Annotated in this window: 77 protein-coding genes, 14 tRNA genes, 4 rRNA genes, 1 pseudogene and 2 riboswitches (2 of these 98 running past the window's edge); of the genes and pseudogenes, 16 read left to right on the top strand and 80 right to left on the bottom strand. The window is 42.4% G+C overall.

Going from position 1 to position 85,598, the window contains the following annotated elements; translation table 11 throughout:
* The 10 genes from AC3ISE_RS01765 to AC3ISE_RS01720 form a co-directional block, all read right to left on the bottom strand.
* Positions 1-90 (bottom strand): 16S ribosomal RNA (locus AC3ISE_RS01765); it reaches 1,460 nt to the left of the window's first position.
* 341 nt (positions 91-431) lie between these two features.
* On the bottom strand, positions 432-1,757 hold the full coding sequence (locus tag AC3ISE_RS01760) for an NCS2 family permease (protein ID WP_489222814.1): 1,326 nt from the start codon (positions 1,755-1,757) through the stop codon (positions 432-434).
* A gap of 148 nt (positions 1,758-1,905) precedes the next feature.
* A riboswitch (purine riboswitch) is annotated at positions 1,906-2,007 on the bottom strand.
* Between the two features lie 82 nt (positions 2,008-2,089).
* Positions 2,090-3,622, bottom strand: coding sequence for a glutamine-hydrolyzing GMP synthase (guaA, locus tag AC3ISE_RS01755; protein ID WP_489224233.1), 1,533 nt, complete (start codon positions 3,620-3,622; stop codon positions 2,090-2,092).
* A gap of 158 nt (positions 3,623-3,780) precedes the next feature.
* A riboswitch (purine riboswitch) is annotated at positions 3,781-3,882 on the bottom strand.
* Between the two features lie 30 nt (positions 3,883-3,912).
* Positions 3,913-6,096 (bottom strand): transglutaminase TgpA family protein, encoded by a 2,184-nt coding sequence (locus AC3ISE_RS01750; RefSeq protein WP_489222813.1) that lies wholly within the window; start codon positions 6,094-6,096, stop codon positions 3,913-3,915.
* Positions 6,093-7,211, bottom strand: a complete 1,119-nt coding sequence (locus AC3ISE_RS01745; protein ID WP_489222812.1) for a DUF58 domain-containing protein — start codon at positions 7,209-7,211, stop codon at positions 6,093-6,095. Before AC3ISE_RS01745 ends, AC3ISE_RS01750 begins: the two co-directional genes overlap by 4 nt.
* 101 nt (positions 7,212-7,312) lie before the next feature.
* Positions 7,313-8,275 (bottom strand): AAA family ATPase, encoded by a 963-nt coding sequence (locus AC3ISE_RS01740; RefSeq protein ID WP_489222811.1) that lies wholly within the window; start codon positions 8,273-8,275, stop codon positions 7,313-7,315.
* A gap of 555 nt (positions 8,276-8,830) precedes the next feature.
* Positions 8,831-10,957 carry an SA1320 family protein gene (locus AC3ISE_RS01735; RefSeq protein ID WP_489222810.1) on the bottom strand — a complete coding sequence of 709 codons (2,127 nt, stop codon included), beginning with the start codon at positions 10,955-10,957 and terminating at the stop codon, positions 8,831-8,833.
* 23 nt (positions 10,958-10,980) lie between these two features.
* A complete protein-coding gene (locus AC3ISE_RS01730; protein ID WP_489222809.1) occupies positions 10,981-11,913 on the bottom strand; it encodes a DUF1672 family protein in 933 nt (310 codons plus the stop codon).
* A 346-nt stretch (positions 11,914-12,259) separates the two neighbouring features.
* Entirely contained in the window at positions 12,260-13,198 is a 939-nt protein-coding gene (locus AC3ISE_RS01725; protein ID WP_489222808.1) for a DUF1672 family protein, read from the bottom strand.
* A 137-nt stretch (positions 13,199-13,335) separates the two neighbouring features.
* Positions 13,336-14,385: an NAD(P)/FAD-dependent oxidoreductase gene (locus AC3ISE_RS01720; RefSeq protein ID WP_489222807.1), complete on the bottom strand. Its 1,050-nt coding sequence runs from the start codon at positions 14,383-14,385 to the stop codon at positions 13,336-13,338.
* A gap of 211 nt (positions 14,386-14,596) precedes the next feature.
* Between AC3ISE_RS01720 and AC3ISE_RS01715 the strand changes: the two genes are divergently transcribed.
* From AC3ISE_RS01715 to AC3ISE_RS01685, 7 genes are all read left to right on the top strand, one after another.
* The gene (locus AC3ISE_RS01715) at positions 14,597-15,442 is read left to right on the top strand and encodes an ABC transporter ATP-binding protein (RefSeq protein ID WP_489222806.1); all 846 of its coding nucleotides are present in this window, start codon (positions 14,597-14,599) and stop codon (positions 15,440-15,442) included.
* Positions 15,393-16,310 (top strand): iron-hydroxamate ABC transporter substrate-binding protein, encoded by a 918-nt coding sequence (locus AC3ISE_RS01710; RefSeq protein ID WP_489222805.1) that lies wholly within the window; start codon positions 15,393-15,395, stop codon positions 16,308-16,310. Before AC3ISE_RS01715 ends, AC3ISE_RS01710 begins: the two co-directional genes overlap by 50 nt.
* A gap of 72 nt (positions 16,311-16,382) precedes the next feature.
* Positions 16,383-17,381, top strand: coding sequence for a FecCD family ABC transporter permease (locus AC3ISE_RS01705; RefSeq protein ID WP_489222804.1), 999 nt, complete (start codon positions 16,383-16,385; stop codon positions 17,379-17,381).
* The gene (locus AC3ISE_RS01700) at positions 17,378-18,385 is read left to right on the top strand and encodes a FecCD family ABC transporter permease (protein WP_489222803.1); all 1,008 of its coding nucleotides are present in this window, start codon (positions 17,378-17,380) and stop codon (positions 18,383-18,385) included. Before AC3ISE_RS01705 ends, AC3ISE_RS01700 begins: the two co-directional genes overlap by 4 nt.
* A 222-nt stretch (positions 18,386-18,607) precedes the next feature.
* Positions 18,608-20,368 carry a cache domain-containing sensor histidine kinase gene (locus AC3ISE_RS01695; RefSeq protein WP_489222802.1) on the top strand — a complete coding sequence of 587 codons (1,761 nt, stop codon included), beginning with the start codon at positions 18,608-18,610 and terminating at the stop codon, positions 20,366-20,368.
* A 19-nt stretch (positions 20,369-20,387) separates the two neighbouring features.
* Entirely contained in the window at positions 20,388-21,533 is a 1,146-nt protein-coding gene (locus AC3ISE_RS01690) for a response regulator (protein WP_489222801.1), read from the top strand.
* The gene (locus AC3ISE_RS01685) at positions 21,530-22,792 is read left to right on the top strand and encodes an ABC transporter substrate-binding protein (protein WP_489222800.1); all 1,263 of its coding nucleotides are present in this window, start codon (positions 21,530-21,532) and stop codon (positions 22,790-22,792) included. The genes AC3ISE_RS01690 and AC3ISE_RS01685 overlap by 4 nt, the downstream gene beginning before the upstream one ends.
* A gap of 437 nt (positions 22,793-23,229) precedes the next feature.
* Here the strand turns inward: AC3ISE_RS01685 and AC3ISE_RS01680 are convergent, their stop codons facing one another.
* From AC3ISE_RS01680 to AC3ISE_RS01670, 3 genes are read right to left on the bottom strand one after another with little or no spacing between them, the layout of a single operon-like run.
* Positions 23,230-23,556, bottom strand: coding sequence for an antibiotic biosynthesis monooxygenase family protein (locus AC3ISE_RS01680; protein ID WP_489222799.1), 327 nt, complete (start codon positions 23,554-23,556; stop codon positions 23,230-23,232).
* Positions 23,553-24,119, bottom strand: coding sequence for a GNAT family N-acetyltransferase (locus AC3ISE_RS01675; protein WP_489222798.1), 567 nt, complete (start codon positions 24,117-24,119; stop codon positions 23,553-23,555). Before AC3ISE_RS01675 ends, AC3ISE_RS01680 begins: the two co-directional genes overlap by 4 nt.
* A 42-nt stretch (positions 24,120-24,161) precedes the next feature.
* The gene (locus tag AC3ISE_RS01670) at positions 24,162-24,395 is read right to left on the bottom strand and encodes a cyclase (RefSeq protein WP_070875278.1); all 234 of its coding nucleotides are present in this window, start codon (positions 24,393-24,395) and stop codon (positions 24,162-24,164) included.
* Between the two features lie 193 nt (positions 24,396-24,588).
* Here AC3ISE_RS01670 and AC3ISE_RS01665 point away from each other — a divergent pair, with 193 nt between their 5' ends.
* Together AC3ISE_RS01665 and AC3ISE_RS01660 are read left to right on the top strand one after the other, a co-directional pair.
* Entirely contained in the window at positions 24,589-26,049 is a 1,461-nt protein-coding gene (locus AC3ISE_RS01665; RefSeq protein WP_191557757.1) for a glycoside hydrolase family 68 protein, read from the top strand.
* Between the two features lie 77 nt (positions 26,050-26,126).
* Positions 26,127-27,695, top strand: coding sequence for a glycoside hydrolase family 32 protein (locus AC3ISE_RS01660; protein WP_489222797.1), 1,569 nt, complete (start codon positions 26,127-26,129; stop codon positions 27,693-27,695).
* 104 nt (positions 27,696-27,799) lie between these two features.
* On the opposite strand, the gene AC3ISE_RS01655 is transcribed toward AC3ISE_RS01660, so the two are convergent.
* The 8 genes from AC3ISE_RS01655 to AC3ISE_RS01620 all read right to left on the bottom strand — a co-directional run bounded on the left by AC3ISE_RS01655 (position 27,800) and on the right by AC3ISE_RS01620 (position 35,623).
* Complete coding sequence (locus tag AC3ISE_RS01655) at positions 27,800-28,108, bottom strand: hypothetical protein (RefSeq protein WP_489222796.1); 309 nt, start codon at positions 28,106-28,108, stop codon at positions 27,800-27,802.
* Positions 28,109-29,182: 1,074 nt separating this feature from the next.
* Positions 29,183-29,899 (bottom strand): hypothetical protein, encoded by a 717-nt coding sequence (locus tag AC3ISE_RS01650; protein WP_070875281.1) that lies wholly within the window; start codon positions 29,897-29,899, stop codon positions 29,183-29,185.
* Positions 29,900-30,372: 473 nt separating this feature from the next.
* Positions 30,373-31,251, bottom strand: coding sequence for an ROK family protein (locus AC3ISE_RS01645; RefSeq protein WP_489222795.1), 879 nt, complete (start codon positions 31,249-31,251; stop codon positions 30,373-30,375).
* A gap of 112 nt (positions 31,252-31,363) precedes the next feature.
* Positions 31,364-32,692, bottom strand: coding sequence for a PTS sugar transporter subunit IIC (locus tag AC3ISE_RS01640; RefSeq protein ID WP_489222794.1), 1,329 nt, complete (start codon positions 32,690-32,692; stop codon positions 31,364-31,366).
* 12 nt (positions 32,693-32,704) lie between these two features.
* Positions 32,705-34,111, bottom strand: coding sequence for a GH1 family beta-glucosidase (locus AC3ISE_RS01635; protein ID WP_489222793.1), 1,407 nt, complete (start codon positions 34,109-34,111; stop codon positions 32,705-32,707).
* Between the two features lie 14 nt (positions 34,112-34,125).
* Positions 34,126-34,434 carry a PTS sugar transporter subunit IIB gene (locus AC3ISE_RS01630; protein ID WP_489222792.1) on the bottom strand — a complete coding sequence of 103 codons (309 nt, stop codon included), beginning with the start codon at positions 34,432-34,434 and terminating at the stop codon, positions 34,126-34,128.
* A 1-nt stretch (position 34,435) separates the two neighbouring features.
* The gene (locus tag AC3ISE_RS01625) at positions 34,436-34,777 is read right to left on the bottom strand and encodes a PTS lactose/cellobiose transporter subunit IIA (protein WP_489222791.1); all 342 of its coding nucleotides are present in this window, start codon (positions 34,775-34,777) and stop codon (positions 34,436-34,438) included.
* 132 nt (positions 34,778-34,909) lie between these two features.
* Positions 34,910-35,623, bottom strand: coding sequence for a GntR family transcriptional regulator (locus AC3ISE_RS01620; RefSeq protein ID WP_489222790.1), 714 nt, complete (start codon positions 35,621-35,623; stop codon positions 34,910-34,912).
* Positions 35,624-35,852: 229 nt separating this feature from the next.
* Between AC3ISE_RS01620 and AC3ISE_RS01615 the strand changes: the two genes are divergently transcribed.
* On the top strand, positions 35,853-36,338 hold the full coding sequence (locus tag AC3ISE_RS01615) for a hypothetical protein (RefSeq protein ID WP_489222789.1): 486 nt from the start codon (positions 35,853-35,855) through the stop codon (positions 36,336-36,338).
* A gap of 146 nt (positions 36,339-36,484) precedes the next feature.
* Here AC3ISE_RS01615 and AC3ISE_RS01610 read toward each other — a convergent pair whose 3' ends face one another.
* The 12 genes from AC3ISE_RS01610 to AC3ISE_RS01555 form a co-directional block, all read right to left on the bottom strand.
* The gene (locus AC3ISE_RS01610; RefSeq protein WP_489222788.1) at positions 36,485-36,814 is read right to left on the bottom strand and encodes a hypothetical protein; all 330 of its coding nucleotides are present in this window, start codon (positions 36,812-36,814) and stop codon (positions 36,485-36,487) included.
* Positions 36,815-37,162: 348 nt separating this feature from the next.
* Positions 37,163-37,912, bottom strand: a complete 750-nt coding sequence (locus AC3ISE_RS01605; RefSeq protein ID WP_489222787.1) for an ABC transporter permease — start codon at positions 37,910-37,912, stop codon at positions 37,163-37,165.
* Positions 37,913-38,674 carry an ABC transporter ATP-binding protein gene (locus tag AC3ISE_RS01600; RefSeq protein WP_489222786.1) on the bottom strand — a complete coding sequence of 254 codons (762 nt, stop codon included), beginning with the start codon at positions 38,672-38,674 and terminating at the stop codon, positions 37,913-37,915.
* A 140-nt stretch (positions 38,675-38,814) separates the two neighbouring features.
* Positions 38,815-39,168, bottom strand: coding sequence for a DUF1048 domain-containing protein (locus AC3ISE_RS01595; protein WP_489222785.1), 354 nt, complete (start codon positions 39,166-39,168; stop codon positions 38,815-38,817).
* A 51-nt stretch (positions 39,169-39,219) separates the two neighbouring features.
* Positions 39,220-39,540, bottom strand: coding sequence for a PadR family transcriptional regulator (locus AC3ISE_RS01590; RefSeq protein WP_489224232.1), 321 nt, complete (start codon positions 39,538-39,540; stop codon positions 39,220-39,222).
* A gap of 248 nt (positions 39,541-39,788) precedes the next feature.
* Complete coding sequence (gene tatC, locus AC3ISE_RS01585; protein ID WP_489222784.1) at positions 39,789-40,514, bottom strand: twin-arginine translocase subunit TatC; 726 nt, start codon at positions 40,512-40,514, stop codon at positions 39,789-39,791.
* Between the two features lie 68 nt (positions 40,515-40,582).
* Entirely contained in the window at positions 40,583-40,789 is a 207-nt protein-coding gene (locus tag AC3ISE_RS01580) for a twin-arginine translocase TatA/TatE family subunit (protein ID WP_489222783.1), read from the bottom strand.
* A 19-nt stretch (positions 40,790-40,808) separates the two neighbouring features.
* A complete protein-coding gene (locus AC3ISE_RS01575) occupies positions 40,809-42,695 on the bottom strand; it encodes an alkaline phosphatase D family protein (RefSeq protein ID WP_489222782.1) in 1,887 nt (628 codons plus the stop codon).
* Positions 42,696-42,957: 262 nt separating this feature from the next.
* The gene (locus AC3ISE_RS01570; RefSeq protein WP_489222781.1) at positions 42,958-43,998 is read right to left on the bottom strand and encodes an NAD(P)-dependent alcohol dehydrogenase; all 1,041 of its coding nucleotides are present in this window, start codon (positions 43,996-43,998) and stop codon (positions 42,958-42,960) included.
* A gap of 1,202 nt (positions 43,999-45,200) precedes the next feature.
* Positions 45,201-46,532: a RelA/SpoT domain-containing protein gene (locus tag AC3ISE_RS01565; RefSeq protein WP_489222780.1), complete on the bottom strand. Its 1,332-nt coding sequence runs from the start codon at positions 46,530-46,532 to the stop codon at positions 45,201-45,203.
* A gap of 331 nt (positions 46,533-46,863) precedes the next feature.
* Positions 46,864-48,474 (bottom strand): hypothetical protein, encoded by a 1,611-nt coding sequence (locus tag AC3ISE_RS01560; protein ID WP_489222779.1) that lies wholly within the window; start codon positions 48,472-48,474, stop codon positions 46,864-46,866.
* Entirely contained in the window at positions 48,465-49,502 is a 1,038-nt protein-coding gene (locus AC3ISE_RS01555) for a hypothetical protein (protein WP_489222778.1), read from the bottom strand. The genes AC3ISE_RS01560 and AC3ISE_RS01555 overlap by 10 nt, the downstream gene beginning before the upstream one ends.
* 414 nt (positions 49,503-49,916) lie before the next feature.
* Here AC3ISE_RS01555 and AC3ISE_RS01550 point away from each other — a divergent pair, with 414 nt between their 5' ends.
* A complete protein-coding gene (locus tag AC3ISE_RS01550; protein WP_489222777.1) occupies positions 49,917-50,459 on the top strand; it encodes a site-specific integrase in 543 nt (180 codons plus the stop codon).
* A 79-nt stretch (positions 50,460-50,538) separates the two neighbouring features.
* On the opposite strand, the gene groL is transcribed toward AC3ISE_RS01550, so the two are convergent.
* A complete protein-coding gene (gene groL / locus AC3ISE_RS01545; protein ID WP_309194664.1) occupies positions 50,539-52,167 on the bottom strand; it encodes a chaperonin GroEL in 1,629 nt (542 codons plus the stop codon).
* Positions 52,168-52,217: 50 nt separating this feature from the next.
* Positions 52,218-52,502 (bottom strand): co-chaperone GroES, encoded by a 285-nt coding sequence (groES, locus tag AC3ISE_RS01540; RefSeq protein WP_489222776.1) that lies wholly within the window; start codon positions 52,500-52,502, stop codon positions 52,218-52,220.
* A gap of 294 nt (positions 52,503-52,796) precedes the next feature.
* Here groES and AC3ISE_RS01535 point away from each other — a divergent pair.
* Together AC3ISE_RS01535 and AC3ISE_RS01530 are read left to right on the top strand one after the other, a co-directional pair.
* Positions 52,797-53,529 (top strand): annotated as a pseudogene (locus AC3ISE_RS01535) (CPBP family intramembrane glutamic endopeptidase).
* 2 nt (positions 53,530-53,531) lie between these two features.
* Positions 53,532-53,729, top strand: a complete 198-nt coding sequence (locus tag AC3ISE_RS01530; protein ID WP_133313875.1) for a YdiK family protein — start codon at positions 53,532-53,534, stop codon at positions 53,727-53,729.
* Positions 53,730-53,756: 27 nt separating this feature from the next.
* On the opposite strand, the gene tatC (AC3ISE_RS01525) is transcribed toward AC3ISE_RS01530, so the two are convergent.
* The 4 genes from tatC (AC3ISE_RS01525) to moaC are packed head-to-tail and all read right to left on the bottom strand — an operon-like array spanning position 53,757 to position 55,869.
* Positions 53,757-54,506: a twin-arginine translocase subunit TatC gene (tatC, locus tag AC3ISE_RS01525; protein WP_070875301.1), complete on the bottom strand. Its 750-nt coding sequence runs from the start codon at positions 54,504-54,506 to the stop codon at positions 53,757-53,759.
* Positions 54,507-54,524: 18 nt separating this feature from the next.
* Positions 54,525-54,698 carry a twin-arginine translocase TatA/TatE family subunit gene (locus tag AC3ISE_RS01520; RefSeq protein ID WP_489222775.1) on the bottom strand — a complete coding sequence of 58 codons (174 nt, stop codon included), beginning with the start codon at positions 54,696-54,698 and terminating at the stop codon, positions 54,525-54,527.
* Positions 54,699-54,715: 17 nt separating this feature from the next.
* Positions 54,716-55,357, bottom strand: a complete 642-nt coding sequence (locus tag AC3ISE_RS01515) for a redox-sensing transcriptional repressor Rex (protein ID WP_070875293.1) — start codon at positions 55,355-55,357, stop codon at positions 54,716-54,718.
* The gene (moaC, locus tag AC3ISE_RS01510; RefSeq protein WP_489222774.1) at positions 55,354-55,869 is read right to left on the bottom strand and encodes a cyclic pyranopterin monophosphate synthase MoaC; all 516 of its coding nucleotides are present in this window, start codon (positions 55,867-55,869) and stop codon (positions 55,354-55,356) included. Before moaC ends, AC3ISE_RS01515 begins: the two co-directional genes overlap by 4 nt.
* A 153-nt stretch (positions 55,870-56,022) precedes the next feature.
* On the opposite strand from moaC, the gene AC3ISE_RS01505 reads away from it, so the two are divergent.
* Positions 56,023-57,939 carry an ABC-F family ATP-binding cassette domain-containing protein gene (locus AC3ISE_RS01505; RefSeq protein ID WP_489222773.1) on the top strand — a complete coding sequence of 639 codons (1,917 nt, stop codon included), beginning with the start codon at positions 56,023-56,025 and terminating at the stop codon, positions 57,937-57,939.
* A 244-nt stretch (positions 57,940-58,183) separates the two neighbouring features.
* Here AC3ISE_RS01505 and tsaD read toward each other — a convergent pair whose 3' ends face one another.
* The 23 genes from tsaD to AC3ISE_RS01390 form a co-directional block, all read right to left on the bottom strand.
* On the bottom strand, positions 58,184-59,203 hold the full coding sequence (gene tsaD, locus AC3ISE_RS01500) for a tRNA (adenosine(37)-N6)-threonylcarbamoyltransferase complex transferase subunit TsaD (protein ID WP_489222772.1): 1,020 nt from the start codon (positions 59,201-59,203) through the stop codon (positions 58,184-58,186).
* Positions 59,200-59,661 carry a ribosomal protein S18-alanine N-acetyltransferase gene (gene rimI, locus AC3ISE_RS01495; RefSeq protein ID WP_489222771.1) on the bottom strand — a complete coding sequence of 154 codons (462 nt, stop codon included), beginning with the start codon at positions 59,659-59,661 and terminating at the stop codon, positions 59,200-59,202. The genes tsaD and rimI overlap by 4 nt, the downstream gene beginning before the upstream one ends.
* Before the next feature lie 13 nt (positions 59,662-59,674).
* Positions 59,675-60,364, bottom strand: coding sequence for a tRNA (adenosine(37)-N6)-threonylcarbamoyltransferase complex dimerization subunit type 1 TsaB (gene tsaB, locus AC3ISE_RS01490; protein ID WP_489222770.1), 690 nt, complete (start codon positions 60,362-60,364; stop codon positions 59,675-59,677).
* Positions 60,345-60,818, bottom strand: a complete 474-nt coding sequence (gene tsaE / locus AC3ISE_RS01485; RefSeq protein WP_489222769.1) for a tRNA (adenosine(37)-N6)-threonylcarbamoyltransferase complex ATPase subunit type 1 TsaE — start codon at positions 60,816-60,818, stop codon at positions 60,345-60,347. Before tsaE ends, tsaB begins: the two co-directional genes overlap by 20 nt.
* A gap of 9 nt (positions 60,819-60,827) precedes the next feature.
* Positions 60,828-61,811 carry a thiamine-phosphate kinase gene (thiL, locus tag AC3ISE_RS01480; RefSeq protein ID WP_489222768.1) on the bottom strand — a complete coding sequence of 328 codons (984 nt, stop codon included), beginning with the start codon at positions 61,809-61,811 and terminating at the stop codon, positions 60,828-60,830.
* A gap of 235 nt (positions 61,812-62,046) precedes the next feature.
* Positions 62,047-62,122 (bottom strand) — tRNA-Asp (locus AC3ISE_RS01475).
* 3 nt (positions 62,123-62,125) lie between these two features.
* Positions 62,126-62,202, bottom strand: a tRNA-Met gene (locus tag AC3ISE_RS01470).
* Between the two features lie 57 nt (positions 62,203-62,259).
* A 5S ribosomal RNA gene (rrf, locus tag AC3ISE_RS01465) occupies positions 62,260-62,375 on the bottom strand.
* A gap of 92 nt (positions 62,376-62,467) precedes the next feature.
* A 23S ribosomal RNA gene (locus tag AC3ISE_RS01460) occupies positions 62,468-65,398 on the bottom strand.
* A 234-nt stretch (positions 65,399-65,632) separates the two neighbouring features.
* Positions 65,633-67,182, bottom strand: a 16S ribosomal RNA gene (locus AC3ISE_RS01455).
* The 16S, 23S and 5S rRNA genes sit together here with 14 tRNA genes alongside, the layout of an rRNA operon.
* A gap of 94 nt (positions 67,183-67,276) precedes the next feature.
* Positions 67,277-67,350 (bottom strand) — tRNA-Gly (locus tag AC3ISE_RS01450).
* Positions 67,351-67,364: 14 nt separating this feature from the next.
* Positions 67,365-67,441, bottom strand: a tRNA-Pro gene (locus AC3ISE_RS01445).
* Between the two features lie 18 nt (positions 67,442-67,459).
* Positions 67,460-67,536 (bottom strand) — tRNA-Arg (locus AC3ISE_RS01440).
* A gap of 100 nt (positions 67,537-67,636) precedes the next feature.
* A tRNA-Leu gene (locus AC3ISE_RS01435) sits at positions 67,637-67,722 on the bottom strand.
* An 18-nt stretch (positions 67,723-67,740) separates the two neighbouring features.
* Positions 67,741-67,824: transfer RNA gene (locus tag AC3ISE_RS01430), tRNA-Leu, on the bottom strand.
* Positions 67,825-67,839: 15 nt separating this feature from the next.
* Positions 67,840-67,915 (bottom strand) — tRNA-Lys (locus AC3ISE_RS01425).
* 27 nt (positions 67,916-67,942) lie between these two features.
* Positions 67,943-68,017: transfer RNA gene (locus AC3ISE_RS01420), tRNA-Gln, on the bottom strand.
* A 5-nt stretch (positions 68,018-68,022) separates the two neighbouring features.
* Positions 68,023-68,098 (bottom strand) — tRNA-Asp (locus AC3ISE_RS01415).
* Positions 68,099-68,106: 8 nt separating this feature from the next.
* Positions 68,107-68,182: transfer RNA gene (locus AC3ISE_RS01410), tRNA-Val, on the bottom strand.
* 27 nt (positions 68,183-68,209) lie between these two features.
* Positions 68,210-68,281, bottom strand: a tRNA-Glu gene (locus AC3ISE_RS01405).
* A 16-nt stretch (positions 68,282-68,297) separates the two neighbouring features.
* Positions 68,298-68,388 (bottom strand) — tRNA-Ser (locus AC3ISE_RS01400).
* 6 nt (positions 68,389-68,394) lie between these two features.
* Positions 68,395-68,469 (bottom strand) — tRNA-Asn (locus tag AC3ISE_RS01395).
* A 143-nt stretch (positions 68,470-68,612) separates the two neighbouring features.
* On the bottom strand, positions 68,613-69,059 hold the full coding sequence (locus AC3ISE_RS01390) for a SprT family protein (protein WP_489222767.1): 447 nt from the start codon (positions 69,057-69,059) through the stop codon (positions 68,613-68,615).
* A 103-nt stretch (positions 69,060-69,162) separates the two neighbouring features.
* On the opposite strand from AC3ISE_RS01390, the gene cmpA reads away from it, so the two are divergent.
* On the top strand, positions 69,163-69,276 hold the full coding sequence (gene cmpA, locus AC3ISE_RS01385) for a cortex morphogenetic protein CmpA (RefSeq protein WP_087946367.1): 114 nt from the start codon (positions 69,163-69,165) through the stop codon (positions 69,274-69,276).
* Between the two features lie 152 nt (positions 69,277-69,428).
* On the opposite strand, the gene AC3ISE_RS01380 is transcribed toward cmpA, so the two are convergent.
* The 14 genes from AC3ISE_RS01380 to acpS form a co-directional block, all read right to left on the bottom strand.
* Positions 69,429-71,591, bottom strand: a complete 2,163-nt coding sequence (locus AC3ISE_RS01380; RefSeq protein ID WP_489222766.1) for a Tex family protein — start codon at positions 71,589-71,591, stop codon at positions 69,429-69,431.
* Between the two features lie 88 nt (positions 71,592-71,679).
* Positions 71,680-72,279, bottom strand: coding sequence for a PP2C family serine/threonine-protein phosphatase (locus tag AC3ISE_RS01375; RefSeq protein WP_489222765.1), 600 nt, complete (start codon positions 72,277-72,279; stop codon positions 71,680-71,682).
* The gene (sigB, locus tag AC3ISE_RS01370; protein WP_133313772.1) at positions 72,279-73,067 is read right to left on the bottom strand and encodes an RNA polymerase sigma factor SigB; all 789 of its coding nucleotides are present in this window, start codon (positions 73,065-73,067) and stop codon (positions 72,279-72,281) included. Before sigB ends, AC3ISE_RS01375 begins: the two co-directional genes overlap by 1 nt.
* Complete coding sequence (gene rsbW / locus AC3ISE_RS01365) at positions 73,033-73,515, bottom strand: anti-sigma B factor RsbW (protein ID WP_489222764.1); 483 nt, start codon at positions 73,513-73,515, stop codon at positions 73,033-73,035. Before rsbW ends, sigB begins: the two co-directional genes overlap by 35 nt.
* Complete coding sequence (locus AC3ISE_RS01360) at positions 73,512-73,844, bottom strand: anti-sigma factor antagonist (RefSeq protein WP_307428189.1); 333 nt, start codon at positions 73,842-73,844, stop codon at positions 73,512-73,514. The genes rsbW and AC3ISE_RS01360 overlap by 4 nt, the downstream gene beginning before the upstream one ends.
* 62 nt (positions 73,845-73,906) lie before the next feature.
* Positions 73,907-74,914, bottom strand: coding sequence for a PP2C family protein-serine/threonine phosphatase (locus AC3ISE_RS01355; protein WP_489222763.1), 1,008 nt, complete (start codon positions 74,912-74,914; stop codon positions 73,907-73,909).
* 11 nt (positions 74,915-74,925) lie between these two features.
* A complete protein-coding gene (locus tag AC3ISE_RS01350) occupies positions 74,926-75,327 on the bottom strand; it encodes an anti-sigma regulatory factor (protein WP_489222762.1) in 402 nt (133 codons plus the stop codon).
* 2 nt (positions 75,328-75,329) lie between these two features.
* Entirely contained in the window at positions 75,330-75,695 is a 366-nt protein-coding gene (locus AC3ISE_RS01345) for an STAS domain-containing protein (protein WP_029286372.1), read from the bottom strand.
* Positions 75,692-76,528, bottom strand: a complete 837-nt coding sequence (locus tag AC3ISE_RS01340; RefSeq protein WP_309194586.1) for an STAS domain-containing protein — start codon at positions 76,526-76,528, stop codon at positions 75,692-75,694. The genes AC3ISE_RS01345 and AC3ISE_RS01340 overlap by 4 nt, the downstream gene beginning before the upstream one ends.
* 139 nt (positions 76,529-76,667) lie before the next feature.
* On the bottom strand, positions 76,668-77,018 hold the full coding sequence (gene ndoA, locus AC3ISE_RS01335) for a type II toxin-antitoxin system endoribonuclease NdoA (protein ID WP_029286376.1): 351 nt from the start codon (positions 77,016-77,018) through the stop codon (positions 76,668-76,670).
* Positions 77,019-77,022: 4 nt separating this feature from the next.
* A complete protein-coding gene (locus tag AC3ISE_RS01330) occupies positions 77,023-77,304 on the bottom strand; it encodes a CopG family ribbon-helix-helix protein (RefSeq protein WP_029286378.1) in 282 nt (93 codons plus the stop codon).
* Positions 77,305-77,448: 144 nt separating this feature from the next.
* Positions 77,449-78,633, bottom strand: coding sequence for an alanine racemase (alr, locus tag AC3ISE_RS01325; RefSeq protein ID WP_489222761.1), 1,185 nt, complete (start codon positions 78,631-78,633; stop codon positions 77,449-77,451).
* 374 nt (positions 78,634-79,007) lie between these two features.
* A complete protein-coding gene (locus tag AC3ISE_RS01320; RefSeq protein WP_489222760.1) occupies positions 79,008-80,018 on the bottom strand; it encodes a LolA family protein in 1,011 nt (336 codons plus the stop codon).
* Positions 80,019-80,164: 146 nt separating this feature from the next.
* The gene (gene acpS / locus AC3ISE_RS01315) at positions 80,165-80,530 is read right to left on the bottom strand and encodes a holo-ACP synthase (protein ID WP_489222759.1); all 366 of its coding nucleotides are present in this window, start codon (positions 80,528-80,530) and stop codon (positions 80,165-80,167) included.
* Between the two features lie 103 nt (positions 80,531-80,633).
* Here acpS and AC3ISE_RS01310 point away from each other — a divergent pair, with 103 nt between their 5' ends.
* Positions 80,634-81,227, top strand: a complete 594-nt coding sequence (locus tag AC3ISE_RS01310; RefSeq protein WP_489222758.1) for a rhomboid family intramembrane serine protease — start codon at positions 80,634-80,636, stop codon at positions 81,225-81,227.
* Between the two features lie 294 nt (positions 81,228-81,521).
* Here AC3ISE_RS01310 and AC3ISE_RS01305 read toward each other — a convergent pair whose 3' ends face one another.
* The 4 genes from AC3ISE_RS01305 to cshA all read right to left on the bottom strand — a co-directional run.
* A complete protein-coding gene (locus AC3ISE_RS01305) occupies positions 81,522-82,967 on the bottom strand; it encodes a PH domain-containing protein (RefSeq protein WP_489222757.1) in 1,446 nt (481 codons plus the stop codon).
* Positions 82,957-83,436 (bottom strand): PH domain-containing protein, encoded by a 480-nt coding sequence (locus AC3ISE_RS01300; RefSeq protein ID WP_489222756.1) that lies wholly within the window; start codon positions 83,434-83,436, stop codon positions 82,957-82,959. Before AC3ISE_RS01300 ends, AC3ISE_RS01305 begins: the two co-directional genes overlap by 11 nt.
* A 116-nt stretch (positions 83,437-83,552) precedes the next feature.
* Positions 83,553-84,521, bottom strand: a complete 969-nt coding sequence (gene uvsE, locus AC3ISE_RS01295; protein ID WP_489222755.1) for a UV DNA damage repair endonuclease UvsE — start codon at positions 84,519-84,521, stop codon at positions 83,553-83,555.
* A 519-nt stretch (positions 84,522-85,040) separates the two neighbouring features.
* Positions 85,041-85,598: the 3' end of a degradosome RNA helicase CshA gene (cshA, locus tag AC3ISE_RS01290; protein ID WP_489222754.1), read on the bottom strand. The gene runs 933 nt beyond the window's last position; 558 of the gene's 1,491 nt are visible here — the last part of the coding sequence; its start codon lies beyond the right edge, outside the window — the gene reads right to left on this strand; it ends in the stop codon at positions 85,041-85,043.

The following is an 85,598-nucleotide window of genomic DNA, read 5'->3' as shown; positions in this document are numbered from 1 at the left end:
CTGGAGCAAGCTCCAGCAAGTCCGCTCGACTTGCATGTATTAGGCACGCCGCCAGCGTTCGTCCTGAGCCAGGATCAAACTCTCCGAAGAAAATTTGTGACTCAATTTGTTGCTGACTTCAAAAATTTAAAACGTTTGGTACGCTTTTGGTTTTGTTTAGTTTTCAAAGATCATTTGCTTCAAGTGTAACTTTCTAATCATAATCTATCTGACTAGTAAAGTCAACAACTTTTTTCAATTCATTTTATCGCTTGTTTGCGACAACAGATATTAATATACCACGATAACTTTAGAGAGTCAACGTTTTTTTAAAGGTAATTTATTTATCTGAAAGGTGCTCTTAAAAGGCACAAGAGATAGAATACCAATCTATTAAACTAAAGTCAACAAAAAAAGAGATGCCGAAGCATCTCTTTTTTTCCTGTCTATTATTATCCTGCCAAAAAGACGAAATATAAGATAAAGATAATAAACATTCCGTACATAATTGGATGAATATCTTTGGCTTTACCTTTAACGATCATTGTAATTGGATAGAAGATAAATCCTACAGCAATCCCTGTGGCAATACTATATGTTAATGGCATTGCAATAATGGTAAGAAAAGCAGGAACAGCAATCTCAAAACGGTTCCAGTCTATTTTTCCAAGGGATGAAACCATCAATATTCCTACTATTATTAAAGCAGGTGCTGTAACAGGTGCAGTGATGACACCAAGCAGCGGTGAGAAAAATAACGCAAGCAAGAACAGCACGGCCGTTACAACAGATGCAAATCCTGTTCTCGCACCTGCAGCTACACCTGCAGAAGATTCAATGTAAGAAGTCGTAGTTGATGTACCTAAGATAGAACCGATAACAGTTGCTGCTGAATCCGCAAATAACGCTTTACCAGCTCGAGGCAATTTGTTTTCTTTAATTAGTCCAGCTTGATTAGCTACGGCAACAAGCGTACCCGCTGTATCAAAGAAGTCTGCAAATAGGAATGTCAAGATAACAACCAGCATTTGAATCGTGAACAGCTGATCCAGATTTTGAAAAGCTGCGCCGAATGTCGGCTCTAAACTTGGAACCGCCCCTACTATTTTAGTAGGAACATCAATCAATTGAACAATCATCCCGACAATAGCTGTAATGATCATTCCATAGAAGATTCCGCCGTTGATGCGTTTAACCATAAAGATGACTGTGATGAATACTCCGAAAATAGCAAGCAATGCATTTCCGTCTTTTAAATTCCCAAGCCCTACTAGTACAGCGTCATTGTTTGTAATAATGCCCGCATTCTGAAAACCTACGAATGTAATGAATAATCCGATACCCGCTCCAACCGCGTGTTTCAATTCTTCCGGAATCGAGTTGATAATCTTTTCACGAATTCCCGATACAGTTAAAGCGATAAAGAATACTCCTGATACTAAAACCCCTGATAAAGCTGTCTGCCATGGAATACCCATCGTAAGAACAACAGTAAAAGCGAAGAAAGCATTTAATCCCATACCCGGAGCAAGTGCAATCGGATACCTGGCTATCAGCCCCATCAGCAAGGACCCAATTGCAGCAGCAAGTGCTGTTGCTGTGAATACCGCACCCTGATCCATTCTAAGTTCATTAGGAAAATCAGGCACAGACGCAAGAGATAGTGTCAGCGGATTGACAAATAAGATATAAGCCATGGACAGGAAGGTTGTTAACCCTCCAATAAACTCGCGGCGGTAATTCGTGCCCAGCTCCTCAAATTGAAAATACTTCTTCATCTAAAATCCTCCCAATATCTTAAACGCCGTTATAAGCAGGTGGCCCGTAAAAAGATAGAATAAGTGCAAAAAGCGCTCCCTGCTAACGGGAGCGCTTGACGACAATGATATTAGATAGGACGGGTTCCGGAAATAGATCACGGATTCCCAATCTTATATAACACCTCGTAGTCAAGCTCTTTACGGTAGCTTGGTAGAAACTTTTGGGCCATATCCCCAACTTTATACGACGTATTTAGACAATTTTTGTGTACCTTCATCTTAACAGCATGGGTATAAAGTCGTCAATAAAAAAAACGAACATTTAATTAAAAATGTTCGTTTTCGTTCGTCTATTCCCACTCAATTGTTGCTGGCGGCTTGCTCGTGATGTCGTAAACTACACGGTTAATATGTTTTACTTCATTCACGATGCGTGTCGAGATGATCTCAAGCACTTCCCATGGAATGCGCGCCCAGTCAGACGTCATCCCGTCAATTGAAGTGACCGCACGGATGCCGATTGTATAATCATATGTTCTTGCATCACCCATAACACCTACACTGCGGATGTCAGGAAGAACGGTAAAGTATTGCCAGATATCTCTTTCAAGTCCTGCCTTAGCAATTTCATCACGTAAGATCGCATCAGATTCGCGAACAATTTCAAGCTTTTCTTCCGAAATGGCTCCTAATACACGGATTCCAAGTCCCGGTCCAGGGAAAGGCTGGCGCCATACGATTTCATCAGGAATGCCAAGCTCAGATCCAAGTGCACGCACTTCATCTTTAAAGAGGGTATTCAAAGGCTCGATCAGTTTAAACTGCATGTCCTCCGGAAGTCCGCCCACATTGTGATGAGATTTAATCGTTTGAGCTGTAGCCGTGCCGCTCTCGATAATATCTGTATAAAGAGTTCCTTGAGCCAGGAATTCAATGCCTTGAAGTTTTGTTGCTTCATCATCAAAAACGTAAATGAACTCATTGCCGATGATTTTGCGTTTTTGCTCAGGATCAGATACTCCTTGCAGTTTTTCCATGAAACGCTCTTTTGCATCAACTTTAATGACATTCATATTGAAGCCTTCACTGAATGTTTTCATAACACCCTCTGCTTCATCCTTACGAAGAAGACCGTGGTCTACAAAGATACATGTCAGCTGATCTCCGATTGCTTTATGAATAAGCACTGCTACTACAGAAGAATCGACTCCTCCGCTTAATGCACAGAGAACTTGCTTGTCGCCGACCTGCTCGCGGATTTTCTGAAGCTCCATTTCAATGAAGTTTTCCATTGACCATTCTTCTGAACAGCCGCAAACTCCAAAGACAAAGTTTTTCAGCATATCTGTTCCAAACTCTGAATGGCGTACTTCAGGATGGAACTGCACCCCGTAAAGACGGCGCTCTTCATTGCTGATTGCTGCAAACGGACATGCAGGGCTTGTCGCATCTACGATAAAATCGTTTGGAATATCAGCAACTAAATCACCATGACTCATCCACACGATCTGCTGTTTTGGCAGATCTGCAAACAATGCTGTTTCTGTTTGAACGTTTAAAGTCGCTTTTCCGTATTCACGATGATTGGCAGCTTCTACTTTTCCGCCCAGGTAATGTGTCATCAATTGCATGCCGTAGCAAATGCCGAATACTGGAATGCCAAGGTCGAAAATTCTTTCGTCACAGCGGAAAGCCTGTTCGCCGTACACACTGTTTGGTCCTCCAGATAAAATGATTCCTTTAGGATTCATCTTCGTGATTTCTTCAGCCGTAAGTGTATGCGGATGAAGCTCACTGTATACACCAAGCTCACGAATCCTGCGGGTAATTAATTGATTATATTGACTTCCAAAATCCAACACTAAAACCATTTCATCTTGCATGTTTATCACGGGTGGTCACCTCATTCGAAAGATATCCCCTTAAAGAATAAAGAGGGGTCAGGCGTCAGACACTGATGCATCTTGTGCTTTGTTATTAAAAAAAGCTAGAACTATGCCTTCAATCCAAAAAGAAAAGAAGGCAGAATTCTAGCTTTTACACTCGTCTATTCTGCCTTCATAGTCAGATTATTTGCGGCAATCCGGTAGAGACTCTCGAACCATATTATCGAGGATATATGAAGGATAAGTACTATTAATTTTCCCTATTCTAACAATGTCCCGTCATTCGGTCAAGATGATATCTTTTTAATTAAATTTTCCCACAATTCCTTTGATTTTATCCATTCTTCTTTTGAATTATCACCGCGGTAGAGAGATTTCTCATAACTCGCTGTCAGTCTGGTCATATCCCTTACGTCAAAAAAGGAGTCAACATACCTTGCATAATCCCGAAGTGTCTGCCCTTCTTGCCGCTTCAATCCATAACGCTCCAGCTGCTTTAACAGTGCGACATATGCATCACCATACACTCTTTCGTCTTTACGGTGCTTATAGGTGTATAAAATCACATACGGCATCCATTTCAATCTCGTTTTATATAAAATAAAAAGTATCAGCGCAGCTGCTAACAGGATCAGATAGAAGGCCGTACTCCCGATTTGGATGGAAAATGGCCATGAACTGCTGTTTGAGCTGTTTGACTGCGGCGCATTGTTCTCCTCAGGAACAGGCTCTCTCTCAGGCTGGGCTTGTTCTGGTGTTTCCGTTTCTGCAGTCTCCTGAGAATCTAAGTTAAACGTAAAATCATATGGATTTGAAAAGCTTTTGGTCGGTTCAAACGGCACCCAGCCGATCCCGCTGAAGTAAACCTCTACCCAGGAATGGGCATTATTGTTCGTAATCTTGTACTCTTTCTGATTCCCGCCAAGGTTTTGGACAAACGCCCCGTCTGAGTACCCTTTTACCCATCGTGCCGGAATATCTGCAGCCCGAAGCAAAACAATCATCGAGGTCGAAAAGTTATCACAATATCCTTTGAATGTTTCAAAAAGGAATTGATCCACGTAATCTTCTTCCCCCCTTGGTACAGCAACGTCTGTTGTTTCATACGTAAACTGCGACCCTCCGAGGTAGGTTTCTATGGATTTCGCCTTATCATAGTAATTTTCGTTATCGGATGTTAATTCCAGCGCCAAATCGCGAACCCGCTGCGGAAGCTCCTCAGGCAGCTGAGTATAACGGGCACGAATATCCTCTGGTACACCATTATTTGATGAAACGTTACGGAGCTCATCAATTTTAAAGTCCGGAAACTCATAGGCTGCCTTGTAGGATCCAGGAGAAAAGTTTCCATTGTTCTCTGCCAGTCGCGGAGTCATGAGCTCGGTAAGAGGATTTACATCTAAAACTGAATCCCTGGGAAGAGTAACGGACTTAATCCCAGCAGGATATATGACATGGTCATATCGGTATCGATTATCAATCTCTACACTTGCTGTTAGCGGAACAGTGTCTACTCCTTCTTCCGTCGATAAAATGGTGATATTTTCAGGATCCATCTGAACAGAATCAGCATCAGGATCTGATACATCCCATCCTTTTCCTGTGTAAACATCCTTTGTTTCCACTCTCCAGTAATGACGGTCTTCGGCAACCGCAGTAAAAACAGGGGTATCATCTGCGACAAAAGCTCCGCCAAGCTGTTCATCATTCGGGCCATAGCCAATTTTGTTAACCGTGCCGTTCGGTCCTTCCTCCTGACTCCCATATGCCGTCAAATATGGAACAGGATCCGGCCACTGCGGTTCAGCCTTTGGCGCAAGAAAACCGACAAGAACAGCACAGCCTATTAAAGCGGAAAGCGGCAGCACCCACTTCACCGTCATATAAGGCTCTCTCTTAATCCTTTCAAGAATCTTGATCCTTTCCAGATAAAGCAGCCCGATCAGCACAAAACCAATGACGACAATTCTTACAATGGCAAAGCTTGCATCATACTCCGTAAATGTATCAAGCACAGTCACATAGATAATCGTAATGATAAAAAAGAACATGATGCGTTTTTGAAAGATGATCCAGTAATTAATCAGATACACAAGCAGCCATAAAAGGACAAAGAACAGCAGCGTACGGAATGGAGAGGAAATCTCCATCCATCTTGCTTCCATCATTAAGGCTGCGTTATTACTAATATCTCCCAAAAACAGTCCCAGCCATGCAGGACTGAAAAAAGATCCCTCAAAAAACAAAAGATGCTGGATAAACAAAATGTATAAGATTTTCACTAAAGCCCCTATAAACCAGCGAGCTTTAATGGATATAAATAAGAAGCTGATGCCAATAAAAAGGACAAACACTGCAGTATTACCTGTTTCAGTGAAATCCTGAAGCGGCCTAAGCCATTCCCACAGCAGCAGGAACGCAAATCCATAGTAGATGTAGGCGGATGTCTGTTTTTCAAAGTTTTTACTCACAGCGTACTCACCTCTTTGAATGCATCTTCAAATCTGCCCGCACTTACTGCTTTAATCATAATTCTTCGTTTCATCAGCCGTTCCATCATCACTTTTTCTTCGCTTGAAATCCGGTCTCCTTCTTTTTTTATCAGGAACACAAACGTTGAGTGATTCCGGCTTCCAATCAGTTCAAGCTTTCTGACTAAATCGAGTGATAAGCTTGCCGTTACAAGCAATGGCGTCACATTTTTTGATTTCCAAGCCGGCAGTTCGCTTTCCGTTACATCTGCAAACGACCGGCTGCTGTCACAATCGACTTTTGCCAGGTGATAGTAAATCTGCTGCAAATGCTGTTCGGTTTCCTGCAGGTTAAACACCGTTTTTTCACGTCCGACAGAAACAAAGCCCATTTTTGCCCCGCTTTTTATGATCGCTCTTGCAAGCGAGGCCGAAAACGTGACGAGTTCTTCAAAAGCCTCAGACTTTACCCGGTCCATCATCACCACGACATCATGACTTTGCATTTGTTCAAACTCTTTCGTCATGATGCGGTCTCTTCTTGCTGTGGCCTTCCAGTCAATCCACGAAAAACGGTCTCCAGGCTGATACTCCCTTATCCCGATTGCCATTGTGGTATCCTGCCAGAATTTCGCTTTAGAATTGGTTGCTCCCTGCTCAAACTGCTTCTCGTGCTGACGGTAAGTCAAGTCTACTGAATGAGGATAAACGAGGAAATAATTTTCGGCTTCAAATGTCATCTCTTTATCGATAAGGCCAAACAAATCTCCCGTTCGGACCCGCACTTCTGTAAAGCGGTGCTCGCCCCTTGGCATCCGCTTCAATTCATATTGCATGGTAATCGTTTTTTTAAACCATGGAAATAACAGTTTTTTCGGTTCTTTCATTAATTTCTGCTCTGACAGCTTCTCCGGCAGAATGTCTTCTACTATTAAATAGAACAAAGGAAAAGGCACGTTCCTTTTTATCGTGATTGTCCCGATTAACTGTTCCCCTACTGAAAATTGCTCCTGATTAATAGTACGTGTTACTTGAAACGTTCTGATTGGATAAATAGCAATCAACAGTGAATAAATGGAGATCGGCAGAAAGCTGTAAAATAAAAACCAGCTCACAAATCCCCCCTGAAACATGGCATAGGCATATGTGACCGCCGTAAAAAACAAAAGGCTCACGAGCTTCCAGACATAGCGGATTTTAAGAAAAAAGGATTTCATTAACGGCTCATCGACCTTTGCACCGGCACAGGAGTTCTTGAAATGATTTCAGAGAGCAGCTGTTCAGCAGACTTCCCTTCATATTTCGCTTCTGATTTTAAAATCATCCGGTGAGGAAGCGTATACGGGGCAAGATATTGGATATCGTCCGGAATGACATAGTCACGTCCATACAGGAAGGCATAGGCTTGAGCGGATTTCATAAGTGCGATGGATCCGCGGGGACTTGCTCCTAAGTAGACGGAAGGATGTTTGCGCGTCTTAGTGACCAGCTCGACTATATATCGTTTCACAGTCTCATCTACATAGACTGACTGGATTTCTTTTTGAAGCTCGACTAATTCTTCTTTAGTAATGACTGATTGGATATGATGGATGGGTCTTTCTTTTTCTGCGAGGTTCAAAATTTCAAGCTCTTCTCCCGGAGTTGGATAGCCCATTCTGATTTTGAAAAGGAAACGGTCAAGCTGGGCTTCCGGCAGCGGATAAGTGCCTTCGTATTCGATCGGATTCTGCGTAGCCATAACAAAGAACGGACGCCCGAGTGATTTCGTTACACCATCAACCGTCACATTTGCTTCTTCCATTCCTTCTAAAAGCGCCGATTGGGTTTTAGGCGACGTACGGTTAATTTCATCCGCAAGGACGATATTCCCCATAATTGGACCCGGCCGGTATTCAAATTCGAGTGTTTTCGGATTATAAATAGAAACTCCTGTTACATCAGACGGCAATAAATCAGGAGTGAACTGGATTCGTTTAAAATCTGCTCCCACCGATTTAGCAAGAGATCTCACCATCATGGTTTTACCGACGCCAGGGACATCTTCAAGCAAAACGTGGCCCTCAGCCAATATGGCAACAAGACTGAGCACGGCAACATCCCGTTTTCCGACCATGACGCGTTCTATATTTTGTATCACTTTACCGAGTTTAGGATGCATCATTTCATTTTGAGCCATTCTATTCCTCCTAGAACTAGTTATCGATAAGCTGCTTAACTTATAATAAAGTTCTGAACGAAGCGACAAATTCCTGTTTGTTTTTACATATTTAATCTTTTCTTAACAAACCCGAAAAGCGGAGGCGCCCGTTTAGCTCCGACAGACAGATAAGGATCCGACCGTAAAGGCGCTTTTTGCCTTTGCGGACGGATCCGTTCTGGCCGAGGAGTTGGGCGATGGAGCTGGACAACCAGAAAAGCGGAGCCGACTGTTCAGCTCCGACAGGCAGATAAGGATCCGACCGTAAAGGCGCTTTTTGCCTTTGCTGGCGGATCCGTTCTGACCGAGGAGTTAGGAGGCGGAGCTAGACACCATCGAAAAGCGGAATCGCCCGTTTAGCGCAGGCATGACAGATAAGGATCAGCCAGTGAAGACGCTTTTTGCTTTTGCAGACGTCCGTTCTGACCGAGGGGTTAGGAGGTGGAGCTGGACACAAATGCGCAAAACTTTTTACTTTCTTATCTCTTGAAAAAAGCCGCTTCACAGGCTTGAAGCGGCTTCATATCTATGCTTTTAGTTCACTGTCCCGCGGTCGACCTGCTCTCCCAGCATTTCCATATTGGACGTCACCTTTTGAGAAACGTCGCAAAGAGCCTCGATGGCATTTGCTTTGTTTTGTCCGAGCTGTGTAACCACATCTGAAAATGTCATTTCCATTTCTCTGAGAATGGCAAAAGCCGCAAGATTATATAGTTGGACATTTGCATAACTCGTTGCATTAAAAATGGCTTGATCGAGGTACGGCCGGAAGTTTGAAACAAGAGTTGGAAATTGAATCATCAGCCTTTCCGCCCCATCTCGGATCCCTTCAACAGTAGCAGCCATCTCATCCAAGGGTTTAAGCGTGTTATGCACATATGCCGTAATCTTGTCATCAAAATCCGTAAACATGCCGATTAGTTTTCCAGGCAGTGTATGGTTCACTCCAAGGTATGCTGCTCCTTTTATTGCTGAAGAAATACCTTCAAGAGTGACCTCAATAAGCTCCGTTAGTGTTTTTAAAGCAACGATGAACGGGAAAACCTTACTATAAGCAAAACCGGTAAACGCTGTGAACGCCAAATCAAGCTGTATCTCTTTGATGCGCATGCCCACTTTCAAATAAGGAGATTCCTCTAAAACAAAGGAGGTTGTTTTTCGGACAGGACCTGCTTCATCTGCTGCCTCAGTACCTGCTCTTATGCTTTCTCCTATTGAATGATCTCTGCTCTCAAATGAATCAGCTGTGCCATTTACTTGAGTTTTAAATTGTTCAATATGTTCAACCAGTTTGTCTTTGTTTCCATTTATTATGTCAAAATGAGCTCTAAGCTCTCCTACTACCGCATCATACCAAAGTTCCGTTCCGCCTTTGAATAGATCCGGAATCAGGTCAGAAATCACGTTCCCGAGCATTCGGGAGAGTCCGTCTACTTCATCCTTCATCTCACAAAGCTGATTCCTGGCTTTTCCGAATAAGCCTTCTACACTCACATCAACATTAAACACGTGCTCCATAAGTTCCGCCGGCGGGGAATTTAAAACAGAGTTAAGAGATCTGCATGAACCTTCCGCGCGCTCCAGCAGAGAAATCAGATCATCTATTTCTCCTTTTAAACGGCTGCCTGCAGATGTAATCCCAATAAAAAGAGGATCGCCAATCGAGTTTTCAAATGACTCCTCAAAAATCTGCTGCAGCATAGAAATCCGCTGATACAGCCTGATCCCCTCATCTTCAATAATTTCTGCAGAATTTGCGAGATAATCATTTGCTGTTGCAATCCTTGCCTTTACCTGACTATCGATTCTTTCAGCAAGCAAAATGAGATTTTCTTTATTGATTTCAATATATGCTGTATTTCCTCCGTAGAGAGGACTTCCGGTCCAGAGGCTCGTCACAATATGTGCATCGGCATCGATAAAGATCTCTCCCGCTCCTGGCTGACCAGGCATCCCAATTTTATAAGATTGAGAACCGTCATCTTTTCTCAAGTACCCTGTGTGGTTTGTCCCTAAATGTTCAAATGCAGGTACTGGAATTCCATTGAAAATTTCATACTGATGGCCAGGTATACGGGAATGAAGGTCAAGACCAGACAGTCCTTTTGTTAAAGGGTCATAGCTGCTGAAGTAATTTGTAATGTGGCTGTATTCCATGTCAGGTTCCATCATGCCTGCAGGAAGGAGGGCGGGATTCAGAGTCACTGCTTTTACATCAGGATGTTCAATGGCGACCGACCCTACAAGTGCTCCGCCGAGGGAGTTCCCTGACATCGACTTGATACCGCCGGCACTCTGATACTTTTTATCCATCTCATTAAAGTATGCTCTCGCATCTGCGATTTGTGCGGGAGTCAGATCGCTCATCAGCTGGAGATCTGTCAGGAGATCTTGTTTTTGACTCGGGTTCGTGCCGACGTAGACGACGGTATATTCTCCAGTTTCATAGTTTTGAACTGTTAAAGCGTCCAAACCGCTTTTTTGATTATATTTAGTGTTAACTACTGTATAGTTTCTTCCGTTTACAGTGATTGTCTCATCCACATCAAAGCTTCTATATGCATGGTAACCCGCTAGTTCTACTAAATCTTTATCACTTATTGTGGAATCAACCCCGTTAACTTCATTAACTTTAACAGTCGATATACCAGGTTTTTTCATAGTAGAGACTCCTTTTTCATTGCCTATTCTTTTACAATATAATCTGGGTTCGAGCGCTCTAGCGTATTGTCCTTCGTTCCTATACCATTCGTTTTATCGATTAAATTATCATTAAGATAGACCGAATAAGAACCACGGGGGAATCCATCCATATCTTCAAGATCTTTTACAACCTTGTCAAAAACCTTTTGATCAGGCTTTGCACCTTCTTCTTTCATATAGAGATATAGAGTAATAATGACGCCTTTTGATGGGTAATCATTTTTAGTGAAAATTTGTTTCCATTCTTCTTTTGACATATCCGGATTTTTCAAATATGCGTTGTAAAGCTTGTCAAAAGCAGGATCTAATGTGTTTACATAGTAATATGGGGTACTATATCCTCCTGCACGAACAGTTTCCAGCGCTTCCTGAGTGATGCCGACAACAGGATTTTCTTTAACAACATCTTCTACATATTGATCTAGGGCAGAAAATTCCTGATCAAAAACCATAGCAAAGATACCAGTCTTTATCGCATCTTCTACCTGCCCCTCCTGTGACCATACCTTATCCGTTAAAACTTTATCTCCTTCAATCGGTACAATCGCATACGTATAAAAATGCGGCTCCCCAACGGACTCCACAAATACTGTCGCCCCGTCTACAGCTCCTACAACATTGTGAACTTTAACTTCTGTCTTATATGTATCCTGAAAGAACACCCTAACAGCCTCGTCAATCTCTTCCCGATTGGATTCAGCAATTTTGTCGGTTTTTTCGCCGTTATCTAGTTCGTAGCCTTCTCCCTTGTAATCTTGGACACTTACATACACATCTTCCGTTTGCTTTTCTTGTTGAGCTGCTGTTTGTTTTTCAGTCTCTTTTTCAGTCCCTGCGTTATTCATGTCAGAACACCCTCCGAGCATTAATGATAGACCCATGCTTGATATGATTAATTTCTTTTTATAGTTCACTCAGCTGTCCTCCTATTGGATGGCATCGAATCAATGATTTTCTTTTATTTTATCGGAATAAGGAAGGTTTTTACATGAAGGATTAGCTTGACCTGCTGAAATAAGTCAATGCTCATAGCAATTAGTGAGAGCGGTCAATGCTTTTGAACTACTTACCCTATGCTAGTTACGTACTAATAAATGTATAAATACCCCATATTTTGAAATTTCAAGCTTTTTAATGAAATATATATAAGGTTGACTGTTTTATTATCAGGATGTTTGGCTAATGATTCTACAGATTTTTATCACCGGCGGGAGTTGAAAATATTCGTTGAAACTGAAATCATTGCCTCACGTCCTCTTGCTATTCTTTAACAATATATTCCGGAAAAGACCTCTCCAGAGTATTGTCCTTTATACCATCTGCATTTCTCTTATCTATTAAATTGTCATTAAGGATTATACTGTAGCTGGCTTTCGCTAAACCTTCCATGTTTTCAATATCAGAAACAATGTGATCAAACACAGCTTTATCAGGTTCCGCCCCTTCTTTTGTCATATATAGATAAATTGTTGTAATAATATCTTCTGGAGTATACATGCCTTCATCGAACACGGCTTTCCATTCTTCTTTGCTTTTATTCGGATTTTTTAAATACTCCTTTAGAAGGGGATTAAACTTGTCACTCGTAGTATCTATATAGTAGTATTGCGTACTGTATCCGCCTGCTTGAACGTTCTGCAGCGCCTCTTCAGTAATACCAGTAACCTGATTTTCACTCACTACTTTTTCCATGTATTGATCAAGAACGGCTATTTCTTTATCAAAAATCATAGCGAATAAGCCGGTCATAATCGCATCTTCTACCTGACCTTCCTGCGACCAGACTTTATCAGTTAAAACCTTCTCTTCCTCTATGTCTATCGGAACAATGGCAAAGGTATAAAAATGCGGCTCCCCAACGGACTCCACAAATACTGTTGCCCCGTCTACAGCTCCTACAACATTGTGAACTTTAACTTCTGTCTTATATGTATCCTGAAAGAACGCCCTAACAGCATCGTCAATCTCTTCCCGATTGGATTCAGCAATTTTGTCGGTTTTTTCGCCGTTATCGAGTTCGTAGCCTTCTCCCTTATAATCTTGGACACTTACATACACATCTTCCGTTTGCTTTTCTTGTTGAGCTGCTGTATGTTTTTCAGTCTCTTTTTCAGTCCCTGCGTTATTCATGTCAGAGCAGCCTCCGAGCACCAATGATAGTCCAAAGCTGGATAGGATTAGTTTCCTTTTAATGTTCATTCTTCTTCCTCCTGTAGAAAGGCATCAAGCATATTCTTTTATTTTATAACACGAAAATTTTTTTTACAGCCTTTGGAAAATATCGAACGCAAAAAAGGACTTCCCCTGTACGGAAAGCCCTCTCTCAATCGATCCCTCTATTTCATCATCTCTTTAACTAACTCTCTGTTCCGCTCTTTAAACACTTCATTATGAGAGGAAACCATCGCCGATTTGTGAGCATCTGGCTGTATGTACTGCTTTGCTTTGTTTACTGCATTGGCCGCATCCTGGAAAGCTCCCGCGATTAAGTGCAGCTTCCCGCTGTGCATGAGGATGTCGCCTGCAGCAAATAGTCCTTCAACAGAAGATTCGCTGGATTCATTGCCGGCAATATAGAATTCTTCTGCGAGCGCGATGTTCAGCCGGCTATTTTGAAGCAGTGCAGCATCCCGTTCATATCCATGATTGATGACCACCTCATCAATAGATAGGTAAGATCTTTCTCCTGTTTCATGATTCGTCAGTTCCACACGTTCTATTTTTTCATGGTCATCAGAAGCTATCAGTTTAGTAATAGATGTCTGAAATACGCACGCTGCTTTACTGTTCATCAACTGGGACACTTGTGCTTCATGACCTTTAAGTGCATCCTTCCGGTAAACAACATACACTTTTTCAGCAACAGGCTCTAACTCAAGTGCCCAGTCAATGGCCGAATTCCCTCCGCCTGAAATGACGACCGTTTTATCTTTAAATCGCTTTAATGATTTGATCGTATAGTTCAAGTTTGAGACTTCAAATCTTTCTGCTCCTTCAATTTCGAGCTTCTGAGGATTTAAGATGCCTCCACCTACTGCTGCAATGACCGTTTTTGAATAATGGATGCGTCCGGATGCAGCCTTCATCACGAAAATTCCTTCTTCATTTTTTGAGATGGACTCTACTTTTTCATTCAGCACAACTTCCGGATGAAACGTTAATCCCTGTTTAACCAGCTGATTAATTAATTGTGCCCCTGATATGGGAGTGAGTCCCCCTATATCCCAGATCATTTTCTCAGGATATACATGAACTTTTCCGCCGAGCTGCGGCTGGTACTCAATAATCTTCGTTTTCATTTCTCTCAGTCCGCTGTAAAAAGCCGAATAAAGCCCGGCAGGACCGCCCCCAATAACCGTCACATCAAAAATTTCATGCCCCTCCACACTCAACACTCCCTCTTTGCAAAACTCTTTATTTATATAGTATTAATTATCATTGATTATCATTCTCAATTAAATATATCTTGTAATCTTAAAATTGACAAGAAAAACTGCTATTGACAATAGTCAGAAAGAATTATAGACTTTCCTTATTCGATATTGATAATCATTATCAGTAAATATTTCCAACTTTTAATCAAATGGAGGGGAAAAAATGGTTCGCCTGCATACCGAGTCAGTAAACATTGGCTATGGTGAACGTCTAATAGTAAAAGATCTTAGCGTCAGCATTCCGGATAAAAAGATTACAACCATCATCGGTCCAAATGGCTGCGGAAAATCCACTTTGCTGAAAGCGATTACCCGTATTATCTCTCTTCAGTCAGGAGACATCGTTCTCGACGGAAAATCGATTTCCAAAGAACAAACAAAAAAACTGGCAAAGAAAATGGCGATCCTTCCTCAAACACCTGAAAGCGCAGCTGGCCTTACAGTAGGCGAGCTTGTCTCATATGGCCGTTTTCCGCACCAAAAGGGCTTCGGCAGATTAACGAAGAAGGATTATGAGGTCATTCAATGGGCTCTTGAAGTGACTGGAACTGCCGATTTTAAATTCCGTCCTGTCGATTCGCTGTCTGGCGGTCAGCGCCAGCGTGTATGGATTGCGATGGCCCTCGCGCAGGAAACAGACATTATCTTCCTTGACGAGCCTACTACATATCTTGATATGGCTCATCAGCTTGAAGTGCTGGAACTGCTGCAAACGTTAAATGCTGAGCAGGAACGCACCATTGTCATGGTTCTTCACGATTTGAATCAGGCAGCCCGCTTTGCAGACTACATCATCGCTCTCAAAGACGGTGAAATCGTGAAAGCAGGATCATGTGAAGAGGTCATTTCCCGTGATGTGCTGAAAGAAGTTTTTCACATTGATGCTGTGATCGGAAATGATCCGCGCACTAATAAACCAATGTGTATGACCTATAACTTAATAAAGGGAGAAAAAGAAAATGAAGAAAGTAATGATTCCATTCCTGCTGCTGCTCTTAGTCTTGCTTAGCGCTTGCGGCAATGAAGCAGCTAAAGATAAAGGCTCAGATAAGAAAGAAGAAAAAAGCACCATCACTTACGAGTCAGAAGCAGGACCAGTTGAAGTGCCTGCAGATCCAAAACGCGTCATCGTCCTCTCCTCTTTCGCAGGAAATGTAATGGCCTTAGATACAAACCTTGTCGGAGTTGATTCATGGTCAAAAATGAATCCACGCTTTGAGGACAAATTAAAAGGCGTAGAAGAAGTAACAGATGATAACCTGGAAAAAATCATTGAATTGAATCCAGACTTAATCATCGGCTTATCAAACGTCAAAAACGTAGATAAATTAAAAGAAATCGCTCCAACGGTAACATTTACTTACGGAAAAAATGATTACTTAACCCAGCACCTTGAAATAGGCAAACTTTTAAATAAAGAAAAAGAAGCTCAAGCCTGGATTGATGACTTCAAAAACCGTGCGCAAACTGCCGGTGATGACATCAAAGCAAAAATCGGCGAAGATGCAACGGTGTCTGTTATTGAAAACTTCGATAAACAGCTCTACGTATTCGGCGACAATTGGGCTCGCGGCACAGAAATTCTTTATCAGGAAATGAAATTAAAAATGCCTGAAAAAGTGACGGAAATGGCCTTACAAGAAGGTTTCTATGCCATCTCTGCAGAGGTTCTTCCTGAATTTGCGGGCGACTATATGATTTTCAGCAAAAACACAGACGGAGATACTTCCTTCCAAGAGACTGAAACATATAAAAATATTCCTGCCGTTAAAAACAATCAAGTATTCGAAGCGAACGCAAAAGAATTCTACTTCAACGATCCAATCTCACTTGACTACCAGCTTGAATTCTTTAAGAAAAGCTTTTTAGAAAACTAATGAAAAAAAGAGGGATTCTTACTAGTAAGAATTCCTTTTCCTTTATTCCAAAAAGAAGAGAATGATTGACTGATGACAAAAAACATGTTGTTCCCACTAAAAATGATCGCTGGCATTCTAGTATTCACAGCTGCTTTTACTGCGGCTATGATTTTCGGTGCAGCAGACACGACTCTGAAAGATGTCCTGCTTGCCATGACGAGCTCAGATCTCAATGATAAGGCAACCATGATTCAGGAAATCCGCCTGCCGCGTGAGCTTGCGGCCATTTCAGTCGGCGCTGCCCTTGCAGTATCAGGTGCCATCATGCAGGGGCTGACGAGGAACCCGCTAGCTGACCCTGGATTAATCGGGCTGACAGCAGGCGGTACGGCAGCTCTTGCCGTCACACTCGCTTTTTTCCCTTCGGTGAATTATTTCGGCATTATGATTGCCTGTTTCATTGGCTGTGCAGTTGGAGCCGTTATGGTTTTTGGTATAGGTTCGATGAAAAGAGGCGGATTTTCGCCAATGCGCATCGTATTAGCTGGTGCAGCCGTCTCTGCTTTCCTATTTGCGGTCGCCGAAGGAGTCGGCATTTATCATAAGCTTTCAAAGGATGTTTCAATGTGGACTTCAGGAGGCATGGCAGGCACATCGTGGAATCAGCTTCAGTTCATTGTTCCGTTTATTGCGGCTGGCATTGTGATTTCCCTGATGCTTTCAAGACAGCTGACTATTCTAAGTTTAAGTGAAGAGGTTGCTGTAGGATTAGGCCAAAAAACAGTCTATATTAAGGCAATTCTTTTTGTTGTCATCGTTTTGCTTGCAGGCGCAGGCGTTGCTCTTGCAGGCAATCTTGCTTTTATCGGACTGATGATCCCGCACATCGTCCGGGCGATAGTGGGAACGGACTATCGTTATATCATTCCAATGTCCGTTATCGCGGGAGCAACGTTTATGCTGCTTGCTGACACGCTTGGCAGAACCATCAATGCTCCTTATGAAACACCTGTGGCGGCAATTGTCTCCATTCTCGGTCTGCCTTTCTTTCTGTTTATTGTCCGCAAAGGAGGCCGTGATTTCACATGATTCATTCTGCCTTAGCAAAAAAACAGCGAATCACCATTTTGATCTTGTTTATCCTGCTTTTAACGACCATTATTGCCGGGATGGGGCTTGGCTACGCCTCTCTTTCTTATGACAGGCTGATTCCCGTTCTGCTCGGACAGGGTACATTTAAAGAAGACTTTATTCTCTATTCCATTCGCCTTCCGCGGATCATCATCACGATTCTCGCTGGAATGGCACTTGCTCTATCAGGTGCCATTTTGCAGGGCATCACAAGAAATGAGCTGGCAGATCCCGGCATTATCGGCATTAACTCCGGTGCAGGAGCAGCTATCGCTGTATTCTTTTTGTTCTTTCCTATCGACGCAGGTTCATTTATTTATATGCTGCCTTTAGTTGCATTTGCGGGAGCCCTGATCACTGCTGTTCTAATCTATGCTTTTTCGTACAGCCGCACCGGGGGCATGCAGCCAGTCAAACTCGTGTTGACCGGAGTGGGATTCTCTATGGCCCTCTCAGGTCTGATGATTGTCCTGATTTCATCTGCTGATCGCCAAAAAGTGGACTTTATCGCAAAATGGCTGTCAGGGAACATATGGGGTGCAGATTGGCCTTTCATTTGGGCCATCCTTCCATGGGCTGCCATTCTTATCCCATTTACCCTGTACAAAGCGAATCGGCTGAATCTTCTTGGGATGAGTGAACCTGTGCCTATTGGCTTAGGTGTCTCAGTTGAAAAAGAAAGGGCGGTCCTTCTGCTGACTGCGGTTGCGCTCGCAGCTGCTGCTGTCTCTGTCACAGGAGGCATCGCCTTCGTCGGACTGATGGCTCCTCATATTGCAAGAGCGCTTGTCGGCCCCCGAAACCAGCTCTTTCTTCCGGTGGCGATTCTGATTGGTGCCTTTCTCCTGCTTTTAGCAGATACGATAGGACGGAACATCATCGAACCCGAGGGTATACCTGCAGGAATCATGATTTCGCTGATTGGTGCTCCATATTTTATGTATTTGCTGCTTAAAAAATAGGATAAATCGATACAAAAGCTGAAGATCTCTTCAGCTTTTTTGTTTGCCCATCATTTCTGCAAGGGAACATAATATAAGACCTCCCTGCGAAAAATATAAGGATAATTGGTCTTTTACAAATCCTACTTGTGCACGATTGACTTGGATTTTGGGTTTGATATAGTTTTAGGATGCTAAAGAGAGAAAGCAGTATTTCAGCCTTCCGCGAAAGGAGTGACTCCTGTGAAAAGCATACAAAGCCGCCTGTTGATCATGCTGCTGATTTTCATTATTCTGCCCTATTTCCTGTCTGTTTTTTTCATCTACACCTATACAAAAAACAGTGTGGAGCAGCATGAACTTGAAAACAGCAGGGAGCAGCTTCAGAAAAATGCGGATGAACTGGAGCAGTATTTTGACGGCATGATCGATTTTCCTTACATCCTGTACCGGAACCCTGATCTTTTCCGGATTTTTAACAACGGCTTTGAAGACTCCATATATTTCAGCCCAAAGACGATGGAAAAGAGTCTCGAAACCTTTTACCTGATGAGAAACGAAATCCGGCAAATTAGGTTCTATATTGATAAAAACAAAGAATCATTCACGCTGTACAATGCGATGATCAGCACACGCAGATATCAGCCTGAATTTCTTAAGCAAAGTCCGATTAGAGAGCTGCACGCTTCTGATTCAAATTATCTAATAGAGCCTCCCCACCCGCTTATCAATTACAACAACGCAGCGATTGTTCCAAAGTCAGACAAAACGATGGTGATGACGTTTCATCACAAAATTACAGATGTTCTCTCCAGGAAATTTCTCGGGATCATCACGATTGACATTGACATGGGCGGCTACGCGCGCATCTGCAATAACCTTGTGCAGGGTGATGAATCTTCTGTTCTGCTTATTGATTCTGAAGATCGTGTTCTATATTCAAATGACCGTGAACGGATTGGAAAACCTCTTTCTAAGCAGCGTCTGAACGGAAATGGGAGCGGCAAGGATGACAATATTCTGCTTTCCAAGGAACTATCCGGCTCATTAAACGGCTGGAAGCTGATCAAAATCACCTCCAGTCAGGCCTTATATGAAGATGTCAGAAAAACCGCGTATACGAATATCCTTGTCGGACTTGGCGTAGGTATGCTCGGCCTCCTGATGATCGGCATTATCTCAAATCGAATTACCCGCCCGATCGCTAAGCTGAGCAGCAAAGTCCGTTCCATTGAAGGCGGAAATCAAAATGTGCCGTTTGATGATGATAGAGATGATGAAATCGGCCATCTTGAATCTCACATGAAAGATATGATGAACCGGATCAATTCCCACATTGACCGGGAATATAAGCTTGAAATTGAAAACAGGAAAAACCAGTTCAGAGCATTAAAATCACAGATTAACCCGCATTTCCTGTTCAATGCCCTGCAATCAATTGGAGCTGTTGCTTTAAGGTCAAATGCTCCAAAGGTATATCAATTGATTACCTCGCTTTCCAGAATGATGCGCTACTCCCTGCAGGCGGATCAATGGGTGCGGGTCCGGGATGAAGCTGACTACACAAAAGCATACCTGTCTCTGCAATCGGAGCGATTCGGTGAAACGGTGAGCTATTCAGTCGAGATCGATGAGTCCATTATGGACATGACCATTCCAAGCATGATTCTGCAGCCGCTCGCTGAAAATTTCTTTAAACATACATATGAGGATGGCTACAGCAGCGCTCATCTATCCATTATTGGGAAAAAATTTGGGGACCATCTGCACTTTCTTGTGGAGAATGATGGCCCGGGTATCGCACCAGATGAGCTTCAGGCCCTGAGGAACAATATCTGCACACCGCCATACGAAGGGACCTATTCACATGAACATATCGGACTTAAGAATATCCGTGACAGATTGCTGCTGAGGTATGGTCCTGGTGCCGAATTTATCGTTGATTCAAAAAACGGAAAAGGTTTTTCAGTAAGCTTGAAAATCCCGATAGATGTCTCTCAATGAAGGAAAGGAGCTGAACACGGTGAAAGCACTGATTGTCGACGATGAATTCAATGTGCGGGACGTCATCCGCCATTTAGGCCAGTGGGAACAGCACGGAATTACCAAGCTGCTTGAGGCAAGCAACGGCAAGGAAGCGAAGAAATGGATTGAGAAAGAAAAGCCCGAGCTGATTTTTACAGATATCAAAATGCCCGGAATTACCGGCATGGAACTGATTGAGTGGCTTGATTCGATTTCATATCCGGGAAAAGTGATTTTCATCACTGGATACAACGATTACTCCTATATGCGCAAGGCCATCCAGCACAGCAGCTTCGACTATTTGCTGAAGCCGATAGAATATGAAGCGTTCAACAATACCCTGGAAAAATCCGTACAGGCCTGGAAGGATGATTACCAGCATGCAGAAGTGCTTGAAGATGCGAAAAAACTGAGAAAAAATCAGCTTGCTACTGCGATCTGTCTTGGAGAGCGTACTGACGCAGACAGCCTGACCGAGTTTCTTCCTGAATCGGAAGGCTATGAGCTGACACTCCTCTCCTTTTATCAGATGCATAATCCAGATGCTTATGTCGAAAAATTAGCAGATGAACTGACAGAACGCAAATTAGGAAATGCATTTTCCCTTCAGACAGATTTGAACCTTTGCCTTGTCATCACAATCCGCGACCAGTGGCTGTCTGCAGAAGAATGGATCAGCCAGGAAATCGATGTTCCGGTAAGACTTGTTACCGGAGAACCGATTGAGTCGCTGCCTGAAATCCGGCCCTCTTTTCAAGCATTGGAGAAAAAACTTGAGGAGCAGGATTTTAGATCGATTCACCGGCTGGATGAAATCGATGCAGCCCGGCGCATGGAGGATATCGTTTCCTATGTTGAGACGTATTACATGGAGGATTTGAGTCTGGAAAAGCTGTCTAACGTCTTCTTTTTAAGCAGAGAGCATATCTCACGTAAATTCAAGCAGGAAACCGGAATGACCCTTTCCAAATACATTACTGATCTCAGGATCAAACAAGCAAAAACATGGCTGCGGGGAACGGAAAAAAGCATCTATTCCATCGCGACCATGCTCGGCTATCAGGATGAAATCTATTTTTCAAAGCTGTTTAAAAAAGTAGTCGGCATGACGCCGTTTGAATTCAGAAAGGGAGCAGCAGAATGAAAAATATCATTTTTCTAATAATGGCCAGTCTGCTGCTTTCTGCCTGTCAGAACGAAGCAAAGCCTGAAAAACCTGAAGAGAAAGAGCCACAGATTACGCTTGATCTAAGAAATCCAAAAGTAGAGGTATCCACCCAATTTGAAGAAATGACGCGCGCATATGAACAGGAAAATCCACATGTGAATATCCGCGTGCATACCGTTGGAGGCGCGATGGATGACCTGTCAGACCTGAAGGCGGAAATGGCGACTGGCGCCGGACCGGATATTTTCACAAACACCGGCTATGAAAATACCAAGCTGTGGCAGAACTATCTTGAGGATCTGTCAGAAGAGCCATGGATTGATCAGGCATATCAGGAAGCACTGACACCGGTGACGTTGAACGGCAAGGTGTACGGTATGCCGATTAACCTTGAAGGCTATGGATTTATTTATAATAAGGAACTGTTTAAAAAAGCCGGCATTACCGAACCGCCTGACACACTTACTGAGCTGACGGCAGCTGCCGAAAAATTGAAGAAGGCGGGCATCACTCCATTTGCAACTGGCTACTATGAAGACTGGAAGCTTGGCGACCACCTGATGAATGTCGCATTCGCCCAGCAGGACAATACAGAGGCGTTTATTCAAAACCTGAATGACGGAACGGAAAAAATCAGCACGAATCAAAACTTTGAGGACTTGCTTAACCTGCTCGATCTCACCTTAGAATACGGAAACGATAATCCTCTGACTACTGACTACACGATGGAAGTCAATCTCTTTACTTCTGGAAAAGCAGCCATCATTCAGCAGGGCAACTGGATCCAGCCGATGATTGATCAAGCTGCGCCGAACATGAACATCGGCTTTATGCCGATCCCAATCAATGACCGGCCTGTGAAGGAATCCCTTGTCGTCAGTGTTCCAAACTACTGGGCCGTCAACAAGCAGTCCAGTCCCGAAAAGAAAAAAGAAGCGAAAAAGTTTTTAAATTGGATAGTGTCTTCCGAACAGGGCAAACTGTACATGACGGAAGAATTCAAATTCATCCCAGCATTTCATCATATCAAGTCTAATAATCTGGGCCCGCTTGCCGAAGAAACGTTGCGCAATTACAAAAATGGCAACACCGTCCCTTCTAACTGGTTCCACTTCCCCGTCGGAATCCGGGAAGAATTCGGCGCCGCCACTCAGCTCTATGTCGGGAAACAGCTGAACCGTACGCAGCTGCTTATTGAATATCAGAATTCCTGGGAGAGGTTTTCGGGGGAATAGGCATACCGCTTTTGAGAGGCGGTATGCTTTTTTTCTTAGAGGCGAGGCTGAATCGGTGAAGATTGTGTGGCAAAACAGGGGTTGGCGCACTTTCTTCGGTATTTCCGATGAAGATTGTGTTGCAAAACCAGGGTAGGCGCACTTCCTTCGGCATTTCCGGTGAAGATTGTGTGGCAAAACCAGGTTTGGCGCACTTCCTTCGGCATTTCCGATGAAGATTGTGTTGCATAACTAGGTTTGGCGCACTTCCTTCGGCATTTCCGGTGAAGATTGTGTGGCAAAACCAGGTTTGGCGCACTTCCTTCGGTATTTCCGATGAAGATTGTGTTGCATAACTGAGTTTGGCGCACTTCCTTCAGCACAACAGCTGTTGAAATTGTTCCAATACAGCGATAAGCGCACTTCCTCAGTTCCGCCATAAATAAAATCGCTCACTTTCACATCTCAAAAAAGCTTTGTCTCTCAACTTTGCACACCCTGAGAGAAAACGTTTTGTACCATTCCGCTTTTCCTCGATCCTGGGCTGCCAAATGAGCAGAGTGCTCCTTCCACTTTCGGATGGAGTCCAGCGAACTCCAATACGAAACGGTAATCCCCAGGCCTTCATCCCGCGCACTTTCCACTCCTAAAAATCCGCTCTGCAAAGAGGCGAGCTCCACCATCTTATCCGCCATTCTTCCGTATCCATTGTCCGCCTCCGTTCTCTCTGATGCAAAAATCACTGCATAATAAGGCGGTTCAGGTGTTTTGGCAATTCCGTTCATATGTACTCAGTTCCCCTCTTCATCCACTCTTCCCTTGTCAATTTCAGATTAATCGAATCGATCCATTTCCCTTCAAACTCTAATTCATTTTTATCTACACTATATGGAACAAACCCCAGCTTTTCATATACTTTCATTGCTCGTGGATTAAAAGCAAAAACACTAAGCGTCAGGAATTTCAGGTCCGTGTTCTTAAAAACATAGTCGATGATCAGCCTGGATGCTTCCGTTCCCAAACCGCGGTCTCTGCCTCTCGGACCAATAAGGATTCTGAAATTCATGCTTTGCTGCTTCTCATCATAAAGATTGACAACGGCTTCTCCCACCAGAACATCCTGAGCCTGATCAATAATCGCAAGATCCAGGCGCTCGCTTTGTTCATTTCTGGACCTATACCATTTGTAAACCTCTTCTCTGTCGTATTCGTCTGAACTGCCGGTATATTTTAGAACGACAGGATCCTTTAAACATTCTTCTATATAAGGTAAATCTTCATCTGCTTTAAACGCTCTGAGAATCACTTTTTCTCCTGCAATGACAGGCTTCATGCTCAAATCCACCATTTTTTTCTCCTCTCTGCACCAATCCAGCATCTAAAAACACATTTATTGACCGGCATTTTCTTCAGCAGATTTTCGTTTATGTTTTTCCGCAATGATTTTTTTGTTAAAAATCCTCACATCGCCAACCATCAGCAATCTCATATCTTCTACGATATATTTGGCCAGATCCTCATTAGAAATGTCTTCTCCTTCAATATCAAGCCGAAATTCCTGCCCCTGAAGTCCGCCCCCGTTAGTAAACTCGATTTCAAAGTCGAATTGAACTCTTTTATCCATTTGAGGCCTCCTTATACGTTTGGTTAAATCTCAATGTCATTGTAACTTCCCCAAAAAGAGCATTAACCCTTCTTTCGAGCCAATATCAATATACGACTAAATTCCAATCAATATGTGCCATACCTCTTCCCGAAGGACTGGCCTATAATTCTAATTGTACTAATAATACAACATAAAACGAGGAGGAAGACTTATGAACTTTAGCAGGCTTGCCAAACAGGCAACAGCAGTAACACTCAGTACTGGCATTCTATTAAGCGGTACTGTTACCCAGTCTTTTGCGGCTCCAAAGGATCCGGCAGATTACAAAGAAACGTACGGTACTTCACAAATCACTCGTTCCGCAATGAAAGACATGATTAATCAGCACGGTGATGCAAGATATACCGTTCCTAAGTTTGATGAATCCACCATTAAAAACATCCCTTCTGCCAAAAAAGTAACCGAATCAGGCGAAACAATTGATATGGATGTATGGGATACATGGCCTCTCCAAAATGCAGATGGCACTGTAGCAGAATATAAAGGCTATCATATTGTTTTCGGCTTAGCCGGCGATCCTAAAAACGCAAACGACACATTCATCTACCTGTTCTACAAAAAAGCAGGCGACAACTCTCTTGACGCTTGGAAAAATGCAGGACGCGTATTCGATAACAATGACAAAAACGTTCCAAATGATCCTTACTTAAAACATCAAGCAGAAGAATGGTCAGGTTCTGCAACATTCACTGAAGACGGCGAAGTCCGCTTGTTCTATACAAACCGCGAACCATATACAGCTGATACAGGGCATTACGGGAAGCAAACCCTGACGACTGCTCAAGTTAATCTTTCTCAGCCTGATTCTAAAACATTAAAAGTTGATGGTGTTGAGGATTATAAATCTATCTATGAAGGCAAAGACAGCAAGTACTACCAAACGGTAGATAAGTTTGTAGAGGACGGAGCACCTTCTGATAACCATACGTTCAGAGACCCTCACTACATTGAAGAAGACGGCCGCAAGTATCTTGTATTTGAAGCTAATACAGGCACAGAGTATGGCTACCAAGGAGAAGAATCTCTTTACAATCAAGCCTACTACGGCAATAGCAACAAATTTTTCCAGGAAGAAAAAACAAAGCTTCTGAACAGTGACAAGAAACAGCTGGCTGAAGTAGCAAATGGCGCAATCGGAATCATTGAAATCAACGACGATTATTCTCTTAAAAAAGAAATGAAGCCGCTGATCGTATCAAACACAGTAACTGATGAAATTGAGCGTCCAAACATCTTCAAAAAAGACGGCAAATGGTACCTGTTCACAAGCTCACGTGGATCTAAGATGACGATTGACGGAATGGACAATCAGGATATCTACTTGTTAGGCTATGTGTCTAATTCCCTTACTGGCGACTACAAGCCGCTAAATAAAACGGGAATTGTGCTCCATCAGGACCTGGATCCAAATGATATCACTTGGAACTATGCTCACTATGCCATTCCTCAAGAAGGCAGCGACAATACAGTGGTCACAAGCTATATGACGAACAGAGGATTCTTTGAAGACCACAAATCAACATTTGCTCCAAGTTTCAAGCTGAACATTAAAGGCAACAAAACTTCAGTTGTAAAAGACAGTATTCTTGAACAAGGACAGATTACAGATTAAGTAAGAATCAAAGAAAAAAAGAGAAAGAAAATGTCACTTGGCATTTTCTTTTTCTATTTTAAAAAGTGGTGAATGTAATGAGCAAAAAACGAGTTTTCAAAAAAAGCTACAAGATTGCCGGCATCATAATCATTGGATTGTGGATGGTAATCAGCACCGGTTTTTTAATTCAAACATTCTTTGAAACAAAAGAAGTGCCCCCAGAGGAAAAAGAAGAGTATTCCTACCGGGCAGCCTATCATTTTACGGCACCTGATCATTGGAAAAACGATCCGCAGAAGCCGGTTTACTATGAAGGAACGTATCATTATTACTACCTGTATAACGGGGACTATCCGGATAGCAACGGAACAGAGTGGCGCCACGCTACCTCAAAAGACCTTGTGCACTGGAAAGACGAAGGCGTTGCTATCCCAAAATACACGAATGAAAATGGAGATCCATGGTCTGGATCTGTTGTCATAGATAAAGAAAACACGGCCGGATTCGGAAAAGATGCTTTTATCGCCGTCGTTACCCAGCCATCAAAGAACGGCCAGAAGCAGGAACAGTTCCTCTGGTACAGCACAGATAAAGGCAAAACGTTTAAGCCATACAGCTCAGAGCCGGTCATGAAGAACCCAGGTCCAAAAGATTTCAGAGATCCCAAAATCATCTGGGATGACACCCATCATAAATGGATCATGACCATGGCAGAAGGCAGCAAAATCGGCTTTTATGAGTCTGACAACTTGAAAGATTGGCGCTACACAAGCAGCATTTCCACCGAAAACCTCGGCGTGCTTGAATGCCCTGATCTCTTCCGCATTCGCGCCGATGACGGCACTGAAAAGTGGGTGCTGGGCTTCAGCGCAAACGGAAAAATTGCAGGCAAACCAAACACCTACGCCTATTGGACAGGATCGTTCGACGGTTCCGAATTCAAACCCGACACCCAAGAACTCCAATGGCTTGACTACGGCTTTGACTGGTACGGCGGCGTCACATTCGAAGACGCAGAAGGCGATCCATTGAAAAAACGCTACGCCCTCGCCTGGATGAACAACTGGGCCTACGCCGACAATACGCCAACAATGGACGAAGACTTCAACGGCTTGGACTCCATTGTTCGTGAAATCGAACTGAAGCATGAAGGAGAAGATCAGTATTATCTTTCTTCACAGCCCATAGGAGCATTAGATGAATTGTCAAAAGTATCGAATGCTTATGACGAAATCAAAGTGAATGGCTCGAAAACACTTGATGTGAAGGCTGATGCCTATCAATTGGAGGCAGACATTTCATGGTCCGATCTTCAGCATGCAGGCTTTAGGCTGAGAGAATCAGCAGACAAGAAACGCCACGTTGACGTCGGGATATCATCTGAAGGGAATTACTCGTTTGTTAATCGGGCGTTTACAGAGCATCCTGACAAAACAAATCAATTCGTTGAAAGTACTGCACCGTTTGATGCTAGTAAGAAGAAAGTTCATTTAAAGATTCTTGTAGATAAAACCAGCATTGAAGTTTTTGTGGATGATGGAAAGACTGCACATTCTAATCTGGTATTCCCCCAGCCTGATGATAAAGGGATTACTCTCTTTTCTGAAGGTGGAAAAGCAGTTTTTGAGAATGTGAGGGTTAAACATTTTGATTCGATCAATTGAACCTCTATGTATAGACTAGTCAAATATGAACCAATACCAAAAGCCTGATTTCACATTATTGAAATCGGGCTTTTTAATAATCGCTGTTTAGCAGCACTCCTCTTTTAGCGGGTGCTTCGATGACGAAGGATCTCTTCACCATACCGATCGATAAAATCATTTATTGCATATACTAGAAGGTAATTCATAAACCCCCTCCGACTGTCTTCACATAGATTGTCGATTTTTTCTATTAGATTTGAAGGCATGTATATTCCTTTAAGTTTTTGATTTTTCTCTTCAAATGATCTATCATCCGCTCGATACTCATAATAATCCGCGTAAAACTTTTCAACTTTCTCTTCTGGATTATCAGTATTCTCCAGTATCTCTAACAACTGTTTTAACTGTTTCACTACTTCCGGGTGGCTCATAATGTGTTTCCTCCTTTTTTATAGAAAATAAGTTCATCCTCAAAAAAGATATAATTCTTACTTTTAAAAGAAACTTGGAAACTGGACAATATACAGCTTCTATTTTAGCATTCTTATTCATTTTTTGCCCAGTCAGCTTAAAAAGCTAAGTTAATTTGTATTTTCCGAACGAAGATTAGACATTTTTATTTAGACACCTTTATATTTTTTATTAATTAGAAGAGTTATTTTTCAGAAACAATAGATTTTAAAAATAAAGTATTGTCTACTTCCTTATCAGCAAAACAAATGGCTATTTTGAAGCTCCTAATTTTGTCGATATCTACTCTGAATTTGTAGATATTTCCCGGGAATTAGTCGATATATGAAAAATAGTGATGTAGAATATTGGTTGATGTGTATCATGTGTCGCTATTTGTTACACTGATTTTTCTAAACTTTCTGCTGATATACACGCCTTCTATTTTTATCGTCTAGAGTCTAACCATATCGAGTAACGCTATAAGCGTTTTAATGACTGATTAGAAACGATATTACTATTAAAACTCATAAAGATTCTGGGGATATATTTGCAAGTTGTATCGCCCTGCGATACGAAACCCATCAACCCCTTCCTTGATTACAAAACTAAGGATAAGATGACCCTGCTGTAGTTTTAATCAATTGGTTTAAAACGTCATTTGTATTATGTATCGCTATCTGTCTTTAGCTTATCGTCTAGGATCTTTCCATATCGCCTCACGCTACAAGCGCTTCAATACCTTATGGAACATAAGATACACCAATCCCCATCAAAAACTCAGTTGTGTCTCAATATCAAACTTATCTTTCTATTAAAGGTGAAGGTTCTGGGGATTCATACGCACGTTATATCGCCCAGCGATACGATACAAAAAAAGAGACGATTCGCCCCTTTCTTGAACAACTCCATTAAGGATGATGTTCTTGAAAGAAGGAATCGCCTCCAATTCTTAGCTGACCCTTCGTTTGCTTTGTAAGAGCGCGGTGATACCATGTTATCCACACGCTCTTACAAAGCATGCACCCTAACCTGTTAATTAATGAACTATGATTTTATTCATTCTTATTCCGGAATAAAGAAAAAAGCCAGCTCCAATTTTCTCTAGGTTTTTGTATCGCTTCTTCTAAGCGTTTATTAAACTCATTTTGGGAGTTCCACTCTTGCTTTTGTTCATCGTGCATCGTTTGAATTTGTTTTTGCAGGAGCTCACTTTTTTGTTTTTCTTCCTGCAGCAATGTTTCGTAGTGATCCGTTTGCTGCTGAAGCAGTTTTTCAATTTTGGCATTCGTTTTATGTGACGAATTTCCAATCGTTGAACTTATTACATGATGATCTTGCTGGAGCCGGGAAACCGATGTTTTGAGCTGTGTTAGATCGTTTTTCAGCGCCACATTCATTTCACGTGCAGCTGCAAGTTCATTGACCACATACATAAATGCCTCTTTTAACTGACTGGGATCATTTGGTAAATGGTTATATGTATCGGGTATCGCAATCTCTGATGTATCGGATCCTTCTAATCTCTCTTTTTGTTCATAAACAAGGTCTTTTGCTGTATCGTCCAGGGGCTTATCCGTATCGCGCAGCGCTATAAGCGCTCTGATGTCAGATTGAACAAAGATTCGCCGTTCGCCATCTTTCAGAAACTCATAACCGTTCCGCTCTAATATTTGGCCATACTTACGAACAGTGGGAGTGGCAATCCCAACTTCTTCAGCCGCTTCCTTTGAAGAGAAAGCTCGTTCATTCGGTTGTATATCACGTCGCATATCGGACCTCCTTTACTATTAAATATGAGGGTTTTTAAACTTATTTGCAAGCTGTATCGCCATGCGATACAAACAGTTCTATAAAAATAAGTTCGAGAACCAATAGTAATTTATGGCTTGCCAGCAGTTATTATAAATTAATCTGATTTAAAATATTTGCTTTCTTATAATGAATGATGAATTTACGCCATACCTGCCTCATGTCAAGGCAGAGCAAGTTGCGATTTTGTTAGAGCGGCATCTATGATCTGCGTATATCTCGCAGAAAAATAAAACAGCGTCAAATCCCAAAAAATGAAGGTTTGACGCTGTTTTAAGGGTTAATAATTACAACAAACATGACACACCTAAGAAAGGGATGTAATCAAGTGAACGAAATATCTTCACCTAACTCCTCAGGAAAGAAAAGCTATTTGAAAATGCTGCAATTCACTTTATCTTTTTTTATATCCACTCTGCATCTTTACATTTAATTATTTCTGCAAAGTAAGATGATGGTACACTGCACCAATCATACCCGATTGATTTCCAAAACTAGTAGGTCTGATAGCAGCAGAGAATGTTGGATCAATCTCTAAAATTCGCTGTTTTAATTCATTTATGAACGATTTCCTTGAAGTAATGCCTCCGCCGATATAAAAAACAGGAGGGGCAAACACATAATATAAGTTTAATATGCTCATTGCCAGTCCGCTATATAATTCACGAACAAGAAGTGATGCGGTCTCTTCCCCCTGGTCGTAAGCTTCAAAAATTTGTTCCCCTGACACATTTTGAAAAGGAATGTTCATACACTCTGCGTATTTTTGACGAATAACTGCCAGCGTAGCTGTTTTGTTAAATTTATGATTTTCTGCGATATCACTTGTAACGTGTTCACTGAACATGTGCCCAAACTCACCAGATCGGTTACGCACACCTCGATAAAGAGCGTCGTTCAAGTAAATGGCGCCGCCAATTCCTGTACCTATCGTAAGACATAGAAAATCAGTCTCTTCTTTTGCGCTTCCTTTCCATTTTTCCGCCAGTGCGACACAGTTCGCATCGTTTTCTGCACTTACTGATATACCAGGAAAACGCTCTTTAAAATAATCGAAAATGTTGAAGCCATTAAAATCTACAATCGCCCCGCCCATTTCAATGAAACCCGTAGTTGGATCAATAAATCCAGGTATGCTTAGAGCTAAACCTTCTGTATCGGGATCTATTTGGCTTTCAATTTGAGAAAGAATTGTCTGGCCTTTCCTGTCCGCCAAAGATATTTTCACAGATTCTATAAGGTCACCTGTAAGAGAAAATTTTCCGATTTTTAAATCGGTGCCTCCGATATCACAAGCTAATAGATGTTTCACTGTATATCCTACTTTCTTCTTATAAATATTGTTTATCCTTGCAGTATAGGTACAAAAATAAAGAATTACCCCCTGTAACAGCGTACTGGGGGTAATTCTTTATTTAGTTCTTTCAAGCAATGGCACTTTCTGATTGTTCTTTTGCTTTGAGCTCTTCGTTATAAGATAAACGATCTTGCATTCTGACAAATGGAAGATAAATCATCACCGACATTGCAATGGTTGCGATTTGCAGCAAAGCAGCTCTCCAGCCGCCAATCAGGAAACCAGAAACAATCGGCGGTGTCGTCCATGGAACCTGAAGCGCATTAAAGGGTTCTACCCAACCCCAAATGATTGAGAAGTAAACCATAAATGATGCAATTGCAGGAACAACAATAAATGGAACAAACATGATTGGGTTAAACACAATCGGCATACCGAAAATGATTGGTTCGTTGATGTTAAATAATCCTGGTCCAAGAGATAATCGGCCGAGCTGCTTTAAGTGTGACGACCTTGCCACAACAAGTGCTGCAATAATGAAACCGATCGTAATCCCTGATCCCCCAAGTTTTGTAAACACATCCAAGAATTGAATGGTTACGATTTTGGCATTTTCCCCCACAACAAGTGCTTCACCAGAATCAATAATCGCCTGGTTTTGCAGGGCATTAGCTGTGAGAAGCGGTCCCATAACACCCATAATGATCGCAGCACCATGAATTCCGCACCACCAAAGAAGGGACATCAAGACCATGATCAGGACAGCTCCAGTAAGCGTGTCCGTCAAGTTTTGTACTGGTACTTGAAGCAGTGTATAAACAACTTCAGTAAACGTCTTATCGGCAAAAGCCTGACATAATGCAAATACAATGACAGCGACTGTGATGATCGCAAATCCGGGAATTAATGCAGAGAACGAGTTCGCTACACCAGGGGGAACACCATCAGGCATTTTAATGCGAATGTCACGTTTAATAAATTGTGTGTAAACGAAGCCAACAAATAATCCGACTACAATGGCTGCCAATACACCCTGGCCGCCAGTCCAGACTTTTGGAATGACGCCTGTGATTGTTTCACCGTCTTTTGACAGTACAGAAGCCTGGGTAATAATAAGGAATGCTATAATTCCTAAAATACCAGCGGGCGTACCTTCTATTTTTTCATTCTTAACGTATGAATATGCAATTCCAAAGACGCCGATCAGCGCCAGAATATCAAATGTAGAGCCTACGACCTGAGTAAGCGGGAGGCTCCACTCTTCCCCGAACAATTTTACCATAGTTTCTGCCCAGCCAGGAATCGGGGCAGCAAGTATGAGCAGGAAAAGGGAGCCGATAATGGTCATCGGCATTGTTAAAATAAATCCATCCTTAATTGCAAGTGTTGGTTTCGCATTTGCAAATCGAAGGAAGAAAGGCATGAACTTTTCAAATATACTTTCTAAGCGGCCCATCAGATTGCCTCCTTAAAGTTCTTCTGCGCGTGTAGCGATCATATCCTTGTACCAAAAGAACGACTGCTTCCGTTTTCGTGCAAGACCATTTTTGTGGTCAACGTATATAAATCCGTATTGTTTTTTGTATCCATTCAGCCAGCTCAGCAAATCAATGACAGACCAAGCAAAGTATCCTGAAACATTAATTCCTTCGCTTACGGCATTCTTTACAGCTCTTAGATGACTTTCGATGTAGTCGATTCGAGGCTGATCAAGAATCTCTTCACCGGAGATCGGGTCTTCATCGCCTAATCCATTCTCAGTGATATACATCTTGATGTTTCCGTAACGTTCTTTCAGCATGCGCATTCCATCCAAGAATGCGTCAGGAGCGATTTCCCAGCCCCATTTGGTATACTCTTTGTCATCCATCATGACTGTTTTGTATACGCCATCGAATGATGGGTTTCCAGGTTTGCCTGTTGAATTCTCTCGGCCGCCTGACATGACGAGTGCTGAATCGTTTTTCATGACCCGCTGCGGACAGTAATAGTTAAGTCCGATGAAATCATTCATAGGAGCCGTCCGGCGAAGCAAATCAAGCTCTTCCTCCGTCATTTCCGGCAGCAATCCTTCAGCTTCAAGCGCATCAGTTACGTATTCAGGGTAAGATCCTTTTAAGATTGGATCGTAATACCAGTGTGTCGAATAGGCATTCGCATGTCTTTCTGCAAATTTATTTTCTTCGTCGTCATCAATGCTGAACGCCGGATTGAAAACATGAGTAATGCCGATTTCGCCCTCATAGCCTGACTTTTTGAAACGTTCGACTGCACGTGCATGAGCAACAAATACATTATGTGTTGCCTGGAAGTAGGCTTTAGCATCCCCTTCGATACCTGGCGGATGAGCGCCTGTTAAATAGCCTAACGAACAGAAAATAACGGTCTCGTTAAAGGTAATCCAGTTTCGTACACGATCACCAAAGGCTTTAAAACAAACTTCAGCAAATCTTACAAATGCTTCCGATGTTTTCGTGTTCCGCCAGCCGCCCTCTTCTTCCAGCGGCTGTGGGAGATCCCAATGATACAATGTTACAAATGGGATAATTCCATATTTTAAACATTCATCAATGACATTGTTATAAAAGTCTAAACCCTTTTGGTTTACCTCTCCAGTACCGTCAGGGATAATGCGTGTCCAGGCAATGGAAAACCGGTATGATTCAAGTCCCATTTCTGCCATGAGCGCGATGTCTTCTTTATAGCGGTGATAGTGGTCAATTGCCACATCGCCATTCGTTCCTTCAAATGTTTTACCGGGAATCTTTGAAAAGACATCCCAGTTTGAAACTCCTTTACCATCCTCGTTCCAGGCACCCTCTACTTGGTAAGAAGCTGAAGCTGCACCGAACAAGAAATCCTTTGGCATTTTCAAATCATTCACCCCGTTTATTTATTTGCTAGTTTCATTGCGTGATCAAATACTTTTGCACCGTTCATCATTCCGTAGTCAACGGTATTGATAACATCAATCGCAACACCTTTAGGTTCACAGATTGATTTTCCTTTGCTCAATAAGTACTTCACCTGAGGACCAAGCAAAGCGACATCAATTTCATCCACATACTTTTCCATCTCTGATTCAGGATAAGCTGCAATTTCAGCCTCTGTACCGCGGTCACTGGCAACCGCTTTCATTTTCTCCACTAACATACTAGTCGACATGCCTGCTGCACAAAATAGTCCGATCTTTACCATATCAATTCATCCCTTTCAATTTGTTAATTTCTTTTTGCATCGTCATCATATGATCCAAGAGTTCTTTTACTAGAATCGTATTCATTAAATGATCTTGGGCGTGAACCATCAGTACACCGACTTTTGCTGATTTTCCTTGAGCCTCAAGTGTGACAAATTTTGTTTGAATCGCATGTGCTTCTTTTAAAATGGAATCACCTTTCACTACTTCAGCTTCTGCCTCTTCGATTTTGTTTTCTCTGAGCAGATGTAAGGCTGCATGATAACTTGCTTTCGCATCTCCTGAAAAAGCGATCAATCCAAAGATATCTTCAGGGCTAATCTCAATTGCTTGTTCAACCATCTATGTACACCCTTTCATAAGTATGATTTAAATTCATAGGTACAAATTTTATAAACTTATAATAACTTACTAGAATTCAGATGTAAACCCTTTTATACAATAAAAAAAGAGAGCTCTAAGCCCTCTTTACACTTAACTCCCTTTCATATTCGATACTTTCAGTAATTTCACATGTTTGAAATGATGCACGGACTGTGAATAATCAAAGATTGCGCCGTTTGTTAAACAAACCGTATTATCCACGACTAAAGCCGGATCATTTGCTTTTAACCCCAGTAAATCAGCCTGCTCAGAAGTAAGGTAGTCTGCACCGATAATTCTGTCTGCAAAACCGATCGCAAGTTTTTGGTCATTTCTAAGATAATTATAAATCGATTTCTTCACGATATTTTCATCAAGATATTTAACAAGGTCTTTGTTAAAGTAAGAGGTTTCAATCGAAAAGGGGTCTCCATCAACATATCTCAGCCTTTTCACATAATAAACAGACGTTCCGGCTTTGCAGCCCATATTGACTGCCAAATCCTCATCTGCCTGCATCAGCTTAAAATCAAGAAGTTGATTTTCTACAAGGCGGTCACTGAAGTCGTTCGTTACCCCCTGCAGCCTTTCCAGATTGACGTGTCCTCTGTTGTGATGGTTGCGGATAAACACACCGCTGCCTTGAACTTGATACACATATCCTTTATTAACAAGAATATCAATTGCTTTACGGACGGTGTTGCGGCTGACCTGATATTTTACGGCATATTCATCTTCCGTCAGCAGTTTATTCGTTTTCTGATAAACATGATGGATAATATCAGACTCAATTTGGCCGGCCACTTGAAGATACTTTGGAGCCATTTTATTCGACACCTCTCTATACATACTAAAAACTAGAAATTATTATAGCAGAAAATATTGTAAACGAATTCATAAAAATATTATTATTCATTTAATAAAAGCAGAAATGACGCAAAAGAAGGCCGCATCTGCATACAGAACAGTTTTACCTCATGATAGGCATCCGCACACTCATTTAGGTATCTGCCCGCATAACGTACATAAGTGTACGAAGGATGGAGGCTTATGTATGATAAATTTTTATGCGTTTCAAGGAATTGTCACAGCGATCAATGATTTTAACACAGGACAAAGCGGCGAAGGCTGCTTCAAAGTATTCTCAGTAGAAAATCAATCGGGTACCACTGTAAATTTCATTGTGTCACCTTCCACCTATTTTGTCGACTATGCAATGGTATCTGCCGGAGACCTGGTGACTGGGTATTATGACGGAAATGCACCTGTCCCCCTCATTTATCCGCCCCAATATCAGGCGCTGGTGATGGTAAGAGAAAGCCAGAATCAAAATGTGAAAGTGTCGTATTTCAACAATCAGCTGGTGAGCAGCGATGGACAGCTGAAGCTGAATCTATCACCTTTTACTCAGACATTGCTGACAAACGGCCAGGCTTTTACCGCCAGTCCCGCTAACCGTGATTTGGTTGTTGTATACGGGGCTTCCACGAAAAGCATTCCTGCTCAAACTGTTCCTTACAGGGTGATTGTGCTTTGCTGATTTCAATGGAAAAAGGCCCATTCTTTGCTGAAAGTCAGTAAAGAATGAGCTTTTTAAATTTTTCATCAATGAAAAAATCGGGTGTCTGAAGGCAGAAAGTCATTCAGGGGTATTAAGAGGTTTTCTGATTGAGGATATCCCGTGGCCTAGCTAAAACTAACCCTTACATTTCCTTCTTTTTCTGCTGCTGACATACAAATGGATAGAAAGTCCTGTATTTGTTTTATCTCCCACTTAACGAATTCACTTTCCGGTATTTTATTGATTTTCCAGAAATTCTGATATTCGTTCAAAGCTATCTCCAATTGCTGCATGGAAAAGGACGAGCTGTTGCCTGTTCCGCTGACTCCTCCGTTATATTCGTCAGCATCCAGTACACCGTATACGATTGAAGCATGCCCATTGCCCATACTGAAACGAAGATATGCAATTTCTTCTCCCGCCTGATTGTAACCGCAAATATCATGTCCCATCATTTCTCCTCCTTTAAGATTGAACGTAGATAAGAATACAATTCCTAAAAAATTTTAAACGTTTGTTTACAAATGGATTCACCTCCTTAAAAAAGGGAGTTTTATTGTGGTTTTTTGGGATCATTGCTAAAATTGAACCATTAAAATTTTTAAAAGAGTGAGGACTTTTCCGCAGTAAAACAAGAGATTTTTATAGGATAAAAGACTTAGTTTTCTTCTTCAATCATCACACTTCCCGCAGTTCCAGTCAATATACGGACGGAATGTTTACCTAATTTTAACAATCAATTAAAACACAAGGGCTGCTCAATCATTTGAGCAGCCTTCTATATGACCAGCGACTTGCCATACTTACCCCAGCTTGCGTTTAAATTCTTTACTCGCAAAAAAGAAAGCGGTGACCATGATGCAGAGGCACCAGGTAAGCGCGGTCCAGATGTCGCTTCCAGCGGAACCTTCGTACAAGAGAGCACGCAGCGTATTTACAATTGATGTCACAGGCTGATTTTCAGCGAATACGCGGACAACTTTCGGCATAGTCTCAGTGGGAACAAAAGCCGAACTGATGAACGGCAGAAAGATAAGCGGATACGAATAGGCAGTCGCCCCTTCCATAGACGATGCTTTTAAGCCCGGAATGACAGAAAGCCATGTGAGCGCCAGCGTAAACATCCCGAGTATTCCGGCTGCAGCGAGCCAATCCAGGAGCCCTGCGCCTGAACGGAAGCCCATCAAGAGAGCGAAGAGGATAACAACCGCGACAGTCAGTGCATTGGAAACCAGCGAGGTGAGAACGTGAGCCCACAATATAGACGATCGCTTTATTGGCATAGTCATGAAACGTGACAGTAATCCGCTCTTTACATCGGTGTACAGCCTCATAGAAGTATAAGCGACGCCGGATGCAATGGTTATCAGCAGAATTCCCGGCAATAGGTAATTGACATAGGGTTCTGCTCCCGAGTTTATGGCACCTCCGAATACATAGACGAACAGGAGCAGCATCATAACCGGCGTAACAGCCACCGTAATAATCGTATCCGGGCTCCGCATAATATTGAGCATTAATCGCCCCAGTAATACTCCAGTATGGCTTCTCATTTACATCTCCTCCTTTTTGCCGATAATCGCGAGGAAAATTTCCTCCAAAGTCGGCTGCTTCTCGATGTATTCTACTTTCGCCTGAGGGAACATTTTCTTAAGTTCGGCAAGGGTACCGGTCGTAATCATTTTTCCTCCATGCAAGATGGCGATACGGTCCGCCAGCTGCTCCGCTTCCTCCAGATACTGTGTTGTCAGCAGAATAGTCGTGCCTTCGAGGGCAAGCTCCCTGACGGTATTCCACACTTCCATTCGCGCTTCAGGGTCGAGTCCTGTTGTCGGTTCGTCGAGAAAAATAACTGACGGATTCCCGATTAGGCTCATGGCAATGTCGAGCCGGCGCTTCATCCCGCCGGAATAGGTATCCGCACGGCGGTCAGCCGCATCTGTCAGACTGAATTTTTCCAGAAGATTGTCTGCAGCATGGGCGGGACTGGAAACTCCCCGCAGCCTGGCAATCATCCTTAGATTTTCCCGTCCGGTCAGCATTCCATCTAAAGCTGCGAACTGCCCTGTCAAACTAATGTGCTGCCGGACATGAACTGTCTGCCGCATGACATCATAACCGCAGATTGCTGCTTCTCCGCCATCGGCCCTCATCAGCGTTGACAGAATGCTGACAATCGTTGTCTTGCCTGCACCATTTGAACCAAGCAAAGCAAAAATTTCTCCGCGTTGAACTTCGAAGTCCACTCCTTTTAACACTTCCTTATCTGCAAAGGATTTTTTTAATCCTTTTACTGATATCACGGCATGATTCATCTTAATTCCTCCCATATAAATTTTGTTGAATGACTCACATCAGCTATTAAGTCTTACTGGTAACATGTATCACTTACTACCAGGCTAAAAAATACCTGAACAGCGAAGGTGGCCATTTACAAGAATAGCCGGCTATTCAGTCAAGATTTTTTATCATTTTTTCCTAATTGCTTCATAATGCTCTGGTTCAGATTTTCACGCTGCTTGGCGGCATAGGTTTTCGCGTTTGCCACAAGTTCATCAGCAAATGCAGCCACATCCTCTCCAGTAATCTCCAGCACTTGTCTGCCTTCTGCCGCTCCGCCTTCAAACAATTCAATCAGCTCATATTGGATATGCAGCATATCCATCCCGCTGCCTGAAGAGAAACCCCACATATAATGCTGAATTTTCTTAAAAACAAACTGATAATCCTCCGGCAGGGCTTCAACCCGTGCCATCATCGTTCTGTACTCTTTTTTGTCGCCAATCATTTTTCTAAACCAGTCCATCATCTTTTTTCCTCCTTTTTAATCACAGCTCCATGTGAATTCACAGTCAAATTCCTAATTTGACTTCAGAACATTAATTTTCGCAGATACAAAATCCCATTTTCTCCAAAAAAGATCAAGTTCCTTTCTGCCGACTTCATTCAGTGTGTAAAACTTGCGGGGCGGGCCCATATCCGACGGTTTTTTTTCAATGTTCACCAGTTGTTTTTTTTCTAGACGCACAAGGATGGTGTAGACTGTCCCTTCCACTACTTCCGTAAATCCAAGTTCATTCAGACGGCGGGTTATCTCATAGCCATACGTTTCATGGCGGCTGATAATTTCCAGCACGCACCCCTCAAGCGATCCCTTCAGCATTTCTGTTAAATTTTCTATGTTGAGAACCTCCTTTATTTTGTCTGACATATTCAAACGCTATTCAGTATTGCTTATTACTTATATATAGTATTACTTAGTAGTAATGGTGTCAACTGTTTTAACATTTTTTTGCATTTGCGGTTTCAAGAGCAGCAAAAAGAAGCTCCACACAAGTTTCATCAACTCATGGGAAGCTTTCTGCCTTCTCTTTGCAGAATAGGTGTCTAGACGCCGAATGGCTTTCGGCATGGCCAAAAATTCCAGCATCAAACATTATGCGATAAAGCAGTCACAGTCTTCTTCTGCGAACGCCACGCGCAGAGCCAGATGCTGATTTCGTATAGCATGATCATCGGAATGAGCACGAACAGCTGGGAGACAAAGTCCGGCGGCGTTATGACGGCCGACAGGACAACGAGTCCGAAAAAGACGTACTTTCGGTATTTCCTCATAAACTCAGGAGTTAACAGCCCGATTTCTGTTAGAAATAAGACGACGGCCGGCAATTCAAAGAGCAGTCCCAAGGGCAGGATGATCTGAAATAAGAACCGGAAGTATTTTTCCGCTGTGAACATCGTCTCAAACATCCCGTCAGACAGCGACACAATAAACTCAAACACCATCGGAAAAACTAAAAAGTAGCCAAACGCCACTCCGCTCACAAATAAAAGGAATAACAATGGAATGAACATCAAAGTTGCTGTCCGTTCCACCGGCTTCAATGCAGGCTTGATGAAAGCCCAAACCTGATAAGTGATCAGCGGAATGCAGCACGCAAACGCACAAATACTGGCAAGCGTGAAATAGATCCACAGGATGTCTGAAGGCCCAAGTACAGTGAGTTCAAGCTCTGCGTCATTAAGAATCCATCGGTAAATATGCTCTACACTTAAAAAACCGGCTATCAATAGAACCGCATAAGCCACAGCCACTGTTATGATCCGCTGCCGCAATTCCATCAAATGTTTCTGGATAAATTCCTGTTGTGTCATGTTCACCCCTCCATCTTAGAAAAAAGGGACCTGCCGTACGACCAGCCAAGTCCCTCCCTTTTCTGCTCTTAAGATTCCCGCTGCACAGCAGCTGCTTCTTCTGTCTTCGCTTTCTTCGGCTCTTCTTCTGACATCAAGTCTTTCGTGCCCTTCTTGAACTCACGCAGAGTTACCCCAAAAGATCGTCCAATTTCCGGCAGCTTTGAAGGTCCGAACACAATCAATGCAATGATCACAATTAAAATCAATCCTGGAATTCCGATATTTTGCAGCATGGTTACGCCCTCCTGTTTTTTAAAGTATGCTTCCTTGTAAAACGTTTATTTTCACTTCGCCGTTCGGAACTTCACATTGCCATAATACCTTTTTGGATGCCTGCGGTTTTTCGATATTGTCTACAGAATAGGCAGTCCATGTTGCTTTTGTCTTGCTAAGCTGCAACACGGCATATCCGTGAGTTGTACTGTCAAATAAGTCGATCCATGGATTTTCTATTTTGACGATATTTTGAAGCTCTTTAAACAGTAGCTCTGCTGTAAAAGTTGTAACGCTGCTGAATTTTCCTTTTAACATTTTCACCAGCTCATCAGCTGCGTCCATCGGTATTGGACTCGAAACATCAGGTATTGAGTTCATGGAGTTGCGAAGGGATTCTCTCAAGTTACTGGATGTGACAGAACCGACCATCAGTTCCACCCCATACTTTTCACCGCCGCGTTTATACTCATTTTGCATGTAAGATGCTTCGAACGTGTGGAAATCACCGGTCAGCGCAAGGAAGTTTTTGATTCCATTGTCCAGCACCGTTTGGGCAATCTGCTGTCTTTCATAGGCATAGCCATCCCATGCATCAAGGTTCAGATATCTGCCCAGCACCTTAAGTTGTGTCACCTGCACTTCATTGCCCCAGATTTTCCATGTTCCCTTGGCGTTTTTCAGCTCATTTAAGAACCACTCTTTCTGGGTTTTCCCAAGCATCGTACGGCTCGAAAGGTTAATATCCTCACAGCCTCCTGCCAAGTATCGGTCCAGCGTGCCTTGTCCGCAAGGGTGCGCACTTCGGTAGAGCCGCTCATCCGTCATCATGATGGAAGCAAGGTTTCCAAACGTAATCGTACGGTAGATTTTAACGGAATCTTCAAATGTTCCATTTGGATTGTATGGGACACGCGCCGGAATGTATTCAAACCAAACCTGGTTCGCAACGAGGCGGCGGGCAGGATCGGATTCCGGATTATCATCCGGTGCGACAGCCGGATAATACGTGTCGTTGGCAAACTCATGGTCATCCCAGATTCCAATCATGGCATGCTTTTCATGAAGCTTTTGCAGGTCCTTATCCGAACGGTACGTCTGGTAAAGCTTGCGGTAGTCCTGAATCGTGAACGCCTTGCTCTGTCCGCTGGGCAGTTTAATTTGGCGGCCAGCAATATTCCCCTGGTAGGCAGCGTCACCAACCGACTCATAAATGTAGTCTCCGAGATGAAGGAAAAAGTCCATTTCCTCATCCGCCATGTAGCCTAGCGCGTTAAAATAGCCATTGGTGTAATCCTGGCACGACACATATCCGATCGATGCTGACTGCACATCCGCTCCTTCTTGCGGCAGTGTCTTGAAACGGGCTGACTTACTGACAAGTCCGCTCTTTGTAATGAACCGGTAATAGTACGTCTGACTGGAAGCAAGCTCACCATCCAGGTCAACACGCACGACATGATCATGGTCCTTCCAGATCGGAGAGAAGCCTCTCATTTCCACTTCAGAAAAATCTTCTTTTTTACTTATCTCAAACATAATGAATTTACCTTGATTAATGCCGTCTTCTAAAGAAGCATCGTTTGCAGCTTCATTTTCAAGCCAGTAAATGACTTCACTGGAGAATTCCTTATTCGTTAAACCAGTCTCCAAAGAAGGATCAACCCTTGTCCAAAGCATCGCACCCGTCGGCGTCGGATCACCTGATGCAACAGACTGCGGGAACCCTTTCCCAATAGCTTGTGATGCAGCATAAGGCTTAACCGCTGTTGCCGCTTCCGCACGGGAAACCATCGACGTCAAACGGGAAATTCCGGACGTCTCCAATGCCATAACCGCAGATCCTGCCAGGAAATACTTCAGGAACGTCCTGCGTGATTTATCATAGTTGCTGCCTGATTGATGCTGATCATGATTCTTGTCCAAGGTAACTCCTCCTTCAAGATGTGTTCACCCATGATTCTACCGGCTCAATTTAAAGGCAGTAATAAGGACTTATTACAAGGCGTTTATAAGAATGTAAAGGGGAGGTAAAAAGCGTTGAAGGATTTGGGTGGGTTGGGAAAGAGAGGAATTATAGGGAATACGCAGGTGGTTAATACCTTTTAGTTGAAAATCTAATAACAATTGCACTAAAAAGGGTCACCAAAAATTGAATTTTTGGTGACCCTTTTTTTACATAGTCCTATCACATCGTACTAATATCAATGACGAATCGGTACTTTACATCCGATTTCAATACACGGTCGTATGCTTCGTTAATTTGATCGGCTGAAATGACTTCTATTTCTGGACCAATGTTATGTTCAGCGCAGAAATTCAGCATCTTCTGTGTCTCACGGATCCCGCCAATTAATGAGCCAGCAAACGAACGGCGGTGACCTATCAGAGAAAACACGTTCAAGGAAAGCGGTTCTGCCGGAGCACCGACGTTTACCAGGCTGCCGTCAAGTGCTAGAAGGGAAAGATAATCATCCAGCTTCAATTTGGCACTTACCGTGTTAATAATCAGGTCAAACGTACCGGCAAGCTTTTCAAACGTCTCCGGATCACTTGTGGCATAGTAATCAGCGGCACCGAACCTCATGCCGTCTTCTTTTTTCTTAAGGCTTTGGGACAGCACCGTCACTTCCGCACCCATAGCGTGTGCAATCTTAACGGCCATATGGCCAAGACCGCCGAGACCGACAACCGCTACCTTTTTGCCTGGACCTGCTTTCCAATGATGAAGCGGTGAAAAGGTCGTAATTCCCGCACAAAGAAGCGGTGCAGCCTGATCAAGCTCAATCTCATCCGGTATGCTCAGCACAAAGTCCTCAACCACAACAATATGAGTGGAGTAACCGCCCTGAGTCGGCTCGCCGTATTTGTCGACACCCGCGTAGGTAGGAACATTTCCTTTCAGGCAGTATTGTTCCTCCCCTTTCTGGCAGTTCTCACAATCACCGCAGGAGTCTACCATACAGCCGACCCCTACCCGGTCACCTACCTTGTATTTTGTAACCTCGGGTCCTACATCCGTGACAATTCCCGCAATCTCATGTCCTGGAACAAGCGGATAGTTCACCTCGCCCCACTCCCCGTGCGCCGTATGAATGTCAGAATGGCAGATCCCAGCAAATTTAATTTCAATCAAGACATCCTTCGAATCCAAATCGCGACGCGTAATTTCAGCCTCTTTAAAAGGTTTGTCCGGCCCGTCAACAGCTCTTGCTTTAGCAGTAATCATTAAAAAACCTCCAGAATGATAGTTTCAGATTAAGAGAAAGCAAAGTATAGAGCACAATACTCTCTATGTTTCTATACCTCTTTTTGCTCTTATGAAACCATGGTAACTGTTAGAGTTGGCTGTTGGTCAAGTGTTAATGTTTTTCTATCTTGCGGTTCTTAATTGCATACAACACTTCCATATCACTTTTGTAAAGTACATTATATTCAATTAAAATAAGTGTCTTTTTGCAGTTCTAATAAATTCTTCTCCAAAACTATATGGAAGATATCTTAAGCTGTCATCATGAACCAATGCTTCGACTTCATTCCATTTTTCAATATCTTCTTGAATGAAGACCTGCTCGAGCTTACTGATATCTTCCCTCAATTTTTGTATCTACCAATCATTCTCCAGATCTTTAGAATCAATAAATCGATCATCTAATATGTCATCATATGACTGATTGTAGTATCCATTATAAAAGTATTTGAGGTATTTAAACTCTTCTTTTATCTTCATTCAAAATCTCCTTCGGTTTTTTATCAGATATATATAAAGTTTCTCTCTAGTTATGTTATTCCTCCAAGAGATTACGTCATTAGAACAAAAAAAAAGAGGCTTCCCAAATCCTATTGGGAAGCCTCTCATTTTTCTGATGATAGCAAATTATGCTATCTCAGGTTTTTGGGCAATGATTACATCATGACGCCAATATAGTTTTATACAGTAATATCTTTAACTGAGGTAGAAGAAAGTCCCGTTAAATCAACATTATGCAGGCATAAGGTGTACTATCTTTAACCCTGATTTACTTCGTTAGCAAGTTGTTTGCAATCAATGCTTTGCATTTAACTTGACGTTTCTTAAATGAAGCGGTGCAGATTTTGTTTGCATCGCTTTTAAATCTCCATATGTGTGGAGTATATGTAGCAACACAAGAGACGCTCGGTAATTTTACAACATTTACCTTTAATGTAAATGTACGAATAAAGACGATTATATGACGAAACTTCTGGTTCACTGATGAACCTAATAAACGATATTGCGAACGAATGTCTTAATATATGAGATATGATGTTTGAAAAACAAATTGTGTTAAACCCACGCAACCGCCACTCTACGTATATATCTGAATATAAAAACCGGAAAACAGAACATATTAGCTGTTCCCCCTAAGCATAATATATACATCATAAAATTATTATTGACATCATAACTTGTTATTCCTCTTCTGGTTTATCATCAGTCTCTGTTTTAGTATCTTCAGTCTCTGTTTCTTTTGGATTTTTCGTTACAGAACTATGACCCAAAATTGTTGATTGACCTAACACGGATTTTTCATTAGTAGTATTCACTGCTTTTTTTAATGCACTTTTATCTAATCCACTTAGAGCATTGGATAAGGAACTAACGTTTGCAGTTTGCATTGCTTTTGTTAAAACACTTGTATCTAGTCCACTTAAAGCATTGGATAATGAACTAACATTTGCAGTTTGCATTGCTTTTGTTAAAGCACTTGTATCTAGTCCACTTAAAGCATTGGTTAATGAACCAGCATTTTGTGTTATCAGTGCATTGGAAAGATTACCACTTAGTGCGCCGAGTGCACTTGAAATATTATTTGAAATTGGAGAAGCCAAAGCTCTTGTTAAGGCGCTCATATCCGCTGATCTAAATGAAGATAAATTGACGCTAGTTTTTAACAGATCATCATTAAAATTTTTCTTAATGCCTTCAATTTCACTTAGAGCAGTTTGTTTGTCCTGTTTTTCCATATTAGATTTTTCGACAACTTGTTCTAAATCTTTTATCTGTTTTTCGTAATTTCCAATCATTTCTTGCCAAGTGTTCTTAAGATGATTAATAAATGAAGCCATTTCATCGGAGCTTCCAGCTACTCTATTTAGCATAAGTAGATTTAATTCCAATACTTCTGGTACATCATTGTGTGGATATCTTAGGTGGTGATCAATTTCGCCATAACCTTCTTCAAATATAGTTCTTACCTGAATTTCAGCTATAACCTTTTGATTTGTTGGGCTGAACTCAATTAAATAATGAACAGACCTATATCCTGTTTTTCTTTTGTCGATCTCAACCCCTAATTTGTCAAAAGGCTCAGTACTGTCCCCTTCTCTTACGTTGGCTTTCACCTCAATAACATTCCAAGTTGTAGTAATAAATTTATGTATATCTTGCCAATCTTCCTTAAATATGTGAATAGCCCTAACACCAATTAAATCTGTTATTTCATCTTTATAATTTTCTATAGAAAATTGGAAATCTTTATCTCTAACTTCTTTTCTCTCTTGAGTTTTTCTTATAAGTTTTGCAACCAAATGTTCAGGATCTTTTACACGTGACCTAACTGTATGTACCTTACTATGTCCTCTTAAAACATCCGATATAAAGGCAGCTTGAGTTTCTAAACTCTTTTTAATTTTTATAAAATCATTATATATTCCTTTTAATACATCCCAATCAATATTTTGTTCAATTAGAATTTGTCCATCAATACGATATTTTTTTAGAAACTCATCTTTTTTTAACAATTTCAAACACTCCTAAAACCAAAATAAGAATTCATTTATAAATTTTCAAAATTATTGATATACCTGTATAATCCAAGTGTCTAGCACGCCCCAAATTTTGTAAAATTACGATAAGAAATGGGTAAGTGGCAGGCACCTTTGGAAGGGTTAGTTACCTTCTTTCAAAATTATTTTTGCGACTACTTCCACATGTGTGGAGTGTATGTGGCAACACAAATAATTCTTCTTAAGCACCAAACTCGATGATTCATTAATATATTTACAAAACTCCTGGTATTGTTTTCTGTCAACCTATAAGCACAAGTTGCAGTTTTATAAATTAGTTTTGTGCCTAATCAATTTTAATGGATAAACCTGAAAGTATTTTTTTGAATTCATCGTTGGATGATTTACCAAGTATTTTACTCGGAATATGGTCAGTATAATCAATACTTTTTATAAAACTTATGTCATCATACTTGTTCATTTCTTCAAATTTTAAAGTTGTAGTGAAAATCTTTTGATTGGGTAGTTTTTTATATAAATCTAATACTTTATTTTCTTTATTAGTTGATAAATCTTCAGCCCTAAAAGAATCAACAATTATTGGAAAGGTATGATTTGTGCATTTTTGAAGAGCATACAGCTTAGCAAGATGAAATATAGTTGCTTCGCTACCAGATAATACTTCATCTCGTTTGGTAAATAGGCCCTCTATAATAGCATTACTGCTATGGTCAATGGTAGTATATATTTCTCTTATGAGAGAAGTTATAGATTCTAAAAGTTTCGTTTGTTGTTCTTTCTCCTTTTTTGAGGTTACCTCATATAAATTAATTTGGTCTTTTAGTGCATCTAACTGTGCATCAATTTCTTTTATCCTAGATTCGGCATCTAAAGCATCAGTAGTCTGTGACTTGTAAATGACAATGGTTTCGAGAGAAATGTCGTCGTCAGACATCATTTTTTGCAGTTTTTCTTGTTCCTTATTTATTAATATAATTAATTTCTGTATTTCCTCTTCATAAGAATCTATTTTTTCATTTATTGAATGAATAATTTCATTCCTCATCTCAACTGATGATACGTCAAAGTTAAAAGATTTTTTCTTTGCTGTGCTAAATGAGATATTTGTAGAGCTACAATCCATACACTTCAATTCTCCAACATCAAGAGTTCTATTTAATGAGCGAAGTTCCTTGATAGTTGTTTCCCACCGAATTTTTCTGGTTGCTGAAACATTTCGTTCCTTTCGTAGTTCAGCTATTTTATTACTAATGTTATCAATTAATTTGATTTTTCCATCAAAAGATTCTTTATCACTGATTGAGCTTAAGTAATTCACAGCAGTTTTATTAGATTTTAAAATTTTATTTTGTTTTAAGAGATTTTTTCGTTCCTCTTTCAATACGGAGGTGCGTTTTTCAGCAATTTCTATATCTTCATCGTCTTGATGTATCGAACCCAAATTACAAAGACTGAAAAGCATATTAATAAAGTCAGTCTTGTTATAAAACCCAGAATTTGAAACATTAAAGGTATCCTTTTTATCTTGACCAACAAAAAAAATCTGCAAGAAAAGGACAGGATCTACTATCCTTATCCTCTCCTTTTTGTAAATATGAGGTAACTTAAAAATATGCTTGTTCCAATATCTTTTTAATTCAGATACATTATCAAATATCATTAACTCAGAAGGTGTTTGAAGGACAAAACCGTCGCTTTTTCTACAAATTTTATATGTATCCTTATGTATTTGAAATTCAACAAAATGAAAATAACTTTTATAAAAAAATGACGATGGGAATGTTGGCTCATTTCCTAAAGCATACATAAGCGATTGTATGATTATTGTTTTCCCTTTATTGTTGTCGTCACTAGAAATTATGTTGAAATTCTCAGATAAGGAATCCTCTATAAAGGATTCTTCTGAGTTTCCTACCGCTATCTTTTTTATGAACATTGTTGAATGCCCTCCTTTATAACTGCAATAAAATACTTAACTGAAAGCGTATCAAAATCAGGACAATTATAAATTAATTCTAAATCTATTTTTTTGAACAACTCTTGGACACCATAGGTTGGGTGTTCTATGATTAGAAGGTATATTTGTTCAAATATCTCCCAAAAACTTTGCGCAGCATTTTTATTAAATAGTGCTCTACATAATGTCCTTTGACATTCATCAAGCATATCTTTTTGTTTTTCTGGAGGACATTGGCTTAGTATCGGTGTAAACGGAAATGGTACTCCCATTGATATAGGATCACGATTAATAATTCTTTGCAATGTCATTAGCCTAATTTCATTGTTTGTTAGGTGTCGGTAATAGTTAAGTGCTTCATCACATGTAGAAATAACAATTCCCTCTACTACATGGCCGTTTTTTTTACTAGATTGTTGATCTCGAATCTCATTAAAAATGGAGTTGAGAACAACCTCTTTAGGTATAATGTGAGGGTGATCTTTAATTATTGCTTGCACATAATCGCTCGGCTTTTTGTCGTCAATTACGAATAAAATACTCTTTAAAAAAATATCAATGGAATCATCTGATATCATAGTATTATCAATATAGGTTTTATCCTGACTTTCTTCTTTTAGGCCATCTATTAAATTTTTAAGTGCTTTCTGTTTAATGTTTTCTATGCCAAAGACATTTTTAGCATCATCTATTCTCAGACTACTAGAAACTCCGCCTAAGAAGAGAATATAACTGTCAAAAGTTAAATCACTTAAATAATTTTTATATAGTGTTACTAGTTCTTTACCTATAGCCTTAGGTGATGAACTAGAAGCCCCTTTGGATTGTATGTCCCAAAGTTTAGAAGATGCTCTATCCATACCTGTTAAATCATTAAAAAAATCAATTACAAAATAATGAATTTCATTACTGTCAATGCAGAAATTCATCAAGTAAAGAAGAGCTTTTGTTTCCATATCAGCTCCTGGTTTTTTTAGTTTTTCTGTAGATTTAACCGTATATGCCATAATTTAACCTCTCTACTTCATTTAAGGTATGATTTATTATTTTAGAACTTAATAACCTCTTCTTATTACACTTTGAATTAATCTTTTTTACAATTATATCATTTTCTTCCAACAAAAAACTTAATAAAATGTCATATAACAAACTAAGCAATTACATTTCTAAAGGTTTTAAAGCGTTGTTTTAATATAGACTAAGCACAAAAAATATAAAGCAACACTTGGCGGTTACTTGGTTATTCTTAAAGGTATTAGCGTTGTAATCAAATACATATTAATTAATAAAAGAGGGGTTCGAAAATCTTGTAAAGATTTTCGAACCCCTCTTTTAAGTCCAATGGAAATAACTCTATTAAACACGTTGAGCCTTACCAGAATGATTTTCAAGAAGGCCATCTTACCCTTTCATACACAGGGATGCGTGCTGGTGAACTGGTGGCTCTAAAATGGAAAGACATCGACTTCGAGGAACACACCATCAGTATTACGAAAACGTATTACAATTCGACGAACAAAACGCTGGAATATCAATTAGTACCGCCAAAGACCAGAAAATCTAAAAGGACCATTGTAGTAGATATAGAAGTCATTGCTGCCCTCAAGAAGCACATGCTAGGACAGAAGAAAGTTCAGGAGCACTTTGGAGAATCATATTTGGACGAAGGATACATTTTTGCCAAGAAAGAAAAACAACCTGGCTATCCTATTTTCGTCAAGACCGTAGAAAACAGAATGGCAAGGATGCTAAAGTTGGCTGGCTTAAATTCAGAACTCACTACTCACTCTTTGCGCCATACACATACATCATTATTAGCAGAAGCAAAGGTAGGCTTGGAAGAGATTATGGATCGGTTAGGCCACTGTGATGATGCCACAACGAAAAACGTCTATCTCCACGTAACAAAAGAAATGAAAAAAGAGGCTTCTCACAAGTTTGCACAACTAATGAGAAACCTCTAATTTTAGGAGAGAAATTTTAGCAAGATGTTAGCATTCCACTCCTCACTCTCATAAAACCCTCATATATTTTGGGCAATGATTACATCATGCCGCCCATTCCACCCATGCCGCCCATATCAGGCATTGCAGGAGCGTTTTCTTCAGGCTTGTCAGCAACTACTGCTTCAGTAGTTAAGAACATAGCCGCTACAGATGCAGCGTTTTGAAGAGCTGAACGTGTTACTTTTGTTGGGTCAACGATACCAGCTTCAATCATGTTTACCCATGCGCCAGTTGCAGCGTTGAAGCCAGTTCCTACTTCAGCATGCTTTAGACGCTCAACGATAACTGAGCCTTCAAGACCAGCGTTGTGTGCGATTTGACGTACTGGCTCTTCTAGAGCGCGCAATACGATGTTTACGCCTGTTGCGAAATCGCCTTCGCCTTCTACTGATGCTACTTTGTTGTATACATTTACAAGGGCAGTACCACCGCCTGATACGATACCTTCTTCTACTGCAGCGCGAGTAGAGTTAAGGGCATCTTCAATGCGGAGTTTGCGCTCTTTTAGTTCTGTTTCAGTTGCAGCACCAACTTTGATAACTGCTACACCGCCAGCTAATTTAGCTAGACGTTCTTGTAATTTTTCTTTATCGAACTCAGAAGTTGTTTCTTCTAATTGAGCACGGATTTGTTTTACGCGGCCTGCAATTTTGTCAGACTCTCCAGCACCTTCAACGATTGTTGTGTTTTCTTTTGTCACAACAACTTTAGAAGCGCGGCCAAGTTGAGTGATGTTCGCTGATTTAAGATCTAAGCCTAGATCTTCAGTGATCACTTCTCCGCCAGTAAGAACTGAGATATCTTCAAGCATTGCTTTGCGGCGGTCACCGAATCCAGGAGCCTTAACAGCTACTGCATTGAATGTTCCGCGAAGTTTGTTCACTACTAATGTAGCAAGAGCTTCACCTTCAACATCTTCAGCAATCAATAATAGAGGCTTGCCTTGTTGAACAACTTGCTCTAATACAGGCAGGATCTCTTGAATGTTCGTGATTTTTTTATCAGTGATTAAGATGTATGGGTTGTCAAGGACAGCTTCCATTTTATCTGAATCCGTAACCATGTAAGGAGATGCATATCCGCGGTCGAATTGCATACCTTCAACTACTTCAAGCTCAGTTGTGAAGCCTTTTGATTCTTCGATTGTGATAACGCCGTCGTTTCCAACGCGCTCCATCGCTTCAGCAATCAATTGGCCTACTTCATCGTCAGCAGCAGAAATCGCAGCTACTTGAGCAATTGATTCTTTGCTTTCGATTGGTTTAGAGATCGCTTTTAATTCTTCTGTTGCAATGACAACAGCTTTTTCGATTCCTTTGCGGATCCCCATTGGGTTAGCGCCAGCTGTTACGTTTTTAAGACCTTCGCGGATCATTGCCTGAGCAAGAACTGTTGCAGTTGTTGTTCCATCACCGGCAACATCGTTTGTTTTGCTTGCAACTTCAGCAACAAGCTTTGCACCCATATTTTCGAATGCATCTTCAAGCTCGATTTCTTTTGCAATTGTTACACCGTCATTTGTAATAAGCGGAGAACCGAATTTCTTTTCAAGAACCACGTTGCGTCCTTTTGGTCCAAGCGTAACTTTAACTGCATTAGCAAGTGCATCAACCCCGCGCAGCATTGCGCGGCGAGCGTCTTCACTGAATTTAATGTCTTTAGCCATGTTCCATTACCTCCTAAGAATAATGTTCTATGATATTGGAAATTTATTAATTAGCCGATAACTGCTAAAATGTCGCTTTCGCGTAAGATTAAGTATTCAGAACCCTCATACTTCACTTCTGTACCAGAGTATTTTGAGAAGATGATACGATTGCCTTCTGCAACTTCAAGAGCAACACGCTCACCGTTGTCAAGCACACGACCAGTACCTACTGCCACTACTTTACCTTCTTGCGGTTTTTCTTTCGCACTATCCGGCAGTACGATCCCACTAGCAGTTTTTTCTTCAGATTGTACAAGCTCAATTACGACACGATCACCTAATGGCTTTAACAAGTGAAACAACCTCCTCAAGATTTCATTAATTTAAATTTTCATTTTATTAGCACTCATATGTCTTGAGTGCTAACACAAGTACTATATTATATAATCTCTCATTCAAATTCAAGTAATATGTTAAAAAAAATTGAAATCCTTTTCCTTATCCCGCTTTCACATGTTTCTAGCCGCTTCTGCATACTCTAAAGGCGTTATCCTCCTACATCCGGCCTTATTTATGGTACAATTATGCCTAGCTGAAATTTTGCTTTTACTGACTTAACCATCCGGCAAGTTAAAGGAGTCGTTCATTTGAAGAAAGAATACTGGCTTATTATTTTGACATATATCGTCATGCAGTTTTCAGGCATTCTCGGTATTCCGCTTCTGCTTAAGCTTGGCGTCGGGGATGAAGAATCGATGCGCATGGCGCAGATAACAGCATCAGGCTATTGGACCGTGTTCAGTTTTGCAGGCAGCCTTTGTGATCGTACTTCTTCTCCTGCGAAGCCATTTTAAAAGCAATGATCTAAGGGGCGATGCCGCTCCAGCTGGTCCATCCTTTTTATGGGCTGTAGGCGGAGTGTTCATGGCGCTGTCTGTTCAAGTGATTGCCGCTAATATAGAAATTCAGGTGTTTGGCATTGAAGGTGAATCAGAAAATACAAAGGTCATTATGGAAGTATTGAAGGTAACGCCTTTGCTTATAGTGGTCACTTCCATCATCGGCCCAATCCTGGAAGAAATCATTTTCAGAAAAATTTTATTCGGCGCTTTGTATCAGCGCATGAATTTCTTTTTGTCCGCACTGATCAGTTCGATTGTATTCGCACTTGTTCACGGTGAACCTCAGCATCTTCTTCTTTATGGATCCATGGGGTTTGTGTTTGCTTTTCTATATGTAAAAACGAAGCGCCTCATGGTCCCTATTTTTGCCCATGTTGCGATGAATACGTTTGTTGTCATTCTGCAATCAAACCGGGAGCAGCTTGAGGAAATGATGAAGAAGGCAGAACAAATGCAATTTATTTTTGGAGGCATGTAAGCATGAGAACAAGCCCAATTTCAATGGGAGTCTTTTACTTGGCAATGGGTATTCTGTTTACCTATCTTGCCGTAAACAGTTCAGAAAGCGGGATCTGGTCGTTTCCGACAATTCTGCTAATGTTAATCGCTACGTTTGATCTTGGAGTAGCATTTAGAATGTTCAATCTCTCTTATAAAGTTAAAACGAAGAAAAAATAAAAAGAAGGGGTGATCCTATTAACAGGATCACCCTTCTTTATTTGCTTCTTCAAACTGTGTGCGCTGCGCCTTGCGGTAAGCAAATCTTGAGACAACGATGCTTATCTCATAAAGGATAAACAGCGGTACGGAAACCATGAGATGCGAGACAAGCTCCGGCGGTGTAATCAGCGCTGCAATGACGAGAAGGGCAAAGTACGCATATTTCCTGATTTTCGAGAGGAACATCGGTGTTACGATGCCAAGCCTCGTTAAGAACATGATGACAACCGGAAGCTGAAACAGCAGTCCAAACGGCACTGTCAGCTGAATTAAAAACTGAAAGTATTCGTTGATGCCAATGACTTGATTAATCTCTAAGTCATTGGAGATCCCCTCCATGAAATCCACGACAAATGGAAAGAGCAAAAAGTACGAGAAGCTGATGCCGGCAAGAAACAGTCCAATGGAGATTGGAATATAGCTCAGCGTGACCCGTCTTTCTTTTTCATAGAGACCTGGACTAATGAATGCCCACAGCTGATAAAGAATAATTGGAGATGTAATAATAAATGCAATGATAAACGCGAATTGCATATAGACCATAAGCGGATCGGTCATTCGGAATGAATTCAGCGTTAAGTTCTGTGCTTCATTCGTATGCTGTAAATAGATGATAATCGGCTTTGCTAACAAAAAGCCTGCAATCACAGAGATGAAAAGGAAAAAAACCGTAATGATCAGCCTTTTCCTCAGCTCGGCAATGTGATCGTAAACCGACATTTCGTTTTGTTTCATGACAGCTTTCATCCTATCTTACTTCTCTTCTTTCTTTTTATCTTCATCATCCGAGAGACCCTTCGTTGCATGCTTAAATTCACGCAATGAATTTCCGACCGCTTTTCCAAGCTCCGGCAGTTTCTTTGGCCCGAAGATTAAAAGTGCAGCAAAAACAATCAGCAATAAACTTCCAAAACCGATAGTAGGCATATCATTCACCTCAATTCTTAAGCGTTAGGATAGTGTTTCAAAAAGTACACGAGTGATTGCAGTTCTACTGCAAGATCAATATGATGAATTCGTATTTCCTCGGGTACATTTAACCGTGCCGGAGTAAAATTCAGAATCCCTTTAATTCCTTTTGCAATCAGCCTGTCTGTAATGGGCTGGGCAGCCTGTGCCGGAACCGTTAAAATCGCCACGGTCACATCATCAGGAAGGTGTTCCTCAAGATCATCCAGATTATAAATAGGCACATCTCCGATTTCAGTGCCGATCTTTTTCTCATCGACATCAAAGGCAAGTGAGATTAACGTATTATTATTCTTAGTAAAATTATAATGCAAAAAGGCTGTGCCTAGATTACCGACACCTATCAAGGTAACTTTTGTCACTTCGTCCTGATCGAGCGTTTTTCTGAAAAAAGACAGAAGATAATTAACATTATACCCATATCCCTTTTTGCCAAGGGCTCCAAAGTAAGAAAAATCCCTGCGGATCGTTGCAGAATCCACTTTTACCGCATCGCTCAGCTCTGCTGAAGATACACGCTGTTTCCCTGATGCATGAAGATTCTTTAAAAAACGATAGTATAAAGGCAAGCGCTTAGCAGTAGCTTGCGGAATTTTCGATTGTTCGATGTTGTTCACATTCTATCCCCCACATTCAAAGCTACATCTTCGTCTCGTGTATAATCTCCGCTTTTCCCGCCCGTTTTTACAGATAAATAGGCAGGTCCGATGATTAACCCTTTATCAAGTGCTTTACACATATCATACACGGTCAGGGCACAGACTGAAGCGGAAGTTAGCGCTTCCATTTCCACACCTGTACTTCCTGTTGTTTTCACAGACGCAGCAATCATCAGATGGAAAAGATCGTTCTCTTTTTTCCATTGGAATTCAATATCAATTCCCTTAAGCGGAATCGGGTGGCACATTGGAATGATGTTCCATGTGTTTTTGGCAGCCATGATGCCTGCTACCTGGGCAACAGCCAGCACGTCCCCTTTTTGGAGCTTATTATTTACAATTTGTTCATATACATGTTCTTTCATGACAACGCTTGAAACAGCCACAGCGGTGCGCACAGAATCATGCTTGTTTGATATATCAACCATCTTGGCTCTGCCCTGCTGGTTAAAATGAGTAAAATTTGACATCTTTTAACGCCCCTCATACTAGACTATACACTATTTTTACAAATCTGTCTTTTTACTTATTGTGACAAATGTCTGCCCCTTGAAAGCTACAATCATTGCGGCTCTCTCTTCTATAAGCTACACTTAAACTATCATAGCCTGAGGTGAAAATACATGATTTTGCTACAAATTAACCAGCTGACGAAATATTTTGCAGCTGATCTTATATTATCGAATATCAAACTTGAAGTTCAAACAAGGGATAGAATTGCTCTTGTCGGCCGAAACGGGGCCGGAAAATCAACCCTGCTCAAAATTATTGCAGGTCAGCTTTCTTACGAATCCGGAGAGATTATCAAGCCAAAAGGTGTCTCAATCGGGTACCTTGCGCAGGATACGGGTCTCGAATCCAGTCTATCGATTTGGGATGAAATGGTTTCTGTGTTTCAGTTTTTAAAAGATATGGAACAATCCATGCGTGATCTTGAGCTAAAAATGGCCAATACAGATCCCGCACAGCGCGAATTTGACCAATACTTGAAAGAATACGACCGTCTGCAAATTGAATTTAAAGAAAAAGGCGGCTATCAATATGAAGCGGATATCCGCTCAGTACTCCACGGGCTGGGTTTCGCGGAATTCGATGTCTCTTCTCCTATCGAGCGTCTGAGCGGAGGCCAGAAAACGCGTCTGGCACTTGGCAAGCTGCTTTTAACAAGCCCTGACTTATTAGTGCTGGATGAGCCGACGAACCATCTGGATATAGAAACACTTTCCTGGCTCGAGCAATATCTGCAAAGCTACAGCGGAGCGATTTTAATCGTTTCCCATGACCGCTATTTTCTAGATAAAGTCGTAAACCAGGTCTACGAAATTTCGAGAAACACCAGTATTAAATATGCAGGAAACTACAGCCGCTACTTAGAGCAAAGCGCAGAAAACTATGAGCGTGAATTAAAACTCTTCGAAAAACAGCAGGATGAAGTGGCAAAGCTGAAAGATTTCATCCAAAAGAATATGGCCAGAGCGTCTACTACAAAACGCGCTCAAAGCCGCAGAAAAAAACTGGACCGCATGGAACTGATGGACAGGCCTCTAGGAGATGAAAAATCAGCTCACTTCCGTTTTGATATTGAAAGACAAAGCGGCAATGATGTGCTGAAAGCCAAAGATATAGCCGTTTCATATGATGGTGTGCAGCCAATCATCTCAAACGTTTCTTTTTCCATCTCAAGAGGTGACAGCATTGCTCTTGTCGGTCCAAATGGAATAGGCAAATCTACGCTTCTAAAAACAATCATTGATAAGATGGCTCCATTTAAAGGAGCATTTGAAATAGGTTCAGGAGTGAAAATCGGTTATTACGATCAGGAGCAGGCAAATTTAACTTCAAACAAACGCGTGCTTGATGAATTGTGGGATGAATATCCAATGCTTGCTGAAAAAGAAATCCGTACCGTACTCGGCAATTTTCTATTTTCAGGCGACGATGTTTTAAAGAATGTATCTACTTTAAGCGGAGGGCAAAAAGCACGGCTAGCTCTTGCCAAGCTTATGCTGCAAAAGGCAAATCTGCTCATCCTTGACGAACCGACAAACCATCTCGATCTTGACAGTAAAGAAGTTCTGGAAAATGCCCTGATTGATTATCCAGGCACAATCCTATTTGTTTCCCATGACCGATATTTCATTAATCGCATTGCGACCAAAGTATATGAACTATCAGCAAACGGCGTCTATGAATATCTGGGCGACTATGATTATTATCAAACTAAAAAGGCAGAACAGCTGGAGCTTGCAGCACTTGATGCAGTTCCTGATTTGAAGCCTAAAGAAAATCAAAACAAGCTATCCTATGAACAAGATAAAGAAGCAAAAAAACTGGCAAGACAAAAACAAAGAAGACTGCAGGAAGTAGAAGAGCGAATCTCATTCGTTGAACAGCAGATCGAGAAGAATGAAGAGCTGTTATGTGATCCGGAGATTTATCAAAACCATACGAAAGTGCAGGAAATCAACACGGAAAACGATGGTTATCAACAAGAACTCGAACATTTAATGAATGAATGGGAACAGCTTCAAGAGGATTAACAGCTTATACACATATTTCATGAATCAAAAAAAACTCAGTGCCGATGATAGCACTGAGTTTTTTAGTTATCCACATAAGGAAATCTTATTTTATAAGGTTTTCACTCTTTTATTCACATTATCCACAAAATAGCGCTTTTTTATCCACATTGTCCACAGGTTATCCAATGCTTATTCCACAAGCTTTTCTAAAAGCGAAATAATGTTATTAGACTGCATGTGGATAACATGTTAATACAACATATTAACTAGGCAGTTCCAGTCCAGGGTTCGCATTCATTCTCAAATTGCCTCTGTGTCCCTTTGCAAAAAGGACGCTTCCAGCAGCAGCAATCATCGCTGCATTGTCTGTACAAAGAGATAATGGCGGAATCAGCAGCTCTACATCCTGAAATTCTTTAAACTTCTCTTCTAAAGCAGCCCTTAAACCGCGATTGGCTGCTACACCTCCAGCAAGAAGAACCTGCTTTACCTTGTATTTCTCAGATGCTGATGCTGTCTTTGTGACAAGAACATCGATAACGCTCGCCTGAAAGCTTGCCGCTAAATCATTGGGATCAATGACTTCACCCCGCTGCTCTGCATTGTGAAGAGTATTGATGACAGCTGATTTCAAGCCGCTGAAGCTGAAGTTGTAAGAATCCGGCTCAAGCCAGGCTCTCGGTAAATTGATGACAGGAGATCCTTCCGCTGCCATCCGGTCTATATGAGGTCCCCCAGGATAAGGCAGATGAAGCGTTCTTGCCACTTTGTCATACGCTTCTCCTGCAGCATCATCAAGTGTTTCTCCAATTACTTCAAATGATCCATGTTCTTTCATATAAACAAGTTCAGTATGTCCCCCGGATACAACAAGCGAAAGTAAAGGAAACTGCAGTTCCGAGATCAGCTGGTTTGCATAGATATGACCGGCAATATGATGAACGCCTATTAATGGCAGCTGGTGGGCAAATGCCAGCGCTTTTGCCGCATTGACTCCAATCAATAGCGCTCCAACAAGTCCCGGTCCTTCCGTAACTGCGATGGCATCCAGGTCTTTAAATGTCATTTCAGCCTGCTGCATCGCTTCTTCAAGCACAAGTGTCAGCTGCTCAACATGATGTCTTGATGCGATCTCAGGTACAACGCCTCCAAAACGTTTATGGCTTTCAATTTGAGAAGCAACAACATTCGAAATGATTTCCCGTCCGTTTTTCACAATCGATACAGCCGTTTCATCACAGCTCGTCTCGATTCCTAATATATATTGATCTTTTCCAGTCATTTTAAATTCACCCACATTACTAACGCATCTTCCCCGTTATCAGTATAATACCGTTTTCTAATTCCGCCGGGCTGAAAACCGAGCTTCGTGTACAAAGATTGTGCGACATGATTTGAGACTCGTACTTCTAGAGAAATTTTCCCTGCACCATATTCCTTTGCCATTCCAATTGCCTGTTTCAGCAATGTTTCACCAATCTTATTCCCTCTATAGTCCGGCAATACGGCAATATTCGTTACTTGAGCCTCATCCATAATGATCCACAGTCCGCAATAGCCGATAATTTTCTGGTCAAATTCTACAATAAGATATTTGGCAAAATGATTTTGAGTCAATTCATTGTGAAAGGATTCCTTCAGCCAAGGTGTTGCAAAGGATTGCGTTTCAATTTCATAAACAGCATCAATGTCATCTACATTCATAAGCCTGATCCTGATTGTATCCTGTTCCTGCTTCAACCTTCTCACCCACTTATTTCTGTTGTTCGAGCCACTTTACTTCCGCCTCTGCTAAACGGATATAGTTCGGCACGAAGGTATGTATATCCACGGGCTCTTTCATCAAGCCGATTTTTCCAAGCATGGCCGGTCTTGGATTATGCTCGGTCATACTTGCAATCACTGCCTGATCACCAAGCACTTCAATGATTAACTCCTGATGCAGGCTAACATCATTCCCGATGAAAAGAATTTGCTTCTCTTCCTTTTTTAACTCTAAAAGCCAATCTGAAAGCAGGAGATTTTGATCGTTTCTTCTATTTATAAGCTCCCCATCTGCATACTCATACAAGCCTGTATACACCTGACCGCGCCGGGCATCAAAAATCGGACAGATAAAACCATTAAAATAGCTTCCGCCAGCTGCAAGCACCTCAAGACTTGAAACACTGGCAAGGGGAATGTTTAACGTCCATGCAAGTGTTTTAGCAATGCTGACACCAATTCTGAGGCCGGTATAAGATCCAGGACCTCCCGCAACAATGACACGATCCAGTTCACCAGGCGTGAGTCCGCATTCCTGCATAAGCCATTCCACAGCAGGCATTGCCCGGACCGAATGATTCTGCTTAATGTTTGTTACATATTCACCAATCACTTTGGTATCTTCCACTATGGCCACACCAAGCGTCAAATTGGACGTATCAATCGCGATTGCTTTCATCTATAAGCTCCTTACATAAACCAATATAGTGATCCCCGATAGGTTCAAAGATAATTTCGCGGGACTCATTTTCCACACGAAGAATACGAATATCAAGACGATCTGGAGGAAGCTGCTCCTGAATAAGATGTGCCCATTCAACCACTGTGACACCTTCTCCTTCAAAAAACTCATCAAAACCTAAATCCTCTTCGCTGTCTTCCATTCTGTACACATCCATGTGATAAAGAGGCAGTCTCCCGTCCCTGTATTCCTTCATAATCGTAAATGTCGGACTGTTTACGTTTTTTTGGATCCCCATTCCTTTTGCTAAACCCTTTGTAAACGTAGTTTTCCCGGCTCCCAAATCGCCTTCTAATGTAATCACATCTCCAGGATTCACAAGTTCACCAAGCCTGACGGCAAGCTTCGTTGTTACCTCAGGGCTATTTGTTCTCACTGTATGCTTCGTCATATACTCACCTTACTTAAAATGATTGTATCCAGATTTTTCGAGCTTCGTTTTCTTTCCATTATGCAGAAGCAGCACCTCGGATGAGCCTGCTTCTACATGCCCAATCCTTGTTAGAGAAATGCCTTCTTCGCTGCACTTCTTTTGAAGAAGATCAAATACTGCGGGAGGAACCGTACCAACCAGCTCAAAATCTTCTCCCCCATATAAAATCCATTCATCGAGCTGCTCAGAATGTAAAGAGCGCAGAGAATCACTGAGTGGAACGCGGTCTTTTTCTATGACCATTTTAACACAGCTTGCCTCGCATAATTCATTTAGTTCACTTGCAAGACCGTCACTGATATCATTCAATGAAATGCGCTCAGCGAAAGACATAAGCTGCCCTGCTTTAACCTGCGGCACTGGACGCTTATGGCGATTCACAAGAAATGCAGAATCGTTTTCTTCATGAACGGAGAGGTTTCCAAGCAGAATCTGAAGCCCTGCAGCTGAGTCACCAATTGTGCCTGTTACAAATACCGCATCACCTGGACGTGCATCCTTCCTCAAACGCTGTTTCCCTCGCTGAACTTCTCCTATGACCGTAACCGTAATCACAAGCTTATCTGAGGTTGAAACCGTATCCCCGCCAATCAGATCCATGTGGTATAACGCAGCGATCTCATCCATCCCTCCATAGATCTCCACTAATTCCTCTTCAGACCAGGTTTTAGGCACAGCAATGGTGACAAGATAATACTTTGGAACACCGCCCATAGCTGCTACGTCACTGATATTCACAGCCACAGCTTTATAGCCGATATCCTTTGGGGAAGAAACATCCTTCAGAAAATGAATACCTTCTGTCATTGTATCTGCACAAACAATTTCCAAATAATTGGCTTTTGCTCTATACAGAGCAGCATCATCCCCTATGCCTTCTATTAATTCCGGCTGGCGATTCTTGTTTTGGCTGATTTTATCTATAAAATGAAATTCATCTTCAATGGCCATTTGCAGCACCGCCTTTTCTCTCATAAAAGTCAGATGCAGCTTTAGACAGTCTGCTACCTGAAAAAATCAATGGAAAGACTTATAAAAAAACCTTAGAACCCTGCAGTTCTAAGGACCGTTCCCTGTTATCAAGTGTATCGCATCTAACTAGTTTGTCCAAGTTTCATTAACAGTCTACCCTAAAAAATGCATAAAAAAAACGAAACACGTAGTTTCGTTGTCGTTTATGTAATAATGGCGGTCCCGACCGGGATCGAACCGGCGATCTCCTGCGTGACAGGCAGGCATGTTAACCGCTACACCACGGGACCATTTGGTTGCGGGGACAGGATTTGAACCTGCGACCTTCGGGTTATGAGCCCGACGAGCTACCAGACTGCTCCACCCCGCGATAATAATAAATATCTTTGAGCTTTTATGCTCATTGATAAAATATATAATTGATACTGCCTGGCAACGTCCTACTCTCACAGGGGGAAACCCCCAACTACCATCGGCGCTAAAGAGCTTAACTTCCGTGTTCGGCATGGGAACGGGTGTGACCTCTTTGCCATCATCACCAGACAATATGCAATTGATTAGAAAGAATGTTATTCTTTCAAAACTAAATAACGTTTGATAACAAGTTTCACTTAAATATTACACTTTATTAGACTGTGGTTAAGTCCTCGAACGATTAGTATCTGTCAGCTCCACACGTCACCGCGCTTCCACCTCAGACCTATCAACCTGATCATCTTTCAGGGTTCTTACTCACTTACGTGATGGGAAATCTCATCTTGAGGGGGGCTTCATGCTTAGATGCTTTCAGCACTTATCCCTTCCGCACATAGCTACCCAGCGATGCCTTTGGCAAGACAACTGGTACACCAGCGGTGCGTCCATCCCGGTCCTCTCGTACTAAGGACAGCTCCTCTCAAATTTCCTGCGCCCACGACGGATAGGGACCGAACTGTCTCACGACGTTCTGAACCCAGCTCGCGTACCGCTTTAATGGGCGAACAGCCCAACCCTTGGGACCGACTACAGCCCCAGGATGCGATGAGCCGACATCGAGGTGCCAAACCTCCCCGTCGATGTGGACTCTTGGGGGAGATAAGCCTGTTATCCCCGGGGTAGCTTTTATCCGTTGAGCGATGGCCCTTCCATGCGGAACCACCGGATCACTAAGCCCGACTTTCGTCCCTGCTCGACTTGTAGGTCTCGCAGTCAAGCTCCCTTGTGCCTTTACACTCTGCGAATGATTTCCAACCATTCTGAGGGAACCTTTGGGCGCCTCCGTTACATTTTAGGAGGCGACCGCCCCAGTCAAACTGCCCACCTGACACTGTCTCCCAGCCCGATCAGGGCTGTGGGTTAGAATTTCAATACAGCAAGGGTAGTATCCCACCAATGCCTCCACCGAAGCTGGCGCTCCGGTTTCCAAGGCTCCTACCTATCCTGTACAAGCTGTACCAAAATTCAATATCAGGCTACAGTAAAGCTCCACGGGGTCTTTCCGTCCTGTCGCGGGTAACCTGCATCTTCACAGGTACTATAATTTCACCGAGTCTCTCGTTGAGACAGTGCCCAGATCGTTACGCCTTTCGTGCGGGTCGGAACTTACCCGACAAGGAATTTCGCTACCTTAGGACCGTTATAGTTACGGCCGCCGTTTACTGGGGCTTCGGTTCAAAGCTTCGCTTGCGCTAACCTCTCCCCTTAACCTTCCAGCACCGGGCAGGCGTCAGCCCCTATACTTCGCCTTGCGGCTTCGCAGAGACCTGTGTTTTTGCTAAACAGTCGCCTGGGCCTATTCACTGCGGCTTTTCAGGGCTATGAACCCTAAAAAGCACCCCTTCTCCCGAAGTTACGGGGTCATTTTGCCGAGTTCCTTAACGAGAGTTCTCTCGCTCACCTTAGGATTCTCTCCTCGCCTACCTGTGTCGGTTTGCGGTACGGGCACCTCTCACCTCGCTAGAGGCTTTTCTTGGCAGTGTGGAATCAGGAACTTCGGTACTAAATTTCCCTCGCCATCACAGCTCAGCCTTATATGAGAAGCGGATTTGCCTACTTCTCAGCCTAACTGCTTGGACGCGCATATCCAACAGCGCGCTTGCCCTATCCTCCTGCGTCCCCCCATTGCTCAAATGGTGAGGAGGTGGTACAGGAATATCAACCTGTTGTCCATCGCCTACGCCTTTCGGCCTCGGCTTAGGTCCCGACTAACCCTGAGCGGACGAGCCTTCCTCAGGAAACCTTAGGCATTCGGTGGAGGGGATTCTCACCCCTCTTTCGCTACTCATACCGGCATTCTCACTTCTAAGCGCTCCACCAGTCCTTACGGTCTAGCTTCAACGCCCTTAGAACGCTCTCCTACCACTGTTCGTAAGAACAGTCCACAGCTTCGGTGATACGTTTAGCCCCGGTACATTTTCGGCGCAGAGTCACTCGACCAGTGAGCTATTACGCACTCTTTAAATGGTGGCTGCTTCTAAGCCAACATCCTGGTTGTCTAAGCAACTCCACATCCTTTTCCACTTAACGTATACTTTGGGACCTTAGCTGGTGGTCTGGGCTGTTTCCCTCTTGACTACGGATCTTATCACTCGCAGTCTGACTCCCAAGGAGCAAGTCTTTGGCATTCGGAGTTTGACTGAATTCGGTAACCCGATGAGGGCCCCTAGTCCAATCAGTGCTCTACCTCCAAGACTCTCATACTTGAGGCTAGCCCTAAAGCTATTTCGGAGAGAACCAGCTATCTCCAGGTTCGATTGGAATTTCTCCGCTACCCACACCTCATCCCCGCACTTTTCAACGTGCGTGGGTTCGGGCCTCCATTCAGTGTTACCTGAACTTCACCCTGGACATGGGTAGATCACCTGGTTTCGGGTCTACGACCACGTACTAAAACGCCCTATTCAGACTCGCTTTCGCTGCGGCTCCGTCTCTTCAACTTAACCTTGCACGGGATCGTAACTCGCCGGTTCATTCTACAAAAGGCACGCCATCACCCATTAACGGGCTCTGACTACTTGTAAGCACACGGTTTCAGGATCTTTTCACTCCCCTTCCGGGGTGCTTTTCACCTTTCCCTCACGGTACTGGTTCACTATCGGTCACTAGGGAGTATTTAGCCTTGGGAGATGGTCCTCCCTGCTTCCGACGGGATTTCTCGTGTCCCGCCGTACTCAGGATCCACTCTGGAGGGAACGAAGTTTCGACTACAGGGTTTTTACCTTCTCTGACGGACCTTTCCAGGTCGCTTCATCTACCCCGTTCCTTTGTAACTCCGTATAGAGTGTCCTACAACCCCAAGAGGCAAGCCTCTTGGTTTGGGCTAATTCCGTTTCGCTCGCCGCTACTTGGGAAATCGCGTTTGCTTTCTCTTCCTCCGGGTACTTAGATGTTTCAGTTCCCCGGGTCTGCCTTCAATATCCTATGTATTCAGATAAAGATACTGTTCCATTACGAACAGTGGGTTTCCCCATTCGGAAATCTCTGGATCAAAGCTTACTTACAGCTCCCCAAAGCATATCGGTGTTAGTCCCGTCCTTCATCGGCTCCTAGTGCCAAGGCATCCACCGTGCGCCCTTCATAACTTAACCTAAATGGTCAGCCGCATCTAAGATACGTTTCGCATTTCGTTGTTTGTTCAGACATAAATGTCTGGAAAATCACTAATTATGGTAAGCGTAAATCTCAGTGAATTACTTGTTATCAATTACGTTATCTAGTTTTCAAAGAACAACCGACAAATCAGAAGATTTGTCTTCTATCATATGAGAGAATGATCTCTCAAAACTAAACAAAAACCAAAAGCGTCCTCATATATTCCTTAGAAAGGAGGTGATCCAGCCGCACCTTCCGATACGGCTACCTTGTTACGACTTCACCCCAATCATCTACCCCACCTTAGGCGGCTGGCTCCTTGCGGTTACCCCACCGACTTCGGGTGTTGCAAACTCTCGTGGTGTGACGGGCGGTGTGTACAAGGCCCGGGAACGTATTCACCGCGGCATGCTGATCCGCGATTACTAGCGATTCCAGCTTCATGCAGGCGAGTTGCAGCCTGCAATCCGAACTGAGAATGGTTTTATGGGATTGGCTAAACCTCGCGGTCTCGCAGCCCTTTGTACCATCCATTGTAGCACGTGTGTAGCCCAGGTCATAAGGGGCATGATGATTTGACGTCATCCCCACCTTCCTCCGGTTTGTCACCGGCAGTCACCTTAGAGTGCCCAACTGAATGCTGGCAACTAAGATCAAGGGTTGCGCTCGTTGCGGGACTTAACCCAACATCTCACGACACGAGCTGACGACAACCATGCACCACCTGTCACTTTGTCCCCCGAAGGGGAACCTTCTATCTCTAGAAGTGGCAAAGGATGTCAAGACCTGGTAAGGTTCTTCGCGTTGCTTCGAATTAAACCACATGCTCCACCGCTTGTGCGGGCCCCCGTCAATTCCTTTGAGTTTCAGTCTTGCGACCGTACTCCCCAGGCGGAGTGCTTAATGCGTTAGCTGCAGCACTAAAGGGCGGAAACCCTCTAACACTTAGCACTCATCGTTTACGGCGTGGACTACCAGGGTATCTAATCCTGTTCGCTCCCCACGCTTTCGCGCCTCAGCGTCAGTTACAGACCAGAGAGTCGCCTTCGCCACTGGTGTTCCTCCACATCTCTACGCATTTCACCGCTACACGTGGAATTCCACTCTCCTCTTCTGCACTCAAGTTTCCCAGTTTCCAATGACCCTCCCCGGTTGAGCCGGGGGCTTTCACATCAGACTTAAGAAACCGCCTGCGCGCGCTTTACGCCCAATAATTCCGGACAACGCTTGCCACCTACGTATTACCGCGGCTGCTGGCACGTAGTTAGCCGTGGCTTTCTGGTTAGGTACCGTCAAGGTGCGAGCAGTTACTCTCGCACTTGTTCTTCCCTAACAACAGAGTTTTACGATCCGAAAACCTTCATCACTCACGCGGCGTTGCTCCGTCAGACTTTCGTCCATTGCGGAAGATTCCCTACTGCTGCCTCCCGTAGGAGTCTGGGCCGTGTCTCAGTCCCAGTGTGGCCGATCACCCTCTCAGGTCGGCTACGCATCGTTGCCTTGGTGAGCCATTACCTCACCAACTAGCTAATGCGCCGCGGGCCCATCTGTAAGTGACAGCCGAAACCGTCTTTCCAACTTGAACCATGCGGTTCAAGATACTATCCGGTATTAGCTCCGGTTTCCCGGAGTTATCCCAGTCTTACAGGCAGGTTGCCCACGTGTTACTCACCCGTCCGCCGCTAACCTGCTGGAGCAAGCTCCAGCAAGTCCGCTCGACTTGCATGTATTAGGCACGCCGCCAGCGTTCGTCCTGAGCCAGGATCAAACTCTCCGAAGAAAATTTGCGACTCAATTTGTTGCTGACTTCAAAAATTTAAAACGTTTGGTACGCTTTTGGTTTTGTTTAGTTTTCAAAGATCATTTTTAAAAATTGGAGCGGGTGATGGGAATCGAACCCACGACATTAGCTTGGAAGGCTAGAGTTTTACCATTAAACTACACCCGCGAAAAGTATTTGTCTGGTCGGGAAGACAGGATTCGAACCTGCGACCCCTTGGTCCCAAACCAAGTGCTCTACCAAGCTGAGCTACTTCCCGGACACATAATATATAGAATGGCGCGCCCGATAGGAGTCGAACCCATAACCTTTTGATCCGTAGTCAAACGCTCTATCCAATTGAGCTACGGGCGCACTTGTTAATGTCTTGTTCATGTAATGAAGCGACTTAAATATAATACCAAGTTGTGTTCTTTTTGTCAACAACTTTTTTGAGGTTTTTTTAAAGCTCTTTTGGTGCGGCCGAGAAGAGTCGAACTTCCACGGGGTTGCCCCCACTAGGCCCTCAACCTAGCGCGTCTGCCATTCCGCCACGACCGCGAAAAGATAAAAAATGTATGGTGCGGGTGAAGGGACTCGAACCCCCACGTCAAAGACACTAGATCCTAAGTCTAGCGCGTCTGCCAATTCCGCCACACCCGCATACATTAGTTAAAATGGTGTGCCATGAAGGACTCGAACCTTCGACCCTCTGATTAAAAGTCAGATGCTCTACCGACTGAGCTAATGGCACTTACTACTATTCGCATTTAAAATAAAATGGCTGGGCTAGCTGGATTCGAACCAGCGCATGACGGAGTCAAAGTCCGTTGCCTTACCGCTTGGCTATAGCCCAATAAATGGCGGTCCCGACCGGGATCGAACCGGCGATCTCCTGCGTGACAGGCAGGCATGTTAACCGCTACACCACGGGACCAGATATGATGGTGGAGGATGACGGGCTCGAACCGCCGACCCTCTGCTTGTAAGGCAGATGCTCTCCCAGCTGAGCTAATCCTCCCAATCATTGATATGCAATTTAAAGCGATGACCCGTACGGGATTCGAACCCGTGTTACCGCCGTGAAAGGGCGGTGTCTTAACCGCTTGACCAACGGGCCAAAGACAAAAAAATAATGGCGGAGAAGGAGGGATTTGAACCCTCGCGCCGCTTACGCGACCTACACCCTTAGCAGGGGCGCCTCTTCAGCCACTTGAGTACTTCCCCATAATATGGCTCCGCAGGTAGGACTCGAACCTACGACCGATCGGTTAACAGCCGATAGCTCTACCACTGAGCTACTGCGGAATAATTAGTCATGACAGACTTCTTTTATTATATGAAGATTAGTACAAGCTGTCAAGCCTTCTTTTTATTAATGTTTTGCGTCTCTTACGACGGCTTTTATAATTTATCACAGCTTTGTATTATGAGTCAACCCCTTTTTTCATCTATGAAACAAGTTTTATTTTCCCGCCGCATTTTCCGCATACATACTTGGAAGTATCCATTCTTCTGTGCCGTTTATAAATGAACATACAAGCTCTGCACTGATACACTAATGTCTTCTTTTTTCTGACTGTCGTCTGAAGCGGCGTGCAAAATCTCGGGGCACCTACTTTCGAAAGAAGCTCTCTAAATTCAGAATCACGGTGCTTATACCCTCTGCCCTCTATATGGAGATGATAGTGGCATAGTTCATGTTTGATGATACCGGTTATCTCTTCTAATCCCTGAGCTATATACTTAGGGTTAATTTCGATGTTGTGGCTTTTTAAAAGGTATCTTCCGCCTGTTGTGCGCAGCCGGGGGTTAAAGATCGCTTTATGTACAAACTTTTTTTGAAAGTAAGTTATCGAAATCGATTCTGTCAGTTGCTGAAGCTCTGTTTCATTCATCGGTTACACCCCGCATAGTTTGTATCTCCGAACAGGACATCTTGCGCCCGCATATAGTAAGTAATACACATACTCCATTATAAACAATAAGGAGGAACGAGCAATGCCCTCATGGTTAAAAAACCAAATGCAGCGTGCGTTTTATGAAAAGGACCGCTATCAAATAAAGATGTTGAATCAATGCTGGTATTTCTATAGAAAAAAACACTGCTCATGAGCAGTGTTGGAACAACTAAATGCATTGCGTCTTTTTTCAGCAAAAACTACATTTATTATAGCTGGTTATTAAGATTTATTAGCCGAAATGGGGAATCATTCAGCTAATCCCCCATTCGAATCTGCAGCACTGCACGCATGCAGTGTTTTTCATTAACCGTTAATCATCGTCAAAGCGACCCGGCCTTTATGCTGATCTACAGAGTCCACCCATACCGTAACAACATCACCGACGGAAACGACATCGAGCGGATGTTTGACAAAAGAGTTTCTGAGCTTTGAAATATGAACGAGCCCATCCTGTTTAACGCCTATGTCCACAAACGCGCCAAAATCTACAACATTGCGCACTGTGCCCTGAAGTTCCATGCCAGTCTGAAGGTCCTCGAGTTTCAATACACCCTTTTTAAGCAGCGGCTTAGCAATTTCATCACGCGGGTCACGTCCTGGACGAACAAGAGAATCACAAATGTCTTTGAGAGTCAGCTCTCCAAGATCGATAGCTTCTGCAGTTTCTTTTATATTAATTCCCGCAATTTTTTCTCTCAGCTGCTCCGTGCCAACATCCTTCAAGGTCAGTCCCAGCATTTTCAGAAGCATTTCAACCTCTTTGTAGCTTTCCGGATGAATGCCTGTTGAGTCAAGCGGATGCTTTCCGTCAGGTATTCTCAGGAAACCTATGCATTGTTCGAACGTTTTTGCGCCAAGCCGCGGTATTTTCTTTAATTGCTTCCGGTCCTGGAACTTCCCGATTTCATCCCGCTGCTTCACAATGTTTACCGCAACTGCCTTGCTTAAGCCCGCTACATATTGCAGGAGTGATGATGATGCTGTATTGACATTCACTCCTACTTGGTTAACCACTGTTTCAACAACGAATGTAAGAGAATCATTCAGCTTCTTCTGTGTGACATCATGCTGGTATTGCCCTACTCCTACTGATTTCGGATCAATTTTAACCAGCTCTGCCAGCGGATCCTGCAATCTTCTTGCGATGGAAACTGCACTTCGTTCTTCTACCTGGAACTCAGGGAATTCTTCACGGGCCAAGTCTGATGCAGAGTATACACTTGCTCCTGCTTCGTTTACGATAATATAGGCAAGATCTGATTTTAATTCATCAATAAGATCTGCAATAAATTGTTCTGTCTCTCTTGAAGCCGTTCCATTTCCAATCGCAACCAGCTCGATGTTATTTTTTTGGATCACATCGATTAGCTTTTGCTTTGCTTCTTTTGCTTTATTGACCGGTGGATGAGGGTAAATGACGCCTATTTCCAGAACTTTTCCGGTCTCATCGACAGCTGCAAGCTTACACCCTGTCCGGTACGCAGGGTCAACCCCTAATACAACACGGCCTTTCAATGGCGGCTGAAGCAAAAGGTTGCGCAGATTTTCAGAGAAAATATGAATCGCACGATCATCCGCTTTCTCCATTAATTCTTTTCGGATCTCACGTTCAATGGAAGGCTGAATTAATCGTTTATAGGCATCTTCAATGGCTTCTATATAGACATCCTTTACCACTGTATGCTGATTTTTCAATTCATTTCTTTGAATATGAGAAGTGATCAGATCGGCCGGCGCCTGGATGGCAACTTTCAGAATTCCCTCTTTTTCTCCCCGGTTCATAGCAAGGACCCGATGCGGGACAACCTTTTGAATCGGCTCTTCGTACTCATAGTACATTTCGTATACTTTCTTCTCATCTTTTTCTTCATCTTTTGAAGAAGTGATGATTTTCCCTTTTCGGAAGGTTTGTTCGCGAATCCACTGACGGTAAGATGGCTCATCTGAAATCCACTCAGCTAAAATGTCCTTAGCCCCTTCAACTGCATCTTCCGCAGTCAAAACCTCCTGCTCTTCGTTTACAAACTCCATCGCTTTTTCTCTAAGCGATCCATTAGAAGGCTGTCCTTTTATCCACTCGGCAAGAGGTTCTAAGCCTCTTTCTTTCGCAACCGTAGCTTTGGTTCTCCGTTTTTGTTTATAAGGACGATAGAGGTCTTCAACCTTTTGAAGTTTCAAAGCTCCTTCTACCTCTTTTTTAAGATCTTCTGTCAGCTTTCCCTGTTCATCAATTAACCGGATGACTTCTTCTTTTCTTGATTCCAGGTTTTGAGTGTATTGCCACTTTTCCGAGATATCACGGATTTGCACCTCATCCAATGCACCTGTCTGTTCTTTTCTGTACCTCGCAATGAAAGGAACGGTATTGCCGTCTTCGAGTAATGCAATCACATTTGATACCTGTTTATATGTAATGGATAAATCCGCACTGATTGTTTTCATAATGCGCTCTGTTTTCTCTGCCATTCTTTTCCCTCCCCAAAATAAAGACTTAGAAACATTTTACCAAAAGACGCGGACTTTAAAAAATGCTCCCAATAAAAAAAGCCGTCAACTAGAATAGCTGACCGACTACGTAGGTTAAATCATCTTGCCTTGACTTTGTATAAGGCTCAAGCTGATTTGAAATATCTTCAATTGTCCGGTAATCCTTAAGCAGTGATTTTACAGCAGGAATGTTCAGTCCATCTGAATGGATAATGAATTTCGCCCCAGAATCATATGCAAAGGATTGAACACGGAACTTCTGAGGTTTTCCTGACATATAGCCAAGTACAGGAAGAGGATAGACAAACGTGCCAGACGGAGAATAGAGGACAAATCGGATATTTCCAACAGAACTGAATGTAAATTGATTCTGTTTAAAATACGCTTTAAAAATAGCAACAGTTGCTCCGCGCTTATTTTTCAGCACCTCATTTGATTTCTCGATCATCAGGCCAACGTCCTCGGCATGAAATTCCTCAACGACTTCTTTAATGGCAGAAGAAGATTCATGAGCCCGTTCACCGCTGCCGAGACCGTCTGCAACAGCACATACGAAATAGTCTTCAGTTGCTTTAATCAAGAAACTGTCCCCGCATAACGTTTTACCTTCTTTTTGCATTTGATAAGCATATGCGTGGACATGATTATTTTCTTCAATTTGAATCATTAATGCAGCCCCATTGATAAGTCAGCCGAAAGTGCTTCTTTTAACTTCGTGATCGCTCTTCTTTGAAGTCTAGATACATGCATTTGAGAAATACCAAGAATTTCTCCTGCTTCCTTTTGACTCTTATTTAAAATATATGTGTGATGAATAATTTCTTTTTCACGGTCAGACAGAACGTGAAGAACACTTTCGAGCATAAGCTTTTGATTGACCTGCTCGTATCCTTCTTCCTTTGATCCTACGATATCAAGAATTGTTACTGTGCTGCCGTCGGAATCAGCCTCGATTGAATGATCGACAGATAAAGCCTGGTAGCTTTTGCCCATCTCCATCGTCTCGAGCACTTCTTCCTCTGTCACCTCAAGATAGTCTGCTATTTCATGAACAAGCGGTGAGCGCTGAAGGGAATTTGTCAATTCGTCTACAGCCATTTTTATTTTAGGTCCAAGCTCTTTAATTCTTCTCGGAACATGAACACTCCATGTTTTATCGCGAAGGAATCGCTTGATTTCACCGATGATAGTCGGAATGGCAAACGCTTCAAACGTTTTTCCAAACTCAGGGTCATAGCGGCGGATTGCACCAAGCAAGCCAATCATGCCCACCTGTTTTAAGTCTTCGTGAAAGCTTTTGCCTCTTGAATATTTCTTTGCGAGAGTTTCAACCAGCCCGCTGTAATATTCAACAAGAAAAAGCTGAGCATCTTCATTTTGATTGTGCTGAAAATCGAAAATCAATTCATTGATTTCTTCTTTAGTTCGCTTCGTAGTTTTGGATGGCTGTGTCATGTTCTACTCGCTCCCCGTTTAAATACTTTGTCATAAAGACGGTAACGCCGGAATCGATCTGCACACGTACTTCATCCATGAGCGTTTCCATCAAGTAGAGCCCCAACCCTCCTTCTGGAAGTTGGTCAACAGGGTTTGCAGCAGAATATGGACCCAGTTCGTTTTTCTTTTGTTCAAAATTGAAACTTTGCCCGCTGTCTGACACCATAACTTCAAGACGGTCGTCGTAAAGGCCAAACCCGATCATGACTTCTCCGCCTTCAATTTTTTCGTAGGCGTGCTGCACAGCATTTGTACATGCTTCGCTTGTTGCGATTTTCAAATCTTCAATTTCATCATAAGAGTAACCCATTCTGCTGGCAATACCAGAAAGAGTCAAACGGACAATGCCGACAAATTCTGGTTTAGCAGGTATTTTCACCTCGATGTAATCCACTAACTGTTTCATCGAACCCCACCTTCTGATTTAGAAGAAATGTCAATAATATCACTCAGTCCCGTTATGTTGAATAGTCTTTCCAAACGAGCGGATAAATTAACAAGCTTTAAATCACCCTCATTTTTTCTCACAGCTTTTAGCAAGCCAACAAATGCGCCAAGTCCTGTGCTGTCCATGTAAGAGACATCTTTAAGGCTTACGATCATGACAGGTTTTCCCTCTTCTGCAAGCGGCATTAGTTCTTCTCTTAATTTCGGTGCTGTGTAAGCATCAATTTCTCCAGCTAAATCTATTTGAATATGTTCCTCTGATCGATTAACATTTATATTTAAATTCATCAATATCACCCCAGTAAGATTACTTGTAAGCTAATAAAACAAATACCCACTTTTTTTACAAGTCAAACCTCGCGTTTTAAAATAATCAGCGTAAAATCATCACGCAGTTCAAAATCCTGCATCTGCAAAAAGTCTTTATAAATATTATCTACAATTCCCTGTGCATTCAAATCACTGTATTTTTTAATGAGGTTCGTAATGAAATCACGTTCAATGAACTCTTCATTTGTTTTCGACTCTGTTACACCATCTGAAAGCAAAACAATCATATCGCCTTTTTCGACGATTCTGCTGTATTGCTTGTACTTTATGGATTGATCTATGCCAAGGACCAGACCTTTTGTGTTCATGTCATGAAAACAGTCCTCTTTCGCGCTGTAATAAAATCCAGGCTCGTGGCCCGCTGATCCATAGACAAATTCATGAGTATCCGTATCATACATTCCATAGAACATTGTAATGAACATGCTCGGGTCTACGTTATGCTCTACAACCCTGTTCAGATTTTCCAGAACACGGCTTGGAGATTTGCGGGACTCCGGCAAGCTGTCCATTGCATATTTGATCATGGACATACAGAGTGCAGCGGGAATTCCTTTCCCGATTACATCAGCGATGGCAATACTTACGCTTTCTTCATCATAAACAAAATGGTAGTAATCCCCGTTCATATGCTTCGCGGGAACACTTATTGCACCTATATCAAGATTCGGAACTGTAGGCACTGACGTTTCCAAAAGCATCTGCTGAACATTCAAAGCTACTTGAATCTCAGACTTAATCTCCTGCTGCTTATCCCGAAGGCTTTGATGCTCCTGATAGGCCAGACCGTACCCCATCATGACCTCTAAAAGAAAGTCGAGAGAGTGCAAAACATCTTGATCTACATCAGGAAATAAATCTTGCAGCACTTTACGGTGCAAACTGATAATTTCCTCAGGGGGTACTTGCTCTTCTATTGCTTTTCTGCTGAACTTTTGCCCCTGGTACAAAGCCGTTTCTGTTAATTCCTGCATATAATGACTTAGTATTTCCTGATATTTCGATTCAATGACTTCCTTAAAATCCATCAAGCTTCCTCCTAGCGAAGCCATTTGACAGCTTGGATATCCGTTCCCTCTCCTAAGACGGTATTAATGCTAAATTCATCCATCAGGCGTTTTACTCCAGGCAATCCGGCTCCTAACCCACCAGATGTTGAAAAGCCGTCTTCCATCACTTTTCGGATATCTGGTATTCCTGGTCCGTTATCAATGGCTATTATTTTTAAACCTCTTTTACTGAATTCGCTGATCTGCTCAATGCAAATTTGGCCTTGTCCAGCATACAAATATATATTACGGGCTAATTCGGAAATAGCTGTCGTAATCCTCGCTTGGTCTACCGTACCAAACCCGAGTTCTTTTGCAACATTGCGTCCAAGCTGCCGCGCAGCAACAATGTCCCACTCCGTAATGATTTTTACACAGGATTGGTTATCCATGCTTATTCCCCCAGCTCCTGTTGTAATGTTTCAAGTCCTTTTTCCAGGTCAAGCGCGGTTTGGACATCAGCAAGATGAATGCCAAGCTCAATGAGGGTAATTGCTACAGCAGGCTGAATGCCTGTTAAGACAACTTTAGCTCCCATTAATTTCGACATGCCGATAACATCACCTAAAACCTTGGCGATAAAAGAATCAATTACATCTACGGAGGTTAAATCTATGACAACACCGCTTGCACCTGTTTCGTGAATTTTATGAAGCAGATCTTCCTGAAACTGCAGGGCAGTCTGATCATCAAGTTCCCACTGAATAGATACAAGCAGACAGTTATGAAGCTTTAAAATCGGTATTCTTGGAGTTCTCATTGTGAATCCCCCATTTCTACTATTTGTCGATTTGTCATTTCAAGTGCAGCTTCCATTCCTTTTTGAAGACTGTTCTTCGTAATGACCTGACTTAAATCAATGCCAAGGTTTACGATTGTCTGAGCAATCTCAGGTCTGATTCCCACAAGGAGACATTTTGCGCCTACAAGGCGAACAGCTTCTGAAGCCTGAATAATATGATGAGCAACCATTGTGTCCACAACCGGAACACCTGTAATATCAATTAAAACAACTTGCGCACGGTGTTTTACAACACCTGTAAGCAGGTTCTCCATGATTTGCTTTGCTCTCTCTGTATCAATTGTACCAACTAACGGCATAATTGTAATGTTTTCAAATATCGGAATAAGCGGAGCCGATAATTCCTGCAGGGCAATCTTCTGCAGAGAAACCGTACGCTCCCAAGATGCTGCATATTGATGAATTAGTTCATTATTGATTGGTGAAAGCGACTTGTCAAACTCCCACACTATTTTCATTTTTTCAGCTTCCGGAAGGCCATCCGTCATTTTTGTGAAGATAATTAAAGACAGCTGCTTTAATCCTTCAGATATATACTTTAAGCTCCAGCCCAGCTGAACAACCCTGTGGGCATAGTCAGAAACCTTTTCAGTCTGATCGCTTCCCGGGTTTTTCATATAGCTGATTAAGATTTGCAGATATTCATTGCAGGTATTTAAAAACACTTGATCTGAAAGGATGTTAGAGTACTTCTGATCTCCCAAATCTTTCAGACTGTCTTTCCATTCATTCAAGATTTCATTTTGATGAGCCAGAACAAAATCTAGTACTGGATTAGATGCATCCTTCATGTGCAGATTATCCCCCTCTTATCGTATGGGTAAAAAAGTAAACAAGTTATTCCACTTTACATTATACCGATTTATGCCAATAAAATAAAAAAAAGTTGCTTAATGGGAGCAACTTCCTAAAAAATAACGTTTTTTAGTTTTAAAAATCAATGAGTCCTAAGCTAATTTGCAGAGCTTCGTCCACTTTATCCATCATTTCATCATCTAAGTGTGTAATCTTATCAGTCAATCTCTGTTTATCAATTGTTCGAATCTGCTCTAACAGTATAACAGAATCACGTTCAAATCCATAACGCTTGGAATCAATTTCCACATGAGTTGGCAATTTCGCTTTTTGAATTTGAGCGGTAATAGCTGCTATGATGACCGTTGGACTGAACCTGTTTCCGATATCATTCTGGATGATCAGCACTGGACGGACGCCCCCTTGCTCAGAGCCAACAACGGGTGATAAATCAGCAAAATAAACGTCGCCGCGTTTGACAATCAAAGGATTAACCCCCGCTTACTAAGCGTTCAACGGTGTGGTCAGCCTCTGATTCAGCTTGAAATGCTTCGGAAGCAATGTTTAAGTTAATCTTAGCCATCTCCATATATCCCCGTCTCATCGACTCGCGTATTTGGCGTTTCTTGCGCTCGCGGATATACATCTTTGTTGCTTGATAAATTAACTCGCTTCGGTTCCCATTCTCTTGTTTGACAAGACCGTCTAATTCCGAGACTAATGCTTGCGGTAAACGAATTAAGATTTCTGTTGTTGCGCTGGATTCAGACACAAACATACACCTCCACCAAACTTACACACCTATTATTCCATTCCACATACAATAATAACACTATCAATGCAAGAAGCAAAGTTATTTTCTAATAATTCAACACTATTATCGGCTTTGCAAAAGCATCTTTATTCATGCCTTCTTCTATTCCGGGCAATCCGTCACCTTTTTCATGCCGCAAAAAAGAGAGTTTCTCACTTCAATTATACTCTTATTTTTCAAAAACATACGGGGAACGCGCAAAGTTATTGTACAAGGCACTTCATAGTTGATGGTTTCAAGTCTTTCTGCCACTTCATCCACAGAAATCCACTCATCTTTTTGCCTGCCGATTAACGTTACCTTTGTCCCGATTTCTTTATAGGAGGAAAGCTTAATCATGCATTGATCCATGCATACCCTTCCAACAATTGGCATCCTTTCGCCGTCAATCAGAACATCCGATTCTCTCAAACGGCGCACCCACCCATCTGCATATCCAATCGGAATCGTCCCGATCCATTCATCTTCTTCAGCAGTATAAGTAGCTCCGTAGCTTACTTTTTCTCCTTTGCTGATTTTTTTCACATGGACAAGCTTTGAATGAAGGGAAAACGCTTCTTTCAGCTCATAAGGCAGTTCAGGTTTTATTTCCATTGAAGGACTAAGACCGTACATTGAGATTCCCAGTCTCACAGCGTGAACTAATTTTTCAGGAAAACGAAGTCCCGTCGCACTGTTGCCGCAGTGAATCATCACACCGTCATATTGAGCAGCCACCTGCGCCATTGACTTGAACGCAGCGTACTGCTTGTTGAAATAAGCTGTATCCAGCTCATCTGCTGTTGCAAAATGCGTAAAGATACCTTCTATTTCCACACTCGGATTTCCTTCTGCAAATTTAAACGCCTGCTGAATCTCTTCCTCTGACCGGACACCGAGACGGCCCATTCCTGTATCAATTTTCAGATGGACAGATAAAGTTCCCTTGTGAACATACTTTTCAGCTTCCGTCAGCCATTCAAAAGAAGGAGCTGTTAAAATAATGTCCTGATCAACAGCGATTTGCACATCTTCCGGCCGGGATGCACCCATCACAAGGATCGGCGCTTCAAACCCTGCCTCACGTAAAACGAGTGCTTCATCTAAGAAAGCTACTGCCAGCATGCTCGCGCCTGCTTCAAGAGCCGCCATTGCCACCTCTGTGTCTCCATGGCCATAAGCATTGGCCTTCACAACCGCAATCAGCTGCGTGGTTTCGCCTATATGGTTTTTCATAGATTTCACATTGCTGTATATCGCATCTAAATCAATTTCAGCCCAAGTATCGCGGTAAAAAGAATTTCCCATGTCCTACACTTCCTCATGATTGTCTTTTCTATTGCTGATTATCAATGGTATTGCGTTCTTTTGTCAAATGAAATCGGTTCCAAACTGATGGGATTTGAAGATGGAATACGGAGAAATTAGTTCTGAGGTAAATTCTGTGATGAAAAGGATTAAGTGTGGACTAAAAAAAATGAATGGCCAAGCTGTCATATCATTATTCTAGCTGTACTTGGAGTTTGCAAATCAGTTTTACTTTTCAAAAATGACGTCACACTCTCCGCTGGAGACCTCTAACTCTCTGCACATCCGGTTTGACTTTCCGGACATGAGTTCTTACTATCACGCTCGCAGAAAGCATAAAAAACTTGGATGGCACAAATGCCATCCAAGTTTGCTTACTTAATTGCCTGACCCTGTACAGATTGAGCTACCCGGATCATCTCTTCCTGAGATAGATCTTTCGATGCAATCATGTACTCTACCCCGTCGAAGGTCCAAGTTAAAGATTGTTCTGTTAAAGCTCCTACAGCTACACCGAGGTCAACCGGTTCGCCGCTTACAAAAGAGGAGGTTGCAACAGTGGCAGCGACTGCTTTTTCCTGAATGAAGGTGTAGGATTTTTCACCATCATACGTTTGCACGACCCGCTTCCCATTTTCTGTTTTCATCTCTTTTTCTTCAGTCAGCTTCACACCTTCAATCTGCTCGAGAGGATACTTCACAGCAAACGGTTCTGAGTTAACAGATGCAGATGTTTCAACATCTACGCTTGCAAATGACATATTCTTTTGCATATCAAATGAGTTTTTATCGAATTTCGCATCAAAATCAAAGTCCGAAAACTCCACCACAACTAATGGATTGCGGTCTGTGTCCATTACTTTGACAACAGAAGGCTTCATGTCCTTTTTATTGAACGTGATCTCTTGGAGAGGAAGCATCTGGCTGTTTTGGTAATTTGTTTTTGTCTCGAAAACGTAAGCATCTTTTGTTGATTTGAAAATCGAATCTGCATCGCTCTTAATGTCTTTTACCAGTGATTCGAAAAGATAAGCCTGACTGCTGTTTTGCGGCCATTCGCTTTGGAAACGGAAACTTTTCTTAAGGGCCGGCGTCAGGACAAACACGCCCTCATTATTGCGGAGAATCATCTGGCTCTGATCTTTTTCAGCATTCTTCAAGTTTACTCTGTAGAATGAAGGCTGCTTATGCCAGATTTCCACCTCGTAAATTTGAGGCTCACTGCCTGTTTGAAGGGTCATTTGCGCTTTCGCTTTGTACCCCGATAACTCCTCAACCTTTTTATCCAGGTTTTCCACAACATCCGTCTTGGATTTCTCTCCGCATCCGGCAAGCATTAATACAGCGAGCAATCCAATGGCCAGTAATAAAAAGTGCTTTTTCACCTTTTCAACCCCTTTGTCTCATATGACGTAAAAAGGAAGAAACTCTCCCCTGAAGGAATCATGCAAAAGGAAGCACGACCTCCTCAAACGACTTGTCTCTCCTACCGCTGTACAAATATATGAGACAAAAGATATGAATATGCAGACTAGCTTGACGAGCTTTCAATAATTACTTGAGCAGCCGCATAATCCTTTGTGTGCGTGATTGATATGTGAATGATAAAACCCGGTAAATCAGGCATTGTTACAGCCGGTTTCCCGTTTCCATCATTCAGAATTTCAATATCCTTAAAACTCAATTCTTTTCCGATTCCGGTTCCCGCCGCTTTTGAAAACGCCTCTTTCGCCGCAAATCTTCCGGCGGCATATTCGATTTTCCTCCGGGGTGCATGCGATTGATATTTATCTTTTTCTCTCTCTGTAAGAATCCTGTCAATGAATTTCGGCTGTCTCTTTATTAAACGTTCAATCCGTTCAAGTTCTGCTAAATCAAGACCAATCCCTTTAATCATGCGGACACCCTCTTTTTGTTCAGTATGTACTAATATGCTCTCATGTCTCATAACCGTGTTAATATAGAAACAACTAAGTCGTTAGAATAAGGAGACACTCTCTATGTTTACAAGATCAGAAGATTTCAGAACGTTTATCCGTCTATATCCTGCTGTAACCGTCATTGTCTGTATTCAAGTCTTACTCTGGCTCTTGTTTTTACTTCCAGTTCCTACAATAACATACTTTTTCGCCTCTTTAGTAGGATACAATGCCGGTGTCGCAAACGGAGAATGGTGGCGCTTGATTTCCCCTATTTTCCTTCATGCAAACTTCGCTCATATACTTTTTAACAGTGTATCCATCATCCTGTTCGCGCCAGCATTAGAACGGATGCTTGGAAAAATCCGCTTTATTGCTGCCTATTTGGCAACAGGCATCGCCGCAAATCTGGCAACCTACTTCATCATAGAAGATTTAACGTATACTCACGTCGGAGCTTCAGGCGCCATCTTCGGCTTATTCGGCATCTACCTTTACATTGTCGTATTCAGAAAAGATCTGATCGATTCTTCAAACTCTCAGCTTATTATTACCATTTTAGCCATTGGAATTGTCATGACATTCATCAATACTAACATCAATATCATTGCCCATATTTTCGGTGCCGTCGCAGGTGCGCTGCTTGCGCCTTTGTTTCTTAGCAGAAAAGCGTAGCCGCCCGTTTAGCTCCGACAGACAGATAAGGATCCGGCTGAAAAGGCGCTTTTTGCCTTTACAGACGGAGCCGTTCTGGCCGAGGAGTTGGGCGGCGGAGCTGGACAATGAAAAGCGTTGCCGACTGGTTAGCTCCGACAGACAGATAAGGATCTGCCAGCAAAGGCGCTTTTTGCCTTTGCTGGCAGATCCGTTCTGGCCGAGGAGTTAGGAGGCGGAGCTGGACAATGCGAAAAGCGTAGCCGTCCGGTTAGCTCTGACAAAAAAGATAACATCAAAAAAAGACGCCCATCCTCAAAGGATCGCGTCTTTTTTCGTATGATTTTCATAAGAATACCATTCAAACACTTCTCCGGCATCATCTGCGTCCAGGCCTTTTACCATAAAATGCGTGCCTCCGAGACCTGATGTTGTCGAGGATTGAATGGATGCAAGGTCCAAACGGCGCTGAAAAAAAGATTGCCTGGCTTCAATGACCTGAATTCTTTTTCGCTTCACAACAAATGTGGACTTCACCAGATTTCTTGATGAAAGCGTAAGTTGCTCAGCATGGATGGCCCATCCTGCATCTTTAAATGACGCGAGACCAATCAGAAGTCCTGCAGGAACTGTCAGCAGTGCAAGGTAACCCCACGGCTGAAAGAAGTAGCTCAGAATGCATGAGATCACTATGAAAGGAATGGTATAGACGAGAACATATCCTCTTCTCGCTCTCTTTGGAAGCGGGCTTAATTGATCTGCTAAAGAAAAGTCAGGTGTAAATTCCGTTAGGATCTGCTGAATTTTCGTTTTTTTAATCAGCGGAAAAAGGACGGCAGAAACATTTTCATCTTTAGCGCTTCCCCCTGCACTGACAATGTGCACAGTTGCATAGCCGAGCGGCTGGCGAATCAAGTTTTCGCTGATTTTCATAGCCTGGATTCTCTCAAGCGGAATCGTCAGCTGGTGCTTTTCAAACAAACCTCGCGAGATGACCAGATCCTTTTCTTTCTTTACCACTGTAAAGTTGGCAAACTTCAGACAAACGCCGATTATGCTAAGAATCCAAGCAATGAAAAATGCAATGAAAACAAGAATCGCGTAAACGGTAATGCTTGCGTTTGAAAGAAAAGAAAAACGATCGATAATGTCATCAAACGGGATAAGCTCGTCAAATTGTGAGAAGAAAGCAAATGCAGCAGACAGAACAACTCCGATACCGCTCGATGTTGATGCAGCAACCATCAGTTCTTTTGCACCAATTCTATAGGTTAAATAGGTTTCTTCTTCTTTTACTGTCTCAATGATCTCATCATGATCCAGTTCCTTTTTTCTTTCCGCTAAAACGGAATGAATCCTGCGGGCTTCTTCTTTTGTAACAGCTGTAAGAACAGCTTCAGCCTCTGCGCCTCCTCCGGCTGTTTCAAGCTGGAGCTTCACAAGTCCGAATATCTGCTGAATGATTCCGGCACTTTCATTAATTGATTGGATTCTTTCAATCGGAATATATCTTTTCTTTTTTATAAATAAACCGAATTCAATCCGCAGTTCATTGTCTTCAATGCGGTATGTATATTTCATCCAGCTGATGATACTGTAGATGATCATTGCAATCAGAATCACCGCAAGTCCAATAAAGAAATAGATCTTATAATCATTAACGAAGAAAAGAACAATGACAGGAAAGATCCCATCTTTCAATTGTTTGATAAAGGTTAATATAGCGGAAGCGGGATGCAGTCTTTTTGGCTCAGACATCATCTTCGGTCACCCTCGCAAGCTTCGATATAAAGTCACGCAGCTGATCGGCTTCAATTACATCAAGTGCAGGAATCTCATGAATGGTTGCTGCTGTATGTATTGTTACAGTTGCAAGGTCATTTTTCCTGAGCAATGGCCCCTGTTTTGTATTAACATTCTGCACTCTGACCATTGGAACAAGCACTCTTTTCACCACAAATAAGCCGGACTGGATATCAATTTCATTTTCATGTACCTCATACCGCCAAGTGCGGTGCTGTATTTTCGGAGTAATAAAAATAAATATGACGGAAAAGGTCAGCCATGTTCCGAGGACGGCAACGGCAATCCATATTGGCCACTCAAAGTAATAAACAGCAAACGCAATTCCTCCGGATACAGCCAAAAAAATCAATGATTGGATAAGTGCTGAAAGCTTCCATACCTTTAGTGCTTTTTGACTGATTTGATACTTAGGTGCTTCTCTCATCTCTGTTCCCCCCGAACTAGCAGCTCTCTCTTTATATACGGATGAACGGCTCATTTGTTTCACCTTTTAGAAAATCATTCCATTTACATTATAAAGAATTGAACCTTGCTTGAACACTACTTCAGCAAAAACGATGCTCCGTCTATTTTCTCAACATCCGGAAACAAGCACATCTGCTCCATTAATTGAAAAAGAGCATCATCTTTTTGTTTTGCTTCAATCATACAGTCAATTTGCGGAACACTTCCTTTTATTTCTGAAAGGAAGGCCATGAAAAGCTCCGGATCCACAAAATCAGCGTGAGCATTAAAGTCCTTTTCACTTCGCGGGCTCGATATATGCATTTTCACGGGAAGGGAGGAGTGCTGCCAGCTTGCAGCAACACGCTCCCAGTGTTCTGCCCAATTCGAATCTTTTTCATGATTGGCCAAGTGGTGATGATAATCAAAAACCAGAGGTATAGCCAATTTCTCGCATAGGTAAAGGGCATCTTGAAGAGTAAAGGTTGTATCATCATTCTCTAACATCAGCATATTCTGGATCTTAACGGGTACAAACCCCCAATTGTGAATGAATTGTTCGAGGGCTTTATCCTTATCGTTGTATGCACCTCCTACATGAATAACACATCTATGTTCGTGAGGCACATTCATCCCTCTCAGCAGAGCTTCATGCATGCTTAATGTCCTTAGTGATGTATTCAGGATTTCAGGCTTTGGCGAATTCAGCAGGACAAAATGGTCCGGATGAAAATCCACTCTCATTTTTGATTTCGAAATCCACTCGCCAAGCTCCCGCAGAGGTTCTCTAAGCGCACGCAAATAGTTAAAATCATTTATCTCCGGATGATTCGCCAGGGGAATTAATTTTGAACTAAAACGGAAGAAATGAACATCGTGTCCGACATTGTGTTTGATAATGCGAAGGCAATTTTCCAGATTTGACGCTGAAATTCGTTTTAACTTCTCTATGGCAGCTTCGCGGTCTTTTAAACGCTGAAATTGTGCGTATGTCATCGTTTGGGAAGGAGAACAATTTTTTAGATTTACACTCATTGCAACATAACCTAAACGGACGATTGTCATAAATGTCACCTTCTTTTCTAAGATACCTATAGGTTGCCCGGTATGCAGGAAAATAAGTGCGGCAGCTTTAGCAGTATGCTCTAAACCTGAGTTAACAGCACAAACTGAGGAGCCTGCTCCACCCGAAATGCGCTAAACAAGAGTTAACAGCACAAACTGAAGAGACCGCTCCACAGGATGTGCGCTAAACCGGAGTTAACAGCACAAACTGAAGAGACCGCTCCACAGGATGTGCGCTAAACCGGAGTTAACAGCACAAACTGAAGAGACCGCTCCACAGGATGTGCGCTAAACCGGAGTTAACAGCACAAACTGAAGAGACCGCTCCACAGGATGTGCGCTAAACCGGAGTTAACAGCACAAACTAAAGAGACCGCTCCACAGGATGTGCGCTAAACCGGAGTTAACAGCACATAGAGAGGATAACGCTCCATCGGATGTGCGCTAAACAAGAGTTAATCGGCCAAAAAGCACAAAAAAACACACCGCACATGACGGTGTGTTTTGCATCATCATCTATTAGTTAGATGAAGATGAGTTTGAGTAACGTCTTTTGTTGTCTCTGTTCGGCTTGCCGCCTTGTTGTCCATAAGAACGTTTGTTGTTGCTCTTAGAATGCGGGCGCTGGCCGTCTCTTCTGTTGCGGTTGCTTGAAGAAGAAGAAGAACGTTTTCCGCCTCTTTTCGCATACATAGGAGCCTCATCCGTTAAGTTAACCGGAGTTTGGTTCGGTTCTTTTGTCATTAATTTAATTGCAGCAGCAAGTACTGATACTTGGTCGAATTCTTCAAGCAATGCTTCAGCCGTACGCTTATAGAATGACAAGTTATCATCAGTAATTGTCTGACGGATTTTATCGATTGAAACAGATTGCTGACCTTCAAGCGCCTCATCAAGAGTCGGTGCTTTCATGCGGTCCATTTTGCGTTTAGTCGTACGCTCAATGATTTTAAGCATATCTTGTTCTCTTGGTGTTACGAATGTCATCGCAGCACCAGTTTTGCCTGCACGGCCAGTACGGCCGATACGGTGAACGTAGCTTTCAGGGTCTTGAGGAACATCAAAGTTGTAAACATG

Source organism: Metabacillus sp. KH_069 (assembly GCF_057838075.1).
The sequence above is the reverse complement of the archived record's forward strand: the minus strand, read 5'-3'. Positions and strand labels throughout refer to the sequence as shown.

What these genes read in the sequence shown, in the direction of transcription:
- AC3ISE_RS01570 (WP_489222781.1), bottom strand. Translation starts at nt 43,998, where the DNA reads ATGATTACTGCTAAAGCAAGAGCTGTTGACGGGCCGGACAAACCTTTT.
- AC3ISE_RS01300 (WP_489222756.1), bottom strand. Translation starts at nt 83,436, where the DNA reads ATGAGAGAAGCACCTAAGTATCAAATCAGTCAAAAAGCACTAAAGGTA.
- thiL (WP_489222768.1), bottom strand. Translation starts at nt 61,811, where the DNA reads ATGGCCATTGAAGATGAATTTCATTTTATAGATAAAATCAGCCAAAAC.
- uvsE (WP_489222755.1), bottom strand. Translation starts at nt 84,521, where the DNA reads ATGACAATCGTCCGTTTAGGTTATGTTGCAATGAGTGTAAATCTAAAA.
- AC3ISE_RS01650 (WP_070875281.1), bottom strand. Translation starts at nt 29,899, where the DNA reads ATGCGACGTGATATACAACCGAATGAACGAGCTTTCTCTTCAAAGGAA.
- AC3ISE_RS01605 (WP_489222787.1), bottom strand. Translation starts at nt 37,912, where the DNA reads ATGAGAAGCCATACTGGAGTATTACTGGGGCGATTAATGCTCAATATT.
- AC3ISE_RS01550 (WP_489222777.1), top strand. Translation starts at nt 49,917, where the DNA reads ATGCGTGCTGGTGAACTGGTGGCTCTAAAATGGAAAGACATCGACTTC.
- AC3ISE_RS01615 (WP_489222789.1), top strand. Translation starts at nt 35,853, where the DNA reads ATGATAAATTTTTATGCGTTTCAAGGAATTGTCACAGCGATCAATGAT.
- AC3ISE_RS01640 (WP_489222794.1), bottom strand. Translation starts at nt 32,692, where the DNA reads ATGGGCCGCTTAGAAAGTATATTTGAAAAGTTCATGCCTTTCTTCCTT.
- AC3ISE_RS01555 (WP_489222778.1), bottom strand. Translation starts at nt 49,502, where the DNA reads ATGGCATATACGGTTAAATCTACAGAAAAACTAAAAAAACCAGGAGCT.
- AC3ISE_RS01715 (WP_489222806.1), top strand. Translation starts at nt 14,597, where the DNA reads ATGGTTCGCCTGCATACCGAGTCAGTAAACATTGGCTATGGTGAACGT.
- AC3ISE_RS01580 (WP_489222783.1), bottom strand. Translation starts at nt 40,789, where the DNA reads ATGCTGCAAAATATCGGAATTCCAGGATTGATTTTAATTGTGATCATT.
- AC3ISE_RS01735 (WP_489222810.1), bottom strand. Translation starts at nt 10,957, where the DNA reads ATGAAAAAACCTGGTATATCGACTGTTAAAGTTAATGAAGTTAACGGG.
- groL (WP_309194664.1), bottom strand. Translation starts at nt 52,167, where the DNA reads ATGGCTAAAGACATTAAATTCAGTGAAGACGCTCGCCGCGCAATGCTG.
- alr (WP_489222761.1), bottom strand. Translation starts at nt 78,633, where the DNA reads ATGGGAAATTCTTTTTACCGCGATACTTGGGCTGAAATTGATTTAGAT.
- guaA (WP_489224233.1), bottom strand. Translation starts at nt 3,622, where the DNA reads ATGCAAGATGAAATGGTTTTAGTGTTGGATTTTGGAAGTCAATATAAT.
- cmpA (WP_087946367.1), top strand. Translation starts at nt 69,163, where the DNA reads ATGCCCTCATGGTTAAAAAACCAAATGCAGCGTGCGTTTTATGAAAAG.
- AC3ISE_RS01360 (WP_307428189.1), bottom strand. Translation starts at nt 73,844, where the DNA reads ATGAATTTAAATATAAATGTTAATCGATCAGAGGAACATATTCAAATA.
- AC3ISE_RS01345 (WP_029286372.1), bottom strand. Translation starts at nt 75,695, where the DNA reads ATGAGAACTCCAAGAATACCGATTTTAAAGCTTCATAACTGTCTGCTT.
- AC3ISE_RS01310 (WP_489222758.1), top strand. Translation starts at nt 80,634, where the DNA reads ATGTTTACAAGATCAGAAGATTTCAGAACGTTTATCCGTCTATATCCT.
- tatC (WP_489222784.1), bottom strand. Translation starts at nt 40,514, where the DNA reads ATGACACAACAGGAATTTATCCAGAAACATTTGATGGAATTGCGGCAG.
- AC3ISE_RS01665 (WP_191557757.1), top strand. Translation starts at nt 24,589, where the DNA reads ATGAACTTTAGCAGGCTTGCCAAACAGGCAACAGCAGTAACACTCAGT.
- AC3ISE_RS01685 (WP_489222800.1), top strand. Translation starts at nt 21,530, where the DNA reads ATGAAAAATATCATTTTTCTAATAATGGCCAGTCTGCTGCTTTCTGCC.
- AC3ISE_RS01355 (WP_489222763.1), bottom strand. Translation starts at nt 74,914, where the DNA reads ATGGATTTTAAGGAAGTCATTGAATCGAAATATCAGGAAATACTAAGT.
- rsbW (WP_489222764.1), bottom strand. Translation starts at nt 73,515, where the DNA reads ATGAAACAGTTAGTGGATTACATCGAGGTGAAAATACCTGCTAAACCA.
- AC3ISE_RS01350 (WP_489222762.1), bottom strand. Translation starts at nt 75,327, where the DNA reads ATGGATAACCAATCCTGTGTAAAAATCATTACGGAGTGGGACATTGTT.
- AC3ISE_RS01710 (WP_489222805.1), top strand. Translation starts at nt 15,393, where the DNA reads ATGAAGAAAGTAATGATTCCATTCCTGCTGCTGCTCTTAGTCTTGCTT.
- AC3ISE_RS01595 (WP_489222785.1), bottom strand. Translation starts at nt 39,168, where the DNA reads ATGATGGACTGGTTTAGAAAAATGATTGGCGACAAAAAAGAGTACAGA.
- AC3ISE_RS01375 (WP_489222765.1), bottom strand. Translation starts at nt 72,279, where the DNA reads ATGATTCAAATTGAAGAAAATAATCATGTCCACGCATATGCTTATCAA.
- AC3ISE_RS01305 (WP_489222757.1), bottom strand. Translation starts at nt 82,967, where the DNA reads ATGATGTCTGAGCCAAAAAGACTGCATCCCGCTTCCGCTATATTAACC.
- tatC (WP_070875301.1), bottom strand. Translation starts at nt 54,506, where the DNA reads ATGAAACAAAACGAAATGTCGGTTTACGATCACATTGCCGAGCTGAGG.
- AC3ISE_RS01760 (WP_489222814.1), bottom strand. Translation starts at nt 1,757, where the DNA reads ATGAAGAAGTATTTTCAATTTGAGGAGCTGGGCACGAATTACCGCCGC.
- AC3ISE_RS01560 (WP_489222779.1), bottom strand. Translation starts at nt 48,474, where the DNA reads ATGTTCATAAAAAAGATAGCGGTAGGAAACTCAGAAGAATCCTTTATA.
- tsaE (WP_489222769.1), bottom strand. Translation starts at nt 60,818, where the DNA reads ATGACGAAGCATACAGTGAGAACAAATAGCCCTGAGGTAACAACGAAG.
- acpS (WP_489222759.1), bottom strand. Translation starts at nt 80,530, where the DNA reads ATGATTAAAGGGATTGGTCTTGATTTAGCAGAACTTGAACGGATTGAA.
- AC3ISE_RS01610 (WP_489222788.1), bottom strand. Translation starts at nt 36,814, where the DNA reads ATGATGGGACATGATATTTGCGGTTACAATCAGGCGGGAGAAGAAATT.
- AC3ISE_RS01630 (WP_489222792.1), bottom strand. Translation starts at nt 34,434, where the DNA reads ATGGTAAAGATCGGACTATTTTGTGCAGCAGGCATGTCGACTAGTATG.
- AC3ISE_RS01505 (WP_489222773.1), top strand. Translation starts at nt 56,023, where the DNA reads ATGATTTTGCTACAAATTAACCAGCTGACGAAATATTTTGCAGCTGAT.
- AC3ISE_RS01675 (WP_489222798.1), bottom strand. Translation starts at nt 24,119, where the DNA reads ATGGTGGATTTGAGCATGAAGCCTGTCATTGCAGGAGAAAAAGTGATT.
- AC3ISE_RS01380 (WP_489222766.1), bottom strand. Translation starts at nt 71,591, where the DNA reads ATGGCAGAGAAAACAGAGCGCATTATGAAAACAATCAGTGCGGATTTA.
- moaC (WP_489222774.1), bottom strand. Translation starts at nt 55,869, where the DNA reads ATGTCAAATTTTACTCATTTTAACCAGCAGGGCAGAGCCAAGATGGTT.
- AC3ISE_RS01340 (WP_309194586.1), bottom strand. Translation starts at nt 76,528, where the DNA reads ATGAAGGATGCATCTAATCCAGTACTAGATTTTGTTCTGGCTCATCAA.
- AC3ISE_RS01725 (WP_489222808.1), bottom strand. Translation starts at nt 13,198, where the DNA reads ATGAACATTAAAAGGAAACTAATCCTATCCAGCTTTGGACTATCATTG.
- AC3ISE_RS01700 (WP_489222803.1), top strand. Translation starts at nt 17,378, where the DNA reads ATGATTCATTCTGCCTTAGCAAAAAAACAGCGAATCACCATTTTGATC.
- AC3ISE_RS01670 (WP_070875278.1), bottom strand. Translation starts at nt 24,395, where the DNA reads ATGGATAAAAGAGTTCAATTCGACTTTGAAATCGAGTTTACTAACGGG.
- AC3ISE_RS01625 (WP_489222791.1), bottom strand. Translation starts at nt 34,777, where the DNA reads ATGGTTGAACAAGCAATTGAGATTAGCCCTGAAGATATCTTTGGATTG.
- AC3ISE_RS01740 (WP_489222811.1), bottom strand. Translation starts at nt 8,275, where the DNA reads ATGGCTCAAAATGAAATGATGCATCCTAAACTCGGTAAAGTGATACAA.
- AC3ISE_RS01660 (WP_489222797.1), top strand. Translation starts at nt 26,127, where the DNA reads ATGAGCAAAAAACGAGTTTTCAAAAAAAGCTACAAGATTGCCGGCATC.
- AC3ISE_RS01600 (WP_489222786.1), bottom strand. Translation starts at nt 38,674, where the DNA reads ATGAATCATGCCGTGATATCAGTAAAAGGATTAAAAAAATCCTTTGCA.
- AC3ISE_RS01520 (WP_489222775.1), bottom strand. Translation starts at nt 54,698, where the DNA reads ATGCCTACTATCGGTTTTGGAAGTTTATTGCTGATTGTTTTTGCTGCA.
- AC3ISE_RS01655 (WP_489222796.1), bottom strand. Translation starts at nt 28,108, where the DNA reads ATGAGCCACCCGGAAGTAGTGAAACAGTTAAAACAGTTGTTAGAGATA.
- tsaD (WP_489222772.1), bottom strand. Translation starts at nt 59,203, where the DNA reads ATGACTGGAAAAGATCAATATATATTAGGAATCGAGACGAGCTGTGAT.
- AC3ISE_RS01705 (WP_489222804.1), top strand. Translation starts at nt 16,383, where the DNA reads ATGACAAAAAACATGTTGTTCCCACTAAAAATGATCGCTGGCATTCTA.
- AC3ISE_RS01680 (WP_489222799.1), bottom strand. Translation starts at nt 23,556, where the DNA reads ATGAACGGAATTGCCAAAACACCTGAACCGCCTTATTATGCAGTGATT.
- AC3ISE_RS01390 (WP_489222767.1), bottom strand. Translation starts at nt 69,059, where the DNA reads ATGAATGAAACAGAGCTTCAGCAACTGACAGAATCGATTTCGATAACT.
- AC3ISE_RS01530 (WP_133313875.1), top strand. Translation starts at nt 53,532, where the DNA reads ATGAGAACAAGCCCAATTTCAATGGGAGTCTTTTACTTGGCAATGGGT.
- tsaB (WP_489222770.1), bottom strand. Translation starts at nt 60,364, where the DNA reads ATGAAAGCAATCGCGATTGATACGTCCAATTTGACGCTTGGTGTGGCC.
- AC3ISE_RS01620 (WP_489222790.1), bottom strand. Translation starts at nt 35,623, where the DNA reads ATGGCTCCAAAGTATCTTCAAGTGGCCGGCCAAATTGAGTCTGATATT.
- sigB (WP_133313772.1), bottom strand. Translation starts at nt 73,067, where the DNA reads ATGACACAGCCATCCAAAACTACGAAGCGAACTAAAGAAGAAATCAAT.